Here is a 115,343-nt window from a genome sequence, read left to right as displayed (position 1 = left end):
GTTCTTGGCCGATTGCGTTTCTTTAATTTTGAGATAGAAAATGTTAATATGCTCCCACATTTCCTTGGTTATACTCTCTCTTATGGTACGTGCATTTTCTCTTGCAGCAGCCAAACAACTATAAATGGAATTCGGGTTGCGTTTGTCGAATGTCATGAAATCAATCACATTATTTCTGTTTGCCCTGCTGTAGAACTCAAAAAAATTGTAATTATCGGCAGTAGCAATCAACAGGGGCTCCCATTGTTCGGTCAAAATCCCGGGGGCATCCAGCGCTAGGTTCAGGTTTACACTCACAAAACGAGAGTAATTCTCTGCTCGTTCTATATAGCGATTAATCCAATAAATAGAATTGGCAACTCGGCTCAGCATAATAATCTTTGGTTTTTTTTGATGACAACCAAAGATAGCAAATGAACCTTGAAATACAAACGAAATAATTTTGAAGATTAAGGCACACTTCACAAAACCCCTCAAATTTTAATAATACCCGATTTTATTGCTTCCAGTACTACCCCTACCCTGCTTTTTACGCCCAATTTCATAAACACCTGCTCGCGATAACCATCCACCGTTCTGGGGCTGACGCACATCAGGTCGGCAATTTCATTATATGTAAGTTCACTGCAGGCATACTCAATAAATTGTAGTTCGCGGCTATTAAGCCCCAGTTGTTCAGCCGGGTTTTTACTTTTTTCAGAATTCAGGCTTTTCACCAGCCTGTCTGTCAGGTACTCGGTATAATAAAACCCTTTAGTCATAATTGCATCGAGCGCATCTTTTAGCTCAGAAGGTCTGCATCCCTTCAACAAATATCCTTTGGCGCCATTGCGAAGCATCGTAACGATTGATTCTTCCTTGTCATACATAGAAAGCGCCAGCACTTTAACATCAGGATAATTGGTTTTCAACCATAAAGCCGTTTCATAACCGTCCATTTCAGGCATATTGATATCAAGCAGCACAATGTCTGGTACCATGCCCAGATTAAAGTACCGTACAAGCTCTTTACCGTTTTCAACTTCAAAAATCACATCATAAGGGTCAATCTTCTGTATAAGCCCCGAAATAGCCTTGGCCACAAGCTGGTGGTCATCAGCAATGGCAACTTTTATCATAAATCAGTAGTATTAATACTATCATTAACAATTGTGGTTCTAAAAAAATATTGGGTTTTATATTCACTATCGGTTTTTACTTCAAATTCAAAATTAATCAAGTTTGCTCGCAGGGCATAAATACCGGTATCAGCAGTTGCGTAATCATTGGCAGCATCAAACGTAAGACACAAAGTAAAGTTATCAAAAAAATAACTTAGTTTAACCTCAACTTTTTTTGTTTCGCTACATTGACGAGCCGTCAGAAGTATATCCTGAGTAATGCTGAAAAGAATAATTTCCCGGTTATACCCCAAGCTATAGCTTTTGCCTTCAATAATTAGCTCGGTGGCTGGTTCTCTTTCAGTATGTCTGGTTCTTAATGCTTCTGATACGTTGGCAACAAAATCAAATTTCTTTATCAGGTGTTCTTCAATATCGTGGTTCAATGTTCTTATCTCACTTAAAATAGTATTTATCAATTCATTCGCCTGAGACATATTTGCGGCGAATTCGATTTGATTGCAGTTCATAAAACTCTCTTCCATTACTGCCAGGTTAATTTTTACTACCGACAATAACTGGCCAAGGTTATCGACCAGTTGAAATCCGATCCGGATAAATTTGGTTTTCTGAAGCGCAAGTTGAGCCCCCTGGATTTCATTGCTGAGCAATGTTTTATAATATTCCTGCTCAGACATCCGGAATGCAAACCTATTCCTCGAAACCAAAAGACTGACTATCAGAATGTTATGCAAAACCATATACCCAATAAAAAGCCAGACAACACACAATGTTTGATGAACCATACCAAATAAAAGGTTTTAATACTGCCTGATGGCACTCTGGCACCAGCCGAGACCCTGAATACAGTAGTTTCCAAGATGTATAATTGAATCAGCAGAATTGAAATACAATTGAAGGATACCTTGAATGGCCTGAAATAGCCATCTTCCGGCTACAATATAGAATTTACGTTTAGTGTGTAAAGATTTCAGTAATTTCTATAAACACTACCGCTTGCTCATTAATTGTATGCAAGTTATAGTAAAGGTATATGTCATCATACAGTGGAAATACCCTTTTAAGTTGAGAAAAATACGGTAATAAAACCGTATTTACCCCGTAGGCTTGCATAGCATCTGTTATATAAATTTGCACCATGAGCATAACAAAAAAAGGCATATAAAAACATCAGCTAAAGATTAGCACAAGATTGGTTTGGTAAAAATGATAAGTTTTAAGACATTTAGCAGCTTGTAACAAGAATCCTGCATACAAAAGGAGGCTTTACAAAAAACGAACTACTTATCACACAGAACCAAAATGCAGAAAATCAAAATCTTAATTGCTGACGACCACACTATTGTAGCAGAAAGCCTGGGTATGCTCATTAACAGAATGCCAGACTTTGAAGTAGTAGCAACCGTAAAAAACGGACAGGAAGCATTAGCTTATATGGGTACCCATGAAATAGACATGGTACTGAGCGACTTGCAAATGCCTGTTATGGGGGGTATAGAAACGACTATCCGGATACGGAAAGAATACCCTCATGTAAAAACCATATTGCTTACGATGTCTGAAGATGCCACCGTTATTAAAGAAGCGCTTGTTGCAGGTATTGATGGCTACATAGTAAAAAGCATTGAAAAAAAAGAGCTTGAAGCCGCTCTGAAAAGAGTAATAAACGGGCAAAAATATTTCAGTGATGCGGTTGTGATGCGTCTGGCAGAGATACCTAACCAGGCTACTGCCAGCGGAAAAGACGAAATAGGTGAGCATGTGCCGCTAACAGCACGGGAGATTGAAATCATGCAATTGATTATACAAGAGTTTACCAATGCAGAAATTGCCGAAAAAATCTTTATCAGCCCGACAACGGTTGAGACACACCGGAGAAACCTGATGAAAAAATTAGGTGTAAGCTCTGCACTGGGTTTAATGAAGTATGCCATGAAGCATGGTTTAGTTAAATAAACCTTTCACCATCCTATCATTTACTGGTATGACAAAAACAATTAACCCCGGCCCGCATTTTTTTCAAACCGCAGGTGTCGACAAAAACAGAGTTACTACCTTGTTTGGTCAATTAAGGCCTATTACTAACAACAACCTTAAAAAGTCGCTGGGTATGGAAAACCCTCTGGCGCTTGTTGAAATCAACGACTCGGCAGGTAATGCAAAAACGTATTTTATGGAAAGCCATGCGCTGGTAAACGCTACGAAGCCGCAGGCAGATGCCACCGGCAAATTTCCGGCACTTTACGTTGAAGTATTTGAAGAAGCGACCTGCTCTATCAAAAAAAGGCATAATGAATTTCATACTATGCCAATTAAAGAAGCAAAAGAGTTTCGCGAGTACTTGTCTACCTTCAGCCATGAGCACACCTATTAATTTTTAACAAACTTTTGAATGACTAAAAAATGTTACTCACTGCCTATAATCTAACCGGCTATTTGTTGCAACAAAATACCCACAGTGGGTTCAGTGCATTGAGTAACATTTTTAGCGAGCGAGACTTGCTCTTAATTGAAAACATAGATGCCAGGAATCCTCGTAACACCCTGCTCAAATGCACCGTCAATAACCAGTCGTTTGTTTTTAAGCAACCTAAGTTTCTGACCAATAGCGGCACCTTACCTATTCTGAACGAATACCACTTTTACAGCTCGTTCAGTGGGCTTCAGGTTAAGTTGAAGGATTTTTCATTCGATTTGCAATACAACATACTGCTGTTACCCTATCTGCAAAATTTACCTGAGCCCCATCAAGTGTTGTATAGTTCACGCCAATTGAAAGAATATGCACGCCAGACCGCCGACGCACTGGCAGCATTGCATCAATCTTTGCGCCTGAATGGGAATCCCCCGGCCAAAGTTTTCCTGCAAAACCACTGCTTTAACAGGTTATCTTATTACCGGAGTTTTATAAACCTGTTGCAACTTGGTGCTACCCGTGCTCAGTTTTTAGATGAAGTTGTATTTCCGTCATTTGCCTTCATTTCACCCAGCAGAGCCATACTTCATAATTTTTTAAACAAGGCAACTTTTGCAAATGCACTCGAGGAGTTTTCAGAGCAAATAGTGGAAGAACACCTAATACACGGCGACCTGAAAGTTGAAAATCTTCTGCAGGATGGCGCTACCGGTATGCCCAAATTTATAGATTTTGAAAACGTGTCTGAAGGAGACCATGCTTGGGATTTCGCCTGTTTTCTTGAGTCAGTTCTGTATCAGCCGGCATTCAGAAGAGGGGCATCAACCAACGAATTAAGCGCTTCGCTGATGAAACGTTTTTTCTTTTTTGCTGAGTATTTAAACGCCTATTGTCAGAAATTCAGCTTCAATGAAACAGCGCATTATCAATTTACCTCTAGAGTACTGAAATTCTGGGCATTAAGAAAACTTGAAAGGCTACGAAACTATGATGGCAACTTCAATTATTTTCTGGTTAGTCTGGAAGTAGTAAAAAGGCTGATGTCTGATACCGAAAAATACATTGAAGCGATCTATGATTCAGGCGAATGCAGATTTGAAATTTTTGAATTCTAATTTAACTAACTTGCTATGGCTCTTACTACCCGAAAACAGATAGACTCCATATTAGTGAATGTCGATTCCGCCTTTCAACACCAAATGCTGCTCGCCAGAAAAGAAGAGGAACTGATTGGAAAAAAATATGACATCAGCGACCAGATATATTGCCTGTATGCTAATGTTACAGAACGAGAGAAACTGAACGAGGATAACAAAGAATCTTTTAACTGGCTGGCAAAACAATTTTATCAATCTGATGAGCAACTGAATACCTGGGATAAAAACTGGACACTAGACGAACAGTCTGTACGTCATGCAAAGCGGCATGGCAAATTTTATTTGTGTAAAGGAGAACAGTACAAATTGGTTTCCGCCGGAGACTTCGTTTCTTCATCCTCCTTCCCTAACCAGGATAAAATCGTAGATTTAAGGATTAAACGCCTTGAGATTCTGGACAATGCCTGGTTTTATTTCAGAGGTATTAAATACCTGGGCAGCTCATTTATAACACGTATTTATTTTCACTTCAACTATGATTTCGAGACCATTACCAGATTCTCAAAAGACCTGCAAGACGAGCTAAACAATTGGCTGATACCCTTTGAATATAAATTTGCTATCAGAAAAAACTCTCGCCTGGACAACGCCGTTCTTTACACTGCCCGAGAACATTATTTTATAGTTTTTTATATTGTAAAGAAAATAGCAACCACACCACAATATGCCGATTTGTTTGGCTCAGCAACACTGCCTTTTACAAAAAAAACAGCGCTGCGAGGTATAACTTTCGGAGAAGAACCGCCTATAAAAAATAGCAGTTTCGGCAAGTATAGAGCCGATATTCTGGCTGAAATTTACATTGAATATTACCAGACCAGAACGGCAAATATAAGCAAGCAAAGATTGTCTGGTTTTGTAAAAACGAGATTACTTGAGATGGGCTTTGATTTAGACGACTTTTTCAGGAATCCGCAGAGCAAGTATCCTTACGATTTCTCCATTTTAAGTAAGGTTTTCAATAGAAGCAAAAGATATAACCAGCTATCAGAAAACTATTACCTTAGCTGGGCGCTTCATATAGGAAGGCTTATATGCAGGCAGGCACTGGTAATAAACCAGAAAGGTAAAACCCATTGCTATTGGTTAAGCCTGATTGAAGACGAGACAAGCAGTTTTGAATACAGGCTGACTGATGATAGTTTTAATGAAGGCAGGTTAGGTATCATCTATTTTCTGGCTAAGTTATATTCTTATTTCCCGAATGAATACTTGTTCAGGTTTCTTTGTAAAACAGTGCTGAAAGATATTTCAGCCACTGTGCCAGGGGTTTCAGATAGTTACCAATTTATTGAAGAAATCAACAAGTGCCTGGATTTTAAAGTACCTAAGCGATTAAAAAAGAAACAAGTAGATAACCATTTACTGGTTAACGAAATTGAAAATACCCTTAACGAGACAGTCAGCTATACGAAAGTCGATAATGACGGGCCGCAACCGGTAATAAACAAGGGGTACTCGGCTATCGGGCTTATTTTGCTGGCTATAGCCGAAGGCAACCTGACCGACCTGATTAAACTTGAAGGTTTCTATGCAAAAGATACTTTGCTGAAAATAATCAACCAGGTTAAATTCTAGAATCAGACAGCCAGTATTTCTTCCCAGAACAACTCAGGTATACTGATACAGAACTGTGAACCAACATTTAGTTTACTATTAATTATCAGACTGCCGTTTACTTTTTCTGCCCGGTTCATGATATTTTTCAGACCTTTGCCGTTACCAATTACGGCTGGGTCAAATCCTTTACCGTTGTCTAGTATCATTACCTCCAGATTACCATTCTGCTTCTCAGCTATTTCAAGTTCTACCTCTGTTGCATTGGCATGCTTAATAACATTGTTGATAATCTCAAAGCAACAAATGTAAATTTCAAGGGCAACTTCCTGCCTGATAGGCTTTTGTAATTGAGATACATTAAGCCTGAAATTTGTTTTGGCAGCTCCGGTATTTAAGTCAGCAATAAATTTTTCAAGCGCCCCTACAAGGCCTTTTTCTTCAAACTCGGCTGGTAGCATATTATGAGAAATGAGCCTGACCTCGCCATAAGCCCGGTGCATGTTTTTTAGTATGCCATCATAAATTACCTGTTCTTTTTCAGAAAGGTTATCTTTATCCAAGGCCTCAAAACGCCATTTAAGTGCGGTTAAGGTACCCCCTATGTTATCATGGAGCTCAGAGGCCACCCTTTCCCGCTCCATTGTCTGGCCTTTTAAAAGAGCCTCTCTTATTTCTTTGTTCTTTTGTTTAAGCCCTTCATTGGCTACTGTCAATTCTCTGGTGCGTTCTTCAACTTTCACTTCCAGCGATTCATTCAATTTCTGAATTGCGGCCTTTTGAGCCTCAATCAGTTTATTTTTTTGAGCCAAAGAGCGCGAGTAACCCAACGCAACAAGAATTAAAACCAATAAGGCACCCAAACCAATGCTCATAAGCCTGGTTCGGTTTTCTCTTTCCTGAACCCTTAAATTCAATTGAGCCAACTTCTGGTTGTTCTTTTCAGTTTCATAATCTAATTGAACAAGACGCATTAATTGCGAATTTTTAGTTGAATCTTCGCTCAATCTTACATTAACGTAATCCTTATAATACTTGTAGGCAAGCACGTCGTTCCCTATTTTCTCGTAGATTTCAGAGAGTGTTCTGGAAACATCCATATTCATTTTTGCATAAACATGCTTTACATTATTTTGCGCAATTGTTGCGTATTTCAGGGCTTCTTTGGGTTTGTTTAGCAAGAGGTAAACCTTAGCTATTTCGTTGTTAACAAATGCAATTTTATCATCATAGCCTTCGTCTACTTCCAGGCTGGCTTTAAAACCGGCCAGGGCCTCCTCGTATTGTTTGAATTTCACGCGTGTCATTGCAATATTTATGATTGCTGACGACTCAATTTTCTTACTTTTTACACTTTTATTTAACTGCTCGCACAACTGGTAATATTTCAATGCTGTTTTGTAATCAGCCATATCAAAGTTGATATTGCCGATGTTCATCAGGCTCATCACATACTCTTGCTGGTCATTTACTGCTTTGCTTAATTCCGCTCTTTTTTTATAGTATTCTAATGAAGTTTTAAAATCGTGCATGCTCGAAAAACTCACAGCAATTCTTCCCAGTATAAAAATGCTTCTTTTATTATCTTTTAACTCTTCTGCCAAAGCCAGCGCCTTATACCAGTACTCCAGGGCCTTTATGTGCCCGAACTGAATACCATAATGGGTTGCTGTTTGAATATAGGTTTTCAATAAAAGTTCTTTATTATCTATTCTCTGTGCTATAACAAGCGCTTTGTTGAGATAATAAAGGGCAGAATCATCTTTTACCTTGGTAAATTCTTTACCTAACTGGCAATAAAGGTTAATAAGGGAAGTATCGAGTGTAAAACTCTTTTTTTGTACCGATAACCCAGCCAAAACCGCACGCAAGCTGTCGGCTCTGCTTTTAGATTGAGCAGCAAAACCCCAAAAAAGGCAAAAGAAGGTTAATATGAGGAGTTTCTTCATCTGTCTAAACGCAATACACTCTTTAGCGGATACAGCAAATCACTTAACTAATTATAATTTTATACAGCATTCAGAGTACTCAATATACTGTCAGGACAGTATTTCTTATTCGAAGTATTTATCTGAACTTTGCATCATCCCCAAAGGTCCAAAATTACCTTGCTTTGACTACAAAATTAAAGGTTCAATTATTTAAAATACACTTCAAGCCATTCTATTCATATAGCCGAATGGCTTTTTGTTGTGCAGTCAACCAGGAATCAGTCTTCATCTGCAATTGAGGTTTCAAGCCAAATGTATCTATTTGTTCGGAACTTTACCATAAAATTCAGTTTTTTTTCAATCTCAACAACCCAAAACAATTTAAATAAAAGCATTGTTTTTTCTTTTTTACACCTATTATCCTTTAAATGGCTGCCTTATTTTTATTCAGAATCCGGTGTCAATAAAGATGTAAAAGTTTTTTTCTAAATTGCTTCCTATATTTTTGTTTCTGTTAATACACCATCCGGTCAGTTGTCAACCTAAAAAACATGAAAGTACTCAAGAAAATACTCGTTGCCCTGCTAATTATAATAGTAGTAGCAGGTGCAGGCATTTATATATGGTTATCAACTTTTAAACCTAATCTGAATACCGAACTACAATTAAAAGGCCTCAAAGATAAAGTTGAGGTAATTTATGATAATTACGGTGTGCCGCACATTTATGCAAAAAACGAAGAAGACCTGTTTTATGCTTTTGGCTACGTTCATGCACAAGACAGGCTGTTTCAGATGGAACTCATCAGGAGGCTGGCTGATGGCCGGCTGGCTGAATTGTTTGGCGAGAAAGCCGTGGCATCAGATAAGTTTTTCCGTACGCTTGGTTTTAGGAAGCATGCCCAATGGACAATAGACTCGCTGGTAAGAAAAAACCCCGATGCCCCATTTGTAAAAGCTGCCGAGGCCTACGTTAAAGGTATTAACCAGTATATGGCTCAAGGTAAAGCACCACTTGAATTTACTTTGGCAGGCATCTCTCATACGCCTTTTACGCTCGAAGACTGCTACATTATTTCTGGCTATATGGGTTTTACTTTTGCTGAGGCATTCAGGGCAGAGGCAATTGCTACTTATATTCACAATAAATTTGGTGACACATACCTGAACGATGTTTGGTCGCAATGGCCAAAAGGAGAACCTGTAATACCTGTTCAGCAGAAAGACTCTGCCGTTAAAGTAGCGCAAACCCTTGCCAGCATAGCCAACCAACTGGCTACAATTGAAACAACTGCCCCTTTTCCACCATATCATGGTTCTAATGGCTGGGTCATAAGTGGTTCAAAGACAAAATCAGGAAAACCCATTTTATCAAACGATACACACATAGCCTTTGCGCAACCATCGGTGTGGTATGAAGCACACCTCGAATGCCCTGGCTTTCATTTCTATGGTAATTTTCTGGCTGGTACACCATTTGCAGCTTTAGGACATAACCAAAACGGCGGATGGGGCCTTACCATGTTTGAAAACGATGATGTAGATTTTTTCAGAGAAAGGCTTAACCCTCAAAACCCGAATCAGGTTTGGTACAAAGACCATTGGGAAAACCTGAATACCTATCAGGAAAGCATTAAAGTAAAAGGCGCACAAGACATAAAAATTAACATTAAGCGTTCGCGCCACGGTATACTAATGAATGATAGTTTTGATAAAATGGCAAAAGAAAAAGACCCGATTGCTTTATGGTGGGTGTTTAACCAGTTTCCAAGCCATTTATTGCAGAATTTCTACGACCTGGCGCATGCCAGGAATGCCGGAGAAGCCTCTAAAGCGGTAAGTACTCTGGCTGCACCAGGATTAAATTTTATGTGGGCAGATACCGCCGGTAATATTGCCTGGTGGGCCGCAGGGAAACTACCCAGAAGACCCGCACACGTTAACCCGATGCTCATTCTGGACGGTACCACAGGTAAGGATGACCCATTAGGCTGGCTTGATTTTTCGCAGAATCCACAGATTCTGAACCCTGCGCGTGGGGTTTTATACACAGCCAATAACCAACCGGCGGATATGGGTACGGGGCCAGTACCCGGTTATTATGTACCGGGAAACCGCGCAAAACGCATTGAGCAATTGTTGTTTACAGATAAAAAAGACTGGACACCAGAGGAGGTAAGAAAAGTAATTAATGATGTAACATCAACCAGTTATAAAAGCTTACTGAAAGACATTATACCTATCCTATTTGCCGAAAACTTATCTCCTTTAGCAAAAAAGTCAATTGAGAGACTGATTCCGTGGGATGGCGCTCATCAATTGAATAACGTTGAACCGACCATCTTCTACCGATTCATTTATTACATGCTGGTAAATACAGTAAAGGATGAACTAGGCCAGGAAGTGTTTGCTTCTTTTGAACACAATGTCAATTTTAAAAGAAACATGATTGCCATGTTAAAAAAAGAAGATTCTCCGTGGTGGGACAACGTAAATACTCCTGAACGTGAAACCCGTAGACAGATACTTACCAAATCTATCAATGATGCGGCAGCCAGTCTGGAAAAACAATTGGGTGGAGATATAGAAAAATGGCAATGGGAAAAAGTGCATACCCTTACGCACAAGCATCCGCTGGGTATTTTACCGGTTGTAGGGAAATTCTTTAACGTAGGGCCGTTTCCGGCACCCGGAGGCCGCGAAACCATCAATAATCTTGATTTTCAGATGGATTCTACCGGTGTATATGACATTAGCTATGGCCCTGCACTGCGCCGTATTATTGATTTTGGGTATCCTGATAAAGGCACCAGCATATTGCCCACCGGCCAGTCTGGCAATATAATGAGCAAACATTACAGTGACCAGGCACAAATGTACGTAAACGGAGAAGCCCGCCCCGAGCTAATGAATAGAACTGCCATTGAGAAAGTACAAACAGGAAAAATACTTTTTAAACCCTGATTAATGGGCCAATTGCTGCTCGTGATATTTTATTAAGGCCTGGTATGTCAGGCCTATTTCTTTTCTCTGCTTTATTATAATGTTATAAATGGAAGAAGGCATGAATTTTTCGCCCAACTGAAGCACGGTATCGTATGCAACAATTGTTTCATCGTCACCTTGTCGGCATTCCTCAACCAACCTAACGTCGGTGGGTTTTCTGAACCACCCCCTTATTCCCTGCATTACATTTTTCCACATGGCTGCCAGGCTTACATCTTCGGCAACTTCTTCTCCTAAGGCTTTTACTTCTCGCTGTAATTCTCTGGCAAAGCTGCCTCTTTTTTCAGCTTCACTGAGCATGGCATCGCGCATGTCTTTTGATGCTGTACTGCCAGCTGCTTCTATGTAAGCCTCCTGTGCATCAAGGTTATGAATAATCAGATAATTCAATTCTCTGGCAATTTTTTCTGTTTCCATAAAAAACAATTGTTTGGATGAGTTACTTCCGGCTGCCTCTCTTTTGTCATTGGATATTTTCAGGCACCAGACTCTCAAGCATCTGCACAAGTTGCCGGGTTATTTCATTTACAACATTGGGGGTATCCAAGGCTTTAATATATATACCAGCACGCTTATTCCAATTTTTCTTGTACTGCTTAAGAGTTAAGGGTTCAATCTTAAAAAACAGGCAAAAAAAATATTCCAAAAGAGCAAAACCTTTTGTTATAGAAAAAATTGGGCAATTATAGCCTCACATTTGTTGTTTTATAGCATTGTTTTACTTTATAGCTTCAGAAGTGTTTTTAACTTCCAGAGTGCAAGACCTATCACCACACCAATGCTGTCGGCAAGACCATCTTTAAAATCACAACTTCTATGAAAAGATTCAGGCAATGAGGCCTGCCAAAACTCAATAAGCACACCCAGAAGCACACCGTAGAGGAGGGTCTGCCCATATTTTCCAAAGGCGGCCTGCCAACAAAATGCCCAGGCACCAAATGCAAGAAAATGCGCTGTTTTGTCGCTCATATTGCCGGGCATCTCAATATTTTTACTGGGCAAAGAACACAAAACCAATATCAGAAGGGTTACAGCAAATGCCAGGTATTTACTACTAAGAAAATTGTTAATTGCTTTTTTAAAACTCATAGAATTAAAATTTGTAATTGCGGTGCTAAATATACCCTCACCTGCACAATTTAAGTAACTGAATTAAGGTAAAAATTATCCTTAAAAAACAAGAAGATAAATTGCTACTGATAAAATATGAGTATTCTAATTTTTTCTAAAATAAAATAAATAAATTAATTAATAAGATGTGAAACTCAAATTCATTACCGTAAAAAAATGCTAAATTCGCAAGCATAGCAACAACACCACCGTTAATTTATGGCAGACGCGACTGAGAAATCTTTAAATTTTATCGAGCAAATTATTGAAAATGACCTCGAAACAGGTAAATATAATGGAAGAGTTCTGACCCGTTTTCCTCCTGAACCAAATGGCTACCTGCACATTGGCCATGCAAAATCTATTTGTCTGAATTTTGGCGTAGCCCTTAAATATGGTGGACAAACCAACCTGCGTTTTGACGACACCAACCCGGTTACAGAAGATACAGAATATGTAGAGTCTATAAAAAATGATGTGCAATGGCTGGGTTTCAATTGGGCCAACGAGTTTTATGCCTCAGACTACTTTGAGCAACTCTACGAGTTTGCCAAAAAATTGATCAATAAGGGTCTTGCCTATGTAGATGACAGTACCTCTGAAGAAATGGCAGCCATGAAAGGCACGCCTGTTGAACCGGGCATTAACAGCCCCTTCAGAAACCGCAGCATTGAAGAAAACATGACCTTGTTTGAGCAAATGAAAAACGGAGCGTTTGCAGAAGGTACGCGTGTGCTGAGAGCTAAAATTGATATGGCGGCTCCGAATATGCTCATGCGTGACCCTATTATTTACCGTATAAAATTTGCAAAACACCATCGTACCGGCGATAAATGGTGCATTTACCCTATGTACGACTTTGCACATGGGCAGTCTGACTCAATTGAAGGCATTACGCATTCTATTTGTACGCTTGAGTTTGTACCTCACCGTGAGCTTTACGACTGGTGCATTGAAAACCTGGAGATTTTCCCTTCCAGACAATATGAATTTGCACGTTTGAACCTTACCTACACAGTAATGAGTAAGCGAAAATTGTTGCAATTGGTAAATGAAGGCCACGTAACCGGATGGGACGACCCCCGTATGCCTACTATTTCAGGTTTGCGCAGAAGAGGTTATACACCTGAGGCCATCCGAGATTTTTGCGACAGAATAGGCGTAGCCAAAAGAGATAACCTGATAAGTGTAGGGCTGCTTGAATTTTGTATCAGAGAACAACTCAACAAATCGGCTACCCGTGTAATGGCAGTGCTTGACCCTGTGAAAGTGGTAATTACTAATTACCCGGAAGGAAAGACTGAAATACTGACCACTGAAAATAACCCCGAAGACCCTGAAGGTGGCACGCGTACTATGCCGTTCAGCAGGGAGATTCTGATTGAAAAAGACGATTTCATGGAGAATCCGCCGAAAAAATATTTCCGTTTGGCACCTGGCCAGATGGTACGTCTGAAAAGCGCCTATATTATCCGCTGCGATGAAGTGCTAAAAGACGAAAACGGTGAGATTACTGAACTGAGATGCGAGTATATAGAGAACTCCAGGAGCGGCCAGGATACCTCCGGAATTTCGGTAAAAGGAACTATCCATTGGGTTTCTGCAGCTGATGCGATCAAGGCAGAAGTTAGGCTTTATGACCGACTGTTTAAAGTTGAAGACCCCGGCAGCGAAGAAGGCGATTTTAAAGAGTATATCAATACCGATTCGCTTGAAGTAATCAATGCATACCTTGAGCCGTCGCTTAAAGAGGCTGTAACGGGCGTAAATTATCAGTTTCTCAGAAAAGGGTATTTTTGTCTTGACAAAGATGCAACAGAAAACAAACTCATTTTTAACCGCACTGTTAGCTTGAAAGACACCTGGGCTAAAGAAAGCGGCAAATAAAAAGCATTTATAGCGCTTTTGTTTACAAATTAATCAGGCCTCCGGAAAGAGTATAAAAACTTACCGGAGGCTTTATTTTAGCAGGTAAATTTAAACCCTATACCATGTACATTTTCTATTTTTACGGCAGGCTCATCTATCAGCATTTTTCTGAGCCTGGTTATGAAAACGTCAAGACTTCGGCCTAAAAAATAATCGTCTCGACCCCAAATGGCCGTCAGAATATCTTCACGTTTAATAACCTGATTTTTTCTTTCACATAAATACCTCAGCACCTCTGCTTCACGGTTAGTCAGTTGCTCAGTCTTTTGTTCTGATTTAAGCGAAAGTTGCTGATAATTGAAATCATAGTTACCCAGTTTCCAGACGCCCTGGCCTTCAAAATCTACCTTCGAAATATCTTTCCGCTTCAGAAAAACCTTAATCCGTAAACTAAGCTCCTCAATACTGAAAGGCTTGGTTATGTAATCGTCACCACCTACTTTAAGGCCTGCAATGCGGTCTTCCTGCATACCTTTGGCGGTCAGAAAAATAACCGGAATCTGCAGGTTCTGTTTTCTGATTTTCTCGGCCAGACTAAACCCGTCCAGTTCGGGTAGCATTACATCAAGCAGGCAAAGGTCATATTTCTCTTTGGTAAAACTTTTCCAGGCCTCCTTACCATCCTTAAAATGGCTTACTTCATATCCCTCCATTTCCAGGCTGTCTTTTGTTACATACCCCAGGTTGGGGTCATCTTCCACATATAATATTTTGGGCATAATCTGGCTTTATAAGTCTTTTGGGTAAACGGTTTTTATTCCTGGTTCATTATAACTGTAAATGTACTTCCCTCGCCAAGCTTGCTTTCAACTTTAATTTCCCATTTGTGTGCTCTTACAATTTGTCTTACATAGCTGAGCCCCAACCCAAAGCCTTTTACATTGTGTGTGTTACCGGTAGGAACCCGGTAAAACTTATTAAAAATTTTATTGATATTTTCGCTGCTTATGCCTATGCCCTTATCAATTATGGAAAGAACCAGACCTTCGTCAGTATTTTCGGTTCTTACTGTAATATCCGGCACTTTCTCTGAATACTTAATAGCGTTTTCAAGTAAGTTCCTGATCAGACTTATCAACTGCACTCTATCTGCATAAATACTGGTTCTGGTTGCATGCAGCTCCAGTTTCAGTGAATCTTCCAGTTCTGCTTTCACCCCTTCTGTTACATCATCAATGAGGCTGTGCAATTCCTGCAGCTGAATATCCAGTTGCAGCCTTCCTTTATCCATTCTGGCAGTATTCAGTACGGATTCAACCTGATTTTTAAGTCTGTTGTTTTCTTGTCTGATGATACTCACATATTTTCTTAAACGCTCGGGCTGGTCTAATATTTTCGGCTGGCTTAAAACATCCGTAGCTACCCTGATGGTAGAGATGGGCGTCTGAAACTCGTGCGTCATATTATTAATAAAATCACGCTGTACTTCACTCAGCCGCTTTTGCTTTAGGATGATAAACATGGCATACCCGAAAAACAAGGTAACAATAAGCGTAATAAGTGAAGAAATGAGCCAGATATCAAGTCTGCTGGCCAGGTAACTGGTTTTACCGGGGAATCTAACTCCAAAATAATTGAGGTATTTGTCTGTCTTCGGAAGATTCTTTTGTGCATGGACACTCTCCTCAAAATCAGAGTTAATATAAGCACCGTAAACTATATTGTCGGTATCGCAATTATAAATACCATACTCAAAATCTGTTAACAGATTTTGCTTTTTAAACTCATCTTTCAGATAATGCTCCAGCACATCTGCATTAAGTGGCGCCCTTAAATTGGCAACATAATAATCAGACGAAAGCTGGGTAACGGGATTTTCAATAACAGATAGCTTATAAAGTGACGATATTTTATTGGTTACATTACGCAAAGAAATCATTACAGTTTGCCTGAACTGCTGTTCCTTCAAATCAAATGCCTTCTTTACCCAATACGCCTGCACTGCAATAATTCCAGTAATAGAAAGTGTGCCAAGAATAATCAATAGCCTGATTGTATTTCTGCTCAAAACCGAAGAGTTTTTTTGTAAAATTAAGTAAAAGACAAGGTATTGACAAAATAATAATTGGAGGCCAATTGTGCATTCATAGAAAAAATTATGTAAAATCTAAAAAATCTTTTAAAAACAAACGCTACCCTTTGAAAAGGAAAATTTTCTACCTTAATTTGCCCCGTACATGAAACTTATCTAAATCTAAAAAATTCTATTCTCTTTTTTTCTAAAGCGCTATGCAAAAATTACAAACCCTCGATTACGTCGTATTTCTCTTTTACTTTATTCTGGTATCGGGCTATGGCTATTGGATTTATCAGCGAAAAAAATCTAAACAAGCTTCAACAAAAGATTTTTTCCTTGCTGAAGGGTCTCTTACGTGGTGGGCTATTGGTGCCTCGCTGATTGCCTCCAACATTTCTGCAGAACAAATGATTGGTATGTCTGGCAATGGTTTTTCCATGGGTCTGGCTATTTCAACTTATGAATGGATGGCCGCTGCCACGCTTATTGTGGTTGGTGTGGTTTTTATGCCTATTTATCTGAAAAACAAGATATTTACCATGCCGCAGTTTCTTAATCAGCGTTACAACTCAACTGTGAGTCTGATTATGGCCGTATTCTGGCTGGCTTTGTATATCCTTGTAAACCTTACCTCTATTCTGTATCTGGGTGCGTTAGCGGTATCAGGTATTTCAGGCATTGATTTTACCGTTTGTATGATTGGCCTGGCCATTTTTGCTATTGTAATTACTATCGGTGGTATGAAAGTAATCGGCTTTACAGATGTAATTCAGGTATTCTTCCTGATTATTGGTGGTTTAGCTACAACGTATCTGGCTGTAACGCTGGTTTCTACAGAGTATGGCGGGTTAGAAAGCCTTACTAATGGATTAAAACTGATGACAGAGAAATCTGAAGACCACTTCCACATGATTTTCCATAAAGGAGACCCGCATTATATGGCACTACCGGGCTTAACAGTTTTAATCGGAGGGATGTGGATTGTGAATCTGAACTACTGGGGATGTAACCAATACATTACGCAGCGTGCTTTGGGAGCCGATTTGAAAACCGCGCGTGAAGGTATTTTATTTGCAGCGTTTCTGAAACTTTTAATGCCCATTATTGTAACTTTACCGGGTATTGCGGCATATACGTTATATCAGAAAGGGTTGTTTCAGAAGGAAATGCTGGGTGCAGATGGCACACTTAATCAGGACAACGCCTATCCGGTATTATTGAACCTGCTGCCTATGGGGCTGAAAGGTCTTTCATTTGCGGCGCTAACTGCTGCTATTGTAGCATCTTTAGCTGGTAAAGCCAATAGTATTTCTACCATTTTTACGCTTGATATTTTTAAAAATTATATCGGTAAAAATGCATCTGAGAAACACCTGGTATGGATTGGCCGCGTAACTATAGTGGTATCTATGATATTGGCCATTGTGGTGTCGCCTTATATGGGTATCGACAAAAAAGGTGGTTTCCAGTTTATTCAGGAAATGACTGGTCTGTTATCGCCAGGTATTTTCGCCTCATTTGTGATGGGTTTCTTCTGGAAACGTACCAATTCAGCAGGTGCTTTGTTTGCCATTGTAGGTGGTTTCTTAATTGCACTGTCTTTGCATAACAACTGGATGCCGTTTGCTGACTGGACCACCGTTCCGTTCCTTGACCGCATGGGTATTGTGTTTCTGATTTGCGTGGCTGTTATGTTTATTCTAGGCTTTATCTTGCCAGATGAAGGTAAAGGACTTGAAATTGACGCTAGCATGTTTAAAGTACAAGGGATTTTTGCTTTTGGCGCAGTAGCCGTAATCGTTATCCTGATTGGCTTGTATTGGTACTTCTGGTAATATTTTTTTGAATCTTAGTATATTAAAAGCCACCGTCAGTTTTAATTTGTATTGAATGCCGCTTAAATAAAGACGGTGGCTAAAATAAGTACCGCACTATAAACCCAATTAAAAATTTAAAAACGTGCTTTAGTAATCAAATCTTAAAAGCTAAACTTTACCTGAATTATAAATTAGCGGCCCAAACATCATTTTGATGCTGCTAACTTCAAACCCCGGGCACATTCTACTTGTATATTACAATTGTTCTTGCTCTTAAATATACATGTGGTGACTTTAAAGAAAAAACCGGATTATTTTTGCTAATTCTAAATGTTTGTTCATTAATACATGCTTGTTAACAACTGGCTGTAAGCAAGCATATATAGGTTGTAGTTAGACCTGATGACTTTTTTTAAAACCCTTTTACCCTATTTATCTGTTATTTATAAATACTCATTCCAAAAATATATCCTAAGCTAGTAAATAACTTTTGCAGAAGCCCAAAACTGTACGCCTTATAACTTACCCAATGAATAAAAACAACTACCGTTATATACCTGAATTAGATGTAATACGCGGAATTGCCATACTGATGGTATTTTTTTACCACACGCAACTAAGTATTTTTCCTCCATACGAAATAAGAAACTATACCGATAGTGGCATACTTGATTTACGGTCAACAAAAGATTTAATTTTCAACTTTTTGCCTTTCACATTTGGAGAACTAGGCGTTGAGTTATTTCTGGTTATCAGTGGATTTGTCATTCACTTAGGCTTTTTAAATAGTCAGGACCGGTTTAATGTAAAGCAATTTTATGTAAGAAGGTTTTTCCGCATTTATCCCCCGTACCTGTTAGTGCTGCTATTCTTTATTGTTTTCAGGAATATGTCTTTTTCACCTAAAGACATACTTTTACATATATTGCTGATTCACAATCTCTCAGACGCATCGTTTTTCTCAATCAATCCTTCATTTTGGACCCTGGCTCTAGAGGTTCAACTTTACCTGGCTTATCCTTTGTTTTTGTACTTCAGAAAAAAAATTGGTATTCGAAACACAGTAGCTGGTTTAACGCTTCTTCATTTTGCCTGCACATTTATACTTGAAACGTTCATGAAAGATAGTATACCGCTGCCAATGGCACTTTCTATGCCTGTGCTTTGGTTTACATGGGGTGCCGGCGCCCTGGCGGCTGAGTTATACTGGGAGAACAAAAAGATTTTCAAGCAAAAGCCTCTTCTATACCTTTTGGTATTTCTTGTGTTGCTTCCTGTTTGCAAATACTTTATGGTCGCGCATTATTTTACAATAGCGGTGTCGGTATGTGCCTGGCTGGCATTGTTAGAATGGTTTTTGTATAAAAAACAGGAAGATCCATTTTTTCTAAAACCATTGTTTCGTGTTTTGGCAGGTATTGGTGTTTGCAGCTACAGTTTATACCTCATACACCAGCCTTATTTGTTCGATTTACTAAAACACCTTGGTCATTTTAAATTTATTATGGTTCATCTGGTAGCCAGCCCATTGGCCGCTCTGTTTATTTTTACCATTATTGCTTACGGACTCTATCAGTTTGTTGAATTACCTTCTGTTGAATTAGGAAAAAGACTCTGGAAAAAATACGGCAACCCCTAATGAGATTAGGAGTTGTTACAAAAATCAAATAAAATTTACATTACGATAACCCTGACATTTAGTTTATTATAGATATAATAAATATGCAAAATACGGGTGCCTGAATTAATAACAGGTACCCGCATTTTTTTAATTCCGACTCATCATTTAAACACTAAATCCCAGTTTTATTTTGTATCGCCAGCGGTCTTTTCCAATTTCGTTTTCAAGTTTAAGCACTTCATGCGTTTTTTTACTTATCCAGAAAACCTCCTTATAACCTTTCGCTTCATGCGTTAGCAACCAGCATTCTACTTTTATGTTATCGTACCCGTTAAGCTGCGCGGTACCAGTAACTGTATAAGCCTCAAATTTGGGTGCCAGATAACCGGGTTCATAAAACGGAATCATGTAAGTGGTTTTTAACTTATAAGCAAGCAAAGGGAATACCTCCAGATCAAGATGCCAGTTTAATGAATATTGATTAATTGCTGTCTGAAAAGCCTTCCAGGGCAGTTTTCGGTTAGCCGTTGTGTCTGCATCAGTTAGTGGCACATTATTAATGCTGGCCGTTTTTGCCATAAAATCAAACTCGCTGCTGCCTCTTTGCTTCCACCAGCTTTGATGATAAAGTGGCGCAAAGGTTTTCTTATCGTTTACAGAGGTAACAGTATGTACGATGGTGTCGCGGTCATCCCATGTCTGTTTTACGATGATAGCATTATTGCCTTTAAAATTTCCGAAAGTAATACTTCTTGTCCAGAACTGGGGCCGAGACCGGGCCGCATCCTTCCCCATTTTGAAATAAACCAGATAGCGGTGAGCGCCTTCTTTTAAATAACTTGTTTTTACTTTGCTTGCGTCTACCCAAACAGAGTCTTGAGCTTTTGATGAAAAATTAAATGCTAATGAAAAAATCAGCATAATTGGGATTTGATGTTTCATTACCTAATTTGATTATTATATTGTTGATTACTCTTTAAATTTGTCTGGAACTACAATAAAACCAACCCGGTTTGTTAAACCTGCACTTGGTAAGATTCCTGCATAAACCGCTTTGAAAGGCGTTTTTTGTCGGCTTTTCGTTTACCGCCATAAATTTATCTGAATATCTAATGCAGGGTATGCTACAACTTACAGACAACAGCCATGTATTGATACAAAGCCATTTGCAACACAGATACAATGATTTCAGCCGCTTGTGGGGCTGAAATGGTTGTTGGCAGACAAAAGCGTCAGCATCCGATATTTTATTATAAATTTAGGTTTAGTTTTATACCTTACCTGTGTGGTTCATGCAAAGCCGTATTTTACATCATTTTGCTTTCTGGCTTGGTTATTTATTGTTCAAGACCTATCTCAATTTTGAGACCCTGGCTTACAATCAACCCAAAGAAAGTTATTTCCGTCTTTTTTTTCTGGCCTTAGGCATCCAGTCAATATACCTCATAGTCAAAATACCACTGGTATATAGCATTCTGTATTTTACGGGGCAATTCCTGAGCAAAAGATGGGGAATAATAAAAACCATAAGCCTTACTGCAATTGCTTTTATGGTTGCCATTCCTGGTTTTCTGGTACTTACCTATTGGGTACAGAAATATATTTTACACCACTCAATGGAGAATGAAAGCTATTTATCGGCAGCCAGTTTTTTTTACGCTTTTTTTCTTCTGGGCTTTACCTGTGGCATTGCACTTGTGTTTAAACTAATAAGACAGAACATTAAAACACGAGAACTGGTACAGGAATTGGCCAAAGAAAGGCTGGCCACCGAACTCAGATTTCTGAAAGCACAAACAAACCCTCATTTTTTGTTCAATACACTCAATAATATTTATGGCCTTGCCAGAAAAAAATCTGACGATACGGCGGAAGTTGTACTGCGATTATCGAAATTATTGCGGTTTATGCTATATGAAACCAATAAACCATTTTTGCCTGTGGAAGTAGAACTGAAGATAATAGAAGATTACCTTGAACTGGAAAAAATACGGTATAACCAAAGGTTGAAAATTGGTTTCAGCAAAACACTAGACAACCAGAGCATACCCATTGCCCCATTAATTTTGTTACCTTTTATAGAAAATGCCTTTAAGCACGGTGTTGGCGAAAGTATCCATAATTCATTTATTAACATTAATATAAAGCTAAAAAATGGATACCTTTTTTATGAGGTAGAAAACTCTAAGTCGGAAGATGTGAGTGTTGAAAATAATGAAAAAATAGGCCTGATTAATGTAAGCAGACAACTGGAGTTATTATATCCTGAACACCGGCTTACGATAAGCCAGTTGCCGTCTAGTTTTAAAATAGTATTGGAAATAAATCTGATCAGTCATGCAACTATTTAACTGCCTTATAGTAGAAGATGAGCCTCTGGCCGCCGAAATTCTGCAGGACTACATCAGCGAGGTACCCTTTTTGCAATTAATAGCCGTTTGCCCCAATGCCATATTGGCTACAGATGTACTACACAGGCACAAAATAGATTTGATTTTCCTTGATATCAACCTTCCGAGGTTGAAGGGCATCGACTTCATCAAAACTTTGCATAGCCCGCCAAAAGTTATTCTGACAACCGCCTACCATGAATACGCGCTTGAGGGCTATGAACATAATGTTCTTGATTACCTGCTGAAACCTATTGAATTGAGCCGTTTTCTGAAGGCAGTAAATAAAGTGAGTCCAAATAGCTTATTACCACCAGTTTCAGTGCATCAGGCAGAAAAGAAATACCGCTATTTTAATGTAAACAAGAAAAACATTAAGATTTACTATGATGAGATTCTTTATATTGAAAGCCAGCGCGAATACATTAAAATCACAACTGCTTCTCATGAAATTTTAACCAAACTTGCTTTAAGTGAAATTGAAGAAGAGTTACCAAAGGCAAATTTTCTGCGGGTGCATAGGTCTTTTCTGGTGGCCATAAATAAAATTGAGGCCTTTACCGCCACTGATGTTGAGATTAAAGGCAGACAGATTCCTATCGGACGCGGGTATAAAGAGGAAGTCTGGTTGGTTTTGGGTAATAAAAACGGGCAGTTTTAATAAAAAGAGGTATTTTTGCAAATCGTTCTAAATACTGAATAAGATTTAATGAAAATTGCCGCTATTGATATTGGTTCAAACGCAGCCCGGATGCAAATTTCGTCGGTGCTGCATGACAAAAAGAAAATTAGCTTCAAAAAAGTAGAATACGTGCGATTTGCCCTGCGCCTGGGTATGGATGTGTTTAATTCAGGCAAGATATCGTACGAAAGTGAAGCCAGAATAAAAAAACTATTGATGGCCTACCGGTTATTGATGGAACTTCATGAAGTAGACGCTTATATGATATGCGCCACATCTGCCATGAGAGAAGCAGAGAATGGCAGTAATATTGTGGAGCGAATAAAAAATGAACTGGGCATGGAGATTCACCTCATTGACGGTGAAAAAGAGGCCGAGCTCATCAACAATGTGATAATTGCAGTTCTTGAAAACGACAAAACATACCTTCATATTGATGTAGGAGGAGGAAGCACCGAACTGAATATCTACAAAGGGAGAACCAAAATAGCAGCAAAATCTTTCAAAATAGGTTCGGTTCGGTTGCTCGAACATAAGGAAGCGCCCGACGTATGGCGAAAAATGAAAGCATGGGTTAATGAAACGATACCCGTGCATGAAAAGGTAATAGCTGTAGGTACAGGGGGTAATATCTCCAAGCTTTTTAACATGATTGAAAGCAAACCTAACGGCATGGCATCGCTGGAAGAACTGGAAAGAAAACGTAATTATATTGACCAGTTTACACTTGAAGAGCGAATCAATCTCTTACAGCTCAATGCCGACCGTGCCGATGTAATTGTACCTGCATCTGACATCTATATTTCGGTTATGAAATGGGCAGAAGCGGATGAAATCATTGTTCCTGACCTTGGCCTGAAAGACGGCATTCTGTTACTTGTGTATGAAACATTATTGAACGAGGAAAACTAATGAAAAAGAGAAACATTACCTGCACAGCACTGATTACTGCGGGTTTAGGTCTGGTATTGTTATTATCTTCGTGGGGAATCTGGGGGCATCAGCATATTAATAAATCGGCGGTTTTTGCTTTGCCTGACGAGCTCCGCGTTTTCTTTTACAACCACCTTGATTTTATTACGGAGGAATCTAACATACCTGATTTAAGAAAATATACCCTGAATGATAAAACTGAGAATCCGCGCCATTATATTGATATTGAAGACTTCAAGACGCCAATTGATGACATTGCAAGAACAAGCAAAGAGGCTTATGCCAGATACGACAGCAAAATGCTTCAGTCAAGTGGCATATTACCCTGGTACATTCAGGAAGTAACCGACAAACTTACAAAATCAATGCAAGGCAAAAGAAAAACCGAGGTTCTTTTTCTTGCCGCCGACCTGGGCCATTATCTGGCCGATGCCCACATGCCTTTGCATACATCAAGCAACCACAACGGACAGTTGACCAATCAGACGGGTATCCACTCTTTCTGGGAAGCGCAACTACCTGAAACTTATGGCCCCGGGTATGGTTTTAATATCAATCAGGCAAAATACATAGACGATATAACCAAAGAAACCTGGCGTATCATCCAACATTCGCATGAACTGGCCGATACTTTGTTAGCAAAAGACAGAGAATTAAGAAAGACTTTTCCGGCTGATAAAATCTTTAAGAAAGATGAAAACGGGAAAATTGTAAGAAACAAATTCAATCAGGCCGTTTATAGCAAAGAGTATGCTGAGCTATACCACCAGGCATTGGGAGGTATGATAGAAAACCAGATGAAAGAGGCTATTACTGCCACAGCCAATTTCTGGTTTACTGCCTGGGTGAATGCCGGAAAACCTGATTTAAAAGCATTAGATGATGAGGGGCTTACCAAAAGAAACAGACCTTATCTTAAAAAAGACCTGAAAGCCTGGCAGAAAGGGAAGTTGACCTTACTGAAAACAGAGCCTGAATATTAAAAACCCCGGCCCTCCCTACACTGGTTACCCCATTGCAGGGAGGGAATAAAAGGGTCAAACATTTCACTCATTCGGCTTTCCGGCTTAGCTATTTCGTTTCACAGTCTGGCTGGTAAACGTACTTTCAAAAATTTTATCGGCATTACCGGTTTCAAAACCTTCTCTTCTGTGTTCACGCGTAATAGATGCGGGTTCTAAATGCTGATACTCCGGCAATACTTTACGCTCGGCAAACTCTACATAACTGCCAGAAATAGGATGCACCTCACCGCCCTCAAAAGTTGCATCAATGATTTCGGCTACGGTTGAGCTTTGCAATAAACCTCCATCCGGACTAATTTTTATTTTACCGCCCGCATCATTCAGCTTCACACCGGTTTTTTCAAGAAAAGCATTAAACTCCTGAATAGTGTTGTAGCCTGCTTTCAGGTTGTGCACACTAATGGTGTAATGATTCAGGTAATAACGATTATAGATTACCCATGCCGCATATTCACTGGCTTTCAGCAGTGTTGAATAATCTTGCCAGGTTGGTATGCGCCATAAGGGCTGATGCAAAAAAGCATCTATGGCGGCGCCATCGTTCAGGTTCAGGCTATCAACCGGGTCTGCTTTTACCTCATCAGTATAGCTTCTGATAATATCCTGAATATCTTCAGGTAAATCATTTACCCTTAGCTCACTTACAAATATTCTGGGATACTCCGGCCTTGGCGGAGAAAACCAGTAGGCATCCAGCTTTTTACCTTCGAAATAGAAATAATCGCGTTTCTGGTAGCCCAAATGAATAAATATTTTCTCAAAAGATTTTATCCCCAATTGTGGCACTCCCATAGTTCTGAAAGCAATATGGTCGTTTTCTATTTCATTGGCATCGGCAATTATGCCCGTGGCAATCATACCATTGGTAACCTTCTCTACATCAGGTACCCGTTCGCGATAACGTCGCATCAGGCCTTCCAACACATACGTTAAAGTTGCTGTTCTATTTTCCATTAGTTATTCTCCTTTTTAAAAAATTGACCGTTAGTGGTTGTCAGATACTCACCCAATCGGATATCTTCCTGTTTAATAAAGCCCTCCTGAGGCAACTTGCCGTCGGCAACCATCTCTACCACTGCCGCTACAGATGCGGCCGTTGTCCAGGATATTGCCCTCCAATGCTTTCCGTCAATCTCAATCGGCAGATACGCCTCATAAAACTCTTCCCGGGCCAGTTCTTCTCCTTTCCAGCCTTCTACCACGGCATAAACATACACCACGTCTTCCTGCACGGCAGGTTTAGCTTCTGTCAGAATCTGCTCTACCAATGCACGTTTATCTTTCAGAATGAGTTCATACAATAGAAACTTCATGAGACGCGCATGGCCCGGATACCTGATAGTTTTGTAGTTGAGGGTATCTACCATTCCTGCGTAGGTTTCGCACATCGTACCCAAACCTCCGGATGTGCTGAAGGCCTCAAACTCCTGGCCCTCAATCTGAATATGTTCCACACCATCCAACGATGGCACCATTTTGCGTGTGCCGTTATGAATCACCTCTGCATCATTAATATACTCATTTATTACACCGGCTGGCGACCAAGTAAACGAGTAACCCAACAAGCCATTAGGATAGCGCGGTAATGCGCCCACACGCAGTTCAATATCACGTAATCTGGTAAACCTGCTGGCTAAATCTGCACCTATTATGCCAATTAAACCTGGCGCCAGACCACATTGCGGAGCCATTACAGCTTTGGCGGTCTTAGCCATTTCTCTGATAGCTGCCGTGGTGGGTACATCTTCAGTTAAATCAAAATAATGTACCCCAAACTTATGTGCGGTTTCGGCTATAGGCAAATTAAGGTTATAAGGCATGGCAGAGACTACTGCCTCAAAACTCGGAATTGTTTTTTCTAAAAAATTAACGTCGGTTACGTCCCCAAGAATAACTTCAAAGGGCAACTCAAAATCGGGGTATCGTTTGTCCATACCCATAACGGTAAAGCGTTTAGCGAGTAACACTCCAACTAAAGACCCCACCTTTCCCATACCTATTACAAGAACGTTTTTCATGACAGGTGCTAAATAAAGTGATGATGAAATTTATTAAGGGAACAACCATACATTCATTTTCATGTACGTATAAATAACCAGACCACCCCACGCATGGTAAGGACATGAGTATTTAAACCAACATGGAAACAATGATTAGAAACTGATGTTCAGAGAGAAAAGAAATAAAGACCCTTGTTCGTGTCAGGAACAAATGAGCAGGCGCTTCTAAGATAAGCGAGCCGTGCCAGGTGGTATTTCAGGTCTTTAAACAAGTGAGAAGTTTTTTTGAGCAAATGTAAATAATAGAACAGAAAATTCAAGAAATAAGGTAAAAATAAAATGAGCCATCCCTCCCGGAATGGCTCAGCAGACAATTATCAGATAGCTTATTAAGAAATATTTCCCAGTAGGCTTTCTTCCTGCTCTAAAAACGGCTGGCTTTTCAGGCGTTTGCCTGTGGCTTTATAAATTGCGTTGGCAATTGAGCCACCTGTTGGCGGTAATGCAGGTTCACCCAACCCGGTCGGGTCTATACCGTTATTAACAAAATGCACCTCAACCGCAGGTATCTCGTTCATTTTTATCAGGCGGAACGTATTGAAGTTGCTTTGTGCAGGTGTCCCTTCTTTAAAAGTAAGGTTACCATACATGGCATGCCCCATACCGTCTACAATGCCCCCAATTACCTGGTTTCTGGCACCGCTTTGATTTACAACAACGCCGCAGTCAACCGCTGCATAAATTTTTTGTAAAACCGGTTTGCCTTTCTTTACCACTACCTCTGCTACCTGTGCTACATAAGACGCATGAGAGAAGTAAACACTAAAGCCCAGGCTTATTCCTTTCCGTTTTTTAAACCAGCCTGATTTTTCTGCTGCCATTTCAATAACGGTCTTCATACGGTCAATATCATAACGAACAGGCCCGGCTGGCGAAGTTCTGGCTTTTTCAAGGAGGTCTAGTCTGAACTGCACTGCATCTTTGCCCGCAGCAATGGCTACTTCATCTATAAATGACTGCTCGGCAAACGCCAGAAAGTTAGTAATTGGCGCTCTCCAGGGGCCGGTTGTAATCGGCGATTTATGGTCTATTGAATCTATCAACAGATTCGGCACAGCGCCAGACGGAAAGTTGTTTTCACGGGTGCTGTTACCGGCATTGATACCTACGCCACGAAGCGAATAAGCTATCATATTACCTTGCTTATCGAGGGCGGCACGGAAACGGTAACGAACAGCAGGGCGGTAGCTTCCGCCTGTCATGTCGTCTTCGCGCGTCCAGATTACCTTTACCGGAGCTTTTACCAGATTAGACACCTCAACGGCTTCCAGCACGTAGTCGGTACCCAAACGGCGGCCAAAGCCTCCTCCCATTCGGGTAAGCTCTACTGTTACCTTTTCAGGGGCGATATTCAATAATTTGGCAGTTTGTGTCTGTGCTGCCTGTGGGGTTTGCGTAGGGCCTACTAACTCTACGCCGTCCGGTTTTACATGCGCAAAGAAGTTCATAGGCTCCATTGGATTATGTGGCAGGAACGGACATTGGTACTCAGATTCCACAATTTTAGCGGCACTTTTAAAAGCCTCTTCTACATTCCCTTCTTTACGTCTTACATCTGCCTTGGGCGAATCAAGAAGCTCCTTGAAAATTCGGTTATGGTCTTCGGTGCTTTCAAGGTTGCCCTCTTTCTCCCATTCTATTTTCAGGGCTTCTCTGGCTTTTTTTACTTCCCAGGTAGACTTACCTACAACTGCTACCTTATTTTTGAACGAAACCACATCTACAATGCCGGGCATGGCTTTGGCGGCAGAGGCATCAAAAGACTTTAATTTCAAACCAAAAGCAGGTGGCCGCTGAATCATGGAAAACAGCATGCCTTCGCGGTAAAAATCAATGCCAAAAAGTGGCTTTCCTGTTAAAATATCCTGATTATCAACACCTTTTATAGTAGAGCCTATCAGGTTAAAATCTTTAATGTCTTTCAGTTTTACATCAGCAGGTGGTGCAATCTGTGCTGCCTCGGTGGCCAGTTCGCCATAGCCTAATCTTTTATTTGAAGACGTATGTATTACATAACCTTTTTCGGTTTTGCACTCAGCGGCTGGTACGTTCCAGCGTTTGGCTCCTGCTTCAACCAGCATCTGGCGGGCGGTTGCTCCGGCTTTCCGGAGTCTCTGCCATGAATGTGGGATAGACCCACTGCCACCTGCTACCTGGCGCTCAAATTTTTTGGTGTCCAGCGGCGCTTGTAAAACCTTTACTTTGGCCCAGTCAACATCTAATTCTTCTGCTACAATAATTGGGAATGCCGTTTTTATGCCCTGCCCTATTTCAGGGTTGGGAGACAAGATGGTTACGATTCCGTCAGGGTGTATAGAAAGAAAAGCATTAGGGGCAAAATCGGCAGCAACAGCGGTTGTTGCGGTTTCAGAGGCAAAAACCTCCTTACCAAACCAACTGAAACTTAACATGAAACCACCACCGGCCATAGCAGCTGATTTCAGGAAATCTCTACGACTATTATTCATTGTGTTATCCATGTTATTTCATTTTGGTTGAGGCAAGTTGAACAGCTTCTCTGATACGGTGGTAAGTACCACAACGGCATATATTGTTTGACATAGCAGTTTCAATCTCTTCTAAAGTAGGTTTAGGATTGCTTTTCAAAAATGCAGCGGCGGTCATCATCTGCCCGGCCTGGCAGTAGCCACATTGGGGTACGTCTATTTCATTCCAGGCCGCTTGCACGGGGTGGTCGCCCTTTTCTGATAAGCCTTCAATGGTAGTGATTTTTGAAGCGCTCACAGACGAAACCGGCAAAATACAGGCACGGGTTGCCTCTCCGTTTATGTGAACAGTGCAAGCGCCACACATAGCCATTCCGCAGCCATACTTTGTACCGAGCAAACCCAGGTGGTCTCGCAGAACCCATAGCAAAGGAGTGTCGGGGGCAACGTCTAAATTAAACTGTCGCCCGTTAATGTTAAGGTTGTAATTTGCCATCGTAGTTTATTTAATTGATAGTCAATATTTTAATCAAAAATAATAAAAATACTTGCAGAACTGAAAGAAATTTTACGCAAATGCTTAAAATTTTACCTATTAAATCTATAGATTTGAATTACTATATTACTCAAACTGAGCATTTTTTTCCACATACGTATATAAATTCCGTAAAAACTGGATTGGTTTATTAATTTAACAATATACTTTAATAACTTTGAGGCGCCAAAATTTCCGCAAACGCAATAAAATATGGGTTTACGATCTAGACAAAACTTAATCTCCGAAAAAATCGATAATTGGCTTATTGGATTTAAAGATGGAGCCGATTTTATAATTCTGTTCTTTAAAGAAGCGCTAAGTGGAAATTTCGAGTTCAAAGAATTCATCAATCAATGCTACCGTATCGGTAATAGTTCACTTTTACTAATCTCGCTTACGGGCTTTGTAACAGGCTTTGTATTTACCAAACAATCAAGGCCGTCTCTTGAAAGTTTCGGGGCTACGTCGTGGCTGCCATCGCTGGTAACTATCGCCATCATAAGAGCGCTTGCACCTTTGGTAACATCGCTTATTTGTGCAGGTAAGGTGGGCTCAAGTATTGGTGCCGAATTGGGTTCTATGAAAGTAACCGAGCAGGTAGATGCCATGGAGGTTTCAGCGGTTAATCCTATTAAATTCCTAGTGGTTACCCGTGTGCTGGCCACCACTGTTACGATCCCGATTTTATCATTCTATTGTGCCATAATGGCTATGACAGGCGTATTTTTGAATGTAGCTACCAACGAAGAAACCAGTCTTCCCGCGTTTTTTGAACAAGCATTTAACAGCATTATTTTCCTTGATTTATGGACAGCCATTATTAAAGCAGTATCCTACGGGTTTACAATAGGCATAGTTGGGTGTTATAAAGGCTACAACGCCAGTAATGGTACACTGGGCGTAGGCAAAGCAGCCAATGCTTCGGTTGTTACGTCTATGTTCCTGATATTTATTGAAGAGGTATTTATTGTACAGGTAACTAACTGGTTTAGGTAATTTATTTTGTGATTGATCGAATTAGCCATTAAACACCGGTTTCAGTAGCTGATGCCAATTATTCGCACAATTGAGAATCACTCATTTACCCATTCACTCCATAAGTGATATATGAACAAAGTAATTGAAATAGCACATTTATATAAGGCATTTGGCGACAGGGAGGTGCTGGAAGACGCCAGCCTTGATGTGGATGAGGGCGAAAACATGGTGGTGCTGGGCAAGTCGGGCAGTGGAAAATCGGTGCTCATAAAAATCATTGCCGGGCTTTTAACTGCTGACAAAGGAAGTGTTAAAGTACTTGGCAGGGAGGTAACCCACCTGACAAAAAAAGAATTGAATGAGTTACGACTAAAAATAGGTTTTTCGTTTCAGAACAGCGCCTTGTATGATAGTATGACGGTACAAGAGAACCTGGAGTTTCCGCTGGTAAGAAACGTCAGAAATATGACGCGGGCCGAAATTGACAAGGCCGTTCATAAGGTTCTAGATTCGGTTGGTCTGCTGCAAGCTATTCATCAGATGCCTTCTGAGTTATCGGGCGGACAAAAAAAGCGCATAGGTATTGCCCGTACGCTTATCATGAATCCAAAAATTATGCTGTACGATGAGCCCACAGCCGGTTTAGACCCTATTACCTGTATTGAAATCAATCAGTTAATTAATGAAGTAAAAGAGAGTTATAATACCAGTTCTATCATCATTACCCACGACCTTACCTGTGCCAAAGACACAGGCGACAGACTGGCCGTTTTATTTGATGGTAACTTTAAGTTCCAGGGGACATTCGATGAAGTTTTTAAACATCCGGACCCCCGGATTAAGAATTTTCACGATTATAATTTTATAGAAAATAAAAAGAGATAGTGTATGGCAAACCCGCAATCGTCACAAAAAATAGCTGCCAAAGTTGGTTTATTTATTTTAATAGGAATTATTATTCTGGCTGCAGGTATTCTTACACTTGGCACCATGAGAAAATCTTTTATTACCAGAATTGATGCCGAGGCCACTTTTGAGAGTGTTAATGGCCTTACAAAAGGTAATAATGTTTGGTTTGCAGGTGTAAAGGTAGGAACCGTAAGAGAGATACTTTTCACGCCTGACTCTAAAGTAAAGGTTTTGTTTAGTATAGAAGATACTTCACAGCCCTTTATAAAACAGGATGCAACCGTCAGAGTTAGTTCAGACGGGCTGATAGGTAACCCGATTATTCTGATTTCGGGTGGGTCTCCACAAGCCAGAATGATAGAAGACGGCTTTAAATTTAAAGTAGAACCAGACGTTACTCAACAGGAAATGCTCACTACTTTGCAGGCAAACAACAAAAATATTCTGTCAATTACTGATGACCTGAAAAGCATTATTGCAGATATACGTGCCGGGCAGGGTTCAATAGGTAAGCTAATGAAAGATGAGGCTCTATATGCCAACCTGAACAAAAGCATGGCCACTGTTGAATCTGCTACCAGAGACCTGAAACGAGGTGCTAACGGTTTAGCCAAGCTAACCGACAAATTAAATGCTGATGGCAATTTTATTAACGCTATTGCCACAGACAAAGAAATGTATCCGAACATCAAGAAAACTGTAGCCTCGCTTGAAAGCACCTCACAAACCTTGAAGGAAACTACGGTATCTGCCAAGCAAATGGTGAATAATCTGGAACAAACCAGCAATACACTGCTTAATAATCCTAAAAGCCCGGTTGGTGTATTGTTGCACGACGAAAAAGCTGCCAATAACATCAGAGAAACCATCAGTAATCTGGAAAGCAGCAGTGCCAAGTTAGACCAGAATCTGGAAGCATTGAAGCATAACTTCCTGTTCAGAAGATATTTCAGAAACCAGGCAAAAGAAGAAGCCAAAAGAAAAGCGGATAGTACTGCTAATGCGAAGAAATGATATAACAAAAAAGTGCTTTACTGGTCTGGTAAAGCACTTTTTTGTTATTTAGTTATATTATATGCAGATTAATCAATAAACGTAAATAAATAAAATTTATAATTTACAATTATTGTTTTTTTTTGCTTATTTCGCACCTAGACAGGTCAATGCTAATCTTTTTGCTAAAACTAAAAAAGCCTAAACTGCTGATTGATGCCTATTTTTTTATATTCTTTTGTCTCTGATTCTATCAATGTGAAGCTTATTAAGTCATTAATCTTCAGACAAAAAATATATCATTTTGCCTTTCACATTTAGGGATTACTATCGAAACCTATTATTTAGTTTTCCTTTTTTACTGTACTATAAAAGCTTAACCTCTCTTGTCTCTATCAGTACATATTCGTCTGATACATTTCACCAATATTCTAGAAGCATTCATTATTAAGCAAGCCAATATTATATAGTAATTTTATTACGTATAGGCTTCTCAATTAATATATACTTAGCAGTTGAGAACTGGCCTTTCATGCTTTCAATAGTATGCAGACCTGAAATCATGCTTACTAAACTAATTTAAACTGCGTATTGCAGGTAAAACCATTTTTAACCACTTTAAACACTTACTAATTTATGAAGCCACAATTTATTCTTGGTTTTTGTATTACCCTTTTCTCTTCATCTTTAGCATCATTTGCGCAGAAGGTCGACTTAGACCGCTATAGTTTCAATGTTAGTTATCAGCAGCTACCAAAAGAGTTTGTTCCTCTGGAAAAACGCACTTATGGAGCTAAAGTAACTGTAGGTAGTTCAGTACGGTCTTATATGGACGATGCTGCCCTCTATGATGGAATAAAAATATACGGTTGGAAGAAAGTGGAATCAAGCCCGACCGTTGGTATTGATATGAATCTTGAAAGTTTCATTTTTAAGGACGCGAGTTTAAAATCAGAAACAACCGAACAAAAAGACAAGGAGGGTAAAGTAACCTCAAGAACAACTTCCTATTGGATTTTGGCAACCTATGAAGCAAGAGGCTCTTCTTATATAAAAGGTCCTTTTACTCCAAAACAGCCAAGCGAAAAGGAACTATTGGAGCAAAAGAAAAAAGAAGAAGCTAAAAGTAACAACAGATTTTTGGCTAGTGTAACAGTTAATAAAGAGCCTGAGGTAACTAATGGTTTTAATGTCAGACATAATAATGTTTATACTTATGCTACAGAGAGCAGCACCAGTTCATCAACTGTAAACTCTGCTTTCCAAAACAAGAAAGATGCCATTTATTCAGATCAATTAAAGAATTTTGTTAACGGCTCGCTTGCGGCAGTTAATAATAATCTGAATTTCTATTATGGATTCAGCCCTATTCAGAAGAATGATTATCTGTGGATTCTGAATTCAAAAGATCATCCTGAATACCAAACCCAGCAAGAGGCAATTCAGGCTGTGAAAGAATTATTTAAAACCATGAAAGTCGACCAGCCTATTACAGAGTTGGAGAGTAATCTTTCTCCTCTTATTGACTATCTACAGTCTTTGAAAACCAAATATAAAGGAGATGATAAACGAAATAAAAAAATGAGGTATTCTGCCTATTACAATCTATCAAAAATCTACTATTATCTGGATAAACCTGAAAAAGCAAGAGAAGAAGCAGAGGGACTAATCAAGAACGAATATGATGAAAAAGACGGAGAGTCATTAGTACAAATGGCTAACGAATTGGCTGAGTCAATGAAAATAGCCAAAACAAATACCCGACATAATCCTGAATTGAAATAAAATTAAATTTTAATACTAATCACTATCTTAATGAAAAAACACCTGAATATTATTTTATTCCTTCTTGTGGGATTTGTGGGATACGCTCAAAAAAGAAATGAAAAAGCTATCGCTTTAAGAGGCCCTATTACTCCTTTTGACCAGAATTACACTAATTACAAAAGTTATACCCTGAAACTCAATGTACCTGCCATGTTTGAATCGACCGTTAGAAAAGCAGGCGGTACTTATACCCCATCATGGGCAGACGATTTGCAGATTTATGGTTTAAAAAATGACCCTGATGGCGATTTTAAAATTGCATACAATGTCACAAAATTTGCATTCCTTGAGCAAAAAACAATTTCTCGCTCTCCGGCATACGTAATGGGAATAGAAGCCAACATGGAGATAAAAGATAAGGAAGGGAAAATAATTTATCAAAGATATATTGCGCCAAAAGTAAATACCTATCTCGTAGATAATCAAATACAGCCCGCTCAGGTAATAAATGTTATAATAATCAATTCTTTTAAGCAGCTGGTTAACGATTTCAACCAGTACTTTTTATACGGCCCGGTTTTAGTCGGCCGATATGCCGAGCTAACTAAATTACCCAAAAACAGCAACCTTGAGGATTTTAACCTTTCAGCTCAGGTATTTGCAAATATTTCAGGCGTGAGCCGCGACCAATGGCCAAACTTGTTTGGGGAAGCTCAAAAATACTGGGAATCACTTCTAAAATATCAGACAAAGGATAGTGACGCTACTCAGGAGGTAAGAATGGGTGCAGCCAAAAACCTGGCATTTTCTCATCTGCTACTTGGTAACCTGCCACTTGCTGAAAAATATGCTGCAATGGTAAAGGAAGATAACGGTAAACTTTTTAGTTTATCTGCTGCTTCAACTACCCCGCCTATTGCAGATAACATCAAAGCAGTGAAAGATTATACAATAGATTCAAAGGAAGCTAAAAACATCAGCCCTGTATCTCCTGCCCCGGTTTTGCCTGAATACAACAAAACTTCAGATGCCTTCAAATATGTTTTGCTGGAGGGAGAATTAACAGATAAGAAAAATGAACGTTTTGTTGGGAATATAAAATTGATGAATGATAATCCGCCAATTATTGATTACCGACAAAACGAACAACAGGGAGGCTTGGTATCTGGCTTAATAAGTGCTTTAAAAACTGATAATAGCACGGTTTACATTGAAGTAGCTGGCGAAAAGAAGCCGGTAAAAAGAAAGATTGATGATATCTCTTCAATTAAAACAAAAGATGGTAAAAAATATGTTGTGGGGGTTGTTGGAGACTTTTTACAAGATAATAATCACTATGCTTTATTAGAAGAAATCAAGTCGCATCCTGGTCTTTTAGTATATGATGAAGTTTTTCCGCAAAGCGAAAGAGCATTAAAAAAACCGAAAGAAGATAAATATTATCAATTACCAATAATAGGGGTTAAAAAATCACTAAAGGCTTATTTTGCTGATTGTCCGGCCATTCAAAAGAGAATTGATACCGGTGAGTTTAACTCACTAACGCCTCAGAATTATATCCAGATATTTGAGGCTTATACTGCAGTTTGTAGCAAAAAATAAACATGCAAAACAATAAAATCAGCCATAAACCAAGAAAGCCTCGTTCAGAACGAGGCTTTCTTTTTGGATATCAATCAGTTTCAATTACAAAACTGTCTTAATCTTCAACTCATCCATTTGTTTCTGGTCGATAGTTGATGGTGAATCAATCATCATATCGCGGCCTGAATTGTTTTTCGGGAAGGCTATGAAATCTCTGATGGAATCGGCACCACCGAAGATAGAACACAGGCGGTCAAACCCAAAGGCAATACCGGCATGCGGAGGTGCACCGTATTCAAAGGCATCCATCAGGAAGCCAAATTGTTTCTTGGCCTCTTCTTCACTAAAGCCCAGTATACCAAACATTTTCTGCTGCAAAGGTCTCTGGAAAATACGTACCGAGCCACCTCCTACTTCTGTACCATTAATTACCATGTCGTAAGCATTGGCTCTTACATTGCCCAGGTCGTTAGTATCTAACAATGGTATGTCTTCAGGTTTAGGGCTTGTAAACGGATGGTGCATGGCAAACCAGCGTTCTTCTTCTTCTCCGTATTCCAGCAGCGGAAAATCAAGCACCCATAACGCCTTAAACTCGTCAGGTTTGCGCAAACCTAAACGGCTACCCATTTCTAAACGCAATTCGTTCAGTTGTTTGCGGGTTTTACCAGCATCACCGGCAAGAATCAGAATCAGGTCTCCAGGCTTGGCATCAAACTTCTCAACAATCTGCTTTAAAGCGGCCTCATCAAAGAATTTATCAAATGAAGATTTCAATGTTCCATCAGCATTATATCTGATATAGGCCAATCCTTTCGCACCTACCTGCGGACGTTTTACCCATTCCGTAATTTCATCCAATTGCTTACGGGTGTATTCTGCACAACCTGAAGCATTGATACCTACTACCAATTCAGCAGAATCGAATACTACGAAATCTTTTCCTTTCACCACGTCATTCAGCTCAACAAACTGCATACCGAAACGCGTATCGGGTTTGTCAGAGCCATATAAACGCATCGCATCGGCATACGTCATACGAGGCACCTCAGGCATATCTATATTTTTTACTGTTTTGAAAAGGTGACGAATCAGCCCTTCAAACATCTGCAGAATATCTTCCTGCTTCACAAAAGACATTTCGCAGTCAATCTGTGTAAACTCTGGCTGGCGGTCGGCACGCAGGTCTTCATCGCGGAAACATTTGACAATCTGGTAGTAGCGGTCAAAACCAGAAACCATCAATAATTGCTTGAATGTTTGCGGCGATTGCGGAAGGGCATAAAACTCACCCGGATTCATACGGCTTGGCACCACAAAGTCGCGGGCGCCTTCAGGTGTAGATTTAATCAACACAGGGGTTTCAACCTCAATAAATTCCTGACCGTCCAGATAATTACGGGTTTGCTGTGCCATTTTATGACGTAACTGCAAATTCTGGCGAACCACATTGCGGCGTAAGTCCAGATACCTGTATTTCATACGGATGTCGTCCCCCCCATCTGTTTCGTCCTGAATCATAAAAGGAGGCAACTTGGCAGGATTAAGTATCTCCAGGGTTTCAACCTTTATTTCAACATCGCCAGTTGCTATTTTATCATTTTTAGATACACGTTCAATTACCTCGCCCGTTGCCTGAATCACAAATTCACGGCTTAATGTACGAGCCAGCGCAATTACGTTTGCATCGCTGCTATTTTCGTTCAGTATCAATTGCGTGATTCCGTAACGGTCGCGAAGGTCAATATATATAATACCTCCTTTATCACGAACAACTTGTACCCAGCCGCATAAGGTTACTGTCTGATTAACATCTGAGATTCTTAGTTCTCCGCAGGTATGCGTTCTTAACATTAGGTCTAACGTTTATGTTTAGCAATTTTTTTGCAAAAGTACGAATTTTAAAGAAAAGCCATGAAGGCTTTGTTAAAAATACCAAATTTCATATTTAGATCATTTGTTAGCCATACAGTACAATTGATTCTTGATTTTGATGGCCTTAATTACGCAAAAAACATTATCTTCGCACCCTTTAAACCAGTATAGGGTGCCAAAGTCTTATTTTCAGTTCAAGCAATTCATCATTCATCAGGATCAGTGCGCCATGAAAGTATGCACCGATGCCTGCATACTGGGTGCCTATGCTGAAAAAGAAAATGCACAAAGGATTCTGGATATAGGTGCAGGAACAGGTCTATTATCATTAATGCTTGCCCAAAGAACCGAGGCGAAAATTGATGCCGTTGAAATAGATGAAGCCGCCTACAAACAGGCAAACAGAAATATAACTGAAAGCAAATTTGCGCATAAAGTCTGGCTTCAACATCAATCTATTCAGAATTTCAGTAAACAAAATCAGGATTCTGACCGCCCAAGGTACGATTTAATTATTTCCAACCCACCTTTTTATCAGAATTCCCTACAATCGCCGGACGAGCCAACCAGCAAAGCGTTACATGCAACCACGCTTACATTGGAAGAATTAACAGACGCAGTTATACAATTATTAAAACCCGATGGCCGGTTTATAGTGCTGCTACCTCCTTTTGAAGCCCGGCAACTAGCAGAAGTTGCTCAGAAAAAAGCCTTATATTTGTCAAAAAGATTACTGATTCAACATAATCCTCAAAAGCAGGTTTTCAGGCACATCATGACGTTCGACAAAACACCCGAAGCCGCTTATGCAGAAGAAACCCTGGTGATTCATGAAAAAGAAACAGGTGCTTACTCAGAGAAATTCCGTAAACTGTTGAGCGATTATTACACTATTTTTTAGAACTTTGCCCTTAATGAACCCGAATATTCAAATATCATTAGTTATTCCATTATACAACGAAGCAGAATCACTTCCGGAGCTACACGACTGGATAGTGCGGGTAATGCGGGATAACAACTATAGCTACGAAATTCTTTTTGTTGACGATGGCAGTAACGACGGGTCATGGGCGGTAATCAAGCGCCTTGCAGCCAGGAACCCTTTTGTAAGAGGATTCAGATTTGTAAGAAACTATGGCAAAACTGCTGCGCTTCAAACTGCTTTTGTGCAGTCGCGTGGTAATGTTGTAATAACCATGGATGCCGACCTGCAAGACAGCCCTGATGAAATTCCGGAATTATACAGGATGATAACCGAAGAAGGCTATGATCTGGTATCGGGCTGGAAGAAAAAACGCTTCGACCCCCTCACAAAAACATTGCCCACCAAACTTTTCAATGCGGTGTCGCGCTGGGTATCTGGTGTTCATTTGCATGACTTCAATTGCGGCCTAAAGGCGTATCAGGCAAGAGTGGTAAAAAACATTACCATCTACGGCGAAATGCATCGTAACATACCTATTATAGCTAAATGGAACGGTTTCAGAAAAATAGGTGAAAAGGTAGTGCAACATCAGGCCCGTAAATACGGCAGCACCAAATTTGGTCTCGAGCGCTTCATTTTCGGTTTTCTCGACCTTCTGACCGTTGCTTTCGTTAATAAATTCGGTCGCAGGCCTATGCACTTTTTTGGTACTATGGGTGTGTTGTCGTTCGTTGTGGGCTCTATTATGGCAATGTACCTCATTGCCGAAAAACTGTATAACATCAGCCAGGGGCTGCGCTACCGTAACGTAACAGATAACCCCATGTTTTTTCTGGCATTGGTAGCTATTATTATAGGCTCTCAGTTGTTTCTGGCTGGTTTTCTTGGCGAATTATTTGTAAAACAGACCTTCAAAAAAGACGAATACCTGATAGAAGAAATAACCGGAGAATAAACCCTTAAAACCAACAAACTATATGAAGTTTATCAGACTAACCCTGCTGCTTTTTGCTTTTGGCCATGCTGCTATAGCACAGAAAGTAAACAAGCTCATTAAAGAAACTGAAGTAAAGAGAATTATCAGCACGCTGGCGGCAGATGATATGATGGGTAGAAGCTCGCTTCACCCGCAGCAAATTGAAAAAGCTACTGCATTTATTGCTGAAGAATTTAAAAAAGCAGGGTTGAAACCACTAAACGGGCTATCAGGCTACAGGCAGGAGTTTCCGATTACAAAAATAGATGGCTTTGAGAAAGCAGAGGTAATTATTAACGGGCAGGTGCTTACGAAAGATAAATATATCTTTATGTCAGATAAAGAAGAAGTAAACTGGACCTCTAACATACCGGTGGTAATTGTAGGCAAAGAAGATACTTTTACACCCAACCAGTTTATGAATGATTCAACCAGCAAAATAGTATTGGTTGATGCAGCGCATGAAGGCAAACTGGCAGGTCTGAAGCGTTTCTTTGGCCGAACGCGTTTGCTGGCAAAACCTTATCCGAAAATAGCAGGAAATATCCTGTTTGTGGTTGGCTTCAGTTCGGCAGACAGCTACTCCGTAAAAATAAAACAACGCAAAGAAGCCTTTAAAATGGCTAATGTGGTAGGCATACTACCGGGCAAAAGCAAACCTGATGAAATGGTTGTTTTCTCTGGCCATTATGACCACCTGGGTATTATAAAATCTGTTGAAGGAGACTCTATTGCTAATGGCGCAGACGATGATGCCTCGGGTACAACAGCAGTTATTGCCTTGGCCAATTACTTTAATAAATTGAAAAACAACGAGCGTACCATTGTTTTTGCAGCTTTTACTGCTGAAGAAATAGGTGGTTTTGGGTCAAAATACTTCTCTGAGCAACTGAATCCCGACCAAGTAGTGGCCATGTTTAATATTGAAATGATTGGTAAAGCCTCTAAATGGGGTATCAACTCTGCCTTTATTACCGGCTTTGAACGCTCAGACTTCGGCGCTATTCTTCAAAAAAACCTGAAAGGCACAGCCTTTACGTTCAATCCGGATCCGTATCCACAGCAAAATCTTTTCTATCGTTCTGATAATGCCACACTGGCTCGTCTGGGTGTACCGGCGCATACTATTTCAACCGACCAGATTGACTCAGACAAACTTTACCATTCGGTTAATGATGAAGTAGAATCGCTTGATATACAAAACATATTGGCAACCATCAGAGCCATTGCTCTAAGTTCGCAAAGTATAATTGCCGGTACCGATACCCCAACCAGAATTGATAAAAGCAAAGTTAAATAATAGTGCAAAAACTTAGCAGGCCCGCCATTTCAATCACAAAAAATGGCAGGCCCGTTAAATAAATCAACCGAATCCAACCAAAGAAAACGACAGATGTACCCTCCGGAATTTAATAATCCACTGTTGGTTCTTTACACAATAATTTAAGGCTTTCCTTCGTATAATAGGCACGTAAATGCTTAGAAAAATTAGCCGCTGACCTATATTTTAAGGCTTTAACCTTTTGCATCAGTTCATAAAATTGTTTACGTTTGCTTTCATATAACACACCAAAATGAAGTTCACATTACCGGAATTAGAAAAAGGCAGATATAAAAAAATTATAGCCAACATCTGGAAATTCACCGGATTGGCAGGCGTTGCTTTTATTATTTATCTGATAGCCGTCAGCTTCAATTTATTCTGGCTGTTTGGCAAAATGCCCAGCCTTGAAGAAATCGACAATCCTAAAAGTGAAGTAGCCTCAGAAATTATATCATCTGACGGTAAAGTGATTGGCAAATTCTTTCACGAAAACCGTAGCCCCATAGAGTTCAGCGAGTTATCTCCTAATATTATTAATGCACTAGTAGCCACCGAAGATGCCCGTTTTACGGTGCATTCGGGTATTGATGCCCGCAGTACTTTGCGTGTGGTAACGGGTTTATTTACAGGCCAGCAAAAAGGCGGTGGTAGTACAATATCGCAACAATTGGCTAAAAACCTGTTTAAACTGCGTGAGATTGATTACTACAAAGGCCCTTTGTACAGCATACCCGGTTTTAAACAGCTTATTATAAAAACCAAAGAATGGATAACCGCCATTAAACTCGAACGCCGTTATACCAAACAGGAAATAATGGAAAAATACCTGAACACCATTGAGTTTAGTAGTGGTGCTTTCGGTATTAAGTCTGCCTCAAAAACCTATTTCAAGAAAGAACCAAGCGAGTTGAATCTGGAAGAAGCCGCCGTATTGGTTGGCATGATTCAGAACCCTTCCCGATTTAACCCGAAATTCCACCCACTTGCTTCAAAAAACCGCCGGAATATTGTTTTCGACCAGATGGTGAAGTATGACAAGCTATCGCCAGCCACGGCCGAAACACTAAAACAAACCCCAATTACGCTCAATTATCAGCCAGAAAGCCATAATACAGGCCCTGCGCCTTATTTCAGAAAGTTTTTGAAAGACTGGCTGAAGGTTGAACTGGGCAACGAGGGCTATGATATGGAAGACATTGAAACCAAGGGTTTCAAGATTTATACGACCATTGACTCAAGAATGCAGTTTTATGCTGAAGAAGCCCTGAAAGAGAACATGAAAGAGCAGCAGAAGAAATTCTATGAGCACTGGAAAGGCCGCAACCCCTGGGTAATGGGTCCAGAAGGTAATTATAAAGAAATACCAAACTTTGTTCAGAATGTTGCTAAAACCACTCCGCGTTTCAGAGAACTGAAAGAGCAGTATAGCGACGATATGGATAAGGTCTGGAAAGAAATGAACCGCCCTACTAAAATGCGAGTGTTTTCGTGGAGCGGAGAAAGAGACACCGTGATGTCGTCAATGGACTCTATCAGATACTACAAGTTTTTACTGCATTCAAGTTTTCTGGCCATGGACCCCCGCAATGGCCATATTAAAGCCTGGGTAGGAGGTATTAACTACAAATACTTTAAGTATGACCACGTGTTTCAGGGTAAACGCCAGCCGGGGTCTACCTTCAAGCCATTTGTATATGTAACAGCCATTGACAACGGCTTTTCTACCTGCGAACGTGTAATTGACCAACCAGTTACTATACCAGTGCCCGGTGGCAGCTGGACACCCAAAAACTCAGATGGCAAATACAGTTACCAATCGCTCACGTTAAGAGAGGCCTTGGGGCAGTCGGTCAACTCGGTAAGTGCTTACCTCATTAACCAGTTCAAACCTGCAAATGTAATTAAGTATGCGCACAAGCTGGGCATAAAAAGTAAGCTTGATGAAGTGCCTGCGCTATGCCTGGGTATCAGTAATGTGTCTTTATACGAAATGATGGCCGGCTACAGTGTCTTTGCAAACGGAGGCAAATATACCGAGCCCATATTTGTAACGCGTATTGAAGACAAAAACGGCGAAGTAATAAAAGAGTATTATTCAGACAGCAAGGAGGTTATCAGCCAGGAAACAGCCTACAAGATGATTCACCTTATGCGTGGGGCTACTCAGCCTGGCGGTACAGCTTATGGCGGGCTTTCAAGATATGGATTGCTGGATGGCAATGAGGTAGCAGCTAAAACAGGTACCACCTCTAATTACTCTGACGGCTGGTTTATGGGTATAACACCTACGCTGGTAGCCGGTGGATGGACAGGCGGAGACGAACCCTCTATTCACTTCCGGTCTATTGCTTTGGGACAGGGGTCGAGGGTTTCATTGCCTACTTGGGGGATGTTCTTTCAGAAGGTATATGCCGACAAATCGTTAGAGTATAAAAGAGGGTCTTTTGTAAAACCATCGACGGTATCTGTTTCAGGCGATTGTGTTTACACCGCCGGAGAAGGATATCACATAGATTCAACTCAGAAATACACCCCTCCGACGGCCAAACCAGCCGACGACGACCAGTTGTAATCAGGCAGCTACACGAACCAATTCGGTGTTCTGTTCTGTCTCTGTTTCAACGTTTTCAAATACCATAAACACGGTTTTGGTGGTTTTTTTCCTGGCAGCAAAGTACTCGTTCCAGTTAGAAGTAACGACACTTATACCACAGAATATAGCCAGAATCACATAAGGAATCTGAATCAACAAAATGAAGATGTGTGACATATTAATTTTTTAGTTTCATGGATATTACTATCCAGCTAAAAATCCATGCCATACAAGAACTGATAATGATAAAGCCGGGACATGAGTATTTTTTTCCTCATGTCCCGGCTTTGCATTTTAAGTGGTATAACCTGCCACTGTTGAAATCTGAGGCAATATTCTATTACGCCTGGCAAGCCCGAAATTACTACTACTTAACAATAGCTTAACATGCCGATAATACTTCGGGAATAATAAAGCCCTACTTTTGCGCCTTGAAAATTAATAAAACTAAATTCTTACAAACTAACGTGCAGGAGATTTCATCAACTGATTATGCATCACCTCCGACCTTAAACTGTTTCAAAAATTCGGGTCAATCGCTCAAAAGATTTAAAACGTTTGCAGAACGATTTAAAACGTTTGCATTAGGACATTCGAGAAAAGCAATATTTTTTATTGTTATAATGCAAGAAATTTGAAGAAAATTCTAATTAACACCATTGACCTGAAGATTCATAACCCTATGTTGTAAAGTATTTTCTGCAGGCAGATTGCACCAGAAGTTCTTACTTACCTGTCGGCGCTTACACTATGCATTATTGTTTATGGAACACCTCACCCTTTGTAAGTAAATTGTAAAACATCAAATTGTTTAATTAAACATCCGATTATGAAACACCTTTCTGCCTCTCCCCCGCTGTTAAAACTGATGCTGGGAGTATTTTTGTTTGCTACTGCGTGTTTGCCCAGCGTTTACGGACAAGCACCATTATTTGCCAGTGCAAAAAATGCACATGGAACCAGCCCGATTGATGGAAAAATTGTACAGATTACTGTAAAAGGCCGTGTGACTGATGCCACAACGGGCGAACCGCTGGTTGGCGCCAGTGTTACTCTGAAGGGCACCCAAAAAGGTGTAAGCACCGATATTGAAGGTAATTACTCCATAACCGTTGCAGACGAAAAGTCGGTACTGGTATTTGGATTTATTGGCTACACTAAACAGGAAATAACAGTTGGCAACAGAACTACCATTGATGTGCAGATGAAGTCAGAGGCCGCCGACCTGGCACAGGTAGTGGTTATCGGTTATGGTAGCTCAACCAAAAAAGATATGACCGGTTCGGTAAAATCTATCAAAAGCGCCGAGTTCAACAAAGGTATCATTAACTCGCCTGAACAATTACTACAAGGTAAAGTAGCCGGTGTAAACGTTACTTCTGCCAGCGGCGAGCCGGGTGGTATTCAGGGAATCACCATTCGTGGTCCCGGAGGGGTTCGAACCGGTAGCACGCCACTATTTATCCTTGACGGAATGGCGCTTGACAACTCAAGCACCGGTGGTGCAACCAACCCTTTGAACTTCCTGAATCCGCAGGATATTGAGTCAATTGACGTATTAAAAGATGCCTCTGCCACGGCTATCTACGGTTCTCGTGGTGCCAATGGGGTTGTGTTAATTACAACCAAAAAAGGTAAAGCTGGTTTCTCTACCTTCAATTACTCGGCAAGTCTTGGTGTTTCAAAAATTGCCAGAGCCTTGCCTGTGTATTCAGCAGATGAGTTTAAAAAGCAGGTAACAGCCATTGGCGGCCAGCTTGAAGACCTGGGTGGCAATACAGACTGGCAAAAAGAAGTTACCAGAACTGCCATTACGCAAAACCACAATATATCAATAGGTGGTGGTGCCGATAAATTGACTTATTACGGTTCGTTTGGTATTCAGAATCAGGAAGGTATCCTGAAAAACAACTCTTTGAACCGCTATACCGGCCGTATGAATGTAACACAGAAGTTTCTGGACGACCGCCTGACAATTGATGTAAACATGAACGCCACCTATACAGCTAATACCAGACCGCCAATTGACGGTTTGATTGGTGGAGCTATTTCAATGAACCCTACTTACCCGGCGTATAACGATAATGGTCAGCCAAGAAATTATCCTAACGTAACCAACCCGCTTATTACGTTGAAACTGGATAAAGACGTAACTACCATTAACCGTGTAATTGGTAACATCTCTCCATCTTTCAAAATCACAAAAGACCTGGTTTATAAGCTGAACTTCGGTATCGATAACTCTAACTCTGTTCGTGATTTGCAATCATTGCCTAACGCAGAACCACAAAGAGACGGAAGATTGGAAACTATCTACACTTATAACCGTAACAAACTGATAGAAAACTACATTACCTATACGCTTAATAAAAATGCACATAATCTGACGGCTCTGGCTGGTCATTCATATCAGAAGATATTCGTACAAGGCCGCACAAGCAGTATCAACAAATTCCCGATTACTGATATTGAGCCTATTTACAATCCTGGTTTAGGCCAAGAGCTGACACTAGCTAACAACAAGCCAACTGGCTATGCGCTGGTTAATGAGTTGCAGTCATTCTTCTCACGTGTTAACTACCAGTACAAAGATAAATATCTGGCTACTGCAACTGTGCGTGTGGATGGTTCTTCTAAATTCGGTTCAAATAATAAATACGGGGTGTTCCCGTCTTTCTCACTAGGTTGGAGACTTTCTGAAGAAGATTTCATGAAAGAAGCTAATATCGGTGAATTGAAATTGAGAGCAGGTTGGGGCCAGACAGGTAATCAGGAGATACCTTCAAAAATTACCCAGGCTTTGTTTACTTCGCAGATTTCTGCATCAACCAGTTATCCGTTATACGGCACAACCGTTTATCCGGCCGGTACTTCATATACCCGTCTGGCTAACCCAAACATTCAGTGGGAGGTTTCAACCCAAACTGACTTAGGTCTTGATTTCGGTTTCTTCAATGGCGCTTTGACGGGTTCTGTTGACTACTTCAACAAAATATCCAACAATATTCTGTTAGAGGTTATCCCTTCTGACCCTGTACAGCCGGCGGGTACATTCTGGACCAACGTGCAAGACATGACCATCACGAACAAAGGTCTTGAAATTGACCTGAACTACCGTTACACCGCACCAAGTGGCCTGAAAGTAGATGTAGGTGGCAACATCACCTTCATTGATAACAAAGTTAAAAACTCACCGTATTCGGTTATCCAATCGGGTTCAGCATCTGGTTCTGGTCTTACTTCGGCAACTATCAATGGTTATGTAAGCGGCCAGCCTATCGGTGCATTCTATATGCTAGATTTCATAGGTTTTGACGAAAAAGGTATCAGTAAATACAGAGACGTAAACGGAGACGGTATTATTACCGATAAAGACCGTATTACAGCGGGTAGTGCCCTGCCAACCAAACAGTTTAACTTCAATGCAAGTGTAGCTTACAAAGGTTTTGATCTGGTTGCTAACTTTAACGGTGTGTCTGGTAACAAAATTTATGATAATACTGCTAATGCTAACTTCTATAAGTTAAGATTATCTAAGAGCTTAAACACAACACCAGATGCAACGAAAGATGCCAATGAATCAATTAATAATGCGGCTTCGGTGTCAACAAGATTCCTGAAAGACGGGGCATTCTTCAGATTAAACAACTTGTCATTAGGCTATAATGTCAATACCAAAACCATTGGCCTTGCCAAGTGGGTATCTGGTTTGAGATTGTCAGTAACCGGCCAGAACCTGTTTGTGATAACCAAATATAACGGTTATGACCCCGAAGTAAATACAGACAGAACCATTGCCGGTATTTCTTCTTACGGTATCGATTACTTAAGTTATCCTAAAGCCAGATCTGTAGTATTTGGTCTGAATGTTTCATTTTAAAATTTAAAACTCATGAAAAAGAAAATATATTCAACATTGGCACTGGCCGGTTTGTTGGTATTGAACAGTTGTACAGACCTGAAAGAAATTGTTTTAGATGAAACACTGAGTTCAAACCTTTCAGACAAAGCTGCCGCAGAGGGTATTATTGCCCCGGTATATGCACGCCTTCCGGACCTTTTCTTACATACCAACTACTTTACATTACAGGAGATTTCGACTGACGAGGCTATCTTGCCTTATCGTGGTGGCACCGACTGGGGCGACAACGGTATCTATCTGAACATGCACGCGCATAACTATGTGAGCACCGACCCGAACATCAGAAATACCTGGAATATTATTGTGCAGGGTATGTCGAGAGCCATTACGGCTATTAACACATTGCCAACGCTGAAAGACCCTTCAACCAAAACATTTTTGGCCGAGGCCAGAGGTATGAGAGCCTATTACTCAATGCTTACCCTAGATTTGTTTGGTTTGGTATTTGTAAAAGACGACATCGGGGAAACTTCTAAAATTATCAGAGGTAACGAGGCTGTAGAATACATCAAAAGCGAACTATTGGCAGTTGAACCAAACCTTGAAACAACCGTAGGCCCGGGCCGTTTAACCAAAGGCGCCGTTTGGGGCTTACTGGCTCGCTTGTATCTGAACTCAGCCGTGTACAGAGACATCTACTCTACTAACTTTACTTTCAAGTCTGAAGACATGGACAAAGTAATTGAGTATTGTGATAAAATTATCTCTTCTGGCCAATACCAGCTATCAAACGATTACTTCTCGCTTTTCAATTCGAACAACCACGATAACAAAGAATTGATTTTTGCAGTTGACCAGAGGGCTGAGTTGAACGGACATAACCGTATGGCGTATTTCTCGTTATCAGGCGACCAGTTCCCGCTTCCTGCATATCCGGCAGCTAATGGTACTGACGGCCCTGGTATTACTTCAGACTACTACCGTACATGGGTAAATGCCTATGCTCCGCAGGACCCTAAGGTTGACCCCCGCTTCTACAAACAAAATATCTCTATCTATACAAATCCGGCTGACTCTTGCGTAACAGCTGAGAGCTTTAATGTAGACCGAGGAATTTTGCGCGGACAACAGTATGGGTTAATCAGAAAGAACGGTGTATTTGTAAGATGTCCGAACGGAAACTATAAAATTGGCAAGTTGTTTCATGATACCCGTAACAGACCAACCCAACCGGTTGAATTTACAGAGAAAATTGACTTTACTGTAGAAGGCAGCAACTACAACACAGGTTATAGAGTTGAAAAATATGAGTTCAGCAAGAAATCAACCAGTGGTAGAAACTTTGGTGATGCCGACCTTGTGATTCTTCGTCTGGCAGATGTTTATCTGATGCGTGCAGAAGCCAAACTTCGGAAGAGCGGAGACGCCGCCAGCGCTTTGGCAGATGTAAACACCGTAAGAGCTTCAAGAACTGCGTCTACTCCTCCTCCGGCTTTAACTTCTATGTCGTTAGACTTGTTGTACCGTGAGCGTGGCTTTGAGTTCTACTGGGAAATGCTGAGACGCTCAGATATGATTCGTTTTGGAAAGTATGAAGGTACCTGGACAGAAAAAACCAACAATAACGTACAGAAAAGAATCTTCCCGATTCCGCAAACTGCTATTGACGGTGCCTCTAATATACCAGGTTACCTGAAACAAAACCCAAGTTATTGATACTTACTTACCTATTTTTATTTCTGGGCCATGTTTCCGTTGCGGAAACATGGCTTTTTTAATGATCAGCAAAGCAGGCTAGACAATAAAATTTTCTTCGCTTTTAAAATAGAATCCTATCCAGGCAAGAGCAATAAGCCCAAATGCTATTGGGTTTTGGCCCCCTGCCAGCTCAACTGCAGCGGCTCCACCCAGATACGAAAGAATAAAATAAAAGCCAACTTTGTAGGTCTTAGGTATCCATAGCAAAATTACAAAGATGATTTCGGCCACGCCAAATGCCGTAATATAGGGACCAAAGCCCCCTTTGGTTAAGCCAGTGACAACTTGCTCAGCACCGGATATTTTCATAACGCCGCTCATTAGAAGCAATAAAGATGGAATAGCAAGAAAAATAATAGACAGAATTTTCTTTGTTTTGTTCGACATTTAAGTATTAGTTTATGAGTGATTAAATGAGTATTTAGAGTAATACAAGAACCTAAACAAATTAGTTTACGTTAAACAGTAAATTTCCTTTTGGAAGTAGTTTCCTTTAAGAAACTATCTTGATTGAATAAAAAACATGAACAATAAAACCTTTAAAATGCCTGCAGAGAAAGACCATGCCCAATGCAGCAGCCACATGATGGCCGTGCAGGACGCAATGGATATATTGAGTGGGAAATGGAAAATTTTGATTATTGGCTCTCTGAGTTTCGGCAAAAAACGCTTTATGGAACTGCTGCGTGACGTAAACGGAATAGGTGCAAAAATGCTTTCGAAAGAGCTAAAAGATCTTGAAGAGAACGATCTGGTTAAAAGAACGGTACATGATACCAAACCAGTAACCGTTGAGTATGAACTAACTGACTACGGTGCCACATTGCAGGAAGTAATAGGCGCGATAGCCTATTGGGGGTCAGAACACCGCAAGCGTATTTTTAACAAATAAGCTTTGGGTTCAGTTCTGCTATTTTATTGATTACAGCATTGAGCCTGTCGTTAACTGTCAGGTCTCCTCTTAACTCAAACACCGGGCAAGTTTGCGTTTTCAACCAACTTTCATGCGATGCCAGATTTCGGCCTTGCGTGCTGTTATCGTCGTAGCCGGCTGCCCAGGCCATAAATTCAAGATATTGCCTCTTACGGTCTTCATCGGCAAAAATAACATCTCCATAACGTGCGTATTCCCGGTTTTTCAGACGAGCCATCCTGATCTCGTTTGGAATGTACAAAAAAACAATTAAATCAAAAGCGATTTCAATATTCCATTTCAGTAATGACCCTCCCAGTACCCAACTTTTATTGTTGTTAACATCCAAAAGAATCATTGCATTCCGCACATCGGGTTGTCGCTTTGAAATAAAAGGAGGTGTTGTTTTTTCCCAGAAGTACTCGTCACTGTCGAAATAGGGTATATTAAAGTTTTCAGCCAGTGCTTTGCCAAGAGTGGTTACGCCACTGCCTGAAGCCCCCATTAAATGAAGTTTCATTGCATCAAATTTTTTGAGTAGCAAATATAATCATAAAGCAGGCTAAAACGCATGAATACTGCCCTTGAAACCACAATTGCGTTACATCGGTTTTGCTGCTTTACTTGAAGCGTGGTGTTCAATAGCGTTGATGATGGTGTCCCAATCATCATAATGCAGTTCATGGCCAGTTCCTTCAAGCGTTATCAGTTTAGAACCTTCAATTTTTTCAAGCATTGCTTTGGTATGACCAAAATGCCATATAGGGTCATGTGATCCATGAATCAGCAAAGTTGGCACATGTATCTCGCTCAGTCTGTTATAAAACTCTTCTCCTCCACCTATGCTTGCATGATTAAAAATACTTACATAAAAATTAGCACGTTTGTGTTCAGCTCTTATTCTTTGTTCTATCCGGTCTCTATCTAAAGGTTTTCTACCGCTCATTAAGGCAGCTCCCTCTAACATATACGCAGTTACTGAATTTTCGTCAGACCAGTTTACAGATACAGCTTTAGCTTCAAAATCGTGTAGTTTTTTGTCCATTTCTGGCACCGCCGGGTCAGATTTACCCAAGGGCCCGGTTGACATAAGCGTAAGTGAAGCTACACGCTCAGAATATTTTAATGCAGCTATCTGCGAAACTGAACCACCTAAAGACATACCCACCAGATGTGCCTTTTTAATACCGTACTTGTTTAAAATACTAATGGCATCGTCAGCAAAATCTACAATAGTATATAATGCCTTACCGGGTTTATAGTACGTAGATTTCCCTACGTCCCGGTTATCATATCTGATAACATAAAAACCCTTGTCTGCCAGTTTCTGACAAAAATCCTCATCCCAATACAACATGGAAGCTGTGGCCCCGGCTAACAATAAAACTGCCGGATTATCCTTGTCTCCAAAATGTTCGGTATATAGAGACACCTGGTCTCTTTTTATGATTTTATGGTGTTGAGCACCCCTGAAGCCATTCATCAAAGCAATGGTTGTTAAGCAAAATAAAAAGCTTAAGATTTTCATGACAAATAATTTATTATTCATACTACGCACTGAAGTAATATTAACACGCAAGACCCGTGGCCTGCATACAATGCAAAAAAACTTGTGCCAGCCGTGTGGCATTTAACCATATACCCTACACGCAGCACAAATAAATAACGATTTCGACAATTGAAACTTACAGCAATTGTTATTAAACGGCTAAATAATTATACCAGTTGGCTGGCTTATTAATTTACATCGCTTAAAAAATCACTTTCCGGGGTTTATTTCTTTATTTAATTATAGACAAGTTGATTGCTAAAATCTTAACTTTGCAAATTATTACAAACTATGTCCCTTTGTTATGAGCTATGCGCAAAGGAATAATCATTAACGCTCTGGAAAATGTTTGAAAATTTAAGTGATAAACTAAATAAGGCTGTCAAAACCCTGAAAGGGCAAGGTAGGATTTCTGATATAAACATTGCAGCCACTATTAAAGAAGTACGCCGTGCGCTAATGGATGCCGACGTAAACTATAAAGTAGCAAAAGATGTAACCGACCGCGTTCGTGAAAAAGCAATTGACCGGAAAGTAATGATAGCGGTTGAGCCGGGTCAGTTATTTGTAAAAATTATACAGGAAGAATTAACCGACCTGATGGGTGGCCAGGCACAAAGCGTGAACCTGAAGGGGTCTCCGGCTGTAATATTAATTGCCGGTTTACAGGGGTCTGGTAAAACTACTTTTTCAGGCAAGTTTGCCAATTACTTAAAGAAACAAGGACGCCAGATATTACTGGTAGCCTGCGACATCTACCGTCCTGCGGCCATTAAGCAGCTACAGGTATTAGGCGAACAGATAGGAGTTGATGTTTATGCCGAGCCTGAAAGCAAAAATGCAGTTGAAATTGCTAAAAACGCATTAGCCTACGCTAAGAGCAACGGCAAAAATATAGTCATTGTCGATACCGCCGGTCGTTTGGCAGTTGATGAGGCTATGATGCAGGAAGTAGAAAACATTAAAAAGGCCATAAACCCAAGTGAAATTCTCTTCGTGGTTGACTCCATGACCGGGCAGGATGCCGTTAATACGGCCAAGACCTTTAACGACCGCCTTGATTTTGATGGTGTGGTACTTACCAAATTAGATGGTGATGCCCGTGGTGGTGCGGCCTTGTCAATTAAAACCGTTGTCAATAAACCTATCAAGTTTATTTCGACGGGTGAAAAAATGGAGGCTTTAGACATTTTCTACCCCGAACGTATGGCCAGCCGTATTTTAGGCATGGGCGACGTGATATCGCTGGTAGAAAAAGCACAGCAGGCATTTGACGAAGACGAAGCCAAGCGCCTCAACAAAAAAATGCGTGAGAACAAGTTTGACCTGAACGACTTTCTGACGCAGCTGGAGCAAATCAAGAAAATGGGTAACATTAAAGACCTAATGGGCATGATTCCGGGGGTGGGCTCACAGATAAAAGACCTTGACATCAGCAATGACTCGTTTAAACCAATAGAGGCTATTATCCGCTCAATGACACCAAAAGAGCGTGAAAAACCTGATATTATTGACGGCAGCCGTAAGAAAAGAATTGCTACCGGTAGTGGTACGCAGATTATACAGGTAAATAATCTGCTGAAACAGTTTGATCAGATGCGCACCATGATGAAGAAAGTGAATCAGATGCAAACAGGAGGCAAACTAAAGGCACTTAAATAAACCCTATTAAGCAAGATATCAAAAAAAGCACCCGTCAGACAGGTGCTTTTTTTGTTGATATGCAATGTGTATTTCTTCTTATTTAGATACAATTTTCACTTCTGCCAGGTCTCCCTGGCCTGTTATACCAATGGCATCAATGCGGGTATCGTTAACCCCGGCTGACAACAATTTACGTTTTATTGCATAAGCTCTCTTAACGGCCATTGTTTTGTTATCTACTCCAACGGCGTCAGTAGCATGGCCTTGAAGTCTTATCTGAAGTTTAGGGTATTTATTGAACAAGGCAATCAGCTCATTAATTGAGGCTTCAGATTTATCATCCAATGCATAAGAGCCTTTTACAAAAGTAATGTCTTTAAGCGTAAACACCTGCCCGGTTGGTTTGGTGGCATCGACCAGGTAAGGTTCAATTTCTTTGGTAAGGCTGCCACCGGCATTTGTTTCAGCTGGTGCTACCTGGGTGGCAGTAGTATCTTTGGTTGCTACAGAATCTACTAAAGCCGCACGCGTGGTATCAATGCCGGTGTTCAGAGAATCATCCACCACGGTGGTTTCTTCCTGAACGGCACTGGCCTGAGATGGTTTGTAGTAATTTTCATACCAGTAATATCCGCCGGCTGCTGCCGCTACAAGTACAAGAAAAACAAGGAGTCCTTTAATAGGGAACGACGAACTACTACTTATTTCTTCTTCAACTGGCTCAACCGGCTGCGGCGTAGCAGGCACTCCGGTTTTTGATTTCTGAAGCGTAGGCTTAGCTGTTACTACACGCTTTGGAAGCGGGAATTTAGGAGAAAGCAGCTCTTGTAAACCCAGCTGTGGAATCATCTTCTCCATGAGTTCTTCAGGAGCCTTTTTGAATAGCGGTTCGTGGTGTTCTGCCAGATAAGCCGTTAAGGCATCCACATCCATTTTATTATTGGCTATTTCAACGCTTACGGCGTCAATCAGCATTGGCGTAATAAGGCTGGCGTAGGTGCTTGATGAGTTTTTCTTGATACCTGCATAGATACCAATCAAACTAACCAACGGACTTTTATAGGCCGGGAAAATCTGGCTCACCTGGCTGTCGCCAATTTTCAATATGGCGTCAAGGTCTTCTTTTTTATTAAGATAAGACATCACATCACCAATCAGTCTTCCGCCCTGGTTCCCTTTCTGAATCTGATTATAGAGCATATTCACGCTCATGGTACTTCCTGTTCTTCTTACAAGCCCGGCAATAAGTGTACAAAGAATGCCATCAATTGCTTTTTTGGTTTTGGCCGGGTCTTCATCTGTTAACTTGGCAAGTTTTGATACCACATCATCTGTCAATGCCTCGCTCAATGTATCAAATAGGTTCATATTTTATATATTTTGAGTCTTTCACAATTAATTCCAACAAATTTCTTAAAATTGGTTGCAAAACAACGCAAAAATAAAGATTATTGATAAATTTTTTGCCTTTTTCTATAACATAAATTATGACCACTGAAAATACGACAAAACTACGCAGCCAGGATTGGTTCGGCAAAGATGGGAAAGATGGATTTATCTATCGTAGTTGGATTAAAAACCAGGGCTATCCGGCGCATCAGTTCAAAGGAAAACCTGTTATCGGAATCTGCAACACATGGTCTGAAGTAACACCATGCAACGGCCATTTACGTGATATTGCGCAATCTGTAAAAAACGGCATTTACGAAGCAGGTGGGTTTCCGCTCGAATTTCCGGTGATGTCGCTGGGCGAAACTATCATCCGCCCCACCGCCATGCTATACCGTAATCTTGCTGCCATGACAGTAGAGGAAAGCATTAGAGCGAATCCGTTTGATGCGGTGGTGTTATTAACCGGCTGCGACAAAACCACACCTTCGCTGGTGATGGGCGCCGCCAGTGTTGACCTGCCCACTATTGTGGTGCCGGGAGGCCCCATGCTAAGTGGCCGTTTTCAGGGTAAAGCCATAGGCTCAGGCACTGATGTATGGCGATTTGCGGATGACGTTAAAACGGGAAAAATGACACCCGAAGAATTTGAAGAAGCAGAAGCCTGCATGAGCCGAAGCATAGGACACTGTTCTACGATGGGTACAGCCTCTACAATGGCCGTTATGGTTGAAGCCCTGGGTCTTACACTTCCGGGCGCATCGGCTATCCCTGCGGCCGATTCCCGCAAAAAAGTACTGGCACATATGTCGGGCATGAGAATTGTTGAGATGGTACGCGAAAACATGGCGATTTCTTCAGTGCTTACCCGCGAAGCCTTCGAAAATGCTATTATGATGAATGCAGCAGTGGGGGGCTCAACTAACCTGGTGCTACACTTACTGGCCATTGCCGGCCGAACCAATGTGGATATTTCGCTTGATGATTTTGACAGCATAGGAAGTAAAATGCCGTTTCTCTTAAATCTGATGCCATCGGGCAAGTATCTGATGGAAGATTTTTATTATGCAGGCGGGCTACCGGCTGTTATTAAGGAGATGTCGGGCTTTTTGCATAAAAATGCCATTACGGTAAATGGTAAAAGCCTGGTTGAAAACTCAAAAGGTGCCAAAATATGGAATGAGGACGTAATAGCAACAGCCGATAACCCAATCTTACGAGAGGGCGGCATTGCTGTTGTAAAAGGTAACCTTTGCGAGAACGGAGCGGTTATTAAACCGTCTGCGGCCTCGCCACACCTGATGAAACATACTGGCAAAGCCGTTGTTTTTGAAACCATAGAAGATTATCATGCACGCATAGACCACCCGGATCTGGACATAGATGAAACCAGTGTAATGGTTCTTAAAAACGTTGGCCCAAAGGGCTACCCCGGCATGCCAGAGGTGGGCAATATGCAATTACCTAAGAAACTGCTCGAAAAAGGCATAACCGACATGGTGCGTATTTCAGATGCACGTATGAGCGGAACAGCCTATGGAACGGTATTTCTTCATGCGTCGCCAGAGTCTGCCGTCGGCGGTACTTTAGGGCTGGTGCAAAACGGCGATTTAATAGAAATTGATGTAGAAGCGCGCAAAATCTGGCTTCATGTGCCGGACGAAGAGCTGGCAGAAAGACGTAAGAACTGGAAACCAATTGACCTGGGCTATGACCGCGGCTATGTGCAACTATACGTTAACACAGTAACACAAGCCGACAAAGGTGCCGATTTAAACTTCCTGACCGGCTTTTCAGGTCATGAAGTAAAAAGAGAATCGCATTAGTCTGTTGCATCCGGAGCCCATATTCAGGTATGGGCTCTTACTTTAACATCTATGAACATCCGATACCTGACTGCTACATTCCTTTTACTGATTTCTGAATTATTTGTCAATAAACTTCCGGCAGTTGAGGAAGTTTTTTGGACTGCTACCCTCCGCTTGATTGCAGCCATTGTATTGGTTGCCTGGTATTATAATTTGAGAAGACCGCTTCAGACAACGACAGACAAACTATTCATTGCTACGCTTATTTTTCCGGTTTTTATTTCGCTTTGTGTGATCGTTTATCCTGATGGGCTAAGAATTTTCAACCTTCTAATACATGCAGGTATACTGATACTCTGGACAAAGATTTTTAAAAATATGGGCGCAGAAATCAAGACAAAGGACGAATCATATAAGTTTTTGAGAGTTATACCGGTTTACGCCCTGGTACCCATTTTATTTTATATCATTTCATTGCACCCATCCCTACCCTTTCTTGAAGAAATTCTGCTTTTAATTTATACGGTCATATATGTTTACGCGGCCACGCTGGCATCATTTCTACCCATAGGCGGAACAAATAAGTTCTGGCTTAGCTGGAGTGTTGTTTTAATGGCTTTTGCCAATTTACTGGTGTTTTATAATACGTATGTGGAGCCTCTGCCCTGGTTAAGTTTTATTCCGAGAACCATTGTGATACTTTCAAGGTGCATTCTTATTTTTGGAATGGTTGAATACTTCAAAACCAAAGAGTAGATACATTAAGGTTTGAAAGTGATCAGGATACTCGCCAGGTTAAAATGAAAAAGCCCTAGTAAAAACTTACTAAGGGCCTTTTGCAGGTAAATGGCTTTTGTTAAACGTGAATAGCTCTGTTTTCAGTAGCGGCCAGCGCTGCTTCTTTAACGGCTTCCATGTAAGTAGGGTGTGCATGAGATATACGGGCAATGTCTTCGGCACTGGCTCTGAACTCCATAGCCGTTACTGCTTCTGCAATCATATCTGCCGCTCTTGCACCTATAATATGTACGCCTAATACTTCGTCTGTTTCTTTGTCAGCCAGAATTTTAACCAGCCCGTCGGTATCACCACTGGCAGTAGCGCGGCCCAAAGCTTTGAAAGGAAACTGGCCAACCTTGTAGCTAACCCCTTTTGATTTGAGTTCTTCTTCTGTCTGACCTACGGAGGCAACCTCAGGCCAGGTATAAACCACACCCGGTATCAGGTTATAGTTAATATGTGGTTTTTGGCCACTAATGGTTTCGGCCACTAAAACACCTTCCTCTTCGGCTTTATGAGCCAGCATGGCCCCTCTTATTACGTCTCCGATAGCATAAATGCCTTTCACGTTTGTTTCAAGTGTGTGCTCATCAACTACAACTTTGCCGCGGTCGGTAATAACACCGGCTGCCTCCAGATTCAATCCGTCTACATAGGCTCTTCTGCCAATACAAACCAAACAGTAATCACCTTTTATCTCAACTGGTTTTCCGTCTGCTCCATCGGCAGTTACAGCAACTTCTTCACCCAGATTTTCAATTTTTGTAACCTTGGTATTGAAATAAAAATCTGCACCAAGTTTTTTTACAGACTTCTGCAATTCTTTACCCATTGTTTTATCCATGGTAGGAATCATCGAATCCGCAAACTCTACAAAGGTAACTTTGGCTCCAAGACGTGCATAAACAGACCCTAATTCTGCGCCAATTACACCCGCGCCAATCACAATCAGGTGTTTAGGTATTTCTGTCAGGTTCAAAGCCTCGGTGCTGGTAATAATTCTTTTCTTATCGTAATTCATAAAAGGCAGAATAGTGGGCTTAGAACCCGTAGCTATTATCACCTTTCCCGAAGTAATTTTTTCATCAGTTCCGTCTGCTTTTTTTATGTTGATTGTATTTTTATCAACAAAAGAGCCAAAACCATTATAAACCGAAATTTTGTTTTTCTTCATCAGAAAATTAATACCGCCGTTCATTTTCTCAACAACACCTTTTTTACGGGCCATCATTTGTTCAAGGTTAACTACCGGAGCCTGTATTTGTATTCCATGCTCGGCAAAATGATGCGTGGCATTGTAAAAATGCTCCGACGAGTCTAGCAATGCCTTTGATGGAATACAACCTACATTAAGGCATGTGCCACCTAAAACACTATATTTTTCTATGATTGCGGTTTTCATTCCTAACTGCGCCGCTCTGATAGCCGCGACATATCCACCGGGACCCGAACCGATTACCGTTACATCGTATTGCATGTGATTATAAATTTTATTCTTTTTTTTATTTTTTCAGACTCATTTCGTTCGCCATCGGGTCAATAACCCATTCCGGCATATAACTTTACATCATCGAGCGTAATTGATGCTTCGCACATAATTACCAGCCGTTCAATCACGTTTCTAAGCTCCCGTACGTTACCAGTCCACTGAAGATTTTTCATGTATTCCATTGCATCAGGCTCAAATCCCTTTACTGAGTCTCCGTACTCATCAGCAATATCCTGTAAAAATTTCTCAGCCAGTAAAGGTATATCCTCTTTTCGGTTAGCCAGCGAAGGCACGTATATCGGAATCACGTTTAGCCGATGGTATAAATCTTCCCTGAAATTCCCTTCAGCAATTTCCTTTTTTAAATCTTTATTGGTAGCTGCTATTACCCTTACATTCACCTTTATTTCCTTTTCTCCGCCAACCCGGGTAATCTTGTTTTCCTGTAAAGCCCTAAGTACTTTAGCCTGTGCAGAAAGACTCATGTCTCCAATCTCGTCAAGAAAAAGCGTACCGTTATCTGCCTGTTCAAACTTGCCTATTCTTTGTTTGATGGCCGATGTAAACGCGCCTTTTTCATGCCCGAAGAGTTCGCTCTCAATCAGCTCAGACGGAATAGCCGCACAGTTTACCTCTACCAAAGACTGATTCCGGCGATTACTCTTCTCGTGAATCTGTTTGGCAACCATCTCCTTACCAGAACCGTTAGGCCCGGTAATTAACACACGGGCTTCGGTAGGGGCTACGCGGTCTATAGTATCTTTTACTCGCTTAATCAGGTCAGATTCCCCAACTATCTCATTTATTTTATAAATTCGTCTTTTCAGCGTTTTTATCACCTCTACATCTTTGCTCTTTTCTATGGCGTTCCGAACCGTTATCAGCAACCGGTTTAAATCAGGTGGTTTGGTTATAAAATCATAAGCCCCGCGTTTGGTAGCCTCAACGGCGTTTTCAACATTACCAAATGCCGAAATCATAACAAATTGTGTTATTACTCCTTCCTCTTTGGCTTTCAGCAGCATATCAAGACCATTGAGCTTGGGCATCTTTATATCGCATAGGGCTACATCATAATGTGTTTTTAACACCATCGCCAACCCTTCTTCTCCATCTTTGGCCTCGTCTACCTCATATTGCTCATATTCAAGAATGTCTCTCAGGGCATCACGAATACTCTTTTCATCATCAACAATTAACAATTTTGCCATTACAGATTTATTAGGGTAACCAATATAACTTAGTCTATCCGAATTGTTTAATTTTACGCCGCAAAATAGTGAAAAAATAGGAAAAGCCCTTATGAAATTATGGTAAAGTTGGATTAATAGTTGTTGCCATCTCCTGCCATCAGCTTACATTTTCAAACAATCCGGCGGCACATTTGTTATTTTTTTACTATCCTAAAAAGACAGATTCTATCAATGAAAGCAGGTATTATTGGTGCCGGTATCGGAGGTATAGCCACGGCTATCAGACTGAAAAACAAAGGTTATGATGTAGAAGTTTTTGAGGCCAATGACTACCCCGGTGGTAAGCTAAGCAGCTTTGCGCAAGGCCCATACAGGTTTGATGCCGGGCCATCTTTATTTACCATGCCTCAATTGGTAGATGAGTTATTTGAATTGTCTGGTAAATCGGCAAACGATTATTTTGAGTATATCCGCCTTCCGGAAGTGTGCCGGTATTTCTGGGAAGATGGCACCAAACTTAATGTTCCTGCCGACACTTCTGCATTTGCCAGGGAGGCCGAAAAACAATTGGGCGAACCAGCAGCAAAAATAACAAAGGCATTGAAAGACAGTGCCTTTAAGTATGAAGTGCTAAGCGGCCTTTTTCTTGAAGACTCGCTCCATAAGTTATCAACCTGGACCTCCGCAAAGGCTTTAAGAGGCTATCTGAATCTGCCCAAAATGGGCATTTTTAATACCATGAACGATGCCAACGTGCAGTTTTTTTCAACACCCAAGGCCGTTCAGTTATTTAATCGTTACGCTACCTACAATGGGTCTGACCCATACCAGACACCGGCAACGATGAATATCATTCCGCATCTGGAGTATAACATCGGGGCTTTTTTCCCGAAAAATGGTATGTATGGCATTACTGAAAGCCTGGTAGCTTTGGCAAAAGACCTGGGCGTGCAGTTTCATTTTAACTGCCGAGTAGAAGAAATTCTTGTAAAAGATAAAAAAGCAACGGGACTAAAGTTAAAGGCAGATAATACTGAGGAGTTGCGTATGTTTGATGTGCTCGTGAGCAATATGGATGTTACACCAACTTACAGAAAACTACTGCCCAATGCTAAACACCCGGAGAAACTGCTTAACCAGCCCAAAAGTGGTTCGGGTCTCATTTTTTACTGGGGCATCAGAAAAGAATTTAATGAGCTAGGATTGCATAATATTTTCTTTTCTGATGATTACCAAACTGAATTTAAGTACCAGTTTCAGAAAAAAACCATTTACAGAGACCCCACTATCTACCTGAACATCACCTCCAAATACAAGAAAGATGATGCCCCAGCCGGATGCGAAAACTGGTTTATTTTGCTGAATGCACCTGCCAATGATGGGCAGAATTGGGATAACATTATTGAAGAAGCCCGGCGTAACGTGATAGAGAAGCTAAGCAGAAACCTGAAAACCGATATTGAACCTCTGATTGAATCTGAATCAGTGCTTGACCCTCGGACAATTGAACTCAGAACATCATCAGTACAGGGGGCATTGTATGGCAATAGTTCAAACAACAAATTTGCTGCGTTTTTGCGCCATGCCAACTTCTCATCGCAAATCAATAATCTATATTTTGTAGGTGGTAGCGTGCATCCGGGCGGAGGCATTCCACTGGCGCTTTCCTCGGCTAAAATTGTTGGTGAGATGATAAAGGAGGTTTAGCCAATAAATTGAACCACGGCCTCTACAAACTCATTAGGTTTATCAGCTTGAATCCAGTGGCTGGCCCCTTCGATGGTCTCTACCACAGCATTCGGAAAAATTTTCTTAATGGCAGGTATATCTTCATCGTAGATATAGCCAGACTCACTACCCCGCATAAATAGTACGGGTTCCGAGATTTCGTGGGTATCAGTAAAATCTCCGCCTATCTGGTATATTTCTCTACTTAACACAGGCAGATTAATGCGCCAGTCGAACTTGCCCATTTCATTCCGGTAAAGGTTCTTCAAAAGAAACTGACGTTCACCAACGCTGGTTACGTATCTGTCTAGCTGTAACTCTGCTTCTTTTCTGTTAGTGAGTTTGTCTAAATCAATAGAATTTAAACCCTGAATGATGTGGCCATGATGCGACGGATAGAACTTAGGGGCAATGTCAACAATGATTAATTTACTGAATTTCCCCTCATGCTGCATGGCAAAATGCATCACGGTTTTGCCACCCATTGAATGACCTATAATTATTGGTTTATCCAGTTGGTGGTCGTTAATGAACTCATTCAAGTCCTGGGCCATCAGCTCATAGCTAAAATCTTCACTTCGTGGCGACTGACCATGATTGCGGGCATCGAGTGCATACACAGCAAAGCCTTTATCGGCTATCATTTTACTGATGGTAAACCAATTATCTGACGAACCAAAAACACCATGTAGTATCAATACAGGCTGACCTTCGCCTGTTTTTCTAAAGAAAAGTTTCATCTGATGGTAATCATTTAATCTATCCGGCGGTAAAGATAGGATTTTATTGTATACGGATTTAGTGAATGAGCAATTGAGTGAGTTAGTGATTTAGTGATTGAGTGAATGAGTGGTTGTTATATTTTGGGTCTAAGAGCTGGTTAGTGAACAAGAGTCGCAACTCAGATACTCAATTATTCTAATTTCTAATTGTAAGAGCAATAATTCATTCACTAACTAACTAATTCACTCAATCACTCATTCACTCATTCCCAATCTCCACCTTCCAGGTTCTTTCAAAGGTTTCTGTTGGAGCCAGTGCGTTAATTCCTTCTTTTTCTTCCAGATTCCGGTTATGAGCAACGCTGTCTGCAATGCCACACCAGGGCTCAATACAAACGAAATCGGCATCTTTAGCTGCCCAGATACCCAGAAAAGGGAATCCTTCAAAATGGAATTTAAGCTGGTTATCAGTTTTGGCTGATTTAAGTGTAACGGAGTCAGACTGTAAATGTTTAAATACCAGAGCATCCTGATAAAATAATTCTTTAGTTAATGGCAGGATACCTGAATCGCCCGTAATTGTTTCCGGCTCTGATTCTATCAACCCATCTTTATCCAAAGGCCATTTTTTCAAATCTTCAACCTTGTTAAATTCTAAGAAATAATCATTGTAGGTAGTACCTTCTGCAAAAGGCACCTTAAAAGCCGGATGACCCCCAATAGAAAAAAACATAGCACTATTGCCTGTATTTTTTACTTCATACTTCAGTTTTAACTGATTGGCTTCTGTTGAATAATGCAAACGCAGCTCAAAAGTGAATGGAAAAACCTGTAAAGAAGAATCATCTTCAGTCAACAGAAACACCACACTGCTTTCTGATAGTTTTTCAATTTCAAATACCCTGTCGCGCGCAAAACCATGCCTTGGCAGAGCATATTCCTTATTATCATAAATAAAAGAATTGCCTTTTAATGACCCGATAACAGGGAACAATACCGGTGACGACTTACCCCAGTATTTAGGGTCGGCAGACCACATATACTCGGTATTTGTAGGTTTATCTATTAAACTTACCAACTCAGCTCCTTTAGGATTGATGGTGGCACTTAAGATTTCGTTCTGAATGGTTATCATACAATTTGTACTTAAAATATCGGTTCGCAAGTTACATATCTCTGGCAATTGTCTGACAAAAAAAAGAGCACTATTTCTATAAATTTATCAACTGGCAAAACCCAAAAAACAAAGGGCAAGGCCAAAGGTCTCACCCTGTTATTACGAAAAAGCATTATTAATAAAACTCATTTACTAATATCTTCCATAGCGGTCGTGGTATCTGCCTCCGGCATAGCCACGGCTATATTCATCATAGGTTATACGATCTCTGTCCCTTTTCTCGCGAGCTATCCAGTTGTTCAGCATGGCCAGGTCCTGCGCTAATTCGCGGCGTTCAAAGCCATCCAGTCTTCCATCACGTTTAAATCTGTTCTCTTTCAATTCAATTCTTTCTGCCTCTCTCAGCAAACGTTTGGCTTCATTAGAGGTAATTCTGCCGCTTTCAATACCAAAAGCAATCTGGCGGAGGGCCTCACGCTGGTAGCTGTCTATTCTGTCATAACCATTATCAAAACGGCCGGGTCTGTCATATCCTCTTTGCGCATTAGCAGAGATGGCTCCAGCCACCAACATTGCTACAAACATTAACTTTCTCATAGTAAAAATCGGGTTATTAATTCTTCTTGTTTTATGATTGAATCTTTGTTTTTGTTATTTGATTCTTAGATGAGAATTACAGGCTTAAAGTTTATCAGCCATTTGTTAATGATTCGTTAAGAGAGATAAGGCCCTATCAATGAACATTTTACAACAACACAAATCAATAACAGCAACCTTTATGTTTATTTTGATTATATTGTCATACATAAGTTTAATGCCACTTTTTTTCCGTCTTATCAAAATAAATACGCCAGCTTTTTTATATGTATTTACTTTTGAAAAAAAATTAATCTATGAAACCGACTATTTACGCTTTTATATTCTGCTTTGCCACAGGAAACGCCCTTGCCCAAAAGATTAGCTTGAATGAAGCCGTACAGAAAGGGTTAGCGAACCGACTGGAGCTAAAGGCTCAGAATCTGAATATTCAGATAGCCGGCACTGAAAATGAAAAGATAAAAGCCAGATGGCTGCCACAGATAAGCGGTAATGCGGATATCCGCTGGAATACCCAGTTACAAACTACTATTTTACCCTTTGCCCTGCCAGGTTCTGCAGAAACCCAGACAGAGGTAAGACTAGGCCGACCCTTTAATAACTCGTTTCTGGTGCAGGCAGAACAGAAGGTATATGATGCCAACAGAAAAATTGACCTTCAACTGAATAATACCCAACTGGATGCACAGAAGAATAATCTGGAGCAATTAAGCGTGAATCTGAAACAGGTTATTACTGAAGCTTATTATAATTGTGTGTTTGCAAAAGAGCGGCTAACCCTATCGGTTTTGGCTTTAGAGAGATCTAAAAGTTATCTGGAAGCAGGCAAAGCGCGTTTTGATCAGGGAGCTATTCTGAAAAATGATCTGGACAAACTTGAACTGGATGCCAGCAACGCCCAATTGGCACAAACCAGGAATCAACAAGACTATGACCTTAGCCTGATAGCTTTGCAATACCAGCTGAATACTTCTGAAATGGTAGAGCCCGGTGAAGACCTGCAAGCCATATTTGGCTATTCGCAAGTTGTGCAGGGGCAATTGAACATTGAAAACAGGGCTGAAATAAAGGCAGAACAATTGAGCAGGCGTTTGAATGAACTGAATGCACAAAAGCAACTGGCCCGTAACAGGCCGACGGTTTCGGTTTATGGCAATTACTCGTATTTCCAATTATCTGAAACCCTTAATCCGTTTGAAAAAAACACCTGGTTTCCGGCCAATTATATCGGTATCAGAGCCAATGTACCTATTTTTGATGGTCGGCAGGCGAGATTAACCGCTAACGATTTCAGGGTAAGGCAGCAAATAAATGTTTTGAATGCCGAGCGGCTAAGAAACGATTTCAGTTATGAATCAAAAAGCACCTGGAATACCTTGCAGCAATCAATATTGAATCTGGAAGAAGCCCGGAAAAATATTGACCTGGCACACAGGATTCTGGAAACTGATAAGTTTCGTTTTGAAAAAGGCGTTATATTGCTTTCAGATCTTAAAAATACCGAATACGCACTTCAAAACGCCGAAACCCAGTATCTCTCGAGCATTTATAACTTTCTGATAGCTAGTGTAAGGTATAAAAAGGCTAGTGGGAATTTGTGAGCTTCATTTGTATTCATGATGAATTCCAAGGTTAAGTATTAAATTATTTATTGTTTCTTTAAATTTGATTTTATAATTTTTTGCCTTATTTTTGTAACCATGTATAACGTTATATAAGTTGGTTATGGAAGATTATTACACAATATCTGAAGCCTCCAAACTATTAAATAAAACCAAAGAAACATTAAGGCGATGGGATAGAGAAGGAAAGTTGCCAGCTGTTCGTGAACCAATTAGTAATTATCGTGCATATAGAAAGGCTGACATAATGACATTATTTTCTGATTTTATCCCGCAAGATTCAAAAGAATCAACTACGAATTATATTGAACCAATAAAGGACTTTACCGTTTTAGAACTTTTTGCCGGTGCGGGGGGGTTAGCTGTTGGATTAGAAAAAGCAGGTTTAAAATGTGTCGCTTTAAATGAAATTGATAAATGGGCTTGCCAAACGCTTAGATATAATAGACCTAATTGGAAAGTTCTTGAAGGAGATATTAAATCTTTTGATTTTACAGAGTATAAAGATAAAATTGATATTGTTACAGGTGGATTTCCGTGCCAAGCGTTTAGTTATGCCGGAAAAAAACTTGGGCTCTCTGATGCAAGAGGAACATTGTTTTATGAATTTGCAAGAGTAGTTAACGAAGTTAACCCATTATTATGCATAGGAGAAAATGTAAGAGGCTTATTAAGCCATGATAAAGGTAGAACTTTAAATGGAATGATATCTATTTTAGACGAAATTGGTTATAATGTTGTACCTGTGCAGGTCTTAAAAGCAATTAACTATAGGGTACCTCAAAAAAGAGAACGTCTTATATTAGTAGGTATTCGTAAAGATTTAAGTATTAAATATGAATACCCTAAACCATATAAAAAAATTTATACATTAACAGATGCTTTAAAAAAAGGTGAACTGTTTAATAGTAATGTACCTGAATCTGAGGGAGCAAGATATCCTAAAAGTAAAGTAAAAGTCTTAGATATGGTACCTCAAAAAGGTTATTGGCGAGATTTACCTTTAGAAATTCAAAAGGAATTCATGGGAGGTAGTTTTTACCTAGGGGGAGGAAAAACCGGGATGGCTCGTAGAATTGGCTGGGATGAACCATGTTTAACATTGACATGTAGCCCTGCACAGAAACAAACAGAAAGGTGTCATCCGGATGAAACTCGTCCGTTTACTGTTAGAGAATATGCGCGTATTCAAACATTTCCAGATGACTGGAAATTTTCAGGTTCTTTGGCTCAACAATATAAGCAAATCGGAAATGCTGTTCCTGTCAACTTAGGTAGAGAAGTTGGTTACTCAATTATTAAATTTTTAAATGAACATTATTCCTCTTTAAATCCCAAATAATAACTATAATTTTCAAATGTAATCTGGTCTAAAATACTCTTTTTTGTCAAAAGCGTTTCTGTTTTAATTTCTTCTATTGCTGAGTTTTTTGCTATTTCGGATTGCCTATCCAAAGTTTCCAGAAAATCTTTAATCGCTAATGGAAGTGCTTGATACAACTGAAAAAATGCATCATCTCGACCTGTTAATAGTGCGTAAAATTTATCTCCAGAAATTTTACGCACTCTACTATGGCTATATTCTTTACCATTTATTTCACCAGTCCATAATTCATCAAAGCTACCTTTAGCAAGAATTTGAACCCAATAACATCTTGCTTTTTTGAAAGAATCTGCAAAACGTGCCAATTTTTGAAATAGTGCCTCTGCCGAACTACTATTCATTGTATTATGCTTATTTTTGATATCCGCAAACAACGTATTGTCAGTAGCCTTAATATCAAACCCACTTAATTTACCTACTTCAAAACCTTGAATGCCTCCTAAAACTTGCTCATGAAATGTTCCGATGGAATTATTTATAGATTTATCAATTTGTCTCAAAACCTCTGACTGAATAAGGTCTTCTTCGTCAATTTCATTGAATCTGGAATCAAAAGTAAGTTTAATAGTATCAACTTTATTAGCATAAAAACTTTTCTTGGTAATGTTATTTTTTGCTTTTAGGTACGATTGATGAAGATTTGAGATGCACTGCAAAAAATGTTCATCTGTTATATAACTTAAATATTTATTAGTCATTCTTTTAACAATTTATGCTCTGGTGGCTTACGAAATGTATATTCAATTGTTTATTTTAAAGTTACTAGTTATCCCTACTCCCCCATTAACTCTTTTAATATCTTTTGTGCGGCAATTGAAATTACCGTACCCGGGCCAAATACACCTTTTACGCCGGCATCGTACAGAAATTGGTAGTCTTGCGGTGGAATTACTCCACCTGCAATAACCATGATGTCTTCACGGCCCAGCTTTTTCAGCTCTTCAATTAACTGTGGCACCAGGGTTTTATGACCTGCTGCCAGGCTTGATGCCCCTACAATATGTACATCATTTTCAACTGCCTGCCTGGCCGTTTCTTCGGGCGTCTGAAAAAGCGGCCCGATGTCTACATCAAAACCTAAATCAGCAAAACTGGTGGCAATTACTTTGGCGCCGCGGTCGTGGCCGTCCTGACCCATTTTAGCAACCATAATTCTTGGCCTTCTGCCTTCCAATTCAGCAAATTTATCTGCCATTTCTTTAGCAATCCTGAAGTTTTCATCGTCTGAAACCTCAGACTGATACACACCTGAAATAGAGCGGATGGTTGCCTTGTGGCGCCCTGCAATCTTTTCCATAGCATAAGATATCTCTCCGAGGGTAGCCCGCTTACGCGCTGCTTCAACGGCAATAGCCAGCAGATTATCATCAAATGAGCCGCTGGCATGTGCTGTTACCTCAGTTATTTTGTTTAAAATTCGCTCAACTTCTTCATTGTTTCGCTCGGCTTTAATTTTTTCAAGTCTTTCAATCTGCTTTCTGCGTACATCCTGATTATCAACCTCAAGCAGCTCAATTTTTGTTTCGGTGGTAGTCTTATACTTATTCACCCCAACTATTATATCTTTCGCTGAGTCAATTCGCGCCTGTTTTCGGGCGGCAGCTTCTTCAATACGCATTTTAGGCAAGCCCGTTTCAATGGCTTTGGTCATGCCACCCAGCTGTTCAACTTCTTCTATTAAAGCCCAGGCTTTTTCTACCAGTTCTTTGGTTAGATACTCTACATAATAGGAGCCGCCCCAGGGGTCAACCACGCGGCAAATCTCGGTTTCATGCTGAATAAACAATTGCGTATTACGGGCAATGCGCGCCGAAAAATCGGTTGGCAAGGCAATGGCTTCATCCAGCGAATTGGTATGTAATGATTGCGTGTGCCCTAAAGCAGCAGCCATTGCCTCGATAGTGGTGCGGGCTACATTATTGTAAGGGTCTTGTTCGGTAAGCGACCAGCCCGAGGTCTGGCAATGCGTTCTTAAAGCCAGCGATTTAGCATTTTTAGAATTAAACTGTTTCACAATTTTAGCCCACAGCAATCGCCCTGCTCTCATTTTGGCAATTTCCATAAAATGGTTCATGCCTATACCCCAGAAGAACGAAAGCCGGGGGGCAAAATCATCAATATCCATACCGGCTGCTATTCCGGTTCTGATATACTCCAGCCCATCAGCCAGGGTATAAGCCAGCTCCAGATGCGCCGGAGCCCCCGCCTCATGAATATGATAGCCCGATATAGAGATTGAATTAAACCTGGGCATAAGCCGAGAGGTATAAGAGAAAATATCTCCTACTATGCGCATTGAAAATTCTGGTGGATATATGTAGGTATTACGCACCATGAATTCTTTCAGAATGTCGTTCTGGATGGTTCCTGAAAGTTGTGCAGGTGCTACGCCTTGTTCTTCAGCCGCTACAATATAAAAGGCCATAACTGGCAGCACTGCGCCGTTCATGGTCATAGATACTGACATTTCATTAAGTGGAATCTGATCGAAGAGAATCTTCATATCTTCAACAGAGTCTATGGCTACACCGGCTTTGCCTACGTCTCCAACCACGCGGGGGTGGTCAGAATCGTAACCGCGATGTGTTGCCAGGTCAAATGCAACCGAGAGCCCTTTTTGCCCGGCGGCCAGATTTCTGCGATAAAACGCGTTCGATTCCTCAGCCGTTGAAAAACCGGCATACTGACGAATTGTCCAGGGTTGCATAACATACATAGTGCTGTAAGGCCCTCTTAAATAAGGGGGTAAACCTGCAGAAAAACGCAGGTGTTCTGCCTGAGCCATATCTGTAGCCGTAAAAAGAGGCTTTACGGGAATCCCTTCTGCTGTTTTGAAAACAGGCGCCGCCTCATCGGTTTTAGCATCCTTTACTTCTTCTTTTTTTTCAAAAAGCTTTATGTTCGAAAAATCCGGCTTCATAGTTTATCTCTAACGATTTACAAAATCGTAATATAATTCACAGGTAAATATCTTCTTTTTTTATACACAAACCAATCCAATTTCTCAATTTTACTCTGGCCGGAAACAAAAAAAGTTTGCCCCCAGAAGAGACAAACTTTCATAAAAATAGAAGTAGATTTGTTTCAAAAAGTTTTCGTTATTGATAAACAAGCTCCTTGGCTCCCAGCCCATTATTGTTTACTTCAACCAAAGGAACATTATGTGATTGTTTTGGCAAGTCTTTCAGTGCATGAATACCTCGTTCTTCCCAGGCATCTAACCAGTTGGTTATGGTTGCCCTGCTTACCTCAAAGATGTCAGACAAGGTAGTAACATTATATCCTTTAAAACTTAAAAGTATTGCTTTGGCTCGTTCGCGCTCACGATAATTTCTACTATGCCTTGAAACTTCGCGCAGATGCTTTACCTGTTCAGGAGTTATTTTCCTTACATACCTCATAAGCAAAACGTTTAAATTAATAGTTAATAGCTCTTTCGATATCTGACCTTCATTTTTGACGGGCAAATGATTCGATTTAACCAATGCCAGCGTGTAGAAAGTCTCTAAAATGGAAGACGACAAAAGATTTAATAACGCTGTGGAAATTATGAAAATTATTTTGAAGTGTTTAAACAACCTATCCGGACCAGGCACTTGCGCAGAAAACTAACACTGCATAAAAATCGGCAAAAGGCAAATAAAATGCTAAAGGCATGCTTTAAAGTGAGGCATATTATTGTTTCATCCCATTTTTTTTACACTTCAAACCATTTTTTTATTGGGGTATTAATTTATCTATATTTTCGTTCAGGCTACATAAGTGCCATTTGCTCAGCATTTTACAAACATATTATGATTGCAAGTTATATTAAAACCGCCCTGCGAAGTCTAATGAGAAACAAATTGTTCTCGTTCATCAATATTATAGGGCTGGCCGTAGGTATGTCTGTCGGGTTATTGCTGATTGCATTTATACTAGACCTGCAATCATACGACAGGTTCCATAAAAACGGAGACCGCATTTACCGTATCACCCATGTAGTTTCAGAAAACCGCAAGCAAAATGGCAAATTTGCTACCACTTCTATTAAAACCGGAAAGCTTATCCGGCAAAAAGTTAAAAGCATTGCAGAAGTAGCCATTCTGAGAAATGATTTTTCGCAAAATGCCAGCGTTGGCAGCAACACTCTACCTGTAAAAGGCATGTGGGCTGAATCGTCCATTTTCAGAATTTTCACTTTCCCGCTTCTCGAAGGGAATCCGGAAACGGCATTGAAAGAACCCTACTCTGTTGTGCTTACACAGGCAACCGCCAGCAAATTATTCGGAAGCCAAGACGCCTTAGGCAAAGTAATTACTTTTGATACGCTCAATTATCAGGTAACTGGCATAATGAAAGATGTTCCGTTCTTTTCTCATATAAATTTTGAAGCGCTGGTTTCATTGTCCACGGCTGAACAACTGAATATCAATAACCCTGGTTTTGGTAACTGGACAAATGCCTCTTCTAACTTCGTTTACCTTCTGCTTCCCGAAAATGCAGATAAAGAATCAGTGCAAGCTCAGCTCAATGCCATTGCACACGAAGAAAATCTTGCCTTAAAAAACATGAGTATTCAACTTGAGCTGCTCCCATTAAATGGTATTGTTGTTGGTGAAACTCTACGGGCGTCTGAAGGAGGGCCGGGTGCTTTAGGGCCGCACGTATCAGAAGTAGTTTTATGGATTCTCGGCGGCCTTGCACTGGTGGTCATACTTTCTGCCTGCTTTAATTACACCAATCTTTCAATGGCACGGGCCATGCGACGTTTCAAAGAAGTGGGCGTCCGAAAAGCCATTGGAGCCGTAAAAAACCAGATAGGTCAACAGTTTCTGGTAGAATCAATCCTGTTATCGCTGGCAGCTCTGGTCTTGTCATTCTTTATATTTCTTATCTTACGGCCACAAATTATCAACATTGCTCCGGAAATGCAACGTATGGTAAAGCTGGAACTGTCCATAACCTTGATACTATATTTTATTGCCTTTGCGGTTTTGGTTGGTGTCATTGCCGGATTTTTACCTGCATGGTTGTGTTCTAAAGTCAACGCTAGTAACGCCTTGAGGAACACATCAACAGTAACCGGATTCAGGCTCTTAAAATTCAGGCCTTTGCTTGTGGTAATGCAATACACCCTTACACTTATTTTTATCACAACAACTGCCATTGGTTATGTGCAGTATAAAAATATACTGGCATTTGACCTGGGCTTTAATACCGAAAACATTCTGAACATTGATATGCAAGGCAACAAGCCTGATGCATTAATGAAAGAACTGAGCGAAATGCCGGAGGTATCTGCACTGTCACGCTCACTAATAATTACAAGCGTTGGTAATGCCTGGGGTGGTTTTATGAAATACAGTGACACACGCGATTCTGCATTGGTAATGACAAACCATGTAGATGAGAATTATTTGAACCTGCATGAATACAAGCTCCTGGCTGGAGGGAATTTTAAGGCAAGACCCGTTACACCAGATGCCGTTAGAGAGGTAATTGTAAATGAACAGTTCTTAAAACGATTTAACATTGCAGCCAAAGACCCGGTAAAGGCAATTGGCCAAGAAGTTAGTTTCAGTAATTTCAGTGTGCATAACCGCCGGATGACCATTGTGGGTGTAATGAAAGACTTTCACTATGGTAAAGTTGAAAACCTGATTGAGCCGGTGGCTTTTATGCCGTGGATACCCGGAGACAGAACAGTAGTTAATGTTAAAATCAGAAGTGCTGATATTCCGGCAACGATGGCCAGGATAGCATCGGCATGGAAGAAGACTGACCGCAATCAAGTATTGAATGCCAAATTTTACAAAGAGGAAATCGAAGAAGCTTATACTGAGTTTTCGACCATGATAAAGGTTATCGGCTTTTTGTCTATTCTGGCTATTTCTATATCTTCACTGGGCCTGTTGGGGATGGTGGCGTACACTACTGAAACGCGGCTGAAAGAAATTGGTATCCGCAAAGTGATGGGGGCAAGCTCAAGTAACCTCATATTTCTGCTTAGTAGAGGATTTCTGATAATGTTATTGGTATCTGCGCTGATTGCGTTGCCGGTTACTTATGTTTTTTTTGAAAAATATATTCTAACCAATTTCCCATACCATACCCCAGTGCAGTTTACAGAATTGTTTATTGGTTTGCTGGCCGTATTGCTTATTGCGGTTATCTTGATAAGCTCGCAAACCATGAAAGCCGCACAGAGTAACCCTGTTAATGTATTGAAGAGCGAATAACTAGGATAAAATTGGTTTATTGAAGCTTTGTTGAAGGCGCAATTCTACGCCATTCATTGGTAATTTACGTTCTTTTGTTAATAGCCCGAATACTATCTTTTTCTGTATAATTTTGTAGTTTTGCTTCAGCAATTAATTATCACAGAAAAAGGTTTTTATTCGTTATATTCTCATGCAGATTGTCAATCCGGCCACCGAAGAAATTATTACAACCCTTGTTGAAGACTCCCCTGAAAGTCTTCAAAGTAAATTAAAAACGCTTCAAAAAGGGCAAAAAGCCTGGGCAAAAGTTTCGCTAAAAAAACGTATCGGCATAATAGCCAGGTTTTCGGATTTACTGGCAGAAAACATTGAAGCACTTGCAGCTACCTTAACGGCTGAAATGGGCAAACCTCTGCAACAGGCGCGCAACGAAGTAAACGGAGCCAGAGCCAGAATTAAATACTTTGTAGATAACTCGCAAAAGTATCTGAAAGACGAAACGGTAACACGTCAGGAAGGGTTAACAGAAAAGATTTCTTATGAACCACTGGGGGTTATTTGTAACATATCTGCCTGGAACTACCCTTTTCTGGTTGGGGTAAATGTGTTTATTCCGGCGCTTATCGGGGGCAATGCCGTTTTTTATAAACCATCTGAGTTTTCGACATTGACGGGACTAAACATTGAGAAGTACCTGAAAAAAGCGGGTGTACCCGAAGAGGTGTTTCAGGTGGCTATTGGTGCCAGAGAAGTTGGAGAACAATTACTTGAGATGCCTCTGGACGGTTATTTCTTTACAGGCTCTTACAAAACCGGCCTTTATATTTACGAAAAAGTGGCCAACAAAATGGTGCCGTGTCAGTTGGAATTGGGCGGTAAAGACCCACTTTATGTAGCCGACGATGTGGCAGACATTGCATCGGTAGCGGCAGGTACTGCTGATGGCGCTTTTTATAACAACGGCCAGAGCTGTTGTGCAGTAGAGCGAATTTACGTGCACGAAAAAGTGTACGACCAGTACGTTGATGCCTTTGTAAAAGAAGTGCAGTCTTACAAAATTGGGCAGCCTGATGAGGAGGGCGTATATATTGGCGCGTTAAGCCGCCAGTCTCAGCTAGGCTTTCTGGCGAATCAGGTGAAGGATGCTACCGAAAAAGGTGCCAATCTGTTAACTGGTGGTAAAAGCGTAACAGGTAAGGGCTATTTCTTTGAGCCAACTGTTTTAACCGGCGTTACACACCAAATGGCTGTGATGAAGGATGAGTCGTTCGGGCCAATTATTGGTATAATGAAAGTGAAAGACGATGCAGAAGCCACTAAACTGATGCAGGACACTGAATATGGTTTAACTGCTGCGGTTTATACTGCAGACAAAAAACGTGCTGAGAAAATATTGCAACAAATTAATGCAGGAACCAGCTACTGGAATTGCTGCGACCGTGTCTCGGCACCACTTCCGTGGAGCGGACGAAAAAACTCTGGTTTTGGCTCTACGCTTTCACATGCAGGTATCAGGGCATTTGTAAAACCCAAGGCGTGGCATTTGAGAGGTTAATGCCTTATGAACAGAAGAGAGCACCTTATTTTTCAGCTGCCCTCTTCTGTTATATCTTATTCTTCGAATCAATTATTATGGTTACGGGGCCATCGTTCAATAGAGACACTTTCATATCTGCTCCAAACTGTCCGGTTTCTATGGGCTTACCTAAATCTGTAGTCAACCGGGCAATCATTTTTTCATAAAGCGGTATGGCTACCTCTGGCCGAGCGGCTTCAATGAACGAGGGTCTATTACCCTTCCTGGTACTGGCATGTAAAGTAAACTGGCTGATTAACAGTATCTCACCATTAACGGCGGTTATATCCAGATTCATTTTTCCTTCTTCGTCGCCAAACACCCGCAAGCCTGTAATTTTTTTTGAAAGCCAATCAATATCCTCCTCTGTATCGGTATGTGTAATACCAAGCAGAACCAAAAACCCTGAACCGATTTGCCCTTTTACGGCATCGTCAATGGTTACAGAAGCCTGAGTTACCCTTTGAATAACAGCAATCATGATTTGTCAAATTCGAAGCAATAAATGCGCAATTAATAGATAAGTACCTATGCCGATGATGTCGTTGGCGGTAGTAATGAATGGTCCGGAGGCTATTGCGGGGTTTATGCCGAGCCTGTTCAATAAGAGCGGGGTTACTGTACCCATAAACGATGCCAGCACAACAACCGCCAGCAAAGAAAAACAAACTACCAGAAAAAGTGCCGGCTCTCCAATAACATAAATATAGGCCCCTGCCAATGCCCCGATAACCAGCCCGTTCACCAACGCTACCAGAATAATCTTGAAAAGCCGCTGCCATAAACTTGTAACAATACCCGTTTTTTCTGCCAGACTCTGCACAATTAAAGACGATGTCTGTATACCTACATTGCCCCCGGTTGACCCCATAATAGGTATAAACGCAGCCAGAGCGGCTACTTTCTGAAACTCAGCCTCAAAGCCTTTAATAACTGTGGCAGCCAGTAAGCTACCCGCTACCCCTACTACCAACCAGGGTAAACGCGCCTTGGCCAGTTGCCAAACGCTGTCGTCTTCTTCTGCTTCGCCGGTAATACCCGCCATTACCTGAATATCTTCTTCGGCTTTATCGGTAATAAAGTCAACCACGTCATCGATGGTGATTCTACCCAGCAATCTCCCCAGGGTGTTCACTACCGGAATAGCCTCCAGGTCATATTTCTGCATCAGGTCGGCTACTTCTTCGGCTTTGGCTGTAGTTTCAACAAAGACAATGTCATCATCCAGAATATTCTCTATTCTGGTGTTTTTACGGGCCAGCACAATTTGTTTCAGAGAAACAATCCCTTGCAATTTCTGCTCGTCATCAACTACATAAATGGCAAATACTTTCTCAACATCCTCCGCCTGCCTCCTGATTTCCTCCACGCACTCGCTCACTGTCCAGCTCGAATTAACCTTTACCAACTCTTTCTGCATCAATCCGCCTGCAATATCTTTGGGGTAATACATCAGGTCAATAATGAACCTGGCCTGCTCTCGGTCATCAAGCATCGCTATTACCTTCTCCCTTACCTCTATTGACTGCTCGTTCAGCAAATCAGCAGCATCATCCGAATCCAGCAAATCTACATACTTGGCAATTTCTTCTACCGTAAACCGCTCTTTTATAAAGCTCTTGCGTGTATCAGGCTCAATGTGCGCCAGTATTTCGGCCCCTGTTTCAATATCAACCAATGTAAGCAGATAATGCCCCTGTTCGCCGTCCAGTTCAAGCAAAATACCGGCTATATCCGCCGGATACAGCTCTTCCATTTCGGCTTTCAGCAGTTTCTCATCTTTCTGCTCAATGGCCGTCTCCAGCTTTTCAACGTACTCTCTGGTTAGGTCAAAAGTACTCATATCTACTCAGTTAGTTTTCAGTAAAGGCCTTTGTCAACAGTATAAATTCTGCAACGCCCAATTGTTCGGCGCGTTTATTCAACAGCTCATGTTCAAAATTCAGGCCAATAGGCTTTAAAGCATTACGAAGCGTTTTTCTTCTCTGATTAAATCCGGCTTTTACCACCTGAAAAAACTTTCGCTCGTCGCAATCCAGTTTATCAACTGCATTTCTTTTCAGACTTATCACACCCGAATCTACTTTAGGCGGCGGGTTAAAGGCCCCGGGCAAAACTGTAAATTCATACTTAATATCATAATATGCCTGCAAAAGCACGCTAAGAATACCATAATCTTTATTGCCCGGTGGTGAGGCTATCCTTTTGGCAACTTCTTTTTGCAGCATACAAACAACTTCTGCCACAGTATCTTTATGCTCAAGAACCTTGAAGAAAATCTGCGAAGAAATATTGTAGGGGAAATTACCAATGATACCAAAAGTCTCAGAACGCTCAAACCCTTTTAATTCAGACAGGTTCATTCTTAGAAAATCTTCAGAGAAAATTCTGTCACTCAGTTCCGGATAGTTCGTTTTCAGGTATTCAACCGACTCTCTGTCAATTTCAACTACCGATGTCTGGTATGCTGTATTCTTCAGCAAAAACTGGGTTAGCACGCCCATACCCGGGCCAATTTCAAGCACCTTCGTATATCCTTTATGGAGCGCTAACAAATTTACTATTCTTTCGGCGGCATTCAGGTCTTTCAGAAAGTGCTGTCCGAGATGTTTTTTAGGCTTAACTTTTTGCATGCTCAAAATTAGTTCTTTCTAAGCAGAAAGTGTTGAAAGGTTCTGATTTTGTTGAACATCTTCCACATTTTGTATAAAGATTTACTCCATAAACCCCAATTAAGCTAATCTGGCTGCTCAGGTACAGTTTTTTATTGTATTACACCAAAAAAATACCAAAACTCATGAAACGCAATCTTATTTCAAAATCAATAGTTTTAGCTTCTGCTCTGATGCTTGTAGGCTATACTAATATGAGTTGTAAATCAAGCAACTCAGTTACAAAATCAAATTCAAAAGACAACAATAAGGTAGCTATTAGGCCACCTGCCAATGCCGAGCAGGCTACCATTACTACGGTTTCGATGGGCGGCGCCAATGGCGATGAACTCAAAAGAATTATGGCAGACTACGTGCCGGCCATGAACGAAAACCTGATGGGTATAGCCTCGGTTGAAGCATACGATGAAGGTCTGCTGGTTACCATGACCAAAGGAAACATCTTTAAAGTTGACTCTTATATGATAAACGAGAATGCCAAACAAGACCTTCTCAGAATTGCCTATTCATTAAAACAAATGCCTAATACATTTGTTTTGGTAGGTGGCCATGCCGATGCCACAGGCAAAAACGCATATAACGAAAAACTTTCAAGAAAAAGAGCGGTTCAGGTTGCTAACTATCTGCGTTCGGCGGGGGTAGAAGAAAACAGATTGCTGGTTGATGGCTTTGGCGAAAAGGTACCGGTTCACTCAAACAAATATCTGGCGGGTAGAAACAAAAACCGCAGGGTTGATTTCTTAATTGTGGCTGACAATTCTATACGTGAAAGTGTAGTTAATAATACAGGCGGAAGATAAATTAATTACTTCCTTTACACATCCGACCGGAGTAGCCCATCGCTGCTCTGGTTTTTTTATGCTTTACGAATCAGGTTTTTAGCTATATTGGGCAAATAAACCAAAATACATGAAACACCTTTTTTCGGTTCTGTTTTTTTTGATTCACTTTTCATTGCAGGCGCAGGTTGGAACAGAAATTTACCTGTTTGACCTCCAATACAAAAACAATAGCTTTAGCTTATCTAACCCTGTCAATATTACCTTACACAAAGGGTATGACAACCAGCCGTTTTTTCACCCGACCCTTCCTTTGGTTTATTATGCCTCTGCCAACGATAGCGGGCGCACCGATATTAAATCTTACAATTACAAAAAGGGCATCAGCAGGCAGATAACTACCACAACAGAACACGAATACTCTCCTACCATCACGCCTGATGGGAGATTCATTTCATGTATTATTCAGAGAGACAACGGAAGTCAGGATTTGGGTAAGTATCCGGTAAATGGCGGGCAGTCTGTAACTCTCATCAATCATCTGAAAGTAGGATATCATACCTGGACAGACCCTACGCATCTGCTTTTATTTGTTCTGGCAGATACCACCAACCATTTGCATTACTATGACCTTGATACTAAAAAAAGCGTAATTCTTGGTTCAAAGCCGGGCCGTTCGCTGCACAAAATCCCGGGAGGCAATACATTTAGCTTTATAGATAAAACAGCAGAAACATGGCTGATTAAGGAGTTTAATCCTGCAACCGGAGAAATAACACCTATTGTTGCTGCAATAGGCAAGTCTGAAGACATTACCTGGACACCCAATGGCTACATACTTACCAGTGATGGTAAAAAGCTCTTTGCCTTCAAGCCCGGGTCTGGTTCGGTGTGGCAGGAAATAAATACAGCTCACCTGCCCGGGTCTGGCAAAATTACACGCATGGCTGTCAATAAAACAGGCACTAAACTAGCCCTAGTAGTAAGTGAATGATACTGACTACTCAGGCACCTATCCTACTCTACCATTTATTTCAAAAAAAATTGCATACCCGGGCAACGTTGCAGGCTCATAACGGATTATTGTTAGTGAGATGAATTTAAACGTTACGATACAACACTGTAAAGCCGGAAACAGAAAAGCACAGAAAACAATCTTTGATTTGTTTTCGAAGACTTTCCTACGCTTGAGTTTCCGTTATCTCAACGACAGACAATACGCCGAAGATGCCTGTCTGGAAGCCTTTGCCTTGATTTTTGAAAGCTTAAAAGCTTTCGACTATCAATCAGATGCCCAGACCGAAGCATGGATGAAACGAATTGTGGTGAATCAGTCGCTTAAGATTTTACGGCGTAATAAAAATTTCCTCTTCCAGTCATTATCAGACGAAGACCCTTTGGAATCGACAAACATTGGTATTGAAGATGATATGAGCGGACGAGAAATTCTTGAACTGATTTCATCTCTGCCTGATGGTTATCGTGCAGTTTTTAATCTGTATGTTATTGAAGGCTACACCCATACCGAAATCGCCTCTGCGCTGAACATTACTGAGGGGACTTCACGTTCGCAGCTATTTAAGGCGAAGATGATGCTAAAAAAAAATATTGAAATGAAAAAGGTAATATAATGACACCCGAAGAGCAAAATATAAAAGAGAAGATAGATGGCTTATCTGACCTTGACGTTTTTTTCAATGACACAAAGCTTTGGGAACGTCTGGAACCCAGATTGGAGCAATCAAAAGCCCGTAAGCAAAAGGCGGTATGGCTTTGGGCAGCGGCCTGTCTGGCTATTACTGGACTATCGTTTTACTTCTACTTACTACCTGTCGACAAGCAGCAAAAGATATATGCTGTGACACCACCGCCAGCTAAGTCCAACACAACTATCACAAAAGAAAAACCTGCACCACTAAAACAAAAAGTTAACAAGCTACAGCGCGTAGCACTGCCAAAACCTGAAACAAAAAAAGAAAATGTAGAGATTGAGGAAACCAATGAAAGACTGATGTTAACCGACCTTAATTATTTGAAAACAACAGGAAAGCTCTCAATGCTTCCGAGTGCCAAAGATACTGTTCAATATGCTATAACTTATAAAGCCCAAAGGGTAACCACCCTAAATCTGCCTGTTATCCCAGGTGAGATGATGAAACGGGAAACCTTTGCCAAAAGGGCATTCAGGCAAATAAAAAGCTTTAATACCGAAGGTAAAATTGACTGGCGCGAGCTGAATATAGAGCCACGCAATGTGTGGGCTTACCTTGGAAAAAGCTTTATAGTTGATACTTCACAAATAAAAACTCCAAAACATATCAAAAAATGAAAAAGCTGTTACTATTAACTGTCCTGAGCTTTGCTGTACACGCTACTTTTGCTAAAGAAGACTCTCTCATTGCTCGTATAGGCAATAAAGCCAAAGTTACCTTCTACGCCGAGCGACCAGAAGACCTGAAAGAAATTGAAAAGTACGACCTGAACCTTTTGTTCAGACAACTGAAAAGACGAGCCGAAAAGAATTTCACTTTTTCGGAAGATGTAACTTTGAAAGATGCCGATGAACTAAAAAACAGAGAGGCCAATAGAGTGGTTAGCCCACAAAGTTGGTTCAGAGGCATGAATCTGAACTTGTTTGTAGGGGCTACCAAGGCCTCTGTTGACAAATACCGCTCTGCATATTCAAATATTGAATGGGCCGCTCATTTTCTAGGGAATCCTTATCAGGGAAAATTCGGAAACTCGGTGGTCGTCAGAGACTTATATGATATTGCCAGTGAGCAGTCTATTATGTTTGGTATTGGAGGATATTTTGATAAAACTCTGTTACAAAAAAGAAAAACCTCAATAAGCCTGAAATATGGCGCCGGATTTGACTTTATTAATACCAAAATGGCACTTAAAAAAGGCCGTTGGATTCCATTTCCGGAAGACTCCATATACATTAATTCATCCGGCACTATGCCTCCAGATTTAATCAGAAGAAGTATCCTTTCTACTAATGTTTATGCAGAATTACAGCCTACTTTTAATTTCTTCAATAGCAAAGGTGAGAAAACCTTTAGATTTGGTGTGGGTGTTAAAGTAGCTTCTTCATTAAACAGCTTTAACAAAAGCACATTTTCAAAAAATTATCTTTATGAGCAGAATGGACCTTACGTAACCCTAAAATACAAGGCTCTTCAAACTGCTCTGACGGCCACCGTTGGTTACAAATATGTAAACATGTTTTATCAGGTTACCCCCAACAATATTGTTGTTAATGGTGCTGTTCAGCCTGAGTATTTTCCTTTTAATACTCCTCGCCAAATCAATGCCACTTCTTATGTAATCGGCTTAAGATTCGGCAAATAAATTAGGGTTTAAAATCTTCATCTTTATTTGTAGATTTACCTCATAAAATATACCTATTAAGAGAAAGATGACGGCCGAAAAATCGAATGAAGACTTGTTGTATGAGATTGAAAAACTCAAACGCAAACTTGAAGAAGCTGAACACAGTGATGCCATTGACCAGCTACAGGATTTAGTTGATAATACGTCTGAGATTATCATGCTGCTTTCGCTGGACGGGCGGTTCCTTTTTGTCAACAAGGCTTCAAGAGAAGTTTTAGGCTATACCAGCGATGAGCTTTCAAGACTTACACTTCAGGATATTCTTCACCCGCAGTTTGCCGAAGATATGCTGGTTACATTGCAGCAGATAAAAACCGAAAGACAGGTGGTAGATTACCAGACTGTTATGCGTAATAAAGAGGGTAAACGTGTGTATCTGCTTGGGGACATCAGCTGCAGGTTTGAAAACGGAGTACCTACGGCTTTCCGCTGCCTGTTTCGTGACATTACCCTGCGCCGGCGCGCCGAACGAGCCCAGCAATTATATTATACCATTGCCCAGCTGAATCTGAATACCCTGAACCTGAAAGATTTTTTGACACAGGTACATGTAGAGTTACAGAAACAGATTCAGGCCAATAATTTCTTTGTAGCGCTCTTTGAACCTGAAGACGGCACCATCTATTACCCTTATGTTGTAGATGAGTATTCAGACACGAGCGAGAATTTCCTGCGCCGAAAACTGGGGAACGGCATTATTGAATATTCAATGGTGCAAAACAAGCCTCTTTTTCTTTATAAAGAAGACATTGAACGTCTTTCAGAAACCGAGAGGTTAACCTTATACGGTTCTTCCAAACCTGAAGTAATGCTTTGTGTACCCTTAAAGGTAGATACCAAAACTACCGGGGTAATTGGCGTACAGTCTTACAGTGACCGTAATAAATTTACCATCCGCGACCTTGAATTGCTTGAATTTGTTTCGGGCCAGGTGGCAGTAGCACTGGTAAGAAAACAGAAAGAAGAAGACTTACTAAGGCAAACATCTCGCCTCAATGCTGTGTTTGACAGCAGTTCACACGTGATCTGGACAGTGAACCTGAAACGCCAGCTAAGCTCTTTCAATAAAAATTATGAAGAATTAATCAGAAAAAACCTCGGGTATCCGCCTGAAATCAACTCAAGTACCGAGAAAATCGGCTGGCGCCTGATTGCCCCTGAAGACCGCCCGGTGCTTCGCGAAAGATACAATGAAGCCTTTAAAGGCAAACCTCAGAATTTTGAAATGCACTGGGGACACATAGATGGTGGCGACGATTGGTATGAGTTTTACCTGAACCCCATTCTTTCGTCTTCAACCGGGCAAATAGAAGAGATTTCGGGCATTGCCCAAAACATTACCGAAAAGAAAAACTCTACCATCAGGCTGCAAAAAAGTGAACAGAAATTCCGCGATACCATTGAGTCGTTCATCGATATCTATTACCGAACTGATCTGGCCGGAAATATTAGTATGATATCACCGTCGGTACTTACCCACACAGGGTATTCTGTTGAAGAGGTAATGGGCAACAAGGTGGATAAGTTCTTTGAAAACGCCATTGACAGCTCAAAGAATATCAAAGGGCTGTTGAAGTCGGGCAGTATTACCAACTTTGAGGTAGTAGTAAAGCGCAAAGACGGAGAGTTACGGCAGTTTATGCTCAATATCAGAATGATTAAAGATGCCAAGGGTATTCCTGTTGAGGTAGAAGGGGTAGCACGTGATATATCAGAGCTGAAACATGCCAACGAAGACTTAATTGTTGCCAAAGATGAAGCCGAGCGGTCGCTTAAAGTAAAAGAACGTTTCCTGGCCAATATGAGCCATGAGATTCGTACACCAATGAATGGCGTAATTGGAATGATTGACCTGATGTACGAAACGCCGCTGAATCCGGAGCAAAGAGATTATGTTCAAACCATCAAGAAATCGTCAGAAACCCTGCTGACCATTCTGAATGACATACTTGACCTGTCTAAAATTGAGGCCGGCAAAATGGACTTGCACAATGCCCCGCTTGATATACGTGAGTTATTAGAACGACTGGTGGGCTTGTTCCGTCAGCGGGCTATCGAAAAAAACAATGCACTTACTTATCATATAGCCGAAGACGTACCCGACTACCTGATTGCTGACCAGACACGATTGTTACAGATTTTCTCGAACCTGACTTCTAATGCACTGAAGTTTACAGAGAATGGCAGTGTAACGGTTTCGCTGTCTAAGGTATCATCTAACGGAAAAATTCATATCCTGAAAGGCGAAATCAAAGATTCAGGCATTGGAATATCAGAAGAAGACCAGAAACTACTGTTCGGGGCTTTTCAGCAGGTGGATAATTCAACCAAAAAATCATTTGGCGGAACAGGCCTTGGCCTGGCCATTTCACGTGAGCTATGCCGCCTGATGAAAGGCGACATGGGGGTAGTTTCGGGCGAAGGCCAAGGAAGCACTTTCTGGTTCACGATTGAGGTTCGTTCTACCAGCATCAGCCCGAGTGTTTCTGATAATGATTCAGGCGAGATTCAGCTAACTAACTTTTTCAGTCAGTATTCACCTAAAATTCTATTGGTTGACGACAATCAGGTAAACCGGAAGGTAGCTTCAGAAATACTCAATAAGTCAGGCTGTACTGTAACAACTGCCGAAAGCGGCGCCAAAGCCATTGAGATATTTGGTGATAATCCGTTCTTTGACCTCATTTTTATGGATATTCAGATGCCGGAAATGGATGGCATAGAAACCACCCACCGCATGCGTGACATCTATGGGTCGTCACTACCCAAAATAGTAGCCATGACCGCCTACTCCATGCAGCACGACCGGGAACGTTTCCTGAGCGAAGGGATGGACGACTACGTACCTAAGCCCATCAGAGCCGCTATTCTGGTTCAAAAAGTAAACGAACTGGTAAGAACCGAAGGCAGAACAGAAGAAACCGCAGCCACGGCCAGAAGCGGGTCTGCCAAAGAACCAATCATCAGAACACCAACTGCAAAAAACAACCAGCCTGTTATAGATGTTAAAGGGTCTGCCGCTACTTCAGATTTCAGTGTGGCTGCCGGTATACCCATGTTTGATATGGAAGTCGTAAATCAGCTGAAAGAAATGGTAGGAGAAGAAATGCTGCTGACCGTATTTGAGGATTTTGAACAGGAGGCTCAGGAGCAGATACGCAATACCAAAGAAGCCTACCCTGACCATGTAAAAACCATTCAAAGCGAACTGCATACCTTGAAAGGTAACTCAGGAACCATAGGGCTGGCGCGTATTCATGAAATTACCAAAGAAATTGAAGTGCCGTCTAAAACAGGAGATTTAACCTATTTTAAAGAAAGAATGGCCGTTTTAGAAGATGAATTTGCCAGATTTAAAGAAACTTACAGGCAGGTTTTGTCTTGATTAATGAATTAAAAATTTGCAATACTCCCATATTATTTTCGTTAATTTGAACAGGCGATTAAACAATTAAACAAATGAAATTTAACACTTTATTACTTGCATTTATAGGTGTGATGGGCTTTGCAGCAGAAGCCAGTGCACAGACCGACGACGAGGCGATTAAAGCAACGCTCTACAATTATCTGGATGGTGGAGCCACCGGCGATTCGGCCAGATTGAATCGCGCGTTTCATCCTGCTGCCAATCTGCGTAGCCAGTCAAACGGACGTATATCGGAGATTCCGGTAAAAAAATTCATTGCCTCTGTACCAGCTGGGGGCGCAAAATGGAAGAGTAATGTGGTAAGTTACAGTTTTGCCGGAACCGCCGGAACCGCAGTAACCGAAGAAGAATTTGAGAATTTTAAATATGTTGATTTCCTGAATCTGCTAAAAATAAATGGGGAGTGGAAAATTGTGAGCCGCGTGTTCTCTAAGGTCGACAAAACCATCGCGGTGACCTCATCATCAACCGGCGCTGCGGCGCCTTCAGCAGGCAATCTGAAAGCAGGCAATGCCCCGGTTAAGAAACCGGCAGCTAAACCCAAACCATCTGATGATGGCTGGTGATAAAAGCAGAGGCCTCGTGTTCCGGTGAGGCCTCTGCTTTTATCCGGCCAATTCACTTAGCCATGTTTTTATTTTTTCTACCCATTCTGCTTGTTTAAAGGTATCCTGGCTGTGCCTTGTTTCGTCGTCATAGGCTCGCTGCAAGCTGTTCATCTCTCTATAAGATTCCAGATATTCAAATTGTATCATGCTGTTCAGGTCATCAATGCTTTCTGCCTGCATGGCACTTACTTTTTTCTTGAATCGCTCCACAATCAGTTTGGTAATATCAAAATGCAGTTGTTCGTGCGCCAGTGCATAAGTCGTTCTGGCACTTTCATTCGCCCACGACATCCCCCGAACCATATAGGTTCTGGTCTGAATATTGGCACGAATAATTCCTCCCGACACATTAAATGACGACAAATACCCAAAATTGCTAAAAATAGCTGCGCCATATCTATTCAATCCTGACGGGCTGCCTCTGAAATCGTCCCAAGTTACTTTTCTGGTTTCATAATAGATGGTGTCTTTATCATTTATCTTGTAATCAGGCATGAGCGTTATCTCAATACCTCTGGCCAATGCTTCATGCTTGCCGTTGTTCAATTCCAGCCAGTCGGTAAAATACTGCAATGTCTGCAAAACCAGCCTGCGTAAAACCGACTCATAGTTATTCATATTGGGCGCACCACCAGAACGCTTGTAGTCCAGGTACACATGAGAGTCCACCAGCTTTATTGTATCATTCCTGCCGATTCTCTCAAAACTAACCGAAAGTGTCATTTTTCCATTAATCCCGCCCTGGGCATTTCTGGTTTCATGCAAATTCAGTTGAGTAAGATTATAAAGAACGGGGGTTGTTGCGGTATTTTTTGGCAAATTTCCGGATATAAATCTTTGCAATCCATTTTTTACGCCACCGGCTATGGTAATACCTGCTTTGGTGTCAGCAGGCGTAATAATAGTACCCAAACCATTTTTTTGCACCCTGCCGTCTTTTACATCGGCAATGTAATAACCTATTGGTTTTACATCAATCGGAGTGTCTTTCAGTGTAATCACATACTGTGCAAGTGTAGTAGGAGCTACACAGCAACAATAAACTATCATTAATGTATCAATAATTCTTCGCATTTGTTACACCTTATTTTACCAAATATGCAAAAATTAGAGCGTTTTTTTATAATTAAAAAGCCTGTTAAAAAAAAATCTGCATAGCGGCACAGAGCCCCTATGCAGATTTCTATCTACCAACGATTACTTTTTGGTTTTATTGAAATTCAGGTCGCAAACTATCCCAAGATAAACTATGCGGCTGATAGGTGCCGAGCCATAAACACTGATAGCATTGGCATTGGTAAGATTTGTACCTCCCAGCTTAACAGTGCTGCTGAGGTCTTTCAAAAAATAATTTAACTGAGCATCAAGTGTTCCAAAGGCTTTAATCTCTCCCTCATCAAAAGGCATAAAGTACATATAAGCGCTGCTGTGCCGATAATTAACTGAATAGGAAAAGTTTTTAGTGATAAGGCCATTTGCACCGATATTAAATTTATGCTCAGGCGTATTAAAACCGGCAATCAGGTTTTTGATGTCTGATATTTTTGCCCAGGTATAATTACCATAAACACTCAGTTTGTTGTTTACGCGGTAATCAAGGCTAATAAACGCGCCTTGTGTGGTAACCTGTTTCTCGAAATTAGCCCAGGTCTGAATAAACCTGCCTCTGGTACGGTCTGGTGCTGTTTTGGCCCAGTCGCCGGTTTTTTGCTGATAGTTACCCTCTGGCATTTTGCCGTCTTCACGCCCCTGAAAACGCACAATACCTATAAAACCATTATATAAACTACGGTAATAACTCAGGTCAAGTTGTAAGTCTTTGGTAAGTAAGGCTTTATAACCCAACTCCCAGCTATTCATTTTTTCAGGCGCCAGCTTCTTTACTTCAAAAGGCTGTGTACCTGTTGAGTTTAACCCCTTGAAGCCGTTTTCAACATTACCAATCAGCAAAATACTACCGTAGTCAAGGTAAATATACTGGTCAAGCTGTGCGGGGGCTCTGTAAGCCGTAGCAAAGTTAGCTCTGAAATTATGCCTGCCAACTGAGTAAACAGCCGAGATGCGTGGAGAAAACCTGGCTTCAAAATTCTGAAAGAAGTCTATCCTGCCTGCGGCTGCGAGCGTAAGTTTTTCATTAAGAAGTTTTTGCTGTACCTGTCCGTATATGCCTGATTCCCAATTGACAATGCTATTCCTTTTTTCTTTTGACAGAGGCGAGAAATTACCATCAGAAAGTAAAGTGCCATTTGATTTCAGTAAATAAGTTCTGTAAGCTCCGCCAACTACAATGTTGGTTGTGGCCAGCTTAAATTCTCTCTGTGCTGAAAAATCAGTATAACGGGCTGTGTTAGAGAAGGCAGCACCTTTGATGGTTGAGCCATTGATTGTCAGGTCGCCAACGCCGTCAGCAACTTTTTGGGTAATCTGATTAAAAAGTGGAGACCCGGCACCTAACTGCAGCGATTGTGTAAGATTAAACGCAAGCCTGGCGGCATCCTGAATTGACTGCCCGCCCTGAATGGATGGTATTGAAAACGCACTGGGTACGCCACCATTTATCATATCGGGTGTATACACACCTGCAAGGCTCCCTCCATCAAAACCACTGCCACGTGCAGCAGCAAATATCTGGTTCCAGGCATTAAAGTAATTACCTGACACGGTTGGATACACCCCATTTTTAGGGTCTGTGAGCCTTACGTTCTGCAAAGCATTGGCTACACCCCCTACTTCATAGGCTTTACCGCCATAATCAAACATAGTGTAAGCACGTATAAACCACTTGCTGTTTTTTATTTCAAACTTGTGTAAATCATATTGCATTTCACGCCACGCAAACCGGCTGGTACTCTGAAAAATTCCATTACCCAACGACCAGCGATACTCATAAGAGGCCTGTGTATTTTCATTGATTTTGTAATGCAAAGACGGATTCAGACGGATGCTCCCGGCCTGAAAGCCTTTCATGTTCAGGAATTTGCTCCCGTCATTTGCCCCTATAACATCAGCCTCGTTAAAGCCCGGCATGTAAATGCGGTAAGGCTGGTTATTGTTATATTGAGTATACCGGGGGTCTGTAACAGTTAGCCCTGCATCGCCAAAATAGTTGAGCTTGTTCCAGCCAAAAGGTGAGCCATAGGCATTATTGGCTGCATCAGACCCGGCCAACCCACCAACTGTGGTGGCCTTAATGGCAGCGTCTGAATTACCCATAAACTCTTGCCCTTGTGTAAAATTGGCGTTGAGCTTAAAGGCAAAACGCCTGGCAAATATTTGTGCATATCTTAGTTGTCCGTCAATTAAGGATCGTGAGCCGCCACGGATAGATGCAGCCAAACCCTGATGCCTGAAAGGGTCTTTTGAGTGCATCAGTATTACTCCGTTAAATGCACCTGAACCATAAAGTGCCGAATTGGCACCGTATATTACTTCAATGTTATCAATATCCAGGTCTGGCGTACCCATCCAGTTTCCACCATATAGCGACGACGTGGGCGACATAAAATCGACATAATCTGCCAGTTGTAAAATTCTTTCGGCTTTAGAGCTGTTAAAACCACGGGTACTTAAACTTGTTACAAACCAGCTCGATTGGCTTACATCAATACCCTTGTATCTTGACAAAGACGAAATTAACTCAATACCCGGCGACTGCTGCAGTTGCAAAGCCGAAACTTTGGTAACAGAAACGGGGGCTTTAAAAATACTTTCCTCAATTCTGGATGCCGACACCACTACTTCATTTAAAGCCCGGGTACTATCGGCCGGCACATTCTGCCCCCATGCCATATTAGTTGCCAGACAAGCCAGTAAGTAAAGTTTTCTTCTCATGTTCTTTGGTTTTATTTGGTTTTGTTTTATTATCCTTCAATCCACCGCTTGAATTGTGCAGCATTTTCCTGACTGATACTCACCTCCGCTTTTGACAAGTGCATTAATTCTATGGCAATCTTGCCTTTAAATGAGGGCTTGAAGCTCTTTATCGCATCAATGCTGACAATGAACTTGCGGTTAGCCCTGAAAAACTGCCTGCCTGATAATTCTAATTCAAGTTCGCTCAGGTTTTTTTCTACAATGTATCTTTCTCCGGTTTTGTCAATCAAAAAAACTACTCGCGCCTCGGTATAAATAAAGGCAATATCAATAGCAGGCATTACATAATAATTTGTCCCTTTTTTAACAATCAGCCTTTCTTTAGCTGAGTTAACGTTGTTGTTACTTAGGGCTTCATTATTTCTGACCTGCATTACAAAATGCTTGCGGAACGCCTCGTATTTATCCAGAATCCTGACTAACTCTGCCTTTTCAATGGGTTTTCGTAGATAATCAATGGCTTGATATGGCATGGCCTGAGACAAATACCTGTCATAAGCCGACATAAACACGACCGGGAAGCCCGGGTTTATTTCCTGAAAAACCTCAAAACTTAGTCCGTCTGCCAGTTCAACCTCAAAAAAACCAATACTCACACCATCGTTAACGGCCAGCCAGGCCAGTGTTTCCTGAACACTACGGCAATGGCTAAGTGTAGACATAGGGTAATATTCTGCTAGCGTATCTGCTATCAGTTTAAAATTATCCTCCGTTTTTTCTACTATAAGAATTGTCATCGGCTATTTCGGGGTCAGGATTTCCACTTTCAGGCAGTGTATCCCGGCGTTGGCGAAAAAAAATTTGCGTTGCAAAATTAAGGAGAACAAATTAGAATAACGCTGATGGCCGCATTTCACTGAATACTTAAGGCTGTAATAGTGGTTTGTTGAAAAATAGAAGAACATGGCGCGAGGTAAATTAATAGCTTGAATATTACCATTGCTTACCTCACAATCTTCTAAAACAAATCAAAAGCCATTAAAATTCTGTTATTCTGAGGTTTTTGGGCTACCGGCCTCCTTTACAGAAATAAAGTATTTTTTTCTTGGTTCCTATTCATCTGGCATTGAAATTAGCTACATCTAACACGTGGTTTATGAATACCGAACTACTTTCGCGAATACAGTTTGCATTTACTGTAGCATTTCACTACATATATCCTCCTTTAAGTATTGGCTTAGGCGTTGTAATGGTAATTATGGAAGGCCTATATTTAAGAACCGGCAAGCCTGTTTATGAGCACATGACGCGGTTCTGGATAAAAATATTTGCCCTTATTTTTGGCATAGGCGTGGCTACCGGCATAGTAATGGAATTTGAGTTTGGCACCAACTGGGCGGTTTATTCGCGTTATGTGGGTGATATTTTTGGGAGCGCACTGGCAGCAGAGGGCATTTTTGCCTTTGCACTGGAGTCTGGCTTTCTGGGGATACTTATCTTTGGCTGGAACAGGGTTAGTCCGAGAGTCCATTTTTTTGCCACTTTAATGGTGGCGCTAGGCTCCATGTTTTCGGCTATCTGGATTGTAGTGGCCAACTCATGGCAGCAAACCCCTGCTGGCTATAGAATAGAAGGCGAAGGTATGAAAGCCCGGGCCGTAATAACCAATTTTTGGGAAATGGTTTTTAATCCGTCAAGCATAGACAGGCTTTCGCACGTAATCATCGGGGCATTTCTGGCTGGTTCGTTTCTGGTGTTGAGTGTTAACGCTTATTACATTTTGCGCGGCAGGCATTTGCAGATTGCCAAACCGGGCTTTAAAATTGCACTGGTGGTTGCTACAGTTGCTTCCTTATTGCAATTATTCACGGGCCATCATTCGGCAAACGGGGTGGCCAAAAATCAACCTGCAAAACTGGCAGCTTTTGAAGGCCATTATGATTCTCTGTCAGTGGCCGATATGTATCTGGCGGGGTGGGTAAATAACAAAAAGCAGCAGGTATCAGGCATCAGCATTCCTGCCGGATTAAGCTATCTGATACATCAGGATACCAACAAACCGGTTAAAGGCCTTAATGCCTTCAAAAAAGAAGACCGCCCTTCGGCTGTTAATTTTGTATTTCAGACCTACCATCTGATGGTAACCATTGGGATGATACTCATTGGGCTTACACTATTAGCCACTTTTCTGTGGTGGCGGGGCAAGTTGTTTCAGCATAAATGGTTACTGCATATTTTTGCCTGGTCTGTTTTATTACCGCAAATAGCCAATCAGGTGGGTTGGTATTCGGCAGAAGTAGGCCGGCAACCCTGGGTAGTGTATAATTTACTACGGACCTCAGACGCGCTTTCGCAATCGCTAAAAGCTGAGCAGGTCATGTTCTCTCTTATATTATTTACATTGGTTTATGCCCTGTTGTTTGTTTTGTTTTTGTATCTGCTCAATAAAAAAATAAAGCATGGCCCCGAAGAAAACGATGAACTGATGCCTGAATTTTCTAAACGAGATAACCCGATTTTAAAGTAGATGGAAACGATATTAGGACTTAATCCGGCCACATGGTGGTTTTTAGTAGTTGGTGGGGTTTTCAGCGGATACGCCATTCTGGATGGTTTTGATTTAGGCGCCGGAGCCTTGCACTTGTTTTTTAACAAAGAAGAAAGCCGCCGTAAGGCACTCAATGCCATTGGCCCCGTGTGGGATGGAAACGAGGTCTGGCTGGTTATTGGCGGAGGAGCCCTGTTTGCGGGCTTCCCTGTTGTATATGCCACTATTTTATCTGCTTTTTATGAGCCATTTATGATATTTCTTGTAATGCTTATTTTCAGGGCAATATCTATAGAGTTCAGGTCTAAGGAAAGTATGCGGTGGTGGAGAAACCTTTGGGACATCAGTTATTGTGTTTCCAGCATTGTGCTGGCTCTTTCTTTGGGTCTTATATTGGGTAATATTATACAAGGCCTGCCACTAGACCAGAACTACGTTTATAAAGGCACTCTGGGCGATTTTTTTAACCCCTACTCCATTCTGGTTGCTTTTACTACCCTTGCTTTGTTTATGATGCATGGCGCCATTTATCTGGTTATGAAAACCGAAAACAGGCTATATGCCAAGCTGACTATACTGGTAAAAAACACTACAATATTTTTTGTGCTGATGTTTGCCGTTACTTCAGTTGTTACTTTGCTTTATGTGCCACACATGGCACATCGTTATCAGGAGGTACCCTATATGTTTGCGTTCCCGATACTGGCTATTTTAGCCGTGGCTAATATTACACGACAGATTTCACGGCGAAAATATATGTACGCCTTCTTGTCGTCGGCATTTGTAACAGCCATGCTGATGGTATTGGTAGCGGTTGGCTTATTTCCTAACATCATTTTATCAAGTATCAACGCGGCCTATAGCATCACGGTTCATAATGGTTCTTCAACTGATAAATCTCTGAAAATAATGCTTTTATTTGCCTTGATAGGCGTACCACTGGTAGCCACTTATACTGGCTTTGTGTTCTGGACTTTCAGAGGAAAAGTGAAGCTGGATGAGACAAGTTATTGATAAGGGACGTTACCGGAAATTGAATACTTCGCGTGGTGCGAAGTTTTGACATTGTAAGTACATACCGCCGGTAACGTCAAAACCTAATTAGTGGCTTTTATTTTGCTCATTATTCATTTCAATAAGTTGTACCATGTTTTTATTGAATGAAGCTAGTTCAATACCTAACGGAGCAAAAAAGGCTAAATCAGCATTTTCTATCTCAATAATCGCTTTCTGCAAAACCACTTCACCATCTGATGTCAATCGAATTGTTTTTGCCCTTGTGTCGGTTTCATGCGCCTGCCGTGTTATAAACTGCTTGTCTTCTAATGTACGCAGGACTTTCGACACCATCATTCTGTCGGCATTACTTTGGTTGGCAATGTCTATTTGTGTTACCGACTTACTTTTTTTTGAAAGCCACCCTAATGTGGCCAACAACACAAATTGTGTCTGCGTCAGGTCTAAAGGGTCTAATACCTTTTTTAGCTTCCGTTGCCAAAGCATAGTTACCTGACCTAGCAAATAACCCGGGCTATCATTGGGACTTTTAAAGTGAAATTCAATTTCTTTAGACATGATGATGTTGAAGCATTTGTGATGAAATCAGATTAAAATCATGCTGGTTAATTTCAAAGAATCCAAATCTGAACGGATACCCCCAGCTTTTTTTGTTCTGAATAAAATCTAAATCATTTATTAAAGGAAGAATTGAAGTGTCTTGGCACTCAGAAAACTCAATGTTGCGTCTGGCAGCACAAAAGTCTTCAGAAACCTGAAACTGATAGGTTTCATCATCTATTACAATTCCTAATGCTGTAAACTGCTGGCATTTATCGGGTTTTCCAAAAGTTTGTTTGCCTGAATAATAAATTACAAAATCTCCTTTCTTCATTCTCTTTAATGGTGCAGCCTTTCCGTGGCAGGCTTGTGCAATTCCATCGGCAATGCCTCGTTTTACGTGGTCTTTTGATGCCACAATTACCCAGTATTTTACCTTTCTATTTGCCATTGTTAATAATTTTAGTTTCTTCTAAAAACGTAATAAAGTAGCCGTCCGGGTCTGTAACTATTAGAGTTTTACCGAAAGGAGTGTTGTTTATAGTGCCTACGATTGCTACTCCTTTATGGGCCAGTCGGCTTTGAAATGCTTCGATTTTCTCATCAATTGCAAACCAAAGAGACACACCAACGCCCAGTTCTTTTCCGTCTAAATTTCCAATGGGTTTTCTGATCGCAAAACTTGCATCGCCTTTGTTGTATCTGAAAACATAAGCCCCCGGATTAGTCATTTCCAATAACTCAAACCCTAAATAGTCGGTGTAAAAGACTTTTGAGGCTTCTAAATCTCTAACCTGAAGAGATGCAAAATTTAATTTTCTCATTGCGCTTATTTTTGTTGTCGCAAATATAATATACGCGACAACAATAAGCTTGTTTTTTTTTTCTGCTGCAAACAGAAAAATATTATCTGAATACAACAGCTTAGTAAAACACGAAAGCCTTCAAAACTGCTGATTTTGAAGGCTTTCGTATTTTTGACAGTATTGTGTTTTCGCGGCAGAGTTGGTATTCCTCTCTTACAAAAGAGCCAAAAATGGCTTTTAAAGAAAATAGACAAAGCAATTTATAAACAAGCCCGCAGCTAATTAACCTTATCGTCCTTGCAGAGCTTCTCCATAATATTTTTCAGAAATTTCGGTTTGTTCTTTTTTACTTCTTTCAAAAAAGGTGAAGATTCAGTAGAGCTAGACAAATATTTATCACCCCAAAGAGCTATTTCAATTAAAGCAGGTATCAAATCAACACCTTTTGGGCTAAGTTTATAAAGGCCTTTTACCTTATTGTCCGGATATGGCAATTTTACGATTATCCCATTCTCCTCCAATATCTGTAATCTATTCGCTAATATATTGGTTGCTATTTTTTCTTCAGACTTTGTAAAATCACCATAAGTTCGGGTTTCATAAAGCATTAATTCTCTTACAATTAAGAGCGACCATCTGTCTCCGAAAATATCTAATGATAAACTGATTGGGCAATCGGAGCGCCTTTCATTTGATTTCATACATTCTATCTTTTCACTTGCATATTGAAAGTAATTATATAACTTTGCACTTGCAAATTAAAAGTAATATTTTCGCTTTACACTTGCAAATAGAAAGCAAACTTAATCATTTAAATTAAAAAAAAGATATTACGTTATGGCAAAAATACTTGTAACAGGGGCAACAGGAGTAATTGGAAAACGTACGGTTGAACACCTGCTAAAAAAAGGAGTTCCTGCAAGCCAGATTATCGGGCTCTCACGAAAAAAAGAAGGGCTGGAAGACTTAGCTGCCGAAGGCATAGAGGTTCGTTCTGGCGATTATTTTGATTATGATTCGTTACTGCGTGCATTTGAAGGTGTTGATAAAGTAATGCTTACAAGTGCGGTGGCTTTCACAGACCGGTCTACCCAACATTATAATGCCATTACGGCTGCCCGCCAGGCTGGTGTTAAGCACGTAGTGTATATGTCAATCATGCGTAAAGAAGGTTCAGGACGTGTTATGCAGGGAATTACAGAATCAGACCTTTTTACAGAGCAGCTACTCAAATCTTCAGGGCTTGATTATACTATTGTATACCACCCGCCTTTTCTGGACCTTTTATCGTTCTACTATGGTTCCAATGCTTATGAAAATGGAATACAAGTACCTACAGACCATGGGAAAATGGCACCAGCCACAAGAGATGAATTGGCAGAGGCGCATGCAGAAATATTGTCTGCACCGGGACACGAAAACAAAACCTATTCATTAGGTGGCAGTGATTCTGTTTCGTTTTCTGACATTGCCAAAATACTTGCAGAAATAAAAGCGCAACCTGTTCCTTTCACCACCATTACAGTAGAAGAATATATTGAGGCGATTGTTTCCAAGGGAGTCCCTCGTAATGTTGCTGAATTTTTAACTGGTTGGGTAGAGGCAATTGAAGGAGGCGAATTTGAATATCAATCAGGTGATTTAGAACGCTTATTAGGTAGAAAGACAAAAACTTTCAGACAATACATAGAATCAACATTAGCTTAGATTTGTGAAGGTCTAAAACAAACAAAGTGGCTGAGAATTTATCTTCTAGCCACTTTGTTTTAATGCAATATTGATTTGACAAGTGACCTCGCCGGGAATCGAAGACTGCGCGTCCCGGCAAACGTTGCGCGCCCGCATCTAAAGTTCAGAAAACTTCTATTTTATGAAGAGTGACCTCGCCGGGAATCGAAGACTGCGCGTCCCGGCAAACGTTGCGCGCCCGAATCTAAAGTTCAGAAAACTTCTATTTTATGAAGAGTGACCTCGCCGGGAATCGAAGACTGCGCGTCCCGCCCGCATCTAAAGTTTAAGAAAATTCTATTGTGGGACGTTCGCTCATTTGACAAGTGACCTCGCCGGGAATCGAACCCGGATCTAAAGTTTAGGAAACTTCTATTCTATCCGTTGAACTACGTGGTCTTATAATTTACGAAGATGGTTCAGTATTGAGCCATCTTCGTACTTTCTTGAATACAAATTTCAGCATTTTTTTGTTTCAAAACACTAAAATTATTCAAAAACATCTATTCAATTGCAATTTCATCAACAAATAACCATGCCGGATTACCGTGCCCCGGGTGGTTTTCGGGTAGTTTTCCATAGTTTCTGGCAAACACCCTTACGTATCTGGCTTTCTTGCCATTGGCTGCTACACCAATTTGTTGAACCGCCCGGCTTTGTTCGTCAGTATTTCCCATAGTTATTTTCTGTAAGCTGGTAAATGTTTTACCGTCGTTGGAAACCGACACTTCCGCTTCTTTTGGCAGCATAATCCATGAGGCACTGGCTCTCAGAAAAGCAAATGAAATTTTATTCAGAGTTGTTGGCTGGCCCAGATCAATGGTTAAATCCAGATCTTTTCCTTCAAAACCAATCCAGGTGGCACTGTTGGCCGCTTCGCCTTTTACACCGTTTGTCAGGCCGTAGGTTTCACCACCTGTATAGTTTTTAGGTTGGTTCACCAAAGTATATTTGCGCCCTGTAGCTTTATTAATGTAAAAATATTTGGTAAGCACCTTGCCAAGACGTTCGCCTTTTTGAGAAAACGCCGCAGCACTGATGCTGCCATCCTGGGTAATCACCACTCCGGATGGTTGATATTGGAGCGATTGGGCAGTAGGTTCAGAGTTATCTAAAGTATATCTGATTATTGCCTCTTTATCGGCCGATTTCAATTTTACAACCACCTGCTTTTTTTCATTCATTGCCGATGAGGCCGAAATATCATAATAACTTCTGGCATAATTAACACCCAGGTATTTCAATCGCTCAAAATGTGTTTTCAATCGGGCAGTGAAATCCTCATAATCTTTCAGGCGGGCCGATGTCCACCCTATTTCAGCAATGGCACAAGCCCTGGGGTAAACCATGTACTCAACATATTCAGGTGTTTGCATATATTCGGTCCATACGTTAGCCTGCACACCCAGAATATGCTTTGCCTGTTCTGGTGTTAGCGACTTCGGTGTAGGCTCATAAGAATAAACCTTGTCTAAAGGCAAATATCCGCCAATGGCCAACGGCTCAGTTGTAGGGTCTGACTGGTAATAATCAAGATAACAAAAGCCGGTAGGCGTCATAATGGCGTCATGGTTTTGCTGGGCAGCAGCCGTTCCTCCTTCTACTCCGCGCCAAGACATAATGGTAGCATTGGGCGATATCCCTCCTTCCAGAATCTCATCCCACCCTATTATTTTCTTGCCTTTTGCTGTCAGGAATTTATCAAAATGCTTAATAAAATAGCTTTGCAATTCATGCTCGTCTTTCAGACCCTCTTTCTTCATCAGGTCCTGACAAAACTGACTTTGTTTCCAGGCAGTTTTCGGGCATTCGTCACCACCTATATGTACATATTCGCCCGGGAACAACGCTATTACTTCTGTCAGAACATCTTCCAGAAAACTAAAGGTTTTTTCGCTCGGACAGAAAACATCATCATGCACGCCCCATATTCCGGTTACTTCATAAGGTGTACCTTTCAATGATTTTGCTGTGCAGCCCAGTTCAGGATATGAAGCCAATGCTGCCAATGCATGGCCGGGCATTTCAATTTCAGGAATAATGGTTATGAATTTCTTTTTTGCATAGGCCACCACATCTTTAATCTCTTCCTGGGTATAAAAACCGCCATGAGGTGTACCATCAAACTTCCCGTCGGTATAGTGGCCTTTCATACTTTCTTTACGCTTCGAACCAATTTCGGTTAGTTTCGGATACTTCTTAATCTCAATTCTCCAGCCCTGGTCGTCGGTTAAATGCCAGTGAAAACGGTTCATTTTATGCAAAGCCAGTAAATCTATATAACGCTTTACGAAAGATGCCGGAAAGAAATGGCGGCTTACATCCAGCATACTTCCGCGGTGTTTATATCGCGGGCGGTCGAAAACGGTGCAGCCGGGTACTGTCCACTTCACATCTTTAGTAAGGGTGCTGCTGAAAATTTGAGGGGGCAACAATTGTAAAAGGCTTTGCAAGGCATAAAACTCCCCCTGGCTGGATGCCCCCGCCAGTATAATCCCTTTGGCATCAGTTTTCAGAATATAATCTTCGTTGCCCAGCATTTTGTTATATACCTGCTCTTTGAAAGGAGCAAACACAATAGCCTTATGGGTAGGAATCAGGTTATCCGGCACATCTGCTTCTTCAATTTTCAGATTTACCCCGCCTGCTTCTGTTAAGCGCTCTGCCAGCATTTCTGCCAAAAGGCGTTGCTCTGAGCCCCCCTTCGGAATAATGATTCTGGTTTGGGCATCAATCACAAATGTACCGTTCACGGGAGTTAATTCCAGAGGCTTTGGTATTATGGCATATTTGTTTTGCGCAATAGCTGAAAACGAGAGCATAAGCAGCCATAAGTAGCCTGATATTTTTTTCATACAAACTGATTGTTTTATTTATTTCCTGACAAAAATAGTTCTTATTGATGAAAAACTGCCTTAAAATGGCATTTTTTGAAATGTATGACTATCTTGGTTTTCAGTGTACGTATCGCAAAAAGCAATTAACCTGCTACTAATGAAACCGATACATACCACATGCAACGAACAACAGAAAAAAAATGATACAGATTTATAGCCACGATATAGCTATATTTGCACCAAATTTAATGAATTTGATTCCGTGCAGAACCAGAACAATTATTTAGACAAACTTAACCCACCCCAACGAGAAGCCGTAACTTACCGCGAAGGCCCCCTGATGATTATTGCAGGTGCAGGCTCTGGTAAAACACGTGTGCTTACCTACCGCATTGCCTGGTTGATTGAGCAGGGGGTTGACCCTTTCAATATTCTTTCTTTAACGTTTACCAATAAGGCGGCCGGTGAAATGCGACACCGGATTGAGCAGATTATTGGCAATGATGCCAAAAATCTGTGGATGGGTACTTTTCACTCAATTTTTGCAAAAATACTACGCTTTGAAGGTAAAAGGCTGGGATACACTTCAGATTTCACCATTTATGATACTGACGATTCTAAATCTCTGATAAGAACGATTATTAAAGAAATGGGCCTTGACGATAAAACCTATCGCCCAAACTACGTGCTGAATCGTATTTCTAACGCTAAAAATGCGCTGGTATCCTGGGAGGCTTATGCCAACAACCCCATTTACATGGAAGACGACAAAGCTGCCAAAATGCCTGAAATCGGCCGTTTGTACAAAACGTATCAGCTGCGTTGCTTTCAGGCCAATGCCATGGACTTTGACGATTTACTGTTTAATACCAACGTTCTTTTCCGTGACCACCTGGATATTCTGAACAAATACCAGCACAAGTTTAAGCATGTATTGGTTGATGAGTTTCAGGATACCAACGTATCGCAGTACCTGATTACCAAAAAACTTTCGGCCGTACATCAGAATATTTGCGTTGTGGGCGATGACGCCCAGAGTATCTATGCCTTTCGTGGAGCCAATATTCAGAATATTCTGAATTTTAAAACCGACTACCCGGAATTGCACGTTGTAAAACTGGAGCAGAACTACCGTTCTACCAAAACGATTGTAAGTGCGGCCAATTCGGTTATTGCCCGTAATAAAGAGCAGCTGGAGAAAAATGTTTTTACAGATAACGAAGAAGGCCCGAAGATTGAGGTAATCAAGGCGGCGTCAGACAACGAAGAGGCAAGGCTCATTGCCACCAGTATTTTTGAAGCCAAAAATAATGATGGCTTAAAAAATACCGAGTTTTCGATATTGTATCGTACCAATGCGCAATCTAGGGCATTTGAAGAGGCCCTGCGGAAAATCAACATCAAATACCGCATTGTGGGCGGGCTTTCTTTTTATCAGCGCAAAGAGATTAAAGATTTACTGTCCTATCTAAGATTTACCGTAAATCAGAATGACGAAGAAGCCTTTAAGCGTATCATTAATTTACCCAAAAGAGGAATTGGTGACACCACCGTAGCCAAAATAGTAGTAACTGCAGCCGAGAATAACCGCTCGGTTTGGGAGGTGGTAAGCAGTATTAATCAATACGTGGCAGGGCGCGCCGCACAGGCTATTGACGACTTCGCCACTCTGATTAAGAGTTTCAAACTTATGATAGAAGAAGGCAAAGATGCCCACACGGTGGCGTCTTATATTGCCAAAACATCGGGCATTTTGCGTGAATTATATGAAGATAAAACTGTAGAGGGCTTATCTCGCTACGAAAACGTACAGGAGTTATTAAACTCTGTAAAACAGTTTGTTGACAACCCTGAAAACGAAGAAAAGACCTTAAGCGCCTTTTTGCAGACGGTTACGTTAATGACATCGGCCGATCAGGAAGACGAAGACGGCGATACAGACCGGGTAACCCTAATGACTATCCACGGAGCCAAAGGTCTGGAATTTAAATATGTTTACATTGTGGGTTTGGAAGAGAACCTCTTTCCGTCGCAGATGATGCTGCAGAACCGCAGTGATCTGGAGGAAGAGCGCCGCTTGTTTTACGTGGCTATTACCCGCGCAGAAAAGAAACTGACACTGAGCTACGCCGAAACCCGGTATAATTACGGCCGATTGAATTATTGTGAACCCAGCCGTTTTCTGGAAGAAATAGACAAACGTTTTTTGCAGATGTCTAAAAGCCGCACAGTTACTTATGAGTCAACGCAAGCCAAAGCTGACAGGCCCACCTCTACGTTATCGTTTGCTAAAAAAGAAAGTGTTATATCTAATCTGAAACCTGTTCAGAAGGCGGTTCCACCACCACAACATACACCGTCCGGCGATTTCGCGCCAAGTGATACCAGCAACCTGAAAGAAGGTGATAAAGTAGAACACCCAAAATTCGGGTTTGGAACAGTGAAGAAAATGGATGTAAACGGGTCAGACAGAAAAGCGACAATTGTATTTGAGGGGCAGGGAGAAAAAACTTTACTACTGAGTTTCGCCAAGTTGAGAATCCTGTAATTTCTGGTTTTTATGATGATACTGTAACGAATATGCCCGACCTTTTGGCCGGGCATATTCGTTTATAAAAATCTAGCTCTTAATTCAGGTGTGGGTAATCTACAACTATCACTTCTGCCCATTAGTTTATATCTGTTCCTGGCTACGAGGTCATAAATAGCATCTCTTATAAAGCCTGGCACAATTTTAAAGACATAGAACAACTTCCAGAGCCCGTCCATGTGCCAGGCTATTTCCAGTGCTGCATCAGATTTCTGATAGATTTTCCCGTCTTTTTCCAGTACAACACTGTTAGGTTCAATTTGACTATCAATCTGATGATGTTTCAGAATCCCCTGACCTATCTCCGACTGCAATGCGGCAAATCTAAAAACACCGCTTGCGTCTCTATCAATTATAAAATTGATGGTGGCATTACAAAAATTACATACACCATCAAATAGAATAATCATGGTTTTGTCATAGAAACCGCAGGCTTACTTTCTTCTGCCTGCAACTCGTTATTATTGTATTTAGACGGGCACTTCAGCAATATCTGGTCTGCACGGAATACCTTGTTTTGTAAATCCATACTACCCACTACTACCACTTTCTCCGACTTATCCAGGTCTTGTGGTTTTGGCTGGTTATAAATTACTTTTTCTTCCCGGTTCAACGAATCAATCATCGTAAACTGAAAACTGTTCGGGTCAGCTACCGGGTCATATATCATGCCTACAATTTTACCCTGGCTGTCTTTTTTTAAAGTACCCACAACGTGTATCGACTTATTATTGCCTTCTTTGGCCAAAGATTCAGCCTCGCTGAAACCTACATAAGTACTGGCGTCGCCTACTGTAGAAATAATGATTCCAACGGCTATCGCAATTACTCCGAGAGCGATAATATGTGATTTTTTCATAGACCTTTTTCTATTTTACTAATTTTTCTATCTAACAAAACCAGATATGTAATAATTCCTGCAAGCACTAAGCTAATTACAGCAACAACCACCCAAATTTTACCATCGGCACGCATTTTATCGGCCATTTCTACCTCCTGCTGCGCAAAAAGGTTGGTCGAAAACAGCAGAGTCATCATTACCAGCGCTAATATTCTTTTCATATACAATTATGTTTTACAAATACAATTTTACTTTTATTGTTCAGTCTTCAACCGCTTAATAACTCTCAGTCTGATTCTCAGGCTTGTCATCCATACGCCCAGGAGTGTCCAGCCGATAATAGCTGGGTAAAACACCATTCTCACGCTGTTATCCATGTCATACTTACCAAAGGCTGGGTTCCCCCCGTTGCCCGGGTGCAATGAGTCTGTCATTCGTGGTAATATCCATACCAAAGGCATAAAGGCCGCAAAGGCAAAAATATTGTACACGGCCGACAACCGGCCTCTTTTTTGGTCGTCATCAAAAGAGCTTCTTAATACAAAATAGGCAGAGTAAATAAGCAGGCCCACCTCAACGGCAATAATTTTCGGATCTTTGGGTATCGGGTCTCCCCAGGTATAGTTACCCCACAATGCCCCTGTCAGAAAGCCTAAAATGCCATACAATATGGCAGTATTAGCAAACTCAGACGAATATTCGTCATCCTGTACATTCCCGTTTCTTAGATATTTAACAGCAAACCATACTGAGGCTGCCATGAGGGTCATCATACCAAACCACAGAGGCACATGAAAATAAACATTCCTCAAAGTCTCGTTCACAATAGGCTGGCGTGGTATTTTGCCCACAAGCCCTTGTATAACCGTGTAGAACAAAAGCACTACACATAAAATTTTCCACCACAATTTTCTCATAAATCTATCAAAACATTATCAAATTCAAACCTGTCAGCTTCTCCACAAATACGGAAAAAGCAAGTAACTAATGCTCAACACTATGGCATCAATAGCCAGTAAAATGGCTATTTCATCATAGCTTGTCTCCCAGCCCAGACCATCCATCGCACTTTTCGACAACTTGATAACCATCATCAGCATGGGCAAAATAATCGGGAAACTCAGAATAGCCATCAGCGTTGAGGTATTCTCGGCCTTTGAGGCAATACCAGCTACCATAGTAAGCGTAGTAGCAAAGCCGATGGCCCCCAGTGCAAGACAAACCATATACATCGGCATGTTCATAACCGGATTACCCATCATAACAAGGTATATCAGAAAACCCAGTAACGACAGCACCAGCATCAACATGGTGTTGTAAATAATTTTAGACAGGATGATGCTCTGTGGGCTGGCCAACGTATAATAATAGAGTTGGCGCCCGGCGCCCTCTTGCGTGAAACTCTTGGTGATTGAGTTAACCGCCGAAAACAGCAGGATTATCCATAACAGGGTGTTCCAGGTAATGGGTTCTATCTCGTTTACTTTCAGCTTAAAGCTCATATAACAAACAAAAATTGTACTGATAATATACAAAAGCATACCGTTAAGGGCATATTTCTGGCGCCATTCTAAACGTATTTCTTTTTCTATCAGTGCTTTTATTTCTTGCATGTACCCGTACCAATAATTACAGATGTGGTGTTATCGTTATGCAAATGTACTATGCAAACGCTTAGCATTTTATGATTTTTGTTACTTTTTTCAATAATGCGCCAATTAAAAAAGTATTAATTGCAAGTATTAATACCGCTCTATGGGTGCTTAGGCCTTACCCCGTACAGAGTATGCTAAAAATCATTTTTTTTTGCGAACAAAAACTGTTAAACTTGCGTTCTATTTAAAATAATTCTAAATAAGTAATGGTGAAGTTTTCAGAAAAAACCGTTGCAGACCTAAACATTGGAGAGAAAGGAATCATTAATGGCTTCAGAGACCCCTCTATGTCATTAAAATTACTGGAGATGGGTTGTCTGCCTGGTACTGAGGTTACCCTTGATTTTATTGCTCCGTTAGGCTGCCCTGTTGGCATCAGAGTTGCTGGTTACCATCTATCTCTCCGTAAAAAAGAAGCGGCAACCATTATGTTAAAACCCAGTCAGGCATAAGTACGCTGGCCTGATGTACTAAATTATTGGATGTAAGGTGAAAGATAAAAAAGTTGTTGCGCTCCTGGGGAATCCTAATGCGGGTAAATCTTCTCTTTTTAATCAGCTGACCGGACTTCGCCAGAAAATCGGAAATTTCCCGGGTGTTACGGTTGATAAAAAAGTGGGTTTTTGCCGGTTAGATTCCAAAACCGATATTGAAATTCTTGATTTACCGGGTACCTACAGCATTTACCCCAATTCGCTCGACGAACAGGTAGTACTAGAAGTACTGGCTAACCCTGACCACCCCGAATTCCCGGATGTGGCCGTTGTGGTTGCCGACGCTTCTAACCTGAAACGCAATATGCTGCTTTTTGAGCAGGTGAGCGACCTTGGAATTCCGACAATACTGGCACTGAATATGCTGGATGTGGCCGATGAAATGGGCATATCAATCAATTCGGGCAAACTATCTAAAATTCTGGGTGTACCGGTGGTAGAACTAAACGCCCGCCAGGGTATAGGTATTGAAGGGCTGAAATACACCATCTTAAACCAGCTGGAAGTAAAACGGATACATGCTAATTTGCCTGTCTTTGATGAAAAGTCTGAAACCATAGCTGCAGAGGTGCGCAAAAAATATAATGTTTCTAACAAGTACCTTGCTCTACAATACGCGGCGCAATCGCCTAAGATGATGTTTCTCGGAGCTGAAACGCAGAAAGACCTGCAAAACCTGGTTCTGAGATATGATTTCAATGCAGACGAATTCCAGTCATCAGAAACCATCAATCGGTACCATGATATAAGCGGAACCCTCTCACAGGTAATAGATGAAACCGGCGAACTGAAAGAAACGGTTTCAGAAAAAATTGATAAAATTCTATTGCATAAAATCTGGGGATACGTCATTTTTCTCAGCATTCTTTTCCTCATATTCCAGTCGGTCTTTTCGTTTGCAGAATACCCTATGGACATGATTGACCAGGGAGTAGCCGGCCTTAATGATTGGCTGAAATCAGTTCTGCCTCAAAGCACGCTGGTAAGCCTGCTCACCGACGGCCTGATAGCGGGTGTAGGCGGTGTGGTTATTTTTATTCCGCAAATTGCTTTTCTGTTTGCTTTTATATCTATTCTTGAGGAGTCTGGCTACATGGCTCGTGTGGTAGTACTGATGGATAAACTCATCCGCCGCTTTGGTATGAGCGGCAAATCAGTAGTGCCATTAATATCCAGTTTGGCCTGTGCGGTTCCTGCTATTATGTCGGCCAGAACCATCGGCAGCTGGAAAGACCGCCTCATTACCATTATGGTTACACCATTAATGAGCTGCTCGGCCAGGCTACCAATCTATACTATACTGATAGCGCTGGTTGTGCCAGATACCAAAGTGCTGGGCATATTTAACCTGCAGGGTATAGCATTGATGGGCCTTTATCTGCTGGGCTTTTTCTCGGCGCTTATTGCCGGTTGGATAATGAAGCTGATTCTGAAATCTAAAGAGAGAAGTTACTTCATTATGGAACTGCCTACCTATAAAATGCCCCGATGGAAACAGGTAGGATTCATGATTCTTGAAAAAGTTAAAACCTTTGTTTTTGAAGCCGGGAAAGTTATTGTTGCCATTTCAATTGTGCTTTGGGTTTTGGCATCTTATGGCCCCGGCGATGAAATGACTCAGGCTGAGCAACAGGTAATTGCCAACAACCCTACCGTACCACAAGAAGACCTGGCCTCAAAAATAGCATCTGTACGCCTTGAGAACTCTTATGCCGGCCATTTCGGTAAGTTTATTGAACCTGCCATTGCCCCGCTGGGCTATGATTGGAAAATAGGCATTGCCCTCATTACTTCTTTTGCCGCGCGCGAGGTATTTGTAGGTACCGTTTCTACTATTTATAGCATAGGCGCCGACCCTGACGATGAATCTACTATTAAAGAGAGGCTCCGCAATGAAATTAACACCAATACCGGGCAACCTGCGTTTTCAGTAGCCACTTCTTTTTCATTGCTTATATTTTACGTATTTGCCATGATGTGCATGAGTACCATTGCTACTGTATACCGCGAAACCAAAGGTTGGAAATGGCCGCTTATTCAGTTAGGTTACATGTCGGTACTGGCTTATGTAGCTGCGCTGGTTGTGTATCAGGTGCTGAAGTAAACCTTTTTATCTGCTTAAACGTTTGTTACCTACTACCGGCATGAAAAGCAGGCAATTGCCAGGCTTTATTACGGTATTTTCTACTAATTTTGTGCTTCTATATTTATTAACGACTTATGATTGGCGTAACTGCAGATAACAAATTAAAAAGACTGATTGTCGTAGGCGACAAAGTATTGGTAAAGCCCAAAAATCCGGCAGATAAAACAAATACTGGTTTATACCTGCCCCCAACCGTAACAGAAAAAGAAGAGGTGCAGTCTGGCTATATTATAAAAGTAGGGCCGGGATATCCCTTACCACAACAAAGCGAAGACGAACCCTGGAAAGAAACTGAAGAAAAAGTAAAGTATATGCCATTGCAGGCACAAGAAGGCGACCTGGCCATTTACCTGCAAAGACATGCCATTGAGGTAATGTATGAAGGTGAAAGATACGTAATTCTGCCGCAGGCCTCTATCTTGATGCTGGAAAGATTTGAAGACTTAGGGTGATTACTTATAGATTTATAACGAGGAAAGTCGGGGAGCACCCGACTTTCCTCGTTTCCGGTTGTTTCATTTCAACACAGCCGGGAGTATGTATTCTTGCATCATTTTATCAACCTGCGGGTGCGCATAAGGCCTGCCGTATGCTTTGGCTGTAATAACAATGGTGAGTGGTATGTTCTGAAAAACATAAATCTTGTTACCTCCATTGCCGGTACAATAAAATGTCTCATAGCTTTTGCCATTCACAACATAGGTTTTATTCCAGAACAAATAGCCGTAGTATTCATTGGTTCTACCGGGAATCGGCAGGTACTTTGTAAAAGTTTTAGCAACCCATTCTTTGGGAAGTATCTGCTTGCCCTTGTAAACGCCCTTGTTTCGGTACAATTCGCCATATCTGGCAAAATCTAATGCCGACAAACGCAAACCACCTGCCGTATTGGCCACATGCTGTGGTGTAAATTGCCACTCGTAATTTTTAATGCCAAGTGGTTTAAAAAGTTTTGTGTCGGCATATTTCTGTAAGCCCCCCGGTACCGATTGATGCAGTATATCCCCCAGCACAACTACCCCGGCCGTAAAATAATCCCATTGTTTGCCATTGGCTTTGCCTTTATCCATCGGCAAATCAAGCGCAAATTTCACCCAGTTGGCAGTAGGATACATATTTTCTTCATTACCCGGCGAATCGCTGTTGTTGTCAGAGGCATCAAACGCAGAACTCATGCTCAATAAATCACTAATTTTTACACTGTCTTTACCCGGGCTGTAATTGGCAAACTGTTTTAAATTATAAAAGCTTTTCAGGGTTTCTGATTCACTTTTGATGTATCCGTCATGAATGGCTATGCCAGTCATGGTAGAAGCAAAAGACTTCCCGACCGACCGGGGGTTATGCAATGTGGTTCGTTCTTCTTTATTGAAATATTCTTCCAATAAAAGTTTCCCCTCTTTTATCACCACAATTCCGGTAATCTCTTTAAATTTATTGAGATGAATATTCTTATTCAGGTCTTCTATCTTTTGTTTGTCGATAGCGGCGTTAGAAATCTGCCAACCAGAATTAGGTTGAATGGGCTGTACCTCAGTCTGCTCTTTAGTTAACACCGGCGTTTTTATAATCAGTTTCAGCTCGCCCTGAGCTATTAAATCACCAACCTTTATTTCGCCTGTGTTTATGTACGGGCGCATTTCAAGCCTGAACTGGTGATCTCCTTCAGTAAGTGCTGTTTCGCCGCCATTCATCATAAACCGGTTAAACATATACACCGCCCACCAGTCTTCACCTGAAGAAGTTGTTAGTGGCACTCTGAACGTAGTAGTGGTACTCTTCCGGAGGCCCGCACCATGATGCAGGTTTTCTTTATAAATGAGCCTGCCAACAACATAAAAAGAGAACTGATAGTTTCCCTTTTTATTGAGTTCTTCTTCACTGAGCCCGGGTGCCAGCTGGTGCAGATAATTGGTGATAGAATTGGCCAGAAAAGGCCTGATGTTTAAATCGCTGACGGGCTTTAACTCAAAACTGGTCAGGAAGTCACTATCCTTATACACGTCTAGCGGAATGTTGCCATTCATGAAAGTAATGCGCCCTATGTTAGCCTGGTGCAAGGCATTAACCATACCATCGGTTTTAACCAAATCTGAGCTTTGCCCGTTTGCTGTTAAATAAAAAAGAGGTAGTAATAAAATCAGTGATAGCTTTTTCATAGTTCAATTTGTTAAAAGCACAAAGATACACTAAACCTGCGCCCTGAAATAGAACAGAATTAACATGTCTCAGCCGAAAAGCACACGGCGATGAGCCAAAGGGGTAACGTCATTTACAGCTTTGAAACAACGGGCAAAATGGCTTTGGTCTGCAAAGCCGCATTCATAAGTAATATCGGTGAGAGATTTGTTTTTTTGCGCCAGAAGCGACAGGGCCTTTTCAACTTTCAGTTTTCTGATGTATTCGCCCAGCCGGCAATGAAAGTACTTTGGGAAGTCTCTGGAAAGATGAACAGGATGGATACCGAGTTGATGTGCCAGCTCAGACAGGCTCAGATTCTCGGAGACATTGTCATGCAGTAATTCTCTGAGCCTTATTACCCAAATAGGATTACCATGCAATGCTGTTTGTTGGTCCTGATGCATTTTGCTCAGTAATTCAAGCAGAATAGTCTGCACGCTCAATTCGGTAGTGATGTCGGTCAATTTAGATTCCCTGAAAATCTTATAAAGCAGTATTTTCAAATCGGGGTTTAAGACATGAATACTACCGGTAAGATGATTGATGTCGAAATCAAGATGCCTGAACCAATCATGCGCCAGTTCAACATGAAAGCCCCGGGTGAAGCCCGGTGGTTTAATATTATAGTGTGGCTCTTGCCAATGATGAAACAACAGGCTTCCTGCCTCGCAGTTATACACTTCCTTCTTATTTCCTTCTAACACATTGCCTTGCAGTATAAAAGTAAAATAGGCGTTTTCATGGTAATGCCAGTCTACTTTATCCTGCGTGTATTCGGTATCGGTAAGCGTAACACCCCCCATATTAACAGTCTGGTTGGTTTGCCCATGAAATTGACCTGTGCGCAGTTGCCTCATTTTATAATAAATAAAAGACTCTTCTTACCGAAAAGCCCTTATTGAATCTATTTCTTACAATCTTGTTTTACAATTGTGATTTATCATCAGGGATAAAATCGAGCGCAATGGAGTTCATACAATAACGTTTGCCGGTTGGCTCAGGGCCATCATCAAAAATATGACCCAAGTGGCCGTTGCAACGCCCGCATAGCGTTTCTATACGATGCATACCGTGTGTAAAATCGTCTTTGAATACTATGCTTTTTTTATCGTCCTGCTGAAAAAAGCTGGGCCAGCCACACATACTGGCAAATTTGGCATCAGAACGAAACAACTTATTGCCGCAAGAAGCACAATGATAAGTACCCTTGCCTGTGTAGTTCCAGAATTTACCGGTAAATGGGCGCTCGGTATCTTTCTCACGCATGATAGCATATACATCAGGCGGCAAAACTTTTTTCCATTCAACATCGCTCACTTGCAAAGGCTCTTTGCTGGTCAGCGAATAATAGGGGTTCCCCTTTTTCTCTTGTTCTACTTGCGTTGACATACTTTTATGTTGAGATTTATTCTGACAACTGGCCAGTGCCGGAATAGTACATAAGACTATCAGCAAGCCAAATAATTTATTTTTTTCTAGTGAAATCATATTTTTTTATGCAGGGCTAAAGTTTACAGATAATTATCAATAAAACACTATCTGGCAGGTAAATGTTCAACTGAATGCACTAAATTACTACAACCACCCTGCAGCAGCAGCGGCCTTTGGTTCGATAAATAGCTTTCGGCTTTTAATGTGGTTTTTTACTATATAAGGGCTATATTTGCAGACTTAAAACAATACATTTTTACAGTGCAAACTTCAACCTTTACAATTGAGAATCTTCAGACAAAAGTTAACCGTAATGACGAAGCATTTATGGTTTCCGGTTTGGGAGATGAGGCAGTTATGATGAATCTGGCAACCGGAGATTTCCTTGGCCTTAACCCTGTTGCAGCCGATATATGGGAGCTAACTGCCCAGCAGGTAACTATTGAATATCTGATTGAACAACTGCTTGAGAAATACGATATTGATGCCGAAGTGTGTACTACTGAAACCCTGGCGTATCTGCAAGAGATGCAAAAAGAGAATATGCTTATTATAGCAGGCTAATAAAATTTATAACTTATGTGCTAACGCTCCTGAAATTGCCATCATAATTCTGTCAGGAGCTTCGCTAAGGCAAAAGGTAAGCAGCTACATAACAGGTCTCCTACATTTTTCAGAAACGCAAGAGACCCATTATTTTAAAAATCATACTGATTAGCTCAATGAATTTTTACAAAACTCAAGGCATTTTTTTACCTCAGCTACCGGAGTTGAACCTTCGGGCACTTTGTATTCAAGCTCAATAGTTGCCGGGAATTTGTACTTATTGACCCTTATCAGATTCAATGCCTCTTTAATTGGCGTATCTCCTTGCCCCCATACTACATTCCCTTTGCCGTGCGCTGGTGTCTGGCGGTCTTTAATATGCATGCTTACGATCCGGTCATGCTTTTGCTTGATGATATCGAGGGGGTTCGGATTCCCTGCGGCAACAAAATGCCCCAAATCGAGGTTGAGCGAATTGGCAGGCGACTGCGCCAAAGCGGTATCCCAGAAAGTATAGGTTTGCTGCTCATGTCCATGATACCCCACTTTTACACCAACCTTTTGTGCAATGGTACCCAGTTTAAGCGTATGCTCGTCGTTCGATGGATGTTCGAGCGTTACCTGATTAGCGCCTAAGGCCTTGGCAGCGCGCATACCAAACTCGATTTCGGCATCTGTATTATTACGACCAAAGGCATTCGGTTTGAAGCCGTAGATACTTACACCTGCTTTTTTATATATTTTGCCCAGTTCTTCAAATTTGGTCATTGATGCGTTTTGTCTCCATTTGGCAACCTCTTGATTGTAAGATTTCATCTGCGCTTCTCCGTCTTCCAGTTTCTTTTTTTCTTCTTCTGTAAGTTCCTGCTTCTCGTTTCTTTTTCTCATCAACGGAAAAAGAGAACGCATATCAAGGCTGCTCTTGGGTTTTCCTGCATAAATTTCGGCAGGGTCGCCCATCAATTCTATGGCACTTACACCCGTTTCTAAAACATATTGCAGAATTGCCTCAGCACTTTGGTCTGGCATTTCTCTGAAAGAGTAGGTAATTACACCAATCTGCACTCCGTTTATTAATGAATTAGGACCGAAAAGATTTTTGATATAGGCAGGCGCTCCGAAAATTGGGCTGCTTGCCAATACTGAACCCGACACCAGGGCAGCGGTGGTACCTAGAAACTGTCGGCGAGATACTGAGGGATTGTTTGATTTTTCCATTGAATAATTACTTTTCCTTGATATATTACAAAAATGAATCCTTAATTGAGTTCAAAAATTTTCAGCTGTTTCATGGTCCAGGGTATGTCGTCTTCGGTGCCTTCAAGCCCCTGTTCGAGTTTTATTCTGATAAACTTCGCCTTTCTGGGGTTCAAAGCAATGATATTATCACCATCATTCCCTTTACCTGCTACCAGATTGGACTGCCAGTTGACCCCGTCTGATGAGGTTTCTACGTTATAAACTCTGGGGTGGGTTTGCACCATTGGCCTTTGCCCGAAAGGTGTATTGGGTTTGGGTACCCAACCTTTCTTAACCATAGCGGCCGAATTAAACTGTATTTCGCTCACGGCTGTTTCAGCAGGAAACTCTATCTGGTACCACATACCTTTCTCTTGTTTTACACCTGTTGACCAACCTTCATAGGTAAATGCAGTAGTTGGCGAAACATTACCGCCTATACGGGTAGAGGCCGTATTGCTGGCAGTTACTTTCCATCCCTCACGTTGTTGTAATTCGCGCGGTACTGACTGTATCAGGCTTGCGTATTGGTACATACCTGCCTGCCCGGCTGTTTTTTGTCTGATTTTAGCTACTGCATCGGCCGAAATCAAAGAAGCATCGTTCGAAAGCCCGTTTCTTATGAAAGAAATTACATCAGCTACCCACTCATCAGACTGTTCTTTCATACTGGCCATCATTCCGCCCGCATAGGTTTTACCTTCTATGGCGCCTTCCATGCCATGTAACACTACTCTTACCGCATATTCAGGATGTGCCTGTATTCTTGCTGAACCCGCCAGAGCAGGTGCCAGCAATTTGCCGTCTCCTGCCGGGGTACCCATGCCATTATTACCATGGCACTGAGAACACAATTCGTTGTAGATAACCGCCCCCCGGCTCAGTGATTCCTGCTGGCTTTTGCTTAATTCGGCAACCCCCAAGCCGCTTCGGGGTTTTATAGGGGCAATAATCTGGTCTGCCACCAGTTTTACTCCGGTTGCCTTGTTTTTAGCCAAGGTGGCTTTAATGTTGTTTTCCAGTTCAGGAAGTTTCAGAAACTTTGCGCTCAGCATGGCCTGAATTGCCACATCAGCATTTGCATCATTCAAGGCAGCCTTAAAATTGGCTTCCAGGTCTTTTTCACCGTTTTTATAGAGTGTTTCCCCGGCTCTCATGGCTTGTATCCTGATACGCGGATTACTGTCATTAAACAATTTCTGTACGGTTTCTTTCTTCAGCGCGTTCAGGCCTTCTAACGCCCAGATGGCGTGTATTCTTGCCAGAACGTTAGGGCTACCCAAAGCCATTTTCTCTAAAGCAGGCGCTACTGAAGCGTCTTTTCTTAACACAATCTGTTGCTGGGCGGCATCTCGCCACCAGCCGTTGGGGTGCTCCAGGTGCTTTACTAATGCTGATGTTTTTTCGTTCAGCATTTTAGGTTTGGTTTTGTTGCGCTCTTTGCCCTCATAGGTAATACGCCAGATACGCCCTAACCCTACCACTTTGTCTAACTGGTATTGCTCTATTTTTGTACGCAGGTAGGTCCCTCTTTGTGTCCACTGTCCTTCCTGAATAATGCCATGATACATATCTACTATATACATGGTGCCGTCAGGAGCAGTTGCCATGTCAACAGGTCTGAAAAGCGGGTCTGTTGAACGTAAAAACTCTGATTGTTGGTCCTGATACACATTATGCAGGGTTGTTAAACCATCTTTTACAACCGGATTAATCTGGCGGACAATCCTTGCCACAGGTTCTCCATAAAAATACTGGCCTTTCAATGATTCGGGCAGACGGTCGCCACGATACACGTCGTTTCCGGCTGAACCCGTTACGCGCTTCAATGAGCCATCCGGCTGGCGGATTTCATCCATCCCACCCTGCATATCAGCTATTTTAATTGCAGCGCCATACGGTATATCAAAGCCTTTGGCAAATTCGCCCGGCACTTCAAAATTGCCATAATGTATCGGAAACTGAAAATAAGAAGGTAAACCACTGGCACCACCCTGAAACCACAGTTTGCCGTCGTCGTCATGGGTTATACCCCATTGGGCGCGGTTAAATCCGGTTTTTTCACGAATCACACCACCCGGCGTTTCACGTACCCTGAACGCGTTAACCGTGCTGTAAAGCCAGTTGTCCATGCCCCAGTACATAAAAGCCTGCTGATGCTCCACATTACCCGAACGCCCATATTTATTAGTAAAAAGCTCTTTTTTATCAGCTTTACCGTCGCCATCTGTGTCGGTATACTTATAGACATTGTCGGCGTCAGACTCCATCGTTAAAACACAGTCTTTGCCGTAAGGTAACACAAACCGGGGAAAAATCAGGTTATCAACAAAAGTAGTACCTGTTTCATAAACTCCGTCGTTGTCTTTGTCTTCCCATCTCGAAATCCGGCTGGTGGGTTCCAGTTCGTCTTTAGAATCGGCGTTGAGCATATAAGACCGTAACTCTAACACATACATGCGGCCGTTGCCGTCAAATGCAATGGCTCCGGGTTGCTGAATGGCCGGCTCTGTTAGAATCGGCTCAATCTTGTAACCAGGAGGCAATAGAAAATGCTTTGCTTCTTCTGAAGCATAAAGCGGCTTAACAGGCTGTTTTTCTTCCAAATCTATTCCTTTCCAATCATCACCTTCCGGGTCTGCTCCTGCTGGCAGTGTACTTTTAGGCAGACTGGCTGAAAAAGATTTAATCACATCCTGCACAAAGTCTTGCTGAGTTTCGGTGGTTGAAGATACCTGACTTTGCAAGGGTTGTTTTACTTTGCATGAGCTAATGATATACAGACAAGCAGCAATCAGCAGGCAGGTTTTCAATACTCCGTGATGGCTATTCTTAGATACTTTCATTTTTTTATTTGAAAAATAATATATTTCAATAAAAATAATGCTTTGTAGAGCATCTAACCAAAGAAATCGACAAATTGCCCAATTAAAACGGCAAATCAGCATTTTAAGGAATATCTGTTCGCTTACGCTAGGTTTTCAGGTGCTTATCTGCCGTAAACTGTCTTGAAATGGAGGTGTGGCCGAAGCCTT

The 115,343-nt window shown here is 41.2% G+C and carries 95 protein-coding genes and 1 tRNA gene (1 of these 96 cut by a window edge); 47 read left to right on the top strand and 49 right to left on the bottom strand.

Annotation, left to right across the window (positions count from 1 at the left end; all coding sequences use genetic code 11):
• From C0V77_RS17690 to C0V77_RS17680, 3 genes are all read right to left on the bottom strand, one after another.
• On the bottom strand, positions 1-372 hold the 5' end (the start) of the coding sequence (locus C0V77_RS17690) for an alpha-E domain-containing protein (RefSeq protein ID WP_101727744.1). The gene continues 591 nt to the left of window position 1, outside the view; 372 of the gene's 963 nt are visible here — the first part of the coding sequence; the start codon lies at positions 370-372; its stop codon lies off the left edge, out of view.
• Between the two features lie 101 nt (positions 373-473).
• Positions 474-1,118 (bottom strand): response regulator transcription factor, encoded by a 645-nt coding sequence (locus tag C0V77_RS17685; protein WP_101727682.1) that lies wholly within the window; start codon positions 1,116-1,118, stop codon positions 474-476.
• Entirely contained in the window at positions 1,115-1,906 is a 792-nt protein-coding gene (locus C0V77_RS17680) for a hypothetical protein (RefSeq protein ID WP_143706125.1), read from the bottom strand. Before C0V77_RS17680 ends, C0V77_RS17685 begins: the two co-directional genes overlap by 4 nt.
• Before the next feature lie 517 nt (positions 1,907-2,423).
• On the opposite strand from C0V77_RS17680, the gene C0V77_RS17670 reads away from it, so the two are divergent.
• From C0V77_RS17670 to C0V77_RS17655, 4 genes are read left to right on the top strand one after another with little or no spacing between them, the layout of a single operon-like run.
• Positions 2,424-3,077, top strand: a complete 654-nt coding sequence (locus C0V77_RS17670; protein WP_101727679.1) for a response regulator transcription factor — start codon at positions 2,424-2,426, stop codon at positions 3,075-3,077.
• Between the two features lie 28 nt (positions 3,078-3,105).
• Entirely contained in the window at positions 3,106-3,495 is a 390-nt protein-coding gene (locus C0V77_RS17665) for a hypothetical protein (RefSeq protein ID WP_101727678.1), read from the top strand.
• 29 nt (positions 3,496-3,524) lie between these two features.
• Positions 3,525-4,652, top strand: a complete 1,128-nt coding sequence (locus C0V77_RS17660; protein WP_101727677.1) for a phosphotransferase — start codon at positions 3,525-3,527, stop codon at positions 4,650-4,652.
• A 15-nt stretch (positions 4,653-4,667) separates the two neighbouring features.
• Positions 4,668-6,272: a T3SS effector HopA1 family protein gene (locus C0V77_RS17655; RefSeq protein WP_143706124.1), complete on the top strand. Its 1,605-nt coding sequence runs from the start codon at positions 4,668-4,670 to the stop codon at positions 6,270-6,272.
• A gap of 2 nt (positions 6,273-6,274) precedes the next feature.
• Here C0V77_RS17655 and C0V77_RS17650 read toward each other — a convergent pair whose 3' ends face one another.
• The gene (locus C0V77_RS17650) at positions 6,275-8,200 is read right to left on the bottom strand and encodes a histidine kinase (RefSeq protein ID WP_101727675.1); all 1,926 of its coding nucleotides are present in this window, start codon (positions 8,198-8,200) and stop codon (positions 6,275-6,277) included.
• A 533-nt stretch (positions 8,201-8,733) separates the two neighbouring features.
• Here C0V77_RS17650 and C0V77_RS17645 point away from each other — a divergent pair.
• Positions 8,734-11,145, top strand: coding sequence for a penicillin acylase family protein (locus C0V77_RS17645; RefSeq protein WP_101727674.1), 2,412 nt, complete (start codon positions 8,734-8,736; stop codon positions 11,143-11,145).
• On the opposite strand, the gene C0V77_RS17640 is transcribed toward C0V77_RS17645, so the two are convergent.
• Positions 11,146-11,604 (bottom strand): PA2169 family four-helix-bundle protein, encoded by a 459-nt coding sequence (locus tag C0V77_RS17640; RefSeq protein WP_101727673.1) that lies wholly within the window; start codon positions 11,602-11,604, stop codon positions 11,146-11,148.
• A gap of 306 nt (positions 11,605-11,910) precedes the next feature.
• Positions 11,911-12,276: a VanZ family protein gene (locus C0V77_RS17630; protein WP_101727671.1), complete on the bottom strand. Its 366-nt coding sequence runs from the start codon at positions 12,274-12,276 to the stop codon at positions 11,911-11,913.
• 240 nt (positions 12,277-12,516) lie between these two features.
• On the opposite strand from C0V77_RS17630, the gene C0V77_RS17625 reads away from it, so the two are divergent.
• Positions 12,517-14,184, top strand: a complete 1,668-nt coding sequence (locus tag C0V77_RS17625; RefSeq protein WP_101727670.1) for a glutamine--tRNA ligase/YqeY domain fusion protein — start codon at positions 12,517-12,519, stop codon at positions 14,182-14,184.
• A gap of 77 nt (positions 14,185-14,261) precedes the next feature.
• On the opposite strand, the gene C0V77_RS17620 is transcribed toward C0V77_RS17625, so the two are convergent.
• Together C0V77_RS17620 and C0V77_RS17615 are read right to left on the bottom strand one after the other, a co-directional pair.
• The gene (locus C0V77_RS17620; protein WP_101727669.1) at positions 14,262-14,945 is read right to left on the bottom strand and encodes a response regulator transcription factor; all 684 of its coding nucleotides are present in this window, start codon (positions 14,943-14,945) and stop codon (positions 14,262-14,264) included.
• A gap of 35 nt (positions 14,946-14,980) precedes the next feature.
• Entirely contained in the window at positions 14,981-16,234 is a 1,254-nt protein-coding gene (locus C0V77_RS17615; protein WP_101727668.1) for a sensor histidine kinase KdpD, read from the bottom strand.
• A 221-nt stretch (positions 16,235-16,455) separates the two neighbouring features.
• Here C0V77_RS17615 and C0V77_RS17610 point away from each other — a divergent pair, with 221 nt between their 5' ends.
• Together C0V77_RS17610 and C0V77_RS17605 are read left to right on the top strand one after the other, a co-directional pair.
• Positions 16,456-18,078, top strand: coding sequence for a sodium:solute symporter family transporter (locus C0V77_RS17610; protein ID WP_101727667.1), 1,623 nt, complete (start codon positions 16,456-16,458; stop codon positions 18,076-18,078).
• Positions 18,079-18,589: 511 nt separating this feature from the next.
• Positions 18,590-19,699, top strand: a complete 1,110-nt coding sequence (locus C0V77_RS17605) for an acyltransferase (protein ID WP_101727666.1) — start codon at positions 18,590-18,592, stop codon at positions 19,697-19,699.
• A gap of 147 nt (positions 19,700-19,846) precedes the next feature.
• Here C0V77_RS17605 and C0V77_RS17600 read toward each other — a convergent pair whose 3' ends face one another.
• Positions 19,847-20,623, bottom strand: coding sequence for a hypothetical protein (locus C0V77_RS17600; RefSeq protein WP_101727665.1), 777 nt, complete (start codon positions 20,621-20,623; stop codon positions 19,847-19,849).
• A 350-nt stretch (positions 20,624-20,973) separates the two neighbouring features.
• Here C0V77_RS17600 and C0V77_RS17595 point away from each other — a divergent pair, with 350 nt between their 5' ends.
• Genes C0V77_RS17595 through C0V77_RS17580 form a run of 4 tightly spaced genes read left to right on the top strand, consistent with a single transcriptional unit; the run spans position 20,974 to position 24,669 of the window.
• Positions 20,974-22,032 (top strand): sensor histidine kinase, encoded by a 1,059-nt coding sequence (locus tag C0V77_RS17595; RefSeq protein ID WP_101727664.1) that lies wholly within the window; start codon positions 20,974-20,976, stop codon positions 22,030-22,032.
• The gene (locus C0V77_RS17590) at positions 22,019-22,732 is read left to right on the top strand and encodes a LytTR family DNA-binding domain-containing protein (RefSeq protein WP_101727663.1); all 714 of its coding nucleotides are present in this window, start codon (positions 22,019-22,021) and stop codon (positions 22,730-22,732) included. Before C0V77_RS17595 ends, C0V77_RS17590 begins: the two co-directional genes overlap by 14 nt.
• Before the next feature lie 48 nt (positions 22,733-22,780).
• Positions 22,781-23,665, top strand: coding sequence for a phosphatase (locus C0V77_RS17585; RefSeq protein WP_101727662.1), 885 nt, complete (start codon positions 22,781-22,783; stop codon positions 23,663-23,665).
• Entirely contained in the window at positions 23,665-24,669 is a 1,005-nt protein-coding gene (locus tag C0V77_RS17580; protein WP_101727661.1) for a zinc dependent phospholipase C family protein, read from the top strand. The genes C0V77_RS17585 and C0V77_RS17580 overlap by 1 nt, the downstream gene beginning before the upstream one ends.
• 84 nt (positions 24,670-24,753) lie before the next feature.
• On the opposite strand, the gene C0V77_RS17575 is transcribed toward C0V77_RS17580, so the two are convergent.
• The 4 genes from C0V77_RS17575 to C0V77_RS17560 form a co-directional block, all read right to left on the bottom strand.
• Positions 24,754-25,665 (bottom strand): DUF1338 domain-containing protein, encoded by a 912-nt coding sequence (locus tag C0V77_RS17575; RefSeq protein ID WP_101727660.1) that lies wholly within the window; start codon positions 25,663-25,665, stop codon positions 24,754-24,756.
• On the bottom strand, positions 25,665-26,729 hold the full coding sequence (locus tag C0V77_RS17570) for a saccharopine dehydrogenase C-terminal domain-containing protein (RefSeq protein ID WP_101727659.1): 1,065 nt from the start codon (positions 26,727-26,729) through the stop codon (positions 25,665-25,667). The genes C0V77_RS17575 and C0V77_RS17570 overlap by 1 nt, the downstream gene beginning before the upstream one ends.
• 371 nt (positions 26,730-27,100) lie before the next feature.
• Complete coding sequence (locus tag C0V77_RS17565; RefSeq protein ID WP_101727743.1) at positions 27,101-29,239, bottom strand: xanthine dehydrogenase family protein molybdopterin-binding subunit; 2,139 nt, start codon at positions 29,237-29,239, stop codon at positions 27,101-27,103.
• Positions 29,240-29,252: 13 nt separating this feature from the next.
• Positions 29,253-29,714, bottom strand: a complete 462-nt coding sequence (locus C0V77_RS17560) for a (2Fe-2S)-binding protein (protein WP_101727658.1) — start codon at positions 29,712-29,714, stop codon at positions 29,253-29,255.
• A gap of 252 nt (positions 29,715-29,966) precedes the next feature.
• Between C0V77_RS17560 and C0V77_RS17555 the strand changes: the two genes are divergently transcribed.
• From C0V77_RS17555 to C0V77_RS17535, 5 genes are all read left to right on the top strand, one after another.
• Positions 29,967-30,752: an ABC transporter permease gene (locus C0V77_RS17555; RefSeq protein WP_101727657.1), complete on the top strand. Its 786-nt coding sequence runs from the start codon at positions 29,967-29,969 to the stop codon at positions 30,750-30,752.
• 111 nt (positions 30,753-30,863) lie between these two features.
• Positions 30,864-31,619 carry an ABC transporter ATP-binding protein gene (locus tag C0V77_RS17550; protein WP_101727656.1) on the top strand — a complete coding sequence of 252 codons (756 nt, stop codon included), beginning with the start codon at positions 30,864-30,866 and terminating at the stop codon, positions 31,617-31,619.
• 3 nt (positions 31,620-31,622) lie between these two features.
• Positions 31,623-32,657 (top strand): MlaD family protein, encoded by a 1,035-nt coding sequence (locus tag C0V77_RS17545; RefSeq protein ID WP_101727655.1) that lies wholly within the window; start codon positions 31,623-31,625, stop codon positions 32,655-32,657.
• Positions 32,658-33,272: 615 nt separating this feature from the next.
• The gene (locus C0V77_RS17540; RefSeq protein WP_101727654.1) at positions 33,273-34,421 is read left to right on the top strand and encodes a hypothetical protein; all 1,149 of its coding nucleotides are present in this window, start codon (positions 33,273-33,275) and stop codon (positions 34,419-34,421) included.
• Between the two features lie 30 nt (positions 34,422-34,451).
• Entirely contained in the window at positions 34,452-36,005 is a 1,554-nt protein-coding gene (locus tag C0V77_RS17535; protein ID WP_101727653.1) for a hypothetical protein, read from the top strand.
• A gap of 84 nt (positions 36,006-36,089) precedes the next feature.
• Here the strand turns inward: C0V77_RS17535 and aspS are convergent, their stop codons facing one another.
• Complete coding sequence (gene aspS, locus C0V77_RS17530; RefSeq protein ID WP_101727652.1) at positions 36,090-37,841, bottom strand: aspartate--tRNA ligase; 1,752 nt, start codon at positions 37,839-37,841, stop codon at positions 36,090-36,092.
• Between the two features lie 193 nt (positions 37,842-38,034).
• Here aspS and C0V77_RS17525 point away from each other — a divergent pair, with 193 nt between their 5' ends.
• From C0V77_RS17525 to C0V77_RS17510, 4 genes are all read left to right on the top strand, one after another.
• Positions 38,035-38,763 carry a tRNA1(Val) (adenine(37)-N6)-methyltransferase gene (locus C0V77_RS17525; protein WP_101727742.1) on the top strand — a complete coding sequence of 243 codons (729 nt, stop codon included), beginning with the start codon at positions 38,035-38,037 and terminating at the stop codon, positions 38,761-38,763.
• 13 nt (positions 38,764-38,776) lie between these two features.
• Positions 38,777-39,742 carry a glycosyltransferase family 2 protein gene (locus tag C0V77_RS17520; protein ID WP_101727651.1) on the top strand — a complete coding sequence of 322 codons (966 nt, stop codon included), beginning with the start codon at positions 38,777-38,779 and terminating at the stop codon, positions 39,740-39,742.
• Positions 39,743-39,764: 22 nt separating this feature from the next.
• Positions 39,765-41,063 carry a M20/M25/M40 family metallo-hydrolase gene (locus tag C0V77_RS17515; RefSeq protein ID WP_101727650.1) on the top strand — a complete coding sequence of 433 codons (1,299 nt, stop codon included), beginning with the start codon at positions 39,765-39,767 and terminating at the stop codon, positions 41,061-41,063.
• Positions 41,064-41,337: 274 nt separating this feature from the next.
• Complete coding sequence (locus tag C0V77_RS17510) at positions 41,338-43,659, top strand: penicillin-binding protein 1A (protein ID WP_101727649.1); 2,322 nt, start codon at positions 41,338-41,340, stop codon at positions 43,657-43,659.
• On the opposite strand, the gene C0V77_RS17505 is transcribed toward C0V77_RS17510, so the two are convergent.
• Positions 43,660-43,857, bottom strand: coding sequence for a hypothetical protein (locus tag C0V77_RS17505; protein ID WP_101727648.1), 198 nt, complete (start codon positions 43,855-43,857; stop codon positions 43,660-43,662).
• Between the two features lie 652 nt (positions 43,858-44,509).
• Here C0V77_RS17505 and C0V77_RS17495 point away from each other — a divergent pair.
• Together C0V77_RS17495 and C0V77_RS17490 are read left to right on the top strand one after the other, a co-directional pair.
• Positions 44,510-47,560 (top strand): TonB-dependent receptor, encoded by a 3,051-nt coding sequence (locus C0V77_RS17495; RefSeq protein WP_101727646.1) that lies wholly within the window; start codon positions 44,510-44,512, stop codon positions 47,558-47,560.
• Positions 47,561-47,572: 12 nt separating this feature from the next.
• Complete coding sequence (locus C0V77_RS17490) at positions 47,573-49,258, top strand: RagB/SusD family nutrient uptake outer membrane protein (RefSeq protein ID WP_101727645.1); 1,686 nt, start codon at positions 47,573-47,575, stop codon at positions 49,256-49,258.
• A 78-nt stretch (positions 49,259-49,336) separates the two neighbouring features.
• Here the strand turns inward: C0V77_RS17490 and C0V77_RS17485 are convergent, their stop codons facing one another.
• Positions 49,337-49,687, bottom strand: coding sequence for a DoxX family protein (locus tag C0V77_RS17485; RefSeq protein ID WP_101727644.1), 351 nt, complete (start codon positions 49,685-49,687; stop codon positions 49,337-49,339).
• 136 nt (positions 49,688-49,823) lie between these two features.
• On the opposite strand from C0V77_RS17485, the gene C0V77_RS17480 reads away from it, so the two are divergent.
• Positions 49,824-50,192 (top strand): helix-turn-helix domain-containing protein, encoded by a 369-nt coding sequence (locus tag C0V77_RS17480; RefSeq protein ID WP_229236309.1) that lies wholly within the window; start codon positions 49,824-49,826, stop codon positions 50,190-50,192.
• Here C0V77_RS17480 and C0V77_RS17475 read toward each other — a convergent pair.
• Complete coding sequence (locus tag C0V77_RS17475; RefSeq protein WP_101727643.1) at positions 50,182-50,733, bottom strand: AAA family ATPase; 552 nt, start codon at positions 50,731-50,733, stop codon at positions 50,182-50,184. The two genes, C0V77_RS17480 and C0V77_RS17475, sit on opposite strands and share 11 nt — an antisense overlap.
• An 81-nt stretch (positions 50,734-50,814) precedes the next feature.
• Entirely contained in the window at positions 50,815-51,741 is a 927-nt protein-coding gene (gene estT, locus C0V77_RS17470) for a macrolide hydrolase EstT (RefSeq protein WP_101727740.1), read from the bottom strand.
• Positions 51,742-52,107: 366 nt separating this feature from the next.
• Here estT and ffh point away from each other — a divergent pair, with 366 nt between their 5' ends.
• Entirely contained in the window at positions 52,108-53,424 is a 1,317-nt protein-coding gene (gene ffh, locus C0V77_RS17465) for a signal recognition particle protein (RefSeq protein WP_101727642.1), read from the top strand.
• A 78-nt stretch (positions 53,425-53,502) separates the two neighbouring features.
• On the opposite strand, the gene C0V77_RS17460 is transcribed toward ffh, so the two are convergent.
• Positions 53,503-54,774 carry a DUF937 domain-containing protein gene (locus tag C0V77_RS17460; RefSeq protein ID WP_101727641.1) on the bottom strand — a complete coding sequence of 424 codons (1,272 nt, stop codon included), beginning with the start codon at positions 54,772-54,774 and terminating at the stop codon, positions 53,503-53,505.
• 119 nt (positions 54,775-54,893) lie between these two features.
• Between C0V77_RS17460 and C0V77_RS17455 the strand changes: the two genes are divergently transcribed.
• The gene (locus C0V77_RS17455) at positions 54,894-56,621 is read left to right on the top strand and encodes an IlvD/Edd family dehydratase (RefSeq protein WP_101727640.1); all 1,728 of its coding nucleotides are present in this window, start codon (positions 54,894-54,896) and stop codon (positions 56,619-56,621) included.
• 51 nt (positions 56,622-56,672) lie between these two features.
• Complete coding sequence (locus C0V77_RS17450) at positions 56,673-57,359, top strand: hypothetical protein (protein WP_101727639.1); 687 nt, start codon at positions 56,673-56,675, stop codon at positions 57,357-57,359.
• Between the two features lie 100 nt (positions 57,360-57,459).
• Here the strand turns inward: C0V77_RS17450 and lpdA are convergent, their stop codons facing one another.
• Entirely contained in the window at positions 57,460-58,860 is a 1,401-nt protein-coding gene (lpdA, locus tag C0V77_RS17445) for a dihydrolipoyl dehydrogenase (RefSeq protein WP_101727638.1), read from the bottom strand.
• Between the two features lie 59 nt (positions 58,861-58,919).
• Positions 58,920-60,083: a sigma-54 dependent transcriptional regulator gene (locus C0V77_RS17440; RefSeq protein ID WP_101727637.1), complete on the bottom strand. Its 1,164-nt coding sequence runs from the start codon at positions 60,081-60,083 to the stop codon at positions 58,920-58,922.
• 213 nt (positions 60,084-60,296) lie between these two features.
• Here C0V77_RS17440 and crtD point away from each other — a divergent pair, with 213 nt between their 5' ends.
• Complete coding sequence (crtD, locus tag C0V77_RS17435) at positions 60,297-61,772, top strand: 1-hydroxycarotenoid 3,4-desaturase CrtD (RefSeq protein WP_101727636.1); 1,476 nt, start codon at positions 60,297-60,299, stop codon at positions 61,770-61,772.
• Here crtD and C0V77_RS17430 read toward each other — a convergent pair.
• From C0V77_RS17430 to C0V77_RS17420, 3 genes are all read right to left on the bottom strand, one after another.
• A complete protein-coding gene (locus C0V77_RS17430) occupies positions 61,769-62,533 on the bottom strand; it encodes an alpha/beta fold hydrolase (RefSeq protein ID WP_101727635.1) in 765 nt (254 codons plus the stop codon). The two genes, crtD and C0V77_RS17430, sit on opposite strands and share 4 nt — an antisense overlap.
• Before the next feature lie 241 nt (positions 62,534-62,774).
• Positions 62,775-63,650, bottom strand: coding sequence for an aldose 1-epimerase family protein (locus C0V77_RS17425; protein WP_101727634.1), 876 nt, complete (start codon positions 63,648-63,650; stop codon positions 62,775-62,777).
• Between the two features lie 174 nt (positions 63,651-63,824).
• Positions 63,825-64,229, bottom strand: coding sequence for a hypothetical protein (locus C0V77_RS17420; protein WP_143706123.1), 405 nt, complete (start codon positions 64,227-64,229; stop codon positions 63,825-63,827).
• Between the two features lie 296 nt (positions 64,230-64,525).
• On the opposite strand from C0V77_RS17420, the gene C0V77_RS17415 reads away from it, so the two are divergent.
• Together C0V77_RS17415 and dcm are read left to right on the top strand one after the other, a co-directional pair.
• The gene (locus tag C0V77_RS17415; protein WP_101727632.1) at positions 64,526-65,830 is read left to right on the top strand and encodes a TolC family protein; all 1,305 of its coding nucleotides are present in this window, start codon (positions 64,526-64,528) and stop codon (positions 65,828-65,830) included.
• Positions 65,831-65,954: 124 nt separating this feature from the next.
• On the top strand, positions 65,955-67,193 hold the full coding sequence (dcm, locus tag C0V77_RS17410) for a DNA (cytosine-5-)-methyltransferase (RefSeq protein WP_101727631.1): 1,239 nt from the start codon (positions 65,955-65,957) through the stop codon (positions 67,191-67,193).
• Here dcm and C0V77_RS17405 read toward each other — a convergent pair.
• From C0V77_RS17405 to C0V77_RS17395, 3 genes are all read right to left on the bottom strand, one after another.
• Complete coding sequence (locus tag C0V77_RS17405; protein ID WP_101727630.1) at positions 67,169-67,933, bottom strand: Eco47II family restriction endonuclease; 765 nt, start codon at positions 67,931-67,933, stop codon at positions 67,169-67,171. The genes dcm and C0V77_RS17405 overlap by 25 nt on opposite strands.
• Positions 67,934-68,007: 74 nt before the next feature.
• On the bottom strand, positions 68,008-70,155 hold the full coding sequence (scpA, locus tag C0V77_RS17400) for a methylmalonyl-CoA mutase (protein ID WP_101727629.1): 2,148 nt from the start codon (positions 70,153-70,155) through the stop codon (positions 68,008-68,010).
• 178 nt (positions 70,156-70,333) lie between these two features.
• A complete protein-coding gene (locus C0V77_RS17395; RefSeq protein WP_143706122.1) occupies positions 70,334-70,759 on the bottom strand; it encodes a helix-turn-helix domain-containing protein in 426 nt (141 codons plus the stop codon).
• A 270-nt stretch (positions 70,760-71,029) separates the two neighbouring features.
• Between C0V77_RS17395 and C0V77_RS17390 the strand changes: the two genes are divergently transcribed.
• A complete protein-coding gene (locus C0V77_RS17390; RefSeq protein ID WP_101727627.1) occupies positions 71,030-73,456 on the top strand; it encodes an ABC transporter permease in 2,427 nt (808 codons plus the stop codon).
• A 172-nt stretch (positions 73,457-73,628) separates the two neighbouring features.
• Positions 73,629-74,993, top strand: a complete 1,365-nt coding sequence (locus C0V77_RS17385; RefSeq protein WP_101727626.1) for an aldehyde dehydrogenase family protein — start codon at positions 73,629-73,631, stop codon at positions 74,991-74,993.
• 49 nt (positions 74,994-75,042) lie between these two features.
• Here the strand turns inward: C0V77_RS17385 and dtd are convergent, their stop codons facing one another.
• From dtd to rsmA, 3 genes are read right to left on the bottom strand one after another with little or no spacing between them, the layout of a single operon-like run.
• On the bottom strand, positions 75,043-75,495 hold the full coding sequence (dtd, locus tag C0V77_RS17380; protein ID WP_101727625.1) for a D-aminoacyl-tRNA deacylase: 453 nt from the start codon (positions 75,493-75,495) through the stop codon (positions 75,043-75,045).
• A 6-nt stretch (positions 75,496-75,501) separates the two neighbouring features.
• Positions 75,502-76,857: a magnesium transporter gene (gene mgtE, locus C0V77_RS17375; protein WP_101727624.1), complete on the bottom strand. Its 1,356-nt coding sequence runs from the start codon at positions 76,855-76,857 to the stop codon at positions 75,502-75,504.
• A gap of 10 nt (positions 76,858-76,867) precedes the next feature.
• Positions 76,868-77,647 (bottom strand): 16S rRNA (adenine(1518)-N(6)/adenine(1519)-N(6))-dimethyltransferase RsmA, encoded by a 780-nt coding sequence (gene rsmA / locus C0V77_RS17370; protein WP_101727623.1) that lies wholly within the window; start codon positions 77,645-77,647, stop codon positions 76,868-76,870.
• A gap of 164 nt (positions 77,648-77,811) precedes the next feature.
• On the opposite strand from rsmA, the gene C0V77_RS17365 reads away from it, so the two are divergent.
• The 7 genes from C0V77_RS17365 to C0V77_RS17335 all read left to right on the top strand — a co-directional run bounded on the left by C0V77_RS17365 (position 77,812) and on the right by C0V77_RS17335 (position 85,854).
• Positions 77,812-78,486 (top strand): OmpA family protein, encoded by a 675-nt coding sequence (locus C0V77_RS17365; protein ID WP_101727622.1) that lies wholly within the window; start codon positions 77,812-77,814, stop codon positions 78,484-78,486.
• Positions 78,487-78,595: 109 nt separating this feature from the next.
• The gene (locus tag C0V77_RS17360) at positions 78,596-79,459 is read left to right on the top strand and encodes a PD40 domain-containing protein (protein ID WP_101727621.1); all 864 of its coding nucleotides are present in this window, start codon (positions 78,596-78,598) and stop codon (positions 79,457-79,459) included.
• A gap of 100 nt (positions 79,460-79,559) precedes the next feature.
• On the top strand, positions 79,560-80,096 hold the full coding sequence (locus tag C0V77_RS17355) for an RNA polymerase sigma factor (protein ID WP_101727620.1): 537 nt from the start codon (positions 79,560-79,562) through the stop codon (positions 80,094-80,096).
• Positions 80,096-80,794, top strand: coding sequence for a hypothetical protein (locus C0V77_RS17350; protein WP_101727619.1), 699 nt, complete (start codon positions 80,096-80,098; stop codon positions 80,792-80,794). The genes C0V77_RS17355 and C0V77_RS17350 overlap by 1 nt, the downstream gene beginning before the upstream one ends.
• Positions 80,791-81,819 carry a hypothetical protein gene (locus C0V77_RS17345; protein WP_101727618.1) on the top strand — a complete coding sequence of 343 codons (1,029 nt, stop codon included), beginning with the start codon at positions 80,791-80,793 and terminating at the stop codon, positions 81,817-81,819. Before C0V77_RS17350 ends, C0V77_RS17345 begins: the two co-directional genes overlap by 4 nt.
• Before the next feature lie 67 nt (positions 81,820-81,886).
• Complete coding sequence (locus C0V77_RS17340) at positions 81,887-85,246, top strand: PAS domain S-box protein (RefSeq protein WP_101727617.1); 3,360 nt, start codon at positions 81,887-81,889, stop codon at positions 85,244-85,246.
• A 74-nt stretch (positions 85,247-85,320) separates the two neighbouring features.
• Positions 85,321-85,854, top strand: a complete 534-nt coding sequence (locus C0V77_RS17335; protein WP_101727616.1) for a nuclear transport factor 2 family protein — start codon at positions 85,321-85,323, stop codon at positions 85,852-85,854.
• A 39-nt stretch (positions 85,855-85,893) separates the two neighbouring features.
• On the opposite strand, the gene C0V77_RS17330 is transcribed toward C0V77_RS17335, so the two are convergent.
• The 3 genes from C0V77_RS17330 to C0V77_RS17320 form a co-directional block, all read right to left on the bottom strand.
• Complete coding sequence (locus C0V77_RS17330) at positions 85,894-86,970, bottom strand: hypothetical protein (protein ID WP_101727615.1); 1,077 nt, start codon at positions 86,968-86,970, stop codon at positions 85,894-85,896.
• A 123-nt stretch (positions 86,971-87,093) separates the two neighbouring features.
• On the bottom strand, positions 87,094-89,727 hold the full coding sequence (locus C0V77_RS17325) for a TonB-dependent receptor (RefSeq protein WP_101727614.1): 2,634 nt from the start codon (positions 89,725-89,727) through the stop codon (positions 87,094-87,096).
• 29 nt (positions 89,728-89,756) lie between these two features.
• Entirely contained in the window at positions 89,757-90,506 is a 750-nt protein-coding gene (locus C0V77_RS17320; RefSeq protein WP_101727613.1) for a LytTR family DNA-binding domain-containing protein, read from the bottom strand.
• 359 nt (positions 90,507-90,865) lie between these two features.
• Here C0V77_RS17320 and C0V77_RS17315 point away from each other — a divergent pair, with 359 nt between their 5' ends.
• Together C0V77_RS17315 and cydB are read left to right on the top strand one after the other, a co-directional pair.
• Positions 90,866-92,236, top strand: a complete 1,371-nt coding sequence (locus C0V77_RS17315) for a cytochrome ubiquinol oxidase subunit I (protein ID WP_101727612.1) — start codon at positions 90,866-90,868, stop codon at positions 92,234-92,236.
• Complete coding sequence (gene cydB / locus C0V77_RS17310; protein WP_101727611.1) at positions 92,237-93,271, top strand: cytochrome d ubiquinol oxidase subunit II; 1,035 nt, start codon at positions 92,237-92,239, stop codon at positions 93,269-93,271. It begins immediately after the preceding gene.
• A gap of 87 nt (positions 93,272-93,358) precedes the next feature.
• Here cydB and C0V77_RS17305 read toward each other — a convergent pair whose 3' ends face one another.
• The 4 genes from C0V77_RS17305 to C0V77_RS17290 form a co-directional block, all read right to left on the bottom strand.
• On the bottom strand, positions 93,359-93,832 hold the full coding sequence (locus C0V77_RS17305) for a MarR family winged helix-turn-helix transcriptional regulator (protein WP_101727610.1): 474 nt from the start codon (positions 93,830-93,832) through the stop codon (positions 93,359-93,361).
• Positions 93,825-94,265, bottom strand: coding sequence for an EVE domain-containing protein (locus C0V77_RS17300; RefSeq protein ID WP_101727609.1), 441 nt, complete (start codon positions 94,263-94,265; stop codon positions 93,825-93,827). Before C0V77_RS17300 ends, C0V77_RS17305 begins: the two co-directional genes overlap by 8 nt.
• Entirely contained in the window at positions 94,255-94,638 is a 384-nt protein-coding gene (locus tag C0V77_RS17295) for a VOC family protein (protein WP_101727739.1), read from the bottom strand. The genes C0V77_RS17300 and C0V77_RS17295 overlap by 11 nt, the downstream gene beginning before the upstream one ends.
• 260 nt (positions 94,639-94,898) lie before the next feature.
• Complete coding sequence (locus C0V77_RS17290; protein WP_101727608.1) at positions 94,899-95,321, bottom strand: helix-turn-helix domain-containing protein; 423 nt, start codon at positions 95,319-95,321, stop codon at positions 94,899-94,901.
• Positions 95,322-95,457: 136 nt separating this feature from the next.
• Between C0V77_RS17290 and C0V77_RS17285 the strand changes: the two genes are divergently transcribed.
• Complete coding sequence (locus C0V77_RS17285; RefSeq protein ID WP_101727607.1) at positions 95,458-96,327, top strand: SDR family oxidoreductase; 870 nt, start codon at positions 95,458-95,460, stop codon at positions 96,325-96,327.
• Positions 96,328-96,675: 348 nt separating this feature from the next.
• Here the strand turns inward: C0V77_RS17285 and C0V77_RS17280 are convergent.
• A tRNA-Arg gene (locus tag C0V77_RS17280) sits at positions 96,676-96,747 on the bottom strand.
• 104 nt (positions 96,748-96,851) lie between these two features.
• Positions 96,852-99,203: a family 20 glycosylhydrolase gene (locus tag C0V77_RS17275; RefSeq protein WP_101727606.1), complete on the bottom strand. Its 2,352-nt coding sequence runs from the start codon at positions 99,201-99,203 to the stop codon at positions 96,852-96,854.
• Positions 99,204-99,447: 244 nt separating this feature from the next.
• Between C0V77_RS17275 and C0V77_RS17270 the strand changes: the two genes are divergently transcribed.
• Positions 99,448-101,733: an ATP-dependent helicase gene (locus C0V77_RS17270; protein ID WP_101727605.1), complete on the top strand. Its 2,286-nt coding sequence runs from the start codon at positions 99,448-99,450 to the stop codon at positions 101,731-101,733.
• Positions 101,734-101,795: 62 nt separating this feature from the next.
• On the opposite strand, the gene C0V77_RS17265 is transcribed toward C0V77_RS17270, so the two are convergent.
• The 5 genes from C0V77_RS17265 to C0V77_RS17245 are packed head-to-tail and all read right to left on the bottom strand — an operon-like array spanning position 101,796 to position 104,229.
• Positions 101,796-102,185 carry a thiol-disulfide oxidoreductase DCC family protein gene (locus tag C0V77_RS17265; protein ID WP_101727604.1) on the bottom strand — a complete coding sequence of 130 codons (390 nt, stop codon included), beginning with the start codon at positions 102,183-102,185 and terminating at the stop codon, positions 101,796-101,798.
• Positions 102,182-102,634, bottom strand: a complete 453-nt coding sequence (locus tag C0V77_RS17260) for a cytochrome c maturation protein CcmE (RefSeq protein WP_101727603.1) — start codon at positions 102,632-102,634, stop codon at positions 102,182-102,184. Before C0V77_RS17260 ends, C0V77_RS17265 begins: the two co-directional genes overlap by 4 nt.
• Positions 102,631-102,837: a CcmD family protein gene (locus C0V77_RS17255; protein WP_101727602.1), complete on the bottom strand. Its 207-nt coding sequence runs from the start codon at positions 102,835-102,837 to the stop codon at positions 102,631-102,633. The genes C0V77_RS17260 and C0V77_RS17255 overlap by 4 nt, the downstream gene beginning before the upstream one ends.
• A 33-nt stretch (positions 102,838-102,870) precedes the next feature.
• On the bottom strand, positions 102,871-103,533 hold the full coding sequence (gene ccsA, locus C0V77_RS17250) for a cytochrome c biogenesis protein CcsA (RefSeq protein ID WP_101727601.1): 663 nt from the start codon (positions 103,531-103,533) through the stop codon (positions 102,871-102,873).
• A gap of 33 nt (positions 103,534-103,566) precedes the next feature.
• Positions 103,567-104,229, bottom strand: coding sequence for a heme exporter protein CcmB (locus C0V77_RS17245; RefSeq protein WP_101727600.1), 663 nt, complete (start codon positions 104,227-104,229; stop codon positions 103,567-103,569).
• A 248-nt stretch (positions 104,230-104,477) separates the two neighbouring features.
• Here C0V77_RS17245 and C0V77_RS17240 point away from each other — a divergent pair, with 248 nt between their 5' ends.
• The 3 genes from C0V77_RS17240 to C0V77_RS17230 all read left to right on the top strand — a co-directional run bounded on the left by C0V77_RS17240 (position 104,478) and on the right by C0V77_RS17230 (position 107,363).
• Complete coding sequence (locus tag C0V77_RS17240; protein WP_101727599.1) at positions 104,478-104,723, top strand: FeoA family protein; 246 nt, start codon at positions 104,478-104,480, stop codon at positions 104,721-104,723.
• 37 nt (positions 104,724-104,760) lie between these two features.
• The gene (gene feoB, locus C0V77_RS17235; RefSeq protein WP_101727598.1) at positions 104,761-106,869 is read left to right on the top strand and encodes a ferrous iron transport protein B; all 2,109 of its coding nucleotides are present in this window, start codon (positions 104,761-104,763) and stop codon (positions 106,867-106,869) included.
• A gap of 116 nt (positions 106,870-106,985) precedes the next feature.
• Complete coding sequence (locus C0V77_RS17230) at positions 106,986-107,363, top strand: co-chaperone GroES family protein (protein WP_101727597.1); 378 nt, start codon at positions 106,986-106,988, stop codon at positions 107,361-107,363.
• 63 nt (positions 107,364-107,426) lie between these two features.
• Here C0V77_RS17230 and C0V77_RS17225 read toward each other — a convergent pair whose 3' ends face one another.
• The 3 genes from C0V77_RS17225 to msrB all read right to left on the bottom strand — a co-directional run bounded on the left by C0V77_RS17225 (position 107,427) and on the right by msrB (position 110,481).
• A complete protein-coding gene (locus C0V77_RS17225) occupies positions 107,427-109,070 on the bottom strand; it encodes a serine hydrolase (RefSeq protein ID WP_101727596.1) in 1,644 nt (547 codons plus the stop codon).
• A gap of 69 nt (positions 109,071-109,139) precedes the next feature.
• On the bottom strand, positions 109,140-109,949 hold the full coding sequence (locus tag C0V77_RS17220; RefSeq protein ID WP_101727595.1) for an AraC family transcriptional regulator: 810 nt from the start codon (positions 109,947-109,949) through the stop codon (positions 109,140-109,142).
• A gap of 67 nt (positions 109,950-110,016) precedes the next feature.
• On the bottom strand, positions 110,017-110,481 hold the full coding sequence (gene msrB / locus C0V77_RS17215) for a peptide-methionine (R)-S-oxide reductase MsrB (RefSeq protein ID WP_216824446.1): 465 nt from the start codon (positions 110,479-110,481) through the stop codon (positions 110,017-110,019).
• 303 nt (positions 110,482-110,784) lie between these two features.
• Between msrB and C0V77_RS17210 the strand changes: the two genes are divergently transcribed.
• The gene (locus C0V77_RS17210) at positions 110,785-111,087 is read left to right on the top strand and encodes a PqqD family peptide modification chaperone (protein ID WP_143706121.1); all 303 of its coding nucleotides are present in this window, start codon (positions 110,785-110,787) and stop codon (positions 111,085-111,087) included.
• Between the two features lie 150 nt (positions 111,088-111,237).
• On the opposite strand, the gene C0V77_RS17205 is transcribed toward C0V77_RS17210, so the two are convergent.
• Both C0V77_RS17205 and C0V77_RS17200 read right to left on the bottom strand, forming a co-directional pair.
• Positions 111,238-112,287, bottom strand: a complete 1,050-nt coding sequence (locus tag C0V77_RS17205; RefSeq protein ID WP_101727592.1) for a sugar phosphate isomerase/epimerase — start codon at positions 112,285-112,287, stop codon at positions 111,238-111,240.
• A gap of 41 nt (positions 112,288-112,328) precedes the next feature.
• On the bottom strand, positions 112,329-115,154 hold the full coding sequence (locus C0V77_RS17200) for a c-type cytochrome (RefSeq protein ID WP_101727591.1): 2,826 nt from the start codon (positions 115,152-115,154) through the stop codon (positions 112,329-112,331).
• Positions 115,155-115,343: the final 189 nt, after the last annotated feature.

Source organism: Emticicia sp. TH156, assembly GCF_002855535.1.
Taxonomy (GTDB): Bacteria; Bacteroidota; Bacteroidia; order Cytophagales; family Spirosomataceae; genus Emticicia; species Emticicia fluvialis.
The sequence above is the reverse complement of the archived record's forward strand: the minus strand, read 5'-3'. Positions and strand labels throughout refer to the sequence as shown.

Coding starts and splice junctions, on each gene's coding strand:
- C0V77_RS17240 (WP_101727599.1), top strand. CDS start 104,478: ATGGTGAAGTTTTCAGAAAAAACCGTTGCAGACCTAAACATTGGAGAG.
- aspS (WP_101727652.1), bottom strand. CDS start 37,841: ATGTTAAGAACGCATACCTGCGGAGAACTAAGAATCTCAGATGTTAAT.
- C0V77_RS17510 (WP_101727649.1), top strand. CDS start 41,338: ATGAAGTTCACATTACCGGAATTAGAAAAAGGCAGATATAAAAAAATT.
- C0V77_RS17320 (WP_101727613.1), bottom strand. CDS start 90,506: ATGACAATTCTTATAGTAGAAAAAACGGAGGATAATTTTAAACTGATA.
- C0V77_RS17495 (WP_101727646.1), top strand. CDS start 44,510: ATGAAACACCTTTCTGCCTCTCCCCCGCTGTTAAAACTGATGCTGGGA.
- C0V77_RS17290 (WP_101727608.1), bottom strand. CDS start 95,321: ATGAAATCAAATGAAAGGCGCTCCGATTGCCCAATCAGTTTATCATTA.
- C0V77_RS17620 (WP_101727669.1), bottom strand. CDS start 14,945: ATGCCCAAAATATTATATGTGGAAGATGACCCCAACCTGGGGTATGTA.
- C0V77_RS17555 (WP_101727657.1), top strand. CDS start 29,967: ATGGGTTTACGATCTAGACAAAACTTAATCTCCGAAAAAATCGATAAT.
- C0V77_RS17625 (WP_101727670.1), top strand. CDS start 12,517: ATGGCAGACGCGACTGAGAAATCTTTAAATTTTATCGAGCAAATTATT.
- dtd (WP_101727625.1), bottom strand. CDS start 75,495: ATGATTGCTGTTATTCAAAGGGTAACTCAGGCTTCTGTAACCATTGAC.
- C0V77_RS17595 (WP_101727664.1), top strand. CDS start 20,974: ATGCAAAGCCGTATTTTACATCATTTTGCTTTCTGGCTTGGTTATTTA.
- C0V77_RS17650 (WP_101727675.1), bottom strand. CDS start 8,200: ATGAAGAAACTCCTCATATTAACCTTCTTTTGCCTTTTTTGGGGTTTT.
- C0V77_RS17385 (WP_101727626.1), top strand. CDS start 73,629: ATGCAGATTGTCAATCCGGCCACCGAAGAAATTATTACAACCCTTGTT.
- estT (WP_101727740.1), bottom strand. CDS start 51,741: ATGAAAATCTTAAGCTTTTTATTTTGCTTAACAACCATTGCTTTGATG.
- C0V77_RS17355 (WP_101727620.1), top strand. CDS start 79,560: ATGAATTTAAACGTTACGATACAACACTGTAAAGCCGGAAACAGAAAA.
- C0V77_RS17590 (WP_101727663.1), top strand. CDS start 22,019: ATGCAACTATTTAACTGCCTTATAGTAGAAGATGAGCCTCTGGCCGCC.
- C0V77_RS17655 (WP_143706124.1), top strand. CDS start 4,668: ATGGCTCTTACTACCCGAAAACAGATAGACTCCATATTAGTGAATGTC.
- C0V77_RS17230 (WP_101727597.1), top strand. CDS start 106,986: ATGATTGGCGTAACTGCAGATAACAAATTAAAAAGACTGATTGTCGTA.
- scpA (WP_101727629.1), bottom strand. CDS start 70,155: ATGAAGCCGGATTTTTCGAACATAAAGCTTTTTGAAAAAAAAGAAGAA.
- C0V77_RS17665 (WP_101727678.1), top strand. CDS start 3,106: ATGACAAAAACAATTAACCCCGGCCCGCATTTTTTTCAAACCGCAGGT.
- C0V77_RS17300 (WP_101727609.1), bottom strand. CDS start 94,265: ATGGCAAATAGAAAGGTAAAATACTGGGTAATTGTGGCATCAAAAGAC.
- C0V77_RS17285 (WP_101727607.1), top strand. CDS start 95,458: ATGGCAAAAATACTTGTAACAGGGGCAACAGGAGTAATTGGAAAACGT.
- C0V77_RS17660 (WP_101727677.1), top strand. CDS start 3,525: ATGTTACTCACTGCCTATAATCTAACCGGCTATTTGTTGCAACAAAAT.
- C0V77_RS17540 (WP_101727654.1), top strand. CDS start 33,273: ATGAAGCCACAATTTATTCTTGGTTTTTGTATTACCCTTTTCTCTTCA.
- C0V77_RS17315 (WP_101727612.1), top strand. CDS start 90,866: ATGAATACCGAACTACTTTCGCGAATACAGTTTGCATTTACTGTAGCA.
- C0V77_RS17415 (WP_101727632.1), top strand. CDS start 64,526: ATGAAACCGACTATTTACGCTTTTATATTCTGCTTTGCCACAGGAAAC.
- C0V77_RS17610 (WP_101727667.1), top strand. CDS start 16,456: ATGCAAAAATTACAAACCCTCGATTACGTCGTATTTCTCTTTTACTTT.
- C0V77_RS17430 (WP_101727635.1), bottom strand. CDS start 62,533: ATGAAACTTTTCTTTAGAAAAACAGGCGAAGGTCAGCCTGTATTGATA.
- C0V77_RS17275 (WP_101727606.1), bottom strand. CDS start 99,203: ATGAAAAAAATATCAGGCTACTTATGGCTGCTTATGCTCTCGTTTTCA.
- dcm (WP_101727631.1), top strand. CDS start 65,955: ATGGAAGATTATTACACAATATCTGAAGCCTCCAAACTATTAAATAAA.
- C0V77_RS17220 (WP_101727595.1), bottom strand. CDS start 109,949: ATGAGGCAACTGCGCACAGGTCAATTTCATGGGCAAACCAACCAGACT.
- C0V77_RS17570 (WP_101727659.1), bottom strand. CDS start 26,729: ATGAAAAACGTTCTTGTAATAGGTATGGGAAAGGTGGGGTCTTTAGTT.
- C0V77_RS17440 (WP_101727637.1), bottom strand. CDS start 60,083: ATGGCAAAATTGTTAATTGTTGATGATGAAAAGAGTATTCGTGATGCC.
- C0V77_RS17420 (WP_143706123.1), bottom strand. CDS start 64,229: ATGAGAAAGTTAATGTTTGTAGCAATGTTGGTGGCTGGAGCCATCTCT.
- C0V77_RS17605 (WP_101727666.1), top strand. CDS start 18,590: ATGAATAAAAACAACTACCGTTATATACCTGAATTAGATGTAATACGC.
- C0V77_RS17545 (WP_101727655.1), top strand. CDS start 31,623: ATGGCAAACCCGCAATCGTCACAAAAAATAGCTGCCAAAGTTGGTTTA.
- C0V77_RS17460 (WP_101727641.1), bottom strand. CDS start 54,774: ATGAACCTATTTGATACATTGAGCGAGGCATTGACAGATGATGTGGTA.
- C0V77_RS17585 (WP_101727662.1), top strand. CDS start 22,781: ATGAAAATTGCCGCTATTGATATTGGTTCAAACGCAGCCCGGATGCAA.
- C0V77_RS17575 (WP_101727660.1), bottom strand. CDS start 25,665: ATGGAAAATAGAACAGCAACTTTAACGTATGTGTTGGAAGGCCTGATG.
- C0V77_RS17485 (WP_101727644.1), bottom strand. CDS start 49,687: ATGTCGAACAAAACAAAGAAAATTCTGTCTATTATTTTTCTTGCTATT.
- C0V77_RS17515 (WP_101727650.1), top strand. CDS start 39,765: ATGAAGTTTATCAGACTAACCCTGCTGCTTTTTGCTTTTGGCCATGCT.
- C0V77_RS17255 (WP_101727602.1), bottom strand. CDS start 102,837: ATGAAAAGAATATTAGCGCTGGTAATGATGACTCTGCTGTTTTCGACC.
- rsmA (WP_101727623.1), bottom strand. CDS start 77,647: ATGCAAAAAGTTAAGCCTAAAAAACATCTCGGACAGCACTTTCTGAAA.
- C0V77_RS17335 (WP_101727616.1), top strand. CDS start 85,321: ATGAAATTTAACACTTTATTACTTGCATTTATAGGTGTGATGGGCTTT.
- C0V77_RS17505 (WP_101727648.1), bottom strand. CDS start 43,857: ATGTCACACATCTTCATTTTGTTGATTCAGATTCCTTATGTGATTCTG.
- C0V77_RS17475 (WP_101727643.1), bottom strand. CDS start 50,733: ATGAAACTTCATTTAATGGGGGCTTCAGGCAGTGGCGTAACCACTCTT.
- cydB (WP_101727611.1), top strand. CDS start 92,237: ATGGAAACGATATTAGGACTTAATCCGGCCACATGGTGGTTTTTAGTA.
- C0V77_RS17405 (WP_101727630.1), bottom strand. CDS start 67,933: ATGACTAATAAATATTTAAGTTATATAACAGATGAACATTTTTTGCAG.
- C0V77_RS17360 (WP_101727621.1), top strand. CDS start 78,596: ATGAAACACCTTTTTTCGGTTCTGTTTTTTTTGATTCACTTTTCATTG.
- C0V77_RS17630 (WP_101727671.1), bottom strand. CDS start 12,276: ATGAGTTTTAAAAAAGCAATTAACAATTTTCTTAGTAGTAAATACCTG.
- C0V77_RS17670 (WP_101727679.1), top strand. CDS start 2,424: ATGCAGAAAATCAAAATCTTAATTGCTGACGACCACACTATTGTAGCA.
- C0V77_RS17340 (WP_101727617.1), top strand. CDS start 81,887: ATGACGGCCGAAAAATCGAATGAAGACTTGTTGTATGAGATTGAAAAA.
- C0V77_RS17330 (WP_101727615.1), bottom strand. CDS start 86,970: ATGCGAAGAATTATTGATACATTAATGATAGTTTATTGTTGCTGTGTA.
- C0V77_RS17565 (WP_101727743.1), bottom strand. CDS start 29,239: ATGAATAATAGTCGTAGAGATTTCCTGAAATCAGCTGCTATGGCCGGT.
- C0V77_RS17205 (WP_101727592.1), bottom strand. CDS start 112,287: ATGGAAAAATCAAACAATCCCTCAGTATCTCGCCGACAGTTTCTAGGT.
- C0V77_RS17390 (WP_101727627.1), top strand. CDS start 71,030: ATGATTGCAAGTTATATTAAAACCGCCCTGCGAAGTCTAATGAGAAAC.
- C0V77_RS17580 (WP_101727661.1), top strand. CDS start 23,665: ATGAAAAAGAGAAACATTACCTGCACAGCACTGATTACTGCGGGTTTA.
- C0V77_RS17365 (WP_101727622.1), top strand. CDS start 77,812: ATGAAACGCAATCTTATTTCAAAATCAATAGTTTTAGCTTCTGCTCTG.
- ffh (WP_101727642.1), top strand. CDS start 52,108: ATGTTTGAAAATTTAAGTGATAAACTAAATAAGGCTGTCAAAACCCTG.
- C0V77_RS17520 (WP_101727651.1), top strand. CDS start 38,777: ATGAACCCGAATATTCAAATATCATTAGTTATTCCATTATACAACGAA.
- C0V77_RS17200 (WP_101727591.1), bottom strand. CDS start 115,154: ATGAAAGTATCTAAGAATAGCCATCACGGAGTATTGAAAACCTGCCTG.
- C0V77_RS17560 (WP_101727658.1), bottom strand. CDS start 29,714: ATGGCAAATTACAACCTTAACATTAACGGGCGACAGTTTAATTTAGAC.
- C0V77_RS17640 (WP_101727673.1), bottom strand. CDS start 11,604: ATGGAAACAGAAAAAATTGCCAGAGAATTGAATTATCTGATTATTCAT.
- C0V77_RS17480 (WP_229236309.1), top strand. CDS start 49,824: ATGAACAATAAAACCTTTAAAATGCCTGCAGAGAAAGACCATGCCCAA.
- mgtE (WP_101727624.1), bottom strand. CDS start 76,857: ATGAGTACTTTTGACCTAACCAGAGAGTACGTTGAAAAGCTGGAGACG.
- C0V77_RS17535 (WP_101727653.1), top strand. CDS start 34,452: ATGAAAAAACACCTGAATATTATTTTATTCCTTCTTGTGGGATTTGTG.
- C0V77_RS17455 (WP_101727640.1), top strand. CDS start 54,894: ATGACCACTGAAAATACGACAAAACTACGCAGCCAGGATTGGTTCGGC.
- C0V77_RS17260 (WP_101727603.1), bottom strand. CDS start 102,634: ATGAAAAAATCACATATTATCGCTCTCGGAGTAATTGCGATAGCCGTT.
- C0V77_RS17425 (WP_101727634.1), bottom strand. CDS start 63,650: ATGATAACCATTCAGAACGAAATCTTAAGTGCCACCATCAATCCTAAA.
- C0V77_RS17225 (WP_101727596.1), bottom strand. CDS start 109,070: ATGAAAAAGCTATCACTGATTTTATTACTACCTCTTTTTTATTTAACA.
- C0V77_RS17305 (WP_101727610.1), bottom strand. CDS start 93,832: ATGTCTAAAGAAATTGAATTTCACTTTAAAAGTCCCAATGATAGCCCG.
- lpdA (WP_101727638.1), bottom strand. CDS start 58,860: ATGCAATACGATGTAACGGTAATCGGTTCGGGTCCCGGTGGATATGTC.
- C0V77_RS17550 (WP_101727656.1), top strand. CDS start 30,864: ATGAACAAAGTAATTGAAATAGCACATTTATATAAGGCATTTGGCGAC.
- ccsA (WP_101727601.1), bottom strand. CDS start 103,533: ATGAGAAAATTGTGGTGGAAAATTTTATGTGTAGTGCTTTTGTTCTAC.
- crtD (WP_101727636.1), top strand. CDS start 60,297: ATGAAAGCAGGTATTATTGGTGCCGGTATCGGAGGTATAGCCACGGCT.
- C0V77_RS17295 (WP_101727739.1), bottom strand. CDS start 94,638: ATGAGAAAATTAAATTTTGCATCTCTTCAGGTTAGAGATTTAGAAGCC.
- C0V77_RS17265 (WP_101727604.1), bottom strand. CDS start 102,185: ATGATTATTCTATTTGATGGTGTATGTAATTTTTGTAATGCCACCATC.
- C0V77_RS17345 (WP_101727618.1), top strand. CDS start 80,791: ATGAAAAAGCTGTTACTATTAACTGTCCTGAGCTTTGCTGTACACGCT.
- C0V77_RS17325 (WP_101727614.1), bottom strand. CDS start 89,727: ATGAGAAGAAAACTTTACTTACTGGCTTGTCTGGCAACTAATATGGCA.
- C0V77_RS17685 (WP_101727682.1), bottom strand. CDS start 1,118: ATGATAAAAGTTGCCATTGCTGATGACCACCAGCTTGTGGCCAAGGCT.
- C0V77_RS17645 (WP_101727674.1), top strand. CDS start 8,734: ATGAAAGTACTCAAGAAAATACTCGTTGCCCTGCTAATTATAATAGTA.
- C0V77_RS17350 (WP_101727619.1), top strand. CDS start 80,096: ATGACACCCGAAGAGCAAAATATAAAAGAGAAGATAGATGGCTTATCT.
- C0V77_RS17450 (WP_101727639.1), top strand. CDS start 56,673: ATGAACATCCGATACCTGACTGCTACATTCCTTTTACTGATTTCTGAA.
- C0V77_RS17600 (WP_101727665.1), bottom strand. CDS start 20,623: ATGAAACATCAAATCCCAATTATGCTGATTTTTTCATTAGCATTTAAT.
- C0V77_RS17680 (WP_143706125.1), bottom strand. CDS start 1,906: ATGGTTCATCAAACATTGTGTGTTGTCTGGCTTTTTATTGGGTATATG.
- msrB (WP_216824446.1), bottom strand. CDS start 110,481: ATGTCAACGCAAGTAGAACAAGAGAAAAAGGGGAACCCCTATTATTCG.
- C0V77_RS17490 (WP_101727645.1), top strand. CDS start 47,573: ATGAAAAAGAAAATATATTCAACATTGGCACTGGCCGGTTTGTTGGTA.
- C0V77_RS17245 (WP_101727600.1), bottom strand. CDS start 104,229: ATGCAAGAAATAAAAGCACTGATAGAAAAAGAAATACGTTTAGAATGG.